The organism is Acinetobacter sp. CIP 53.82 (genome assembly GCF_000369465.1).
Classification (GTDB): domain Bacteria; phylum Pseudomonadota; class Gammaproteobacteria; order Pseudomonadales; family Moraxellaceae; genus Acinetobacter; species Acinetobacter indicus.
In genome coordinates this window covers 737731-853073 of the sequence record NZ_KB850046.1, presented here as the reverse complement: position 1 = coordinate 853073, position 115343 = coordinate 737731, and the positions used below count along the sequence as shown (strand labels likewise).

Annotated in this window: 93 protein-coding genes, 5 tRNA genes, 2 pseudogenes and 1 riboswitch (1 of these 101 running past the window's edge); of the genes and pseudogenes, 53 read left to right on the top strand and 47 right to left on the bottom strand. The window is 46.5% G+C overall.

The features are described 5' to 3' along the window. Positions 1 to 238, top strand: the 3' portion of a protein-coding gene (locus tag F905_RS09585; protein WP_005180145.1) for an alpha/beta fold hydrolase. The gene continues 1085 nt to the left of window position 1, outside the view; only the last 238 of its 1323 coding nucleotides appear in the window; its start codon lies off the left edge, out of view; its stop codon occupies positions 236 to 238. A gap of 73 nt (positions 239 to 311) precedes the next feature. Here the strand turns inward: F905_RS09585 and F905_RS09580 are convergent, their stop codons facing one another. Next, on the bottom strand, positions 312 to 1166 hold the full coding sequence (locus F905_RS09580) for a class I SAM-dependent methyltransferase (RefSeq protein ID WP_005180144.1): 855 nt from the start codon (positions 1164 to 1166) through the stop codon (positions 312 to 314). Between the two features lie 94 nt (positions 1167 to 1260). Then, the gene (nagZ, locus tag F905_RS09575; protein WP_005180142.1) at positions 1261 to 2283 is read right to left on the bottom strand and encodes a beta-N-acetylhexosaminidase; all 1023 of its coding nucleotides are present in this window, start codon (positions 2281 to 2283) and stop codon (positions 1261 to 1263) included. A 195-nt stretch (positions 2284 to 2478) separates the two neighbouring features. On the opposite strand from nagZ, the gene F905_RS09570 reads away from it, so the two are divergent. Both F905_RS09570 and F905_RS09565 read left to right on the top strand, forming a co-directional pair. Next, positions 2479 to 4671, top strand: a complete 2193-nt coding sequence (locus F905_RS09570) for a carboxy terminal-processing peptidase (protein WP_005180140.1) — start codon at positions 2479 to 2481, stop codon at positions 4669 to 4671. A 279-nt stretch (positions 4672 to 4950) separates the two neighbouring features. Continuing rightward, positions 4951 to 7011 (top strand): putative bifunctional diguanylate cyclase/phosphodiesterase, encoded by a 2061-nt coding sequence (locus F905_RS09565; RefSeq protein WP_005180137.1) that lies wholly within the window; start codon positions 4951 to 4953, stop codon positions 7009 to 7011. A gap of 127 nt (positions 7012 to 7138) precedes the next feature. Here F905_RS09565 and F905_RS15185 read toward each other — a convergent pair. After that, positions 7139 to 9217: pseudogene (locus F905_RS15185) on the bottom strand (TonB-dependent receptor). A gap of 453 nt (positions 9218 to 9670) precedes the next feature. Between F905_RS15185 and F905_RS09550 the strand changes: the two are divergent. From F905_RS09550 to F905_RS09530, 5 genes are all read left to right on the top strand, one after another. Then, positions 9671 to 11260: a peptide chain release factor 3 gene (locus F905_RS09550; protein ID WP_005180132.1), complete on the top strand. Its 1590-nt coding sequence runs from the start codon at positions 9671 to 9673 to the stop codon at positions 11258 to 11260. A gap of 79 nt (positions 11261 to 11339) precedes the next feature. Next, on the top strand, positions 11340 to 12164 hold the full coding sequence (locus F905_RS09545; protein WP_005180130.1) for a hypothetical protein: 825 nt from the start codon (positions 11340 to 11342) through the stop codon (positions 12162 to 12164). A 56-nt stretch (positions 12165 to 12220) separates the two neighbouring features. Further along, positions 12221 to 13195 carry an RsiV family protein gene (locus F905_RS09540; RefSeq protein ID WP_005180127.1) on the top strand — a complete coding sequence of 325 codons (975 nt, stop codon included), beginning with the start codon at positions 12221 to 12223 and terminating at the stop codon, positions 13193 to 13195. Further along, positions 13195 to 14013, top strand: a complete 819-nt coding sequence (locus F905_RS09535) for a TatD family hydrolase (protein ID WP_005180125.1) — start codon at positions 13195 to 13197, stop codon at positions 14011 to 14013. The genes F905_RS09540 and F905_RS09535 overlap by 1 nt, the downstream gene beginning before the upstream one ends. 107 nt (positions 14014 to 14120) lie before the next feature. Next, entirely contained in the window at positions 14121 to 14894 is a 774-nt protein-coding gene (locus F905_RS09530; RefSeq protein WP_005180122.1) for a tRNA threonylcarbamoyladenosine dehydratase, read from the top strand. Positions 14895 to 14951: 57 nt separating this feature from the next. On the opposite strand, the gene dusA is transcribed toward F905_RS09530, so the two are convergent. Beyond that, complete coding sequence (gene dusA / locus F905_RS09525; protein WP_005180120.1) at positions 14952 to 15974, bottom strand: tRNA dihydrouridine(20/20a) synthase DusA; 1023 nt, start codon at positions 15972 to 15974, stop codon at positions 14952 to 14954. Between the two features lie 548 nt (positions 15975 to 16522). Here dusA and F905_RS09515 point away from each other — a divergent pair. After that, on the top strand, positions 16523 to 16954 hold the full coding sequence (locus tag F905_RS09515) for a hypothetical protein (protein WP_005180117.1): 432 nt from the start codon (positions 16523 to 16525) through the stop codon (positions 16952 to 16954). Positions 16955 to 17072: 118 nt separating this feature from the next. On the opposite strand, the gene katE is transcribed toward F905_RS09515, so the two are convergent. Together katE and F905_RS09505 are read right to left on the bottom strand one after the other, a co-directional pair. After that, the gene (gene katE / locus F905_RS09510; RefSeq protein ID WP_005180115.1) at positions 17073 to 19199 is read right to left on the bottom strand and encodes a catalase HPII; all 2127 of its coding nucleotides are present in this window, start codon (positions 19197 to 19199) and stop codon (positions 17073 to 17075) included. Positions 19200 to 19217: 18 nt separating this feature from the next. Next, entirely contained in the window at positions 19218 to 20633 is a 1416-nt protein-coding gene (locus F905_RS09505) for a hypothetical protein (protein ID WP_005180114.1), read from the bottom strand. 236 nt (positions 20634 to 20869) lie between these two features. Here F905_RS09505 and F905_RS09500 point away from each other — a divergent pair, with 236 nt between their 5' ends. After that, positions 20870 to 21337 carry a CinA family protein gene (locus tag F905_RS09500; RefSeq protein WP_005180112.1) on the top strand — a complete coding sequence of 156 codons (468 nt, stop codon included), beginning with the start codon at positions 20870 to 20872 and terminating at the stop codon, positions 21335 to 21337. Positions 21338 to 21467: 130 nt separating this feature from the next. Here the strand turns inward: F905_RS09500 and F905_RS09495 are convergent, their stop codons facing one another. Next, the gene (locus F905_RS09495) at positions 21468 to 21752 is read right to left on the bottom strand and encodes a hypothetical protein (RefSeq protein ID WP_005180111.1); all 285 of its coding nucleotides are present in this window, start codon (positions 21750 to 21752) and stop codon (positions 21468 to 21470) included. Positions 21753 to 21806: 54 nt separating this feature from the next. Beyond that, the gene (locus F905_RS09490) at positions 21807 to 22184 is read right to left on the bottom strand and encodes a hypothetical protein (RefSeq protein WP_005180110.1); all 378 of its coding nucleotides are present in this window, start codon (positions 22182 to 22184) and stop codon (positions 21807 to 21809) included. A 456-nt stretch (positions 22185 to 22640) separates the two neighbouring features. On the opposite strand from F905_RS09490, the gene F905_RS09485 reads away from it, so the two are divergent. Further along, the gene (locus F905_RS09485) at positions 22641 to 23282 is read left to right on the top strand and encodes a hypothetical protein (RefSeq protein WP_005180108.1); all 642 of its coding nucleotides are present in this window, start codon (positions 22641 to 22643) and stop codon (positions 23280 to 23282) included. Positions 23283 to 23307: 25 nt separating this feature from the next. Here the strand turns inward: F905_RS09485 and F905_RS09480 are convergent, their stop codons facing one another. Both F905_RS09480 and F905_RS09475 read right to left on the bottom strand, forming a co-directional pair. After that, positions 23308 to 24495 carry an MFS transporter gene (locus F905_RS09480; protein WP_005180106.1) on the bottom strand — a complete coding sequence of 396 codons (1188 nt, stop codon included), beginning with the start codon at positions 24493 to 24495 and terminating at the stop codon, positions 23308 to 23310. Between the two features lie 147 nt (positions 24496 to 24642). After that, entirely contained in the window at positions 24643 to 25569 is a 927-nt protein-coding gene (locus tag F905_RS09475; protein ID WP_005180104.1) for a DMT family transporter, read from the bottom strand. An 845-nt stretch (positions 25570 to 26414) separates the two neighbouring features. Here F905_RS09475 and F905_RS09470 point away from each other — a divergent pair. Genes F905_RS09470 through F905_RS09460 form a run of 3 tightly spaced genes read left to right on the top strand, consistent with a single transcriptional unit; the run spans position 26415 to position 29326 of the window. Continuing rightward, complete coding sequence (locus F905_RS09470) at positions 26415 to 27542, top strand: Re/Si-specific NAD(P)(+) transhydrogenase subunit alpha (protein ID WP_005180102.1); 1128 nt, start codon at positions 26415 to 26417, stop codon at positions 27540 to 27542. Positions 27543 to 27553: 11 nt separating this feature from the next. Continuing rightward, positions 27554 to 27877, top strand: a complete 324-nt coding sequence (locus F905_RS09465) for a proton-translocating transhydrogenase family protein (protein WP_005180100.1) — start codon at positions 27554 to 27556, stop codon at positions 27875 to 27877. Between the two features lie 3 nt (positions 27878 to 27880). Continuing rightward, on the top strand, positions 27881 to 29326 hold the full coding sequence (locus F905_RS09460; protein WP_005180098.1) for an NAD(P)(+) transhydrogenase (Re/Si-specific) subunit beta: 1446 nt from the start codon (positions 27881 to 27883) through the stop codon (positions 29324 to 29326). A 242-nt stretch (positions 29327 to 29568) separates the two neighbouring features. Here the strand turns inward: F905_RS09460 and rsfS are convergent, their stop codons facing one another. The 5 genes from rsfS to F905_RS09435 form a co-directional block, all read right to left on the bottom strand. Further along, the gene (rsfS, locus tag F905_RS09455) at positions 29569 to 29970 is read right to left on the bottom strand and encodes a ribosome silencing factor (RefSeq protein ID WP_005180097.1); all 402 of its coding nucleotides are present in this window, start codon (positions 29968 to 29970) and stop codon (positions 29569 to 29571) included. Positions 29971 to 30052: 82 nt separating this feature from the next. Further along, positions 30053 to 30841: a hydroxypyruvate isomerase family protein gene (locus F905_RS09450; protein WP_005180093.1), complete on the bottom strand. Its 789-nt coding sequence runs from the start codon at positions 30839 to 30841 to the stop codon at positions 30053 to 30055. A gap of 36 nt (positions 30842 to 30877) precedes the next feature. Continuing rightward, positions 30878 to 31750, bottom strand: coding sequence for an NAD(P)-dependent oxidoreductase (locus F905_RS09445; RefSeq protein WP_005180090.1), 873 nt, complete (start codon positions 31748 to 31750; stop codon positions 30878 to 30880). Positions 31751 to 31780: 30 nt separating this feature from the next. Then, the gene (locus F905_RS09440; protein ID WP_005180083.1) at positions 31781 to 32566 is read right to left on the bottom strand and encodes a crotonase/enoyl-CoA hydratase family protein; all 786 of its coding nucleotides are present in this window, start codon (positions 32564 to 32566) and stop codon (positions 31781 to 31783) included. A gap of 108 nt (positions 32567 to 32674) precedes the next feature. Then, positions 32675 to 35485, bottom strand: a complete 2811-nt coding sequence (locus F905_RS09435; RefSeq protein ID WP_005180081.1) for a GacS-like sensor histidine kinase — start codon at positions 35483 to 35485, stop codon at positions 32675 to 32677. A gap of 154 nt (positions 35486 to 35639) precedes the next feature. On the opposite strand from F905_RS09435, the gene cysM reads away from it, so the two are divergent. From cysM to F905_RS09410, 5 genes are all read left to right on the top strand, one after another. Continuing rightward, complete coding sequence (gene cysM, locus F905_RS09430; protein ID WP_005180080.1) at positions 35640 to 36569, top strand: cysteine synthase CysM; 930 nt, start codon at positions 35640 to 35642, stop codon at positions 36567 to 36569. A 26-nt stretch (positions 36570 to 36595) separates the two neighbouring features. Continuing rightward, positions 36596 to 37417 (top strand): 3'-5' exonuclease, encoded by an 822-nt coding sequence (locus tag F905_RS09425; protein ID WP_005180079.1) that lies wholly within the window; start codon positions 36596 to 36598, stop codon positions 37415 to 37417. Positions 37418 to 37423: 6 nt separating this feature from the next. Continuing rightward, complete coding sequence (rlmD, locus tag F905_RS09420; RefSeq protein WP_005180076.1) at positions 37424 to 38815, top strand: 23S rRNA (uracil(1939)-C(5))-methyltransferase RlmD; 1392 nt, start codon at positions 37424 to 37426, stop codon at positions 38813 to 38815. A 31-nt stretch (positions 38816 to 38846) separates the two neighbouring features. Further along, on the top strand, positions 38847 to 41153 hold the full coding sequence (locus F905_RS09415) for a RelA/SpoT family protein (RefSeq protein WP_005180073.1): 2307 nt from the start codon (positions 38847 to 38849) through the stop codon (positions 41151 to 41153). A gap of 75 nt (positions 41154 to 41228) precedes the next feature. Then, positions 41229 to 41873 carry a 4'-phosphopantetheinyl transferase family protein gene (locus F905_RS09410; protein WP_034597905.1) on the top strand — a complete coding sequence of 215 codons (645 nt, stop codon included), beginning with the start codon at positions 41229 to 41231 and terminating at the stop codon, positions 41871 to 41873. A 48-nt stretch (positions 41874 to 41921) separates the two neighbouring features. On the opposite strand, the gene secF is transcribed toward F905_RS09410, so the two are convergent. From secF to tgt, 4 genes are all read right to left on the bottom strand, one after another. Next, on the bottom strand, positions 41922 to 42893 hold the full coding sequence (gene secF / locus F905_RS09405; RefSeq protein WP_171065090.1) for a protein translocase subunit SecF: 972 nt from the start codon (positions 42891 to 42893) through the stop codon (positions 41922 to 41924). A gap of 8 nt (positions 42894 to 42901) precedes the next feature. Further along, positions 42902 to 44803 carry a protein translocase subunit SecD gene (gene secD, locus F905_RS09400; protein WP_005180067.1) on the bottom strand — a complete coding sequence of 634 codons (1902 nt, stop codon included), beginning with the start codon at positions 44801 to 44803 and terminating at the stop codon, positions 42902 to 42904. A gap of 53 nt (positions 44804 to 44856) precedes the next feature. After that, entirely contained in the window at positions 44857 to 45186 is a 330-nt protein-coding gene (yajC, locus tag F905_RS09395; protein WP_005180065.1) for a preprotein translocase subunit YajC, read from the bottom strand. Positions 45187 to 45288: 102 nt separating this feature from the next. Then, positions 45289 to 46419, bottom strand: a complete 1131-nt coding sequence (tgt, locus tag F905_RS09390; protein ID WP_005180063.1) for a tRNA guanosine(34) transglycosylase Tgt — start codon at positions 46417 to 46419, stop codon at positions 45289 to 45291. Positions 46420 to 46785: 366 nt separating this feature from the next. Here tgt and F905_RS09385 point away from each other — a divergent pair, with 366 nt between their 5' ends. Further along, on the top strand, positions 46786 to 47736 hold the full coding sequence (locus F905_RS09385; RefSeq protein WP_005180061.1) for a sensor domain-containing diguanylate cyclase: 951 nt from the start codon (positions 46786 to 46788) through the stop codon (positions 47734 to 47736). A 61-nt stretch (positions 47737 to 47797) separates the two neighbouring features. Here F905_RS09385 and F905_RS09380 read toward each other — a convergent pair whose 3' ends face one another. The 3 genes from F905_RS09380 to queA are packed head-to-tail and all read right to left on the bottom strand — an operon-like array spanning position 47798 to position 50461. Then, positions 47798 to 48364, bottom strand: coding sequence for a LemA family protein (locus F905_RS09380; RefSeq protein WP_005180059.1), 567 nt, complete (start codon positions 48362 to 48364; stop codon positions 47798 to 47800). A 22-nt stretch (positions 48365 to 48386) separates the two neighbouring features. Then, positions 48387 to 49412: a hypothetical protein gene (locus F905_RS09375; RefSeq protein ID WP_005180058.1), complete on the bottom strand. Its 1026-nt coding sequence runs from the start codon at positions 49410 to 49412 to the stop codon at positions 48387 to 48389. A gap of 11 nt (positions 49413 to 49423) precedes the next feature. After that, on the bottom strand, positions 49424 to 50461 hold the full coding sequence (gene queA, locus F905_RS09370) for a tRNA preQ1(34) S-adenosylmethionine ribosyltransferase-isomerase QueA (protein WP_005180057.1): 1038 nt from the start codon (positions 50459 to 50461) through the stop codon (positions 49424 to 49426). Positions 50462 to 50640: 179 nt separating this feature from the next. Here queA and F905_RS09365 point away from each other — a divergent pair. Further along, positions 50641 to 50727, top strand: a tRNA-Leu gene (locus tag F905_RS09365). A gap of 532 nt (positions 50728 to 51259) precedes the next feature. Here F905_RS09365 and F905_RS09360 read toward each other — a convergent pair. After that, a complete protein-coding gene (locus F905_RS09360; RefSeq protein ID WP_005180056.1) occupies positions 51260 to 53497 on the bottom strand; it encodes an NADP-dependent isocitrate dehydrogenase in 2238 nt (745 codons plus the stop codon). A 780-nt stretch (positions 53498 to 54277) separates the two neighbouring features. Here F905_RS09360 and F905_RS09355 point away from each other — a divergent pair. From F905_RS09355 to F905_RS09345, 3 genes are all read left to right on the top strand, one after another. Beyond that, positions 54278 to 55552 carry a GAF domain-containing sensor histidine kinase gene (locus tag F905_RS09355; protein ID WP_005180054.1) on the top strand — a complete coding sequence of 425 codons (1275 nt, stop codon included), beginning with the start codon at positions 54278 to 54280 and terminating at the stop codon, positions 55550 to 55552. A gap of 75 nt (positions 55553 to 55627) precedes the next feature. After that, positions 55628 to 58378, top strand: a complete 2751-nt coding sequence (gene glnE, locus F905_RS09350) for a bifunctional [glutamate--ammonia ligase]-adenylyl-L-tyrosine phosphorylase/[glutamate--ammonia-ligase] adenylyltransferase (protein ID WP_005180049.1) — start codon at positions 55628 to 55630, stop codon at positions 58376 to 58378. Between the two features lie 24 nt (positions 58379 to 58402). After that, positions 58403 to 59329 carry a branched-chain amino acid transaminase gene (locus F905_RS09345; protein WP_005180046.1) on the top strand — a complete coding sequence of 309 codons (927 nt, stop codon included), beginning with the start codon at positions 58403 to 58405 and terminating at the stop codon, positions 59327 to 59329. Positions 59330 to 59387: 58 nt separating this feature from the next. On the opposite strand, the gene F905_RS09340 is transcribed toward F905_RS09345, so the two are convergent. Continuing rightward, the gene (locus F905_RS09340) at positions 59388 to 60557 is read right to left on the bottom strand and encodes a nucleotide sugar dehydrogenase (RefSeq protein WP_005180045.1); all 1170 of its coding nucleotides are present in this window, start codon (positions 60555 to 60557) and stop codon (positions 59388 to 59390) included. Between the two features lie 162 nt (positions 60558 to 60719). Between F905_RS09340 and F905_RS09335 the strand changes: the two genes are divergently transcribed. The 3 genes from F905_RS09335 to F905_RS09325 are packed head-to-tail and all read left to right on the top strand — an operon-like array spanning position 60720 to position 64093. Continuing rightward, a complete protein-coding gene (locus F905_RS09335; RefSeq protein WP_005180043.1) occupies positions 60720 to 61490 on the top strand; it encodes a hypothetical protein in 771 nt (256 codons plus the stop codon). A 57-nt stretch (positions 61491 to 61547) separates the two neighbouring features. Beyond that, positions 61548 to 63119, top strand: coding sequence for a glycosyltransferase family 2 protein (locus tag F905_RS09330; protein WP_005180041.1), 1572 nt, complete (start codon positions 61548 to 61550; stop codon positions 63117 to 63119). Next, positions 63116 to 64093: a glycosyltransferase family 4 protein gene (locus tag F905_RS09325; protein WP_005180038.1), complete on the top strand. Its 978-nt coding sequence runs from the start codon at positions 63116 to 63118 to the stop codon at positions 64091 to 64093. The genes F905_RS09330 and F905_RS09325 overlap by 4 nt, the downstream gene beginning before the upstream one ends. Before the next feature lie 26 nt (positions 64094 to 64119). Here the strand turns inward: F905_RS09325 and F905_RS09320 are convergent. Next, positions 64120 to 65084: pseudogene (locus tag F905_RS09320) on the bottom strand (glycosyltransferase). Positions 65085 to 65223: 139 nt separating this feature from the next. On the opposite strand from F905_RS09320, the gene F905_RS09315 reads away from it, so the two are divergent. Further along, positions 65224 to 65988, top strand: a complete 765-nt coding sequence (locus F905_RS09315; RefSeq protein ID WP_034598229.1) for a glycosyltransferase family 25 protein — start codon at positions 65224 to 65226, stop codon at positions 65986 to 65988. Positions 65989 to 66097: 109 nt separating this feature from the next. Here the strand turns inward: F905_RS09315 and F905_RS09310 are convergent, their stop codons facing one another. The 3 genes from F905_RS09310 to aspS all read right to left on the bottom strand — a co-directional run bounded on the left by F905_RS09310 (position 66098) and on the right by aspS (position 69105). After that, positions 66098 to 66967: a lysophospholipid acyltransferase family protein gene (locus F905_RS09310; protein ID WP_005180032.1), complete on the bottom strand. Its 870-nt coding sequence runs from the start codon at positions 66965 to 66967 to the stop codon at positions 66098 to 66100. A 23-nt stretch (positions 66968 to 66990) separates the two neighbouring features. After that, on the bottom strand, positions 66991 to 67209 hold the full coding sequence (locus tag F905_RS09305) for a hypothetical protein (protein ID WP_005180031.1): 219 nt from the start codon (positions 67207 to 67209) through the stop codon (positions 66991 to 66993). A gap of 111 nt (positions 67210 to 67320) precedes the next feature. Then, the gene (gene aspS, locus F905_RS09300) at positions 67321 to 69105 is read right to left on the bottom strand and encodes an aspartate--tRNA ligase (RefSeq protein WP_005180024.1); all 1785 of its coding nucleotides are present in this window, start codon (positions 69103 to 69105) and stop codon (positions 67321 to 67323) included. A gap of 217 nt (positions 69106 to 69322) precedes the next feature. Between aspS and F905_RS09295 the strand changes: the two genes are divergently transcribed. After that, positions 69323 to 70570, top strand: coding sequence for an O-antigen ligase family protein (locus F905_RS09295; protein WP_212749290.1), 1248 nt, complete (start codon positions 69323 to 69325; stop codon positions 70568 to 70570). Positions 70571 to 70605: 35 nt separating this feature from the next. Here F905_RS09295 and F905_RS09290 read toward each other — a convergent pair whose 3' ends face one another. Continuing rightward, positions 70606 to 71358, bottom strand: a complete 753-nt coding sequence (locus F905_RS09290) for a DUF4184 family protein (protein WP_005180022.1) — start codon at positions 71356 to 71358, stop codon at positions 70606 to 70608. A gap of 142 nt (positions 71359 to 71500) precedes the next feature. Here F905_RS09290 and znuD point away from each other — a divergent pair, with 142 nt between their 5' ends. Together znuD and F905_RS09280 are read left to right on the top strand one after the other, a co-directional pair. Further along, positions 71501 to 73654, top strand: a complete 2154-nt coding sequence (gene znuD, locus F905_RS09285) for a zinc piracy TonB-dependent receptor ZnuD (RefSeq protein WP_005180021.1) — start codon at positions 71501 to 71503, stop codon at positions 73652 to 73654. Positions 73655 to 73759: 105 nt separating this feature from the next. Continuing rightward, entirely contained in the window at positions 73760 to 75223 is a 1464-nt protein-coding gene (locus F905_RS09280) for a phospholipase D family protein (RefSeq protein WP_005180020.1), read from the top strand. A gap of 241 nt (positions 75224 to 75464) precedes the next feature. Here the strand turns inward: F905_RS09280 and F905_RS09275 are convergent, their stop codons facing one another. Then, on the bottom strand, positions 75465 to 75920 hold the full coding sequence (locus F905_RS09275; RefSeq protein ID WP_005180018.1) for a hypothetical protein: 456 nt from the start codon (positions 75918 to 75920) through the stop codon (positions 75465 to 75467). Between the two features lie 183 nt (positions 75921 to 76103). Between F905_RS09275 and F905_RS09270 the strand changes: the two genes are divergently transcribed. Next, positions 76104 to 76529, top strand: coding sequence for an RcnB family protein (locus F905_RS09270; protein ID WP_005180017.1), 426 nt, complete (start codon positions 76104 to 76106; stop codon positions 76527 to 76529). A gap of 147 nt (positions 76530 to 76676) precedes the next feature. On the opposite strand, the gene F905_RS09265 is transcribed toward F905_RS09270, so the two are convergent. The 4 genes from F905_RS09265 to F905_RS09250 all read right to left on the bottom strand — a co-directional run bounded on the left by F905_RS09265 (position 76677) and on the right by F905_RS09250 (position 81991). Further along, positions 76677 to 77174, bottom strand: a complete 498-nt coding sequence (locus F905_RS09265; RefSeq protein WP_005180016.1) for a phosphate-starvation-inducible protein PsiE — start codon at positions 77172 to 77174, stop codon at positions 76677 to 76679. A gap of 151 nt (positions 77175 to 77325) precedes the next feature. Next, a complete protein-coding gene (locus F905_RS09260) occupies positions 77326 to 79107 on the bottom strand; it encodes an acyl-CoA dehydrogenase C-terminal domain-containing protein (protein WP_005180012.1) in 1782 nt (593 codons plus the stop codon). Positions 79108 to 79280: 173 nt separating this feature from the next. Next, a complete protein-coding gene (locus F905_RS09255) occupies positions 79281 to 81083 on the bottom strand; it encodes an acyl-CoA dehydrogenase C-terminal domain-containing protein (protein ID WP_005180011.1) in 1803 nt (600 codons plus the stop codon). A gap of 296 nt (positions 81084 to 81379) precedes the next feature. After that, positions 81380 to 81991: a hypothetical protein gene (locus tag F905_RS09250; RefSeq protein WP_005180008.1), complete on the bottom strand. Its 612-nt coding sequence runs from the start codon at positions 81989 to 81991 to the stop codon at positions 81380 to 81382. A gap of 134 nt (positions 81992 to 82125) precedes the next feature. Here F905_RS09250 and baeS point away from each other — a divergent pair, with 134 nt between their 5' ends. The 3 genes from baeS (at position 82126) to F905_RS09235 (ending at position 85030) form a co-directional block, all read left to right on the top strand. Then, entirely contained in the window at positions 82126 to 83796 is a 1671-nt protein-coding gene (gene baeS, locus F905_RS09245) for a sensor histidine kinase efflux regulator BaeS (RefSeq protein ID WP_005180006.1), read from the top strand. A 15-nt stretch (positions 83797 to 83811) separates the two neighbouring features. Continuing rightward, positions 83812 to 84498, top strand: coding sequence for a response regulator (locus tag F905_RS09240; RefSeq protein ID WP_005180005.1), 687 nt, complete (start codon positions 83812 to 83814; stop codon positions 84496 to 84498). A 265-nt stretch (positions 84499 to 84763) separates the two neighbouring features. After that, positions 84764 to 85030 (top strand): hypothetical protein, encoded by a 267-nt coding sequence (locus F905_RS09235; RefSeq protein ID WP_005180003.1) that lies wholly within the window; start codon positions 84764 to 84766, stop codon positions 85028 to 85030. 69 nt (positions 85031 to 85099) lie between these two features. Here the strand turns inward: F905_RS09235 and F905_RS09230 are convergent, their stop codons facing one another. From F905_RS09230 to F905_RS09220, 3 genes are all read right to left on the bottom strand, one after another. Continuing rightward, on the bottom strand, positions 85100 to 85480 hold the full coding sequence (locus F905_RS09230; protein ID WP_005180000.1) for an MmcQ/YjbR family DNA-binding protein: 381 nt from the start codon (positions 85478 to 85480) through the stop codon (positions 85100 to 85102). Between the two features lie 75 nt (positions 85481 to 85555). Then, entirely contained in the window at positions 85556 to 87001 is a 1446-nt protein-coding gene (locus F905_RS09225) for a protein adenylyltransferase SelO (protein WP_005179998.1), read from the bottom strand. 114 nt (positions 87002 to 87115) lie between these two features. After that, on the bottom strand, positions 87116 to 88282 hold the full coding sequence (locus F905_RS09220) for an acyl-CoA desaturase (protein ID WP_005179996.1): 1167 nt from the start codon (positions 88280 to 88282) through the stop codon (positions 87116 to 87118). Positions 88283 to 88510: 228 nt separating this feature from the next. Between F905_RS09220 and F905_RS09215 the strand changes: the two genes are divergently transcribed. After that, complete coding sequence (locus F905_RS09215) at positions 88511 to 89002, top strand: META domain-containing protein (RefSeq protein WP_005179993.1); 492 nt, start codon at positions 88511 to 88513, stop codon at positions 89000 to 89002. A 63-nt stretch (positions 89003 to 89065) separates the two neighbouring features. Here the strand turns inward: F905_RS09215 and F905_RS09210 are convergent, their stop codons facing one another. The 3 genes from F905_RS09210 to F905_RS09200 all read right to left on the bottom strand — a co-directional run bounded on the left by F905_RS09210 (position 89066) and on the right by F905_RS09200 (position 92444). Beyond that, positions 89066 to 89779 carry a glycerophosphodiester phosphodiesterase gene (locus F905_RS09210; RefSeq protein ID WP_005179990.1) on the bottom strand — a complete coding sequence of 238 codons (714 nt, stop codon included), beginning with the start codon at positions 89777 to 89779 and terminating at the stop codon, positions 89066 to 89068. A gap of 145 nt (positions 89780 to 89924) precedes the next feature. Further along, positions 89925 to 90506: a cob(I)yrinic acid a,c-diamide adenosyltransferase gene (locus tag F905_RS09205; protein ID WP_005179987.1), complete on the bottom strand. Its 582-nt coding sequence runs from the start codon at positions 90504 to 90506 to the stop codon at positions 89925 to 89927. A gap of 93 nt (positions 90507 to 90599) precedes the next feature. Continuing rightward, positions 90600 to 92444, bottom strand: coding sequence for a TonB-dependent receptor plug domain-containing protein (locus F905_RS09200; RefSeq protein WP_005179986.1), 1845 nt, complete (start codon positions 92442 to 92444; stop codon positions 90600 to 90602). Positions 92445 to 92481: 37 nt separating this feature from the next. Next, positions 92482 to 92703, bottom strand: a riboswitch (cobalamin riboswitch). Positions 92704 to 92848: 145 nt separating this feature from the next. Here F905_RS09200 and F905_RS09195 point away from each other — a divergent pair. The 4 genes from F905_RS09195 (at position 92849) to F905_RS09180 (ending at position 96766) form a co-directional block, all read left to right on the top strand. Further along, positions 92849 to 93493, top strand: coding sequence for a phosphoribosylanthranilate isomerase (locus F905_RS09195; protein WP_005179983.1), 645 nt, complete (start codon positions 92849 to 92851; stop codon positions 93491 to 93493). Further along, positions 93474 to 94718: a tryptophan synthase subunit beta gene (gene trpB, locus F905_RS09190; protein WP_005179981.1), complete on the top strand. Its 1245-nt coding sequence runs from the start codon at positions 93474 to 93476 to the stop codon at positions 94716 to 94718. The genes F905_RS09195 and trpB overlap by 20 nt, the downstream gene beginning before the upstream one ends. Before the next feature lie 369 nt (positions 94719 to 95087). Then, on the top strand, positions 95088 to 95606 hold the full coding sequence (locus F905_RS09185) for a DUF1543 domain-containing protein (protein ID WP_005179980.1): 519 nt from the start codon (positions 95088 to 95090) through the stop codon (positions 95604 to 95606). Positions 95607 to 95773: 167 nt separating this feature from the next. Next, a complete protein-coding gene (locus F905_RS09180) occupies positions 95774 to 96766 on the top strand; it encodes a DUF2804 domain-containing protein (protein WP_005179978.1) in 993 nt (330 codons plus the stop codon). Positions 96767 to 96865: 99 nt separating this feature from the next. Here the strand turns inward: F905_RS09180 and F905_RS09175 are convergent, their stop codons facing one another. Further along, entirely contained in the window at positions 96866 to 97744 is an 879-nt protein-coding gene (locus tag F905_RS09175) for a metal-dependent hydrolase (RefSeq protein WP_005179977.1), read from the bottom strand. A 120-nt stretch (positions 97745 to 97864) separates the two neighbouring features. On the opposite strand from F905_RS09175, the gene F905_RS09170 reads away from it, so the two are divergent. Next, positions 97865 to 98950: a helix-turn-helix domain-containing protein gene (locus F905_RS09170; RefSeq protein ID WP_005179974.1), complete on the top strand. Its 1086-nt coding sequence runs from the start codon at positions 97865 to 97867 to the stop codon at positions 98948 to 98950. A gap of 11 nt (positions 98951 to 98961) precedes the next feature. Here F905_RS09170 and F905_RS09165 read toward each other — a convergent pair whose 3' ends face one another. Next, the gene (locus F905_RS09165; protein WP_005179972.1) at positions 98962 to 100293 is read right to left on the bottom strand and encodes a Na+/H+ antiporter NhaC family protein; all 1332 of its coding nucleotides are present in this window, start codon (positions 100291 to 100293) and stop codon (positions 98962 to 98964) included. A gap of 364 nt (positions 100294 to 100657) precedes the next feature. Between F905_RS09165 and trpA the strand changes: the two genes are divergently transcribed. From trpA to F905_RS09145, 4 genes are read left to right on the top strand one after another with little or no spacing between them, the layout of a single operon-like run. Next, on the top strand, positions 100658 to 101461 hold the full coding sequence (gene trpA, locus F905_RS09160; protein WP_005179970.1) for a tryptophan synthase subunit alpha: 804 nt from the start codon (positions 100658 to 100660) through the stop codon (positions 101459 to 101461). After that, positions 101458 to 102354: an acetyl-CoA carboxylase, carboxyltransferase subunit beta gene (accD, locus tag F905_RS09155; RefSeq protein WP_005179967.1), complete on the top strand. Its 897-nt coding sequence runs from the start codon at positions 101458 to 101460 to the stop codon at positions 102352 to 102354. Before trpA ends, accD begins: the two co-directional genes overlap by 4 nt. Beyond that, complete coding sequence (gene folC / locus F905_RS09150) at positions 102351 to 103634, top strand: bifunctional tetrahydrofolate synthase/dihydrofolate synthase (protein WP_005179965.1); 1284 nt, start codon at positions 102351 to 102353, stop codon at positions 103632 to 103634. Before accD ends, folC begins: the two co-directional genes overlap by 4 nt. Continuing rightward, entirely contained in the window at positions 103631 to 104656 is a 1026-nt protein-coding gene (locus tag F905_RS09145; protein WP_005179963.1) for an SPOR domain-containing protein, read from the top strand. Before folC ends, F905_RS09145 begins: the two co-directional genes overlap by 4 nt. Here F905_RS09145 and F905_RS09140 read toward each other — a convergent pair. Both F905_RS09140 and F905_RS09135 read right to left on the bottom strand, forming a co-directional pair. Further along, positions 104653 to 105270, bottom strand: coding sequence for a dual specificity protein phosphatase family protein (locus F905_RS09140; RefSeq protein ID WP_034597893.1), 618 nt, complete (start codon positions 105268 to 105270; stop codon positions 104653 to 104655). The genes F905_RS09145 and F905_RS09140 overlap by 4 nt on opposite strands. A gap of 121 nt (positions 105271 to 105391) precedes the next feature. Continuing rightward, entirely contained in the window at positions 105392 to 106033 is a 642-nt protein-coding gene (locus F905_RS09135) for a peroxiredoxin (RefSeq protein WP_005179960.1), read from the bottom strand. A gap of 339 nt (positions 106034 to 106372) precedes the next feature. Here F905_RS09135 and secA point away from each other — a divergent pair, with 339 nt between their 5' ends. The 8 genes from secA (at position 106373) to F905_RS09095 (ending at position 112747) form a co-directional block, all read left to right on the top strand. Beyond that, complete coding sequence (gene secA / locus F905_RS09130; protein ID WP_005179958.1) at positions 106373 to 109090, top strand: preprotein translocase subunit SecA; 2718 nt, start codon at positions 106373 to 106375, stop codon at positions 109088 to 109090. A gap of 156 nt (positions 109091 to 109246) precedes the next feature. Continuing rightward, entirely contained in the window at positions 109247 to 109600 is a 354-nt protein-coding gene (locus tag F905_RS09125) for a hypothetical protein (RefSeq protein ID WP_005179954.1), read from the top strand. 160 nt (positions 109601 to 109760) lie between these two features. Next, positions 109761 to 110981 (top strand): bifunctional glutamate N-acetyltransferase/amino-acid acetyltransferase ArgJ, encoded by a 1221-nt coding sequence (gene argJ, locus F905_RS09120; RefSeq protein WP_005179950.1) that lies wholly within the window; start codon positions 109761 to 109763, stop codon positions 110979 to 110981. Positions 110982 to 111125: 144 nt separating this feature from the next. Next, the gene (nadA, locus tag F905_RS09115; protein ID WP_005179948.1) at positions 111126 to 112193 is read left to right on the top strand and encodes a quinolinate synthase NadA; all 1068 of its coding nucleotides are present in this window, start codon (positions 111126 to 111128) and stop codon (positions 112191 to 112193) included. A 154-nt stretch (positions 112194 to 112347) separates the two neighbouring features. Then, positions 112348 to 112424 (top strand) — tRNA-Pro (locus F905_RS09110). 41 nt (positions 112425 to 112465) lie between these two features. Further along, positions 112466 to 112542: transfer RNA gene (locus F905_RS09105), tRNA-Arg, on the top strand. A 34-nt stretch (positions 112543 to 112576) separates the two neighbouring features. Beyond that, positions 112577 to 112652 (top strand) — tRNA-His (locus F905_RS09100). 18 nt (positions 112653 to 112670) lie between these two features. Further along, positions 112671 to 112747 (top strand) — tRNA-Pro (locus F905_RS09095). A gap of 133 nt (positions 112748 to 112880) precedes the next feature. Here the strand turns inward: F905_RS09095 and F905_RS09090 are convergent. The 3 genes from F905_RS09090 to F905_RS09080 form a co-directional block, all read right to left on the bottom strand. Then, on the bottom strand, positions 112881 to 113360 hold the full coding sequence (locus F905_RS09090; protein ID WP_005179945.1) for an outer membrane lipoprotein YfiB: 480 nt from the start codon (positions 113358 to 113360) through the stop codon (positions 112881 to 112883). A 211-nt stretch (positions 113361 to 113571) separates the two neighbouring features. Continuing rightward, entirely contained in the window at positions 113572 to 114456 is an 885-nt protein-coding gene (locus F905_RS09085; protein WP_005179943.1) for a diguanylate cyclase DgcN/YfiN, read from the bottom strand. Positions 114457 to 114588: 132 nt separating this feature from the next. Further along, complete coding sequence (locus F905_RS09080) at positions 114589 to 115050, bottom strand: regulatory sequestration protein YfiR (RefSeq protein ID WP_228127899.1); 462 nt, start codon at positions 115048 to 115050, stop codon at positions 114589 to 114591. Positions 115051 to 115343 lie beyond the last annotated feature (293 nt).

The window sequence follows — 115343 nt, the reverse complement described above, 5'->3', positions numbered from 1 at the left end:
CTTTTTTGGCGTATTGCTACGTTTTGAAGACGGAGAGGCAGAACGGGCCGCGCAATATGAGCGTGATTTAGCCCTGACATTAGAAGATGAAGAGGGTAGTTTCCAGATTGAGTGCCTGATTTTTGAAGTGCAGGATCAGCAGATTCGTGCTTTATTAAAACATGGCAGCTTTGATATTGCCGAGCGTTTGCTGCGTTATATCCAGCGTCAAAAAGGTTGTCTGGCAGCAATTGCCTAAATTGAGGTGTCTAAAAATAAAACAGCGCAAAGGCGCTGTTTTTTTATGGGCTGATGAGGCTCAGAACTCTCTTTTAGGCACTGGGCTGTTTATGGCAGGCGTGCAGCACCCAGACAATATCACCCAAATGTTCTTCAGGGGCGGGCAGGTCCGGAGTGTGGAAATAGTGCTGCGGCTGCAGAATATCGACCCGCTCAAAACCGCTGGCTTTAACAAAGTCACGGACTTCACCCGGACTTTGAAAATGAAAACTAAAGGCGCTGCGAGACATGACTTTCAGTAATTTACTGCTGGTCCACATAAAGCTGGCCAGTTTGTTTTTCACCGGTTCAGGATAAATATCACTCAAGTAATACAGTTCCTGAAAATGTTGTCCATATTGATAAATCCCATGCAGCAGTTTGCTGAGCATCGGCTTGTCGAAATAATTGATTAAGCCTTCACTAATAATTACCAGCGGTTGCTGCGGGTCAAAATGCTGAAAAATCTGGGCAAATTCTTCACTGAAAATATCGGCACTCAAGACTTCCGGTGCCTGCTGGTCCAGTTGTTGCAAGGCGGCGGTTTTCACCTTGGCCATATCCGGTAAATCCAGCTCGCGGTAATTCAGTTCCGGATATTTCTGGCGGAAATTCCAGCTCCGTGGGGACAGGCCGCAGGCAATTTCCAGCACCTGGGTACGAGGATTGCGGGCAATCAGCTCGGTCAGTTGCTGGTCAATAATGGTGTGGCGTTCTTTCAGGGTGGTGCGCATACTGCCACCGACATATTTTTCGGCCCAGCTTTCCAGCGGATGGACCAATTTGGCCAGAAACTTGCCTTTTGAAGTAGCAAATACCGGATGCGAGATGCCCATTTGAAACCAGATATAGCCGGTATAGTGGGCAGTAAAGGATATATGGCGATGTTCGGAAAGCGGTTGGCTCATGCAAGGTCCTCTATTCTTTTTATTTATTCGGGGTGGATTTATGTATTTGCATCATAAAGAAAAAGGAACAGCCTGTCCTGTTCCTTTGTCGGTATTACTGGCCGCTGTCTTTAAAGCGGACAATACGGTCGCGTACTGCTTGCCATTCCGGGCCGAGCTCGAGTACATCACCGATCTGAATTTCTGGAATCTGGCCACGCATACGGGCTAAACGGGCCTGATTTGGTAACGGTAAATCCTGAATGCCGTCCAGTGCCAGACAGGCGGCGGCACGGTCATTACAGACCAGTCCCATATCACAACCGGCGTTTAAGGCCGCTTGAATGCGGGCATCGGCACCACCTGCCACACAGGCGGCCTGCATGCTTAAATCATCCGAGAACAGCACGCCATCAAAATTCAGCTGTTGACGTAGCACGGTCTGAATCCAGTACGGAGAGAAACCGGCCGGGTTCGGATCGACCTGATCATAAATTACATGCGCAGGCATTAGGGCATCCAGTTGGGCTTGCAGCTGGATAAAGCTTTGCATGTCTTTTTGCTGAATCTCTGCATAAGAACGTGAATCAATCGCAGCGGCCACATGCGAATCGGCCTTGACCGAGCCATGACCGGGGAAATGCTTGCCGGTGGTGGCCATACCAGCGCGCTGCATGCCACTTAAGAAGGCGCGTGCCAGTACGATAATATCGTCCATATTGCGGGCAAAACTGCGGTCGCCAATGACATCGCTGATGTCATTTAAATCCAGCACCGGGGCAAAACTGAAATCAATACCGACCGCTAATACTTCGGTGGCCATCAGCCAGCCGCACTGTTCAGTCAGCTCGACCGCCAGTTCCGGCTGCTGCTGATACAGCTCGCCAAAACGGCCCATGGCCGGCAGTAGGGTGAAACCCTGTTTTAAACGCTGCACCCGGCCGCCTTCCTGATCGACTGCAATTAAAATATCCGGACGTACCTGACGCATATGATCGGTCAGGGCGCGTACCTGCCGCGGTGATTCGATATTTCGACCAAATAAAATGACGCCACCGACTTGCGGAGCTTGTAAGAGTTGAATATCTTCTTGAGTAAGTGCTGTGCCAGCGATGTCGAGCATCAATGCGCCAATCATATCGGTTCCGGATTCAAATTTTTATCGAAAAACAATACCTGAATTCTGCAATGATTTGCTACATTTTGTCAGCACAGAATATGATAAAACTACACGACATAAACAGATTAAGTTGTTTAAGATTTTGAATCTGCTTGATTCGTCGCTAAGCAACCTTGTACTACTGGTCGAAAACCAAGGAAATACACATTATTTATGAAACTTCAAACGATAGCTTGTGCAGTTGCCGTGGCAACTGGGGGATTCTTCTTTAGTCACGCAATCAACGAAGCCATTGCTGCCAATAATACTGCTGCTGTTTCCAATACCATTGTTCCAACCCGGGAACAGGCCTTGGTGTCACGCCAGTTAGCGACCTTGGTTGACCGTCAGCATTACCTGAACCAGCGTTTAGACAGCAACACCTCCAATCGCATTTTTGATTTTTACATCGATAGTCTGGACCCGGAGCACACCTTGTTCCTGGCCGATGAAGTCGAACAGTACAAGAAAAAATATGGCGCCAATTTTGGAGCCGCCTTAAAAGCTGGCGATTTATCGGGCCCGTATCAGATTCATGCGCATTATCGTGAACGCATGCAGGCCTTCTATCAGTTTATGCTGGCCGAGCTGAAAAAACCGCAGAATTTAAAACAGCCGAATGTCACCATTGAGCTGGATCGTGAAAAAGCGCCGTTCTTTAAGACCCAGGCCGAGCAGCGTGCCCACTGGCAAAAAATGCTGGTGTCCCAGCTGATTAACCTGACCATCAGCAAAGAAGAAGAGCAGGCCAAACAAAAAGCCCTCAAGGAAAATCCAGAACTGGCCAATGGGCAAGATTTATCCGGCCCGGAAGATATGACGCCGGTGGAAACCCTGACCAAGCGTTATACTCGTCAGCTGGAACGCATGAGCCGTCTGAAAAGCGACGATGTGCTGGACAAAACCTTAAATGCGATGATGCTGACCTATGATCCGCACAGCAACTATTTCCCGCCTGTTGATGCAATGGAGCTGAACCGTCAGACCACCTTGCAGCTGGAAGGGATTGGGGTGTCGATTCGTCCGGATCGCAGCAATGAAGATTACACCAAGATTGAAACCATTGTTGAAGGCGGACCGGCGAGTAAATCTGGTCAGGTCAAATCTGGCGACCGGATTATTGGTGTCGGTCAGGATGGCGAGAAAATTGTGGATGTGATTGGCTGGCCAAGCAATGAAGTGGTCGGTCTGATTCGCGGTAAACGTGGCACCAAAGTGACCTTGCGTTTACTCGGTCCGGGTGCCTCGATGAGTCAGGCACGTACCGTGACGTTGGTACGTGACATTATTCAGGAAGAAGATGCCGGGGTGCGTAACCGAACCGTGCAAATTCAACGTGATGGCAAAACCTATACCTATGGCGTGATTGAAATTCCATCATTTTATCTGAACTATCGGGCGCGCCGTGCCGGAGTGGAATACCGTTCGGTATCGGAAGACACCAACAATGCCTTGAAAACGCTGGCTGCCAAAAATGTCGACGGGATTATTGTCGATTTACGCAATAACCCGGGCGGCTCACTTGAAGAGGTGGCACGTATGCTGGGTCAGGTGATTAAATCGGGTCCGGTAGTACAAATCCGTGATGGCAATGGCAACGTGAGCGTGTTTGAAGACAATGATGGCGGTGAACAGACCTATGCTGGCCCGCTAGCAGTCCTGATTAACCTGGCCTCGGCTTCTGCCAGCGAGATTTATTCAGCCGCGATTCAGGATTATGAGCGCGGTATTGTGATTGGTAGCACAACCACCGGTAAAGGGACAGCACAGGTACAATTGGACACTCTGGCCTATGGTCAGGCCACGCTTACCCAGCGTAAGTTCTACCGGATTACCGGCGGCAGTACCCAGAACAAAGGGGTGATTCCGGACATTAAACTGGTAGATATCTACAATGAAGAATTTGGTGAGCGTAAGGCCAAGAATGCGCTGAAGTGGGACACCATTGCCACCGCACCATTTAAACGTGAGGGTGTGGTGCAGTCTTATGTGCCGCAACTGGCCAAATCTTCGCAGACCCGGGTCAGTATTGATCCGCAGTTCAAGTATCTGACTGAGCGTAAAAATATTGCCAAACAGGCAGAAGAGCGCAAAATGGCGGTGCTGGATTTAGATCAGCGCCGTGCCGAGCTGATTGAGCTGGAGCGTAAAACCTTAGCCGCTGAAAACGTACGTCGTCAGGCGACCGGTTTGGCGCCGTATCCAAACTGGGAAAGCTATCAGGCCTCATTGGAAGCGCAAGCCGAGTCACGGGCCAAAATGAAAGCCAACCAGCGTCCACCGCTGCCGGAAGAAGAAGTCTTTGTGAGCGAGGCGGCCAACGTGTTACTGGATTATAGTCAGTTACAATCAGGTACAGCCAAATAAGACCTTGGATGTGAGAAAAAGGCCGGTAGATGTACTGGCCTTTTTTGATGCTTTTGAGTTGAATGACTCAAAAGGCAGATGAGCTGGTAAATCAACGTGAAAAATGATGGCTTTCGGGGCGGAAAAACCGCATTTAGGCTTGACCTCAATGCGATAGTATAAGATTCTAGTTTGAGTTTTAATTCCTTGTTTTATTTTTATCTTTTAAAGCGGCAAATTCATGAGTATTTAGCGTTGAGTATAGTAACAACAAAAAAATAACCTATACGGAAGCTTTTTATGGTTCATATTCACTATGACTTTAGCCTGGTGGTAGGTTCAATTGCGGTTGCAATTCTGGCCAGTTATCTGGCTATCTCAACCCAGCAGTTCCTGCTCGGGGGAATCCGCCAGAAATCTGAAAAAGCCATGCTCTTGCTCAGTGGCCTATGCTTTGGCGTTGCTATTTGGGGCATGCATTTTGTCGGGATGCTGGCTTGCCAGTTACCAGCCAATTACGCGTTTAATCTGCCGCTAACCATTTTTTCTGGCGTTATTGCCTTTATTGCTTCCACCTTTGCCATCTGGCTGACCACCAAACCCACCCTGCCTTTTGCCCGTCTGATGATTGGGGCGGTGTTAATGGGACTCGGCATTTCCGGCATGCACTATACCGGTATGCTGGGCATGGTCGTAGAGAATCATCGGACCTATTATGATCCGCTACTGGTGGTGTTTTCGGTGCTCATTGCCATTAGTGGTTCCGGCCTGACCTTCTGGCTGGCGTTTCGTTTTAAAAATACCTTGCTTTACCATCGTCACTATAAGGTGATGATTGCCATTATGATGTCGCTGGCCATTGTCGGGATGCATTATACCGGCATGGCCTCGGTGTCTTACTATCCGATTGATACAGAACGTCTGGGTGCGATCTATAAAACCGGCAATGGCATCTTGCTGTTTACCGTGATTTTTGTGACCAGTCTGGTGATCGTTGCCGCCTTTAGTGTGGCCGTGCTGGAGCAGCGTCTGGAAGAGCGTAACCGCCAGTTGTCGCTGGTCAACCGCGAGCTGGCCAATCAGGCGGTGCAGGACAATCTGACCAAATTACCCAACCGTTTATATCTGGCTGAATATGCGCATTTGCTGTTTAGCGCCCAGCGCATCAATCAGCAGAATGTCGCGTTTTTATATATTGATCTGGACCGTTTTAAGGCGGTGAATGATGTATTTGGCCATCATGTTGGTGATCAGTTGCTGGTTCAGCTGACCACACGACTGCATCAGCAGCTCAAATCACAGGAAAAATTATTAAGAATTGGCGGTGATGAGTTCTTGCTGGTGTTGGAGCAGGCCACGGTCGAGGATGCGATTCAGGCGGCAGAAAATGTGCTGCACAGTGTACAGGAGAGTTTCCTGATTGCCGGCAAGAGCATTAATATCTCGGCCAGTATTGGTATTGCGATGTATCCGGAACACGGCAACAACCTGCAAGATGTGCTGATGAATGCCGATGCCGCCATGCTGACTTCAAAATATCAAGGTCGTAACACCTATTCGGTGTTTAATTACAGCATTGACCAGCAGGAAACCAAAAGCCAGACCAAGCTGCTAAATGATTTATATAAAGCTGTCGATGAACAGCAGTTTATTCTATTTTACCAGCCCAAATTTACCACCAGCACCCGGCGGATTTGTGGCGTCGAAGCATTAATTCGCTGGATGCATCCGGTGCATGGTCTGTTGACCCCGAATATGTTTATTAAAGGCGCGGAGAAGTCCGGCCTGATTATCCAGATGGGCTATTGGGCACTAGAGCAGGCTTGCAAACAGATTCAGCAATGGGAACAGCAGGGACTGAAACTGTTTCCATTAGCAGTCAATCTGTCGGCGGTACAGTTCGAACATAAACATCTGTTTAGCACCTTAGAAAACTTATTCCGCCGTTATGCGATTGACCCGAGTCATCTCATGATTGAAATTACCGAAACCACTGCCATGCATCATGTGGAATCGAGTATTCGTAGTTTTAGGCGCTTAAGAGAAATGGGCGTGAAACTGGCGATTGATGATTTTGGCACTGGCCATTCCAGTTTCCTGTATTTAAAAGACCTGCCGGTGGATGAGCTGAAAATTGACCGCGCATTTATTAAAGACCTGTATCGTGATTCCAAAGAAGAAATGATTCTGGAGAGTATTATCCAGCTGGCGACCAAACTGGGATTGACGGTTACCGCAGAAGGGGTGGAAACGCCATTACAGGCCGAAATTCTGGCGCGTTTGGGTTGTCAGCAATTACAAGGTTATTTGCTGTCGATGCCGGTTGAGGTCAAGCGTTTGCAAGACTTGCCGCAAGTATAAAATGAAATTATCGGGTCTGATTGAGGTACTGTTTTTAGATAGCCAGATGTTTAAAAAATCACGGTCGATGTTGCAAGAAAAAATGGTTTAAAAATGGATGTCAAGTGACATCTATTTACCTCACATATTAAAAACGATAACGAAGCGCGAGCTGTGCATTCAGTGGGTCGCCCATCATATTGGAATCGTTCCCCTCACCATGTCCTGAGACAAAATAATCACGGTCAAACAGGTTGTTCAGATTTAGTGTTACATCATACTGCGCGGTCTGATAACCCAGCGCGGCATTGAAAACCGCATAGCCTGGCAAGACATTTTTATTGTCCGGCGCACTAAAGCGGGAGGATTCTGCCCGACCACCCACGGCAGCAAACCAGTGTTCATCCAGTTGATACTTTAACCAGAGATTGGCGCTGTTTTTGGGCGTTAACGCGGCCTGTTTGCCGGCCAGACCGATGGTCGATTTTTCAATTTTTCCATCCATATAGGCATAACCCGCCAACAGGGATAATTGATCGCTGAGCTGACCGGTCAAGGACACTTCAACGCCTTGCGTGCTTTGTTCCCCAGCCAGCATCGCCAGCGGCGGATTACTGTCCGGAATTTTATTTTGGATATTGCTCTGGGTCATTTCAAACACGGCCAGGGTCATATTCAGCCGATCATTGATGTCCCATTTGGTCCCGACTTCCAGGTTTCTGGTTTTGGTCGGTTTCAGGTCGGCACTGTTGCTATAAAACACGAATGAATCTGCAAGGGGCTGAAACGACTGATTATAGGCGGCATATAAGGATAAATTTTTGGTCGGTTGATAGACCACGCCCAGGCGAGGGGAGAGGGTCTGGTCATCGCGCTGGATGCTGCTGTTATTTTTCTGATCATGCCTGTATTGGGAAAGATGATCATAACGTACCCCGGCCAAAACCTTGAGCTGTTCATTCAGGCTGATCAGGTCTTGTACATAGACGGCATAATTTTCAAATTCGCTGGCGGTATTGACTCTTGGAGTGGCAGAGGTATCGACCGGTGACCAGTACGGCAAGACCGGATCATATAAATCGGTCGTGGCTTTTGACCCTAACCAGAATATTTCATCTTTATGCTGCTGGCCGTATTCCGTGCCGATTAAGGTATCGTGTTTGATCTGGCCAGTATGAAAGGCGCCGGACAGTTCATTCTGCAAGAAGATGCCATCTTCATCGCGAATGCGTTTAATCTAGCTGAGCGTGACCTGATCTGTTGCCGGGCTGGCGTTGCTGTATTCCCGGTCCAAGGCATAATTATAGTGCCGGGCGACACCGCGATATTTCAGCTGATCATTGAACTGATGTTCTAGTGTAACCGTCTGGCTGGACACTTCAGTATCGACATTGCCCACATCTTTTGCGTTGGATGCGCCATAGAATGTTTTTGGATTGGTACGTACCGATTTGCCGGTCAGCGGGTCCATGGGAAAGCCCTGATCGGCCAAACGGTCATCGTGCAGATAATCGGCTTGCAAGAGCAGAGTGGTTCGATCTGAAATATCCCATTGCACAGACGGCGCTATAGTTTCCCGATTGACGAAACTCTGATTGCGATAGCCATCTGAGTGTTCAAGCGCACCGGTCAGGCGGACTTTGAATTGGTCATTGAGGACCTCGGCAAAATCAAGTTCGGCACGTTTTTGCCCCAGGCTGCTGCCGATCAGGCTGATTTCATGCAGTGCTTCATCCAGGGGTTTTTTATTGATCCGGTTGATCAGGCTGCCTGCTGAACCCCGGCCATATAATACCGACCCGGGCCCTTTTAGCACTTCCACCCGTTCTACATTCGACAGATCACGATAATACAGCGCATCATCGCGTACTCCATCGACATACTGATCGGAAATAGCCGAAAAGCCGCGAATCATGACCTGATCACGCTGGCCATCTCCGACACTAAAACTTAAACCGGTCACATTCTGCAATGCGCCTTGCAGGGAGGTCGCATTCTGTTCTTTTAAGACTTGTTGCGGAACCACATTCACAATTTGAGGAATATCTTTCAGTTGTGCCATACCTTTGCTGGCGGTGGAGGCTTGTTCAACCTGGGTTTTTAGGCTAAGGCTTGCCTGTGCCGAAGAGTTGAGTGTAGGTAAAGTCACAGTACTGGCTGTTTCGTTGGCATAGGCTTGCGCTGTCATCAAGCCGATTGAAGACAGCAAAAAAAGAGAAGATTTCATAACACGCTCTGGATGGACCCCGAAAAAAAGTGCATGCAGTGTGGGGAATAAACAGCCTGCTTTAAATGATATTGAATATCACTCTCTATTGATAATAATTATTATTTAATTGGCTTTAATGAGATATTTAAATCAAAAATATCCGCAGAGAGAATGCTGATTTTTCCTGATTTTTCCAAAGGATAAAGAAATATGGTGCGTTCTGTTCTGCGGTGAAAAGGCTAAGTCTTTTAAAGTGAAACAGATGCGGGGATTGTTTGTTTTTATCGCAAAGTGATGATCTCCAGATACTTTTATTTTCCATTTAAAATTTAAACCCATTCCGGCCCAAGTGCTCTAATGATTGTTGGCTGAAATCTGCTACAATTGCGCCAATTTTAAGTTATCCCTTCACGGCTTGGATTCACATGAAAATGTGTGTCGCAAACTGTGTACATATTGAAGATTTCCCTTATGTTTAAAGATCAACTCGCGAAAGAAGTCGCGGCGCGCAGGACCTTTGCGATTATTTCCCACCCCGATGCCGGTAAAACCACCATGACAGAAAAACTGCTGTTATGGGGGCAGGCGATTCAGGTGGCGGGGATGGTGAAAAGTCGTAAATCGGATCGGGCGGCGACCTCGGACTGGATGGAAATGGAAAAAGAGCGTGGGATTTCGATTACCACCTCGGTCATGCAGTTCCCGTATAAAGACAAGATGATCAACCTGCTCGATACCCCGGGGCACGAAGACTTCTCGGAAGATACCTACCGAACCTTAACCGCGGTAGACTCGGCACTTATGGTGATTGACGGGGCCAAAGGTGTCGAAGACCGGACCATCAAACTGATGGAGGTGTGTCGTATGCGTGACACGCCAATTATCTCTTTCGTCAACAAAATGGACCGTGAAATCCGTGAGCCTTTAGAGCTGCTGGATGAAATTGAAAACGTCCTGAAAATTAAATGTGTACCGATTACCTGGCCGCTGGGCACCGGGCGTGATTTTGCCGGCGTGTTTAACCTGCTGGAAGAAAAATTTTACGTGTATAAAGCCGGTTTTGGTTCGACCATTCCTGAAATTGAAGTGCGTGATGGCTATGACCATGCTGACCTGCGTGAAAAAGTCGGTGAACTGGCCTGGGCGGCATTTGAAGAATCTTTAGAGCTGGTGCAAATGGCCAATGAACCGTTAGATCGTGCAGAATTCCTGGCAGGTCGTCAAACCCCGGTACTGTTTGGAACTGCACTAGGTAACTTTGGTGTTGACCATGTCCTGAATGCTTTTAGCGACTATGCGCCACCACCAAAAGCACATCCGACTCAGGACCGTGTGGTCGAAGCGACTGAAGAAGGTTTCACGGGCTTTGTCTTTAAAATCCAAGCCAATATGGACCCGAAACACCGTGACCGGATTGCCTTTATGCGGATCTGTTCAGGCAAATATGAAAAAGGTCTGAAGATGAAGCATGTGCGTATTGGTAAAGACGTGCGTATTTCTGATGCTTTAACCTTCCTGGCCGGTGACCGTCAGCATCTGGAAGAAGCATGGCCGGGCGATATTATTGGTCTGCACAACCACGGTACCATCCAGATTGGTGATACCTTCACCTCAGGTGAAAACCTGCAGTTTACCGGTATTCCGCACTTCGCACCGGAAATGTTCCGCCGTGTACGTTTAAAAGATCCGCTAAAATCGAAGCAGCTGCAAAAAGGCTTAAAAGAGCTGTCGGAAGAAGGTGCGACCCAGGTATTTATGCCGCAAAACAGCAATGACCTGATCGTGGGTGCGGTCGGTGTGCTGCAGTTTGAAGTAGTGGCCTATCGTCTGAAAGAAGAATACAAGGTCGATTGTATTTATGAGCCGGTCAGCATCAATACGGTACGCTGGGTGTCTTGTGAAGATGAGAAGAAATTCAACGAGTTCAAGAAAAAAGCCCATGACCAGTTATCGGTTGATGGTGGCGGTCATCTGACCTATCTGGCGCCAAGCCGCGTCAACTTGCAGTTGATGCAGGAGCGTTATCCGGACATCGTGTTCCGTAACACCCGCGAACACTAAAGGGTTATCGCCGTTAAAACAGCTTCTTCGTGAAGCTGTTTTTCTAGGATGAGGAAAATTTCAGGAAGAGAGATCAACAATGCAAACAAAAATCAGTTTTATTGTTTGTGCCGTGCTGGCACTGTCTTTGGGTGGCTGCGACTCATCTTCCCAGAAAAACGAATCGGCTGAAGATGCACGTCCTGAAAAAAATATCTTCCAGCAGGAAAAGGCTGAGGTGCTGCCATTCCTGCAGATTAAGCAGCAGCCGGCAGAGATTGCTTTGCCATTTTGTGAAAAGAAAAACTGTATTGATCTGGATATTCAAACCATTCAGACGCAGGATCCATGGCTGAACCAGTGGATTGCCAAAAGTCAGGCCAAGGTGATTCAGGACCAGATCGGGCTGAAACAGGACATGAGCCTGCAGCAGGCGGTGAATGCCTATGTAAAAAAATCTGATGCCTGGCAGGCCGAGTTTGCCAAAAATCCGGCCTATGAACTGGCGCTGTATACCCGGCTAGCCTATCAGCGCAACCAGTATGTGTTATTGCAGATTGGGGTGGATAGCCATCAGGAAACAGTAAAAGTTAAAGAGCGTTATTATTTTTTCGTGGCTGATCGTCAACAGCAGCAGGCTTTAACCGCACTGGATATTATTCAGCCCGAGCAGCAAACTGCGATGCATGCAATCGTGCAGCAGGCCTATCAGCAATGGCTGAAAGAACAGAGTGCAGAGGTACAAAACACGGCACCGAAAACCTTATATTGGGGACAGGCCGACTGGTTCTTTGATCATGAAGGCATGGGGCTGCATTATCGCACCCATGAAATTGTGAAAGATGGAACACAGCTTGATATTTACTTAACGAAAGCACAAACTCAACAAGTTGTAAAAGCTGAAATTTATTCGCGCATGTTTTAATAATCAGAACATCCGCTTTGAATCTGGGATGCACAAAAGGCAATAAAGGTTATTCAATGTTAAAGCAAAAAACAGCATGGGTGATGAGTGTCTTGGCCGTGTCCATGGCATTGACCGCATGTCAGCCCAAAAATAATGAACCGAAACAGGAACAGCAGGCGCAGGCCGCAGAAGTTGAACAGCAGGCGCTAAAACTGATTGGCGAGCCGGAAAAGCTGCAGCTGAACTTGCCGGAATGTGAAGGCAAGAACTGCCCGGAGCTTTCTGTTGAGCGTTTGCAGAGTAACCAGCCTTTTGTTGATGAGCAGATTGATCAGTACATTCTTAAAGAACTGAACCAGACCCTAGAAATTGCTCCGGCAGATAAACCTCTGAATGTTGAAGCACCAGCCTCTGCGGCAGAGCCAGCTTCCTCGGCACAGGCACTGACGCAAATTCCAACGCCAAAACAGAAACTGGAACAGCAGGTGCAGCCCTTTATTGCGGCCTTCTTAAGTCTGGATCAGGAAATCAAGGCGCTGAGTGCCAATCATCAGATTAGCCTGATGATTAAACCAAAAATTTTAAATTCGGAAGGGCCACTGGCCACCGTGGTGGTAAATAGCAGCAGCTATCTGGGCGGTGCACATGGCGCTACTGCACAAACCTATTTTAATTTTGACCTGGAGCAGAAAAAGCAGGTCAAACTGGCTGACATCTTGCAGCCGCAGCAACGAGCTGCATTGGAAGCTGCCGCCTATGACGCCTTTAAACAATGGGTGGTAGACAGCAAATTGGCCAATAATGTTGCCGAATATGAGCAGGCCTGGAAATTCAAGCTGTCGGATAATTTCTATCTGGGGCAGCAAGGCCTGATTCTGCAATATGCTGAATATGAAATTGGACCGTATGTGGTCGGTTTGCCACGGCTGATGATTCCTTATTCAGAGTTGCAGCAGGTACTGAAAAAAACGTATTTGCCGGCACCCGAAGCGCCAGCCAGCGAAGCCACTACAGCAGCTGCGTCCAGCGCTGATGCGAAAACCATCTAATGACACTGGCACTGTTTGATACCCATACCCACTTTGATGTGGCAGATTTTGATGCCGATCGGGAGCAACTGGCCTATCAGGCGAAGCAGGCAAGGGTCGAACAGCTGATTTTAATTGGCTTTGTGCGGTCGCGTTTTCAGCAATTACTGGATACCCATCAATGGCTGAACCGTTTAAGCCAGGCGCCGCGAAGCCATCTGGCACCGGGATTACATCCGTTTTATATCGAGCAGCATCAGCCGCAACACCTGCTGGATGTAGAACAGTTATTGCGTGAGCAGGACTGCGTTGCGGTCGGTGAAATTGGCTTGGATACCTTTTTAAAGCAGCATAAACAGCCTGAGCTGTATCAGAAACAGCAAGACTATTTTACCGCCCAGCTGGAGCTGGCACGCCAGTTTCAGCGTCCGGTATTGCTGCATATTCGTAAATCCCATGCCGATGTCTTGGCGCTGCTAAAACAGCAGAATTTTAGCTATGGCGGAATTGCCCATGCCTTTAGTGGCGGTGTTGAAGAAGCTAAAGCCTTTGTCAAACTGGGTTTTAAAATTGGCGTGACCGGACAAATTACCAATCCGAATGCCAAGAAACTGCATCGGGTGGTGCAGGAATTGGGCCCAGAACATCTGGTGCTGGAAACCGACTGCCCGGATATGACACCGCTGTGCTGCCAGTCCTCGACCGAGCAGCGTACCCGCAATACGCCGGCCAATTTGCCTTATGTACTTGAAGGGCTGGCGCAAAGCCTGCAGATGGAGCAGACAGCACTGGCTGAGATGATCTGGCAGAATTCGTTACAGGCTTTACATCTGGCCTAAAATTTAAATCTCTCGCTGATGTTGCGCCGTGCAAAAATCCTCCAATCTCACACGCCATGTGAAAAAACCGTTAAAATAAGCCCTCCTGTATAAGATTTGATTGTGCAATGACTGAACTGCTCCAAGATGATGAATATGACCGCCGTTTTGCCGGTGTTGCCAAAATTTATGGTGAGGACAGCTTTCAGTATTATGCCAACAGTCATGTCATGGTGATTGGTATCGGCGGGGTCGGTTCCTGGGCGGTTGAAGCCTTGGCACGAACTGGTATTGGTGAACTGACCCTGGTGGATATGGATGTGGTGGCCGCTTCCAACATCAACCGGCAATTACCGGCCATGAGCAGCACTTTGGGCCATGAAAAAATTGAAATTATGGCCGAGCGTTGCCGTGCTATTAATCCACGCATCAAGATCAACCTGATTGATGATTACCTGACCCCGGACAATGTCAAAGACCTGCTGGCGCATACGCCCGATGTGGTGCTGGACTGTATTGATGATGTCAAAGCCAAGCTGGCGCTGATGCTGTATTGCCGCTTTAATAAAGTGCCGCTGATTGTGTCCGGCGGTGCCGGCGGTAAACTCGATCCGCTGAAAATTCGTGTGGCTGATTTATCTAAAACCGAACAGGACCCGATGCTCGCCAAACTGCGTGCCCAGTTGCGTAGCAAAGGCATCTGTAAAAAGCCGAAAGAGAAGTTCGGGATTACCTGCATCTATTCAATTGATAATCCGTTTTCCAGTGCTGATGTCTGTGCCAGTGCCGGGCTGCGCTGTGGTGGCTATGGTTCGGCGGTAGTGGTTACTTCCAGTTTTGCGATGGTGGCCGTGGCCGAAGTTCTGAAAAAACTCGATCAGCTAAAAGCCAAACAGGCATAATCCGGTTACGATCTGATTCTAAAAAAAGCCCTCAATTGAGGGCTTTTTGTTGATCTTTTAAGGCTGAACAGCGTGTTCCTGCAGATAGTTTTCAGTACGCTGCATCGCGGCCTGAATATTCTGAATGGCCACTTCCACATCTTTTAAGGTTTTGGCATTGCCGCCACTTAAGGCCTGACGCCATTTGCGTGCGCCTGGCAAGTTCTGGAACAGGCCCAGAATATGACGGGTGATAATCGACAGCGGTGCACCTTCAGCCACGCGCTGTGCGATATATGGCATCATCTGCTGCATAATCTCGAAACGGTCCGGGAGGGGCAGATTCCAGAAATGTCCCAGTTCGGCCAGTAAATACGGATTGTGATAGGCTTCGCGGCCAATCATCACCCCATCGACATGCTGTAAATGTGCCTGTGTTTCTGCCAGGGTTTTAATGCCGCCATTAATTTCAATGATCAGCTCCGGGCGATCCTGCTTTAAACGATAGATATCTTCATAGCGTAAAGGCGGCACTTCACGGTTTTCTTTGGGTGATAGGCCTTGTAGCAGCGCAATGCGGGCATGCACGATAAAATTATTGCAGCCGGTTTTGGCAACGGTATCGACAAAATGCAGCATTTCTTCATACGAATGCATGTCATCAATCCCGATCCGGTGTTTAACCGTGACCGGAATATCCACCGCATGGCGCATTTCTGCAATACATTCTGCCACCAGATCAGGCTCGGCCATCAGGCAGGCACCAATTTTATTGTTCTGCACGCGGTCACTTGGGCAGCCGACATTCAGGTTAACTTCATCATAGCCCCAGTCTTGCGCCATTTTGCTACAAGTGGCCAGATCTTGAGGATTGGAGCCGCCGAGTTGCAGCACAATCGGGTGTTCTTCCTGATTAAAGTCCAGATGGCGTTTGGCATCACCATGAATAATGGCACCAGTGGAGACCATTTCTGTGTATAAAATCACGTTTGGGTTAAACAGGCGCGCAAAGAAACGATAATCCCGGGTGGTCCAATCCATCATGGGGGCCACGGAAATTCTTGGCAGTTGGATATTTTCAAGCGTATTTACATTTGACATTCAACAGCAAACCTTGCAACGATGGGAAACAAAACTGAGGCGCTATTCGCACAGATTGGGCAGCACAAGGCAGAGGGTTTTACTCACATCCACCGGGCGTGCAGGGGCGAGATAGTAGCACAAAATCTGGCTGACGAAAAAAGATTGTTATTGGCTGTCCGCAGGCGTGCGGGTGAATATTCATATTTTAGCCTGCTGTTATTTTAACTGTTATATTGTTAAAATATAAATTATAATTATTGATATTAAGCTTGAGTTATTTTATAAATTAAATGAATACTCTCGAAAATGATCTTTAAATTCAATTAGAATATATAATCAAAATACATATATAATCCTCTTAAGAAAAATAAAAATAATAAAATTAATTCACTGGAAAAAGTGACAATCAATTCACAAATTATAGTTGTTATTTGATTTGTTTAAAAAAATATGTAATTCCAATGTAACAAGACGCGCTTTTCTTGCAAAATATCTATTAAATACTACATAAAATTACGCAAAATCCTTCAATATAACTATATTCAGAATAATAAATGGATGATCATATGCCCCAGTATATTAAACTTTCTGAAATAATCTATAGAAATGTCGAGCAAAATAAGGGCTTTAGAGGAGATATTATCAATGATTTAAATATGTTAATGATTGAGCTGCGTGCTGAAATCAAAAAAACACGTCTTAAATTATTGGTCAATTGCATCGACTTTAATGAGCTGATGGTCAACCCTTTATATGCCAACGAGCTGAAACTGGACTTGAGCATTGTGCCAAAAAGCAGCAATAAAGAAGAGTTTATACTCTGGTTGGCGACGTTTATTCAGAAAATTACCGTTGATGAAGATCAGCCGAAGACCCCAAAGGGAAAGAAGATCAAAGTGCCCTTAATGAGCTTAGAACCGCTGGATATTGCAGCCCCTCCACAGATCTCGAGTGACAAGGAGCTGGAGCGGTATCAAGCGGCGCAGATTGCAGATTAAAGTGAGAGGAAAGCACTATGCACATCAAGTTCTAATCTGAATCTCATCCATCTATTCAAACAAAAGGGAAGCCATTGGCTTCCCTTTTGTTGGTTTGGCTTGTATGAGTGCAGAACAATTAAGCCGGAATAGATTCTGCAATGGCTTCACGTGCCCAGACCCGGTTGTGACGAATCGCTTCTTTAAAGCCTTCCGCCACATTCTGGAAACTGGCATCGCTAAATACGCCTTCATCTGCCGGCAATCGCAGATGTTCCAGCAGCTCGGCTTTATCCCCTAACAGTACCACCGGTTTTAAATGTTTATAGGCTTCAATCACATAATGGCAGGCCACCCCATCGCGCTTAAAGGCATCCAGATTGTTGCCATCCAGCACAATCACTGCATCATACAGCACTGAGGGTTCGGCCTGCTGCATCCCATCAGATGGAATCATGTCATCTTCAATGGTGGTGGTTGGGGCAGGGGTGGGTGTCAGAAAATCCAGCATCACATTTTCTTTTAAGGCCCATTGATGAATCGGCTCAATATTGTCGGTGGCGGCATGGGGATGTACCAGTACCGCGATTTTACGGCCTTCAATATTCGGCGGTAAAAATGCCGTCATGGATAACTTGGCTGAGGTTTTTTCCTCGGGTAGATCAGGCGGCAGCTGGCTTTCATCTAGTGCAATGCCGAGTTTATCGGCGACCATTTTGGCCAGATTGGCATCAATATTGGCCAGCATATTGTGCACCACACGCTCACGGATAGGTTTGCGCTGCACTTTACTCAGCTCAAAGACATAGGCATCGACCACGTGTTTCTGTTCAGGCAGGCTCAGGCTTTTGAAATACAGACGCACCTGCGAAAAGTGATCGCTAAAGGATGGACTGCGCTGACGGATTTTATGCCCGTCAATGCGTTCTTGATAGCTTTCAAAACCGCCACCTTTGGCCGCGGGTGGGGTTTCTCGTGGCCAGTCATTGTCAATCGAGTTGGGTTGATACGCCGCCTGACCGCGATGAACCCGGCTTTGATGGATGCCATCGCGCTGGTTATTGTGAAACGGACACACGGCCTGGTTAATTGGCAGCTGATGGAAATTTGGACCCCCTAAACGGCTGAGCTGGGTGTCGGTATAGGAGAAAATCCGCGCCTGCAGCAGTGGGTCATTGGTGAAGTCGATTCCCGGCACAATATGCGCCGGACAGAAGGCGACCTGTTCGGTTTCATCAAAGAAATTGTCAATATTGCGGTTGAGCACCATCCGGCCAATCGGAATGACCGGTACCAGTTCTTCTGGAATCAGCTTGGTCGGATCAAGCAGGTCAAAGTCAAAGCTCATTTCATCTTCCTGCTCCACAATCTGTACGCCCAGTTCCCATTCCGGGTAGAAACCGTTTTCGATGGCCTGATACAAATCGCGGCGATGATAATCCGGATCTTTACCGGCAATTTTCTGTGCTTCATCCCAGACTAAGGCGGCCATGCCCTGTTTCGGGGTCCAGTGGAATTTCACAAAAACCGATTTATTTTCGGCATTAATAAAACGATAGGTATGTACGCCAAAGCCCTGCATACTGCGGAAGTTTTTCGGAATACCACGGTCGGAAATGGCCCAGATCACCGCATGTGAGGTTTCTGGCACCAGCGAAACAAAGTCCCAAAAGGTGTCATGTGCACTGGCACCGGTCGGAATTTCGGTATCTGGTTCCGGTTTTAAGGCATGCACAAAATCCGGGAATTTCATGCCATCCTGAATAAAGAACACCGGGGCATTGTTGCAGACCATGTCATAAATGCCTTCCTGGGTATAGAACTTGATGGCAAAGCCGCGAATATCGCGTACCGTATCTGCCGAGCCGCGCGGCCCTTGTACGGTCGAGAAGCGTACAAAGACTGGCGTTTTATGTTCTGGGGTAGTTAGAAAATGGGCTTTGGTATATTTTTCATTGCCCGGATAGGCTTCAAAATAACCATGCGCACCGGTGCCACGCGCATGCACAATACGCTCCGGAATCCGTTCATGGTCAAAGTGGGTCATTTTTTCATGAAAAATAAAATCTTCGAGCAGGGTGGCCCCGCGAATGCCAGCTCTGAGGCTGTTCTGGTTATCGGCAATTTTTACACCCTGATTGGTAGTGAGCGCCTGTTGTGTCGCATCACTGCGATACGGGTCTAATTGAACGGATTTATCATTACTGTTCTGTCGGTTTGCCGCATCTGCACCGGCCATTTCACTCGGTTGTTGATCTTTTTTCATTGTTGCTGTTCTCCGTAATTAACTTTTATGATTCATTGGGTCGAGCGCCTGCGACAGCGCCGGAAAAAGGGCCTGGCTGTATTGCTGGGTACACCAGCGTCCGGCATCGCTGGCAGATTTATGCGGGGCCAAATAAGGCAATAGCTGCCGGATTTTGTCGTTAAAAGATGAGCCTTGGGCGTATTTGAGCTGAATCTCTTCCAGCTCCAGCTCGGCCATATAATTAAAATAATCGCTGGTTTTAAAATGGTCTGATGTACTTTGCAGCGCAGATGGGGCAGGATGCTGTGCTGCGGCATCTCCCAGAATCCAGTCATAAATAAACTGCTGTTCGGTACGGTTAAACAGCCCGAACATCTGGCTTTCCTGCTGATGAATCAGACGCCAGAATTTACTCTGCTCCGGGTCCTGACCTAAACGGATCCAGTCGGTTTCCAGCAGCTGCTGGATAAAACCATCCACGCCTTCGATGGTTTCCAGCCACTGGTTGATGCTGCGGTTGGTAAAAATACATTTATTGTCATGAATGAATTTGCCCATCAGGGCTTTGTGCTGGAAAATTTTCTGGATAATGTCGTGCAGATGCAGCCGCTGCAGGATTTTTTCTTCGTTCATGCCTTGCTGGCTTAAGGCATAGCCCAGCTGAATTAGGCGCAGATATTGAGCCTGCTGTTTTTCGTCCGGGGCCAGACTGGCAATGGCATGTAGCACGGGCGTATGCCGTGATGTTGAACGCTGCTGTGGCTGAAAACAGCGGGTGTGAATACCGAGTTCTTTTAGTTCATTCGCAATGATCAGCTGATGCAGCGAGCACAGGTGTTTGCCAATATGAAACCCTAAGGTCAAAGGCATGAAATCGGTAGGGCAGTACGCCAGTGCCAGCTGAATTGCAGCCTGATGAAAATAGCCATCTTCCAGACCTAGTACAAAGTTATCTAGCTGCAGGGTTTCAAGCAGTGCATTGAACTGATACAGCTGATGCTGCTGCGTGTGACCATAGGCCAGAGCTTGCAGATACAGCTGAATCAGCTCGGTATAGCGCCGGTCATCCCAGTGCTGGCTAAAACTGTAGAGCCAGGCTGCCTGCGCACGCTGGGTCGGGGCAATCTTGATCAGAAACTCATAAGCATCGGACAAGCAGTGAAAATATTCGCGTGGCTGTCCCCAGGCACGGCGCTTTAAATAATATTCAAATTCGAGCTGGGCTTGCTGTTCATGCTGGATCATCCAGTGCTCCAGCTGATCCAGCTGGCGAGGGAAATCGGGTAGGGCCAACGGCAGGGTTTCAATTTCATGTTTTAAACTGAACAGGGCTTTTTGTTGTTTGGCGGCGGGAGCAATATCGGCATCTAAATAAAACGACACCAGATCAAAATAGGTTTCAGGCACATCATTGAGTATGTCTAATAATCTTTGTTTGACGACCGTTGGCATTATTCTGCTCCATGATTTAACCCTAGAAAACAGTAATCTAGTTGGCTGGAAACTTAAGCCTGAGTTGTGTGACTTCATGTAAAGTATGTATATGGGCAATTAACCTATAGGTATAAAAATCAAAGGGTTATATTTTTAATTTTAAAAAATAAATGAAATGTTACTTTTCAGAAAAAAGCACTGAAAAAGAGCTATGTTTAAATCGGAAGGAATAATTATATTCAGGATGGATATAAATGAATAAATGCTGCCAGTTACTTGCCAAAAAGAAATTAAAAGTCACCTTTATTGAAAGTGCTTCGGCAGGGTATCTGGCCTATCGTTTTTCATTAAATAAAAATTCAGGCGATATTTTAAATGGCAGCTTGGTTTGTTATGACGCCAATTTAAAAGTCAGTATTTTAAAAATTTCAAAGAAATTCCTGGAAAAATACTCTCCTGAATCTGCCGAAGTGACAGAACAGCTGGTTTTAAATGCCAAACAGATCATTGATTCTGATATTTTTGTTGGCTGTACCGGTTTATTAAAACGTGGTGGCTCTGAAACTAAGGAAAAACCGGTCGGAACATTTTTTTACTGTATTTCGTATCAGAATAAACTGCATCATTATCGCTGTATATTTAATGGCACCAAAAAGAAAAAACTGGAACAGCTGTCGCGGGCAATTAGTCAGAGTATTATTGAAGTAGTCAAGCAAAAATAATAGGAATATATAAATCAAATAGATAACCCAAAATAGAAAATCTGCAGAGATAAAACCCTTAGATATAAAAAAGTTATAGGTCATAATGACCTATAACTCTGAACCGTATTAGAACCAGACTGAGGGCAATCTAGTTTCTATCCCAGGCATCTTTAATCGCGTGCTTGGCCTGTTCCCATTTTAAGCGAGAATCTGCTTTAAACTCTTCCCAGCGCTGTTTCAGGTCGCCTTCAGAACTTTCAAAGTCGCGATCTGTGCCATATTCACTGCGGGCACGTGTACCGAGGTCATAAGCAGAAGATAAGTCTCGATCATAATCAATATCTGGGATATCTCTTTTAAAATCATTGTAGTAAGGACGGTCTGCATGGTTGTCACGCCAGTACCCATGTGGATCATTTGCATTGTTGACCATGATCATCTCCTTCGATTATTTATAATAAAAATAAGTGAAAAACAAAAAATGGTTTTACATATCTTCATCATCTAAGAGATTGTTTTGCTGCTGCGCATTCTGGTTATGGCGTTGTTGACCATATTGCTGCGGTTGTTGCTGTTGCTGCTGGCGGTTTTGTTGCTGGCCAGGCTGTTGCTGTTGTTGGCGCAGCTGATCCTGTTGCTGATCATTTTGCTGGCGCTGTTGCTGGTTTTGTTGTTGCTGCTGGTTGCCCTGATGTTGAGGCTGTTGCTGCTGTTGATCTTGCTGGCGTTGCTGATTGCCTTGTTGCTGGTTATTTTGCTGTTGTTGAGGTTGCTGTTGCTGCAGACGGTCTTGTTGCTGCTGCTGATTGCCTTGCTGTTGAGGCTGCTGTTGCTGTTGGTTTGAACCATTGTTTTGATTTTGCATTTGAACACCTCTTTTATAGATATCGACGCTATCGCTAGCGCGCTGAAATCATCTGAGAAAAACAGATAGCTTCTTTTTAACATGAAACATCTCATGAAAAACCCTGGCTCTGTTACATCTTATTTAGTTGTAAGCGGTGATTTTAAGCCGGCATTTTTAATTGGCTGTCCTATATAGGATTTTTAAGAATGTAATCTTTTGTGTAATTACATTTTTCGTGATTTTATATATAACTTTACATTTCTTTATTTTAAGTAGCTGCTAGATAAAATGTGTTTTAAATATATTTTAAGCTTTCAGATTTTTTATTTATTTTATTTAAATAAAAGGAAAATACTCAGATTTATTTTTGCTGGAAAATAGACGGGTAATAAATAAATTGAAGGATCAAAAGGTTGAGACAAAATAAAAAAACCATTACATTGATGCAGTAAGACAAGAAAAAGGATAACAAAGATGCTGGTGGTTGAGGAAATTTACCGCAGTAAAAAGAATGAAAATTCGGTGCATTTTAATCTGAAAATACAGCGCAGCCTGAGCTGGTTTAAAAAAGCCCTGAGTCTGGATCAGGAGTTAGATTTCAAGTTTATGAGTTTATGGATTGCCTTTCAGGCCATTTACCGTGAAGATGCGGCCAGTCCATCCGCTGCGCAGTTACAGCAGTTTTTTCAGCTTCTGCACCAGCAGGATGAAACCCGAAAAATTGATTATGTGTTATGGGAAAAATACCAGCAGCAGATTCAGGCCCTGTTGGCGCACCCGTATACCCATCCGGAATTCTGGGCCTATCAGCATTTACAGCTCACGCGCGATGAATGGCAGCAGCGCGCTGCCCAAGAGCAGATTGATCTGCAACAGACCTTGCAAAATAAACAGTCGGTGGCCTTGCTAATGGCGGTGTTTAAACGTTTTGACAGTCTGCGTCACCAGTTTGCCAGCGGCGGTGCCAACTATAACAGCCTGCTAAACCGTGACATTCTGGCTGGGGCAACCAGTATTTTTGCTGCCTTAATTCCATCCTTTATTCAGATTCTGCTGGAATATCCGGCCAGTATTGATTCGGCCCAGCCACATTATCCGATGGTGCAGGTGTCTTAAACCTGTCTGCACGATTTATACAGTTTTAAGCCAGTTGCTGGCGGCGCAGATGTTGCTGATCTAACCAGGCAAAACAGGCCGAGCAGAGCACCAGGGTTAAACCAACCAGACAGCTCATGCTCCAGCCACCATGATGCCAGGCGTAAATGCCCAGTGCAGAACCGCAGGCGCCGCCAATAAAATAGCTGGTCATATAGACTGCATTCAGGCGTGATTTGGCATCGGGGCGTAAATGGAAAATCACGTTCTGGTTGCTGGTATGCACACTGGCCAGACCTAAGTTAATTAGGCCAAAACCAATAATATAGCTCCATAAATACTGCGCGCCGAAATACAGGAAACTCCAGCTGACCGCCAATAAAGAGAGGCCGGCCCAGGTGATCAGTTTGCCATGGCCACGGTCGGCAATTTTGCCAATTTTTTTGGTGGAGAGTGCGCCGAATACCCCAATTAAAGTGACTAAACCGACTGCGACATCGGGCAGACCAAAAGAGGAGCCAAGTAACACCGCAATGGTGGAAAACAGCACGCTCATGGCGGCAAAGGCACTGGCACCAATCAGGGCGCGATAGACCAGCCGTTTTTCTTGGCGGATCAGTTGCAGCATCGAATGCAGGATTTTGCCATAGGCCATGCGCGCCGTCGGAATATGTGGCAAGCGTTTTTTCAGAATAATCGCCAGTCCCATCATCAACACGCCACTGATGATATAAATCAGCTGCCAGCCATATAAATTGGACAACAGTCCGGCCAGACTGGTCGACAGTAAAATCCCGACCAGTAAACCACTCATCAGTAGTCCGACCACTTCGCCCATTTTCTCCGGCTTGACCGACATGGTGGCAAACGGAATCAGAATCTGTGCGGCCACTGAAAATAGCCCGGTCATGATGGTGCCAATCCAGAGCATTGGCAGATTCACTGAAAAGGCACATAGAAACAGGCCAAACGCGGCCAGAAACATCAGCAGTGGAATGAATTTGGTTTTATTGACAGTATCGCCAACTGGCACAATAAATAACAGCCCCAGTGCATAGGACACCTGGGCAAACGTCACCGTGAGTGCGACTTGGGATTCCGGCACCTGAAAATAAGTATGAATCGAGTTAATCAGCGGCTGGCAATAATAGTTGGCCCCTGCACATAGACCACAAGCCAGCGCCATAAGCCAGAGCAGGGTTTTATCCTGACTAATATCGGGAGAGGTATTCATACAAGGTCCAGTTCAGGTTAATTCATTCAATCGCATCTTCGGTAATATTCAGCATGACGGCCAAAGATCACCATTTGCAACATTCTTTTTGCACGTGCGAGATACATGCGTAGCAGTCCGGAACAGGCTGAGCTGACTGATCATGGATCAGGCCATCAGCTTTTTCTTGGACAGGCTAATCATCATTACCCCAATGATATTGAGGGCGCAACCCAGCCATTGCCAGGCGTTTAAATATTCATCTAAAAACAGGGTGGCCAGCACAATGGTCAGAATCGGGCCGATAGAGGCGATCATGGCCGAATGGGCCGCTCCCAGGCGTTCGATACTTTGCATTAATAAAATGGTTGGCAACACCGTGACCAGAATGCCCAGTCCAATGCCATAGGCATAGACGCTGCCCGGTAACTGACTCAGCCGTTGCAGCGGCTCCGGTACGGCCAGCAGATAATGCAGCAGGGTGCCGAAACAGGCCACACTTAGCGCCAGGCCAGTAAAATTCCAGCTGCCAAATTTCTGGATCAGCCGTGGCGTCACCAGCAAATAGGCGGCAAAAGCCACCGCACTGGCAAATACCAGACTGGCACCAAGCCAGAAGGAATGGCCATCTGGCATGTTTTGCTGTTCTTGTAACATCACCAGTACCGTTCCACCATAACTGAGCAGCAAGGCCAGTATCGTTTTCAGGCTTAAGCGCTGCTTGTAGATCAGGCTGCTGGCTAGAACGGTTAAGGTGGGATACAGAAACAGGATAATCCGTTCCAGTGAGGCGCTAATAAACATGAGCCCCAGAAAGTCGAGCCAGCTGGCAAAATAATAGCCGAGCAGCCCGGCAGCCACGAGCAGTATCCATTCGCGCAGCTGAATCTGGGTATTGCGATGCCGGTTAAACCAGCAGATCAGCAGGAAAAACGGCAGTGCGCTGGCCATCCGCAGGGTCATTAAGGTGGTGGCATCCACCAGAGGTGAAAGTGCGTAGGCTTGCTTGATAAAAATAGCTTTGGTGCTAAATAAAAAGGCCGCGCATAGTGCAAACAGTGAACCTAACTGCGTTCTGGTCAAGGAAATGGACATATTCAGAGCAATTTAATCAAGAGGGCAGGTGTCACCAGATTTTCATGCGTTGAGTATAAGCTGTCTGCTCGAAGAAATGAATGTGTAAAGATAGGCTTTATTCTCATTTTATGAAAATTTTAAGATGGTTTATTTCGGGCAAAGATCTATTGATGTCTTGCGGGCAATTGTTGCACAAAAATAGTGCAAAATACGCAAATTTAAGCAGTTGCACTGCTTTATTCATCATCAGGCAAAATGATCAATAAAAAAACTTTTAATTTTTTATCGCGCTTTTACCACCAGATGTATAGGTTAAGGCCAGATCAGCGGGCAGGAAATCATTTAGCCAATCGGTGCATTTGCCGCAGGATTTACTTTTCTGCCCGAACATTGGGCAGTTTTGACCAATTTATCCTCGATTCTTCTGTGATTAAGATGTCATTTCAGCCAATCATGAACTGGATGTTCATTTTTTGCTGCGAAAAAGCCGTTCATTATTGGTATTTATCAGCCTGTTGTAAGCCGGCACTACACGATAAGATTTGTCAAAACAATCAATTTTAAGGAAAGAAAAAACAGAACAGGACGCAATTCGCTGTAAAAAGTCAGGAGCTGTGCTGAAAATTTATACACATTATTTCCAGAGTAGTGCCATGAAGAATAGAAAGCCAAACTGATCAATTATATCTGCCACCCTTCTTTTTATGAATCATCAGTTCAAAATATGGGTATTTATTAAATAAATATTGGGTGGTAATTTAAAAAAGTTCAATTAGAATCCAAAAATTCAACAAGGACATAACCTGAGGGGAAGCATCGTTTTGGCGATGTTTACTTAAGAAAAATTAGCTTGAGGAACGCTCATGCAGATCGGAATCCCAACCGAAACTGTCGTCGGTGAAAATCGTGTCGCTGCAACGCCAGAGACAGTAAAGAAGTTGATCAACGCGGGTCATAGCGTGGTTATTGAACGTGGTGCAGGCTTAAAAGCTGCCTATATCGATAGCGCCTATGAGCACGTGGGTGCCAAAATTACAGATGATGCCTATACCGGCAGTCAAATGATTTTGAAAGTTCGCGCGCCGAAAGGTGAAGAAATTCAAAAACTTGCTCCTAACTCTACCGTAGTGGCAATGTTTGACCCATACCGCAATACTGAACTTGACCAATTTGCTGCACAGCAGGTGTCTGCATTTGCTCTGGAATTATTGCCAAGGACCCTGTCCCGTGCGCAAAACATGGATGTGCTGTCCTCACAAGCCAACCTGGCCGGTTATAAATCGGTATTGCTGGCTGCAGCTGAATACCAGCGTATGTTCCCGATGCTGATGACCGCAGCAGGGACAGTCAAACCTGCCCGTGTCGTGATCATGGGGGTGGGGGTTGCCGGTTTGCAAGCGATTGCGACCGCAAAACGTCTGGGTGCGGTGGTAGAAGCCACTGACCTGCGTCCAACTGCCAAAGATCAGGTTGAATCTCTGGGCGGAAAATGGCTAGACGTGCCGATGTCTGAAGAAGAACAGCAAAAAGCTGCTGATGCTGCTAAAAACGGCTATGGCTGGATGCCGGGCGAACAGTACATCAAAGATCAGGCCATCATTGTCGATAAAGCTGTTTCCAATGCTGACATCGTGATTACCACAGCGCTGTTACCAGGTCGTGATGCACCACGATTAATCAAGGCGGAAACTGTGGCCAAGATGAAACCGGGTTCAGTCATTCTGGATATGGCGGTAGAAACGGGCGGTAACGTTGAAGGCTCTCAATGCGGTGAAACCGTGGTGACTGACAACGGCGTGAAAATTCTCGGTATTCCGAATATTCCATCAACGGTCTCTACTGAAGCATCGGCGCTGTATGCACGTAATGTGCTGAATTTTGTGGAAACCCTTTTTGATAGTGAAAAGAATTTTGCCATCAGTCAGGACGATGAAATTCAAAAAGCCCTACTGGTTACGCACGGCGGCCAAGTGCTGTTGAAACGAGGTTAAGGAGAACAGTCATGGTTGAAACAATTACAATTTTTGTCCTGGCCATTTTCGTAGGTTACTACGTGGTTTGGGGGGTTACACCTGCATTGCATACGCCACTGATGGCGGTAACCAATGCGCTGTCTTCGATCATTATCGTGGGGGCGATGATTCAAACGGTCGGCTTGCCTGTGTTAGGTGTGGATGCCAATGTGCAGTTCCAGAGCATTAACGTGGTGAGCGTACTTGGTGCGATTGCAGTATTCCTGGCCAGTATTAATATTTTCGGTGGCTTCGCAGTGACTGCGCGTATGCTGGAAATGTTTAAACCAAAACAAAAGAAAAAAGAGGGCTAATTGATGGAATTTATTCGAGACTATGCGGATTGGTTCTACCTGATTGGGGCTGTCCTCTTTATTTTAACTTTACGAGGCCTGTCTGGGCCAAAAACGGCGATTGCTGGTAACCGTTACGGCATGATCGCCATGGCGATTGCCGTATTGACTACCTTCTTTGTGGCGGATCATCCGGTTATCTGGATGATTGTGGGGGCGATGATTCTGGGTGCCATTGTCGGGATTGCCCGTGCGCGTACCGTACCGATGACGCAAATGCCAGAAACCGTAGCACTGATGCACTCACTGGTCGGTCTGGCAGCGGTGTTAATTGCAATTGCAGCGATTATTCATAACAACAAGCTGGTTGAACTGGGTCCAGAGCTGTTGGCAGCCAATGGCGTCAGCTTCCATGAAATGAGCAAAGTGCATTTGTTTGAATTGTTCGTGGGCTGTTTTGTTGGTGCGATTACCTTTACTGCATCGGTATTTGCTTACGGTAAACTGGCAGCGAAAAAATGGGCCAAGACCATTTCGGGTGGCTGGGTTAAACCGGTTCAGGCACTGATTTTCATTGCCATGCTGGGCTTTGGGATTCACTTCTTCTTAAGCGGTAGCATGACTTCGTTCTGGGCCATGACCGCACTGGCTTTAGCCTTTGGTTGGGTCTGGATTGCGCCAGTCGGTGGTGGCGACATGCCGGTGGTGGTTTCTCTGCTCAACTCCTTCTCGGGCTGGGCGGCAGCAGGGATTGGTTTTACCTTAGAAAACAACATGCTAATTGTAGCGGGTTCACTGGTTGGTTCTTCAGGTGCAATTCTGTCGTACATCATGTGTAAAGCTATGAACCGTTCAATCATCAACGTTCTGTTTGGTGGTGCGATGGGTGGGGCGGCAGCGCCTACAGCAGGTGCGGGTGAGCAGGTACAGCGTAACTACCGTTCAGGTTCTGCAGATGATGCCGGCTTCTTAATGTCCAATGCGGACAGCGTGGTGATTGTACCGGGTTATGGTATGGCACAAGGCCGTGCGCAAAATGCGGTGAAAGAACTGGCCAACTTGCTGAAAGAGCAGGGTGTAACGGTGCGTTTTGCGATTCACCCGGTGGCGGGTCGTATGCCAGGTCACATGAACGTCTTGCTTGCTGAAGCCGACGTGCCGTATGAAGACATTCTGGAAATGGACGAGATTAACTCGGACTTCCCGGCAACGGATGTGGTATTGGTGATAGGTGCCAACGACGTAGTCAACCCGGCAGCCAAAGACGATCCAAACTCGCCAATTTACGGTATGCCAATTCTGGAAGCACATAAAGCACGTACTATTATGGTGATCAAGCGCTCAATGGCGACTGGTTATGCAGGTCTGGACAATGACCTGTTCTATAACGACAAGACTATGATGGTCTTCGGTGATGCCAAGAAAGTGGTTGAAGACATGACCAAAGCGATTAACGGTACGGGTCACTAAGACGTCCGATACCCGCTTTCAAAATCCCCCTCGATTGAGGGGGATTTTTTATATCTGGGTATAAATAGAGTCTTTTTCGTTACATACGATGAAAGCGTTGAGATGGGGGGGAGAGGCACGACCAAGTGGTTTAAGTTCAGCTATTGGGAGGTGGAAAGATCAGTGGGTGTATTTTTCTGCTGTGATCAGCTCTTGTTTTGATCCAATAAAAAAGCGACCTTCAGGTCGCTTTTTGGGAAATCTTAGTTTACAGATTCAGGTGCTGTACGCCATAAGCTTTCTAGGTCGTAGAACTTACGGGCAGTTGGAAGCATGACATGTACCACCACGATACCCAGATCAATCAAGATCCATTCAGCATCGCGTTCACCTTCCATACCAATCGGGCGGAAGCCTGCTTTACGTGCTTCTTCAGCAACGTTGTCAGCAAGAGATTTAACATGACGGGTTGAGGTGCCGCTAGCAATCACAATAGCATCTGCAACATTGCTGATGCTGCTAACATCAAGCTCAACAATTTCTTTGGCTTTTACATCTTCAAGGGCATCGCGCACAACTTGCAGGCAAGCGTGTACGTCATTGTTTGGGGAAGTCATTGCGAGATCGTGAGAATTAGAAGCGCCGGGCGATGGTTCTAAATTCATAAAGGGTATAATTTCCTGACAATTATTCATTGTCTAATATAGCGGCTTTGAGCCTAAATTTCAAATCTATGACAGAGCCGAATTATAGATATTCGGCAAAGTATTTGTTTTTCCACGCAAAGGAATTTGCTGAATCTTTGCTCGGTCGATATTCCGCCGCCACATAGCCTGTATAGTCACTGTGTTTGAGCCAGTCAAACACTTCCGCAAAGGCAATATCGCCGGTATCCGGTTCATGACGACCCGGGCAGTCGGCAAACTGGATATGGCCAATCTGTTGGATATTCTCGATCAGTCCTTCCAGTACGTTTTCACCCATCATGGCCATGTGATAGCAGTCATACTGCATTTTTAGCGCCGGATGTTGCACCGCTTCAAGCATCTCTTGGGCCTGGGCAATGTTCTGTACTAAAAAGCGCGGCATGTCGGTGCCATTAATCATTTCCATTACCGGCTGGATCTGCTGGCTGCTAAGCATATGGCTGGCCATTTTTAGGTTCTCGGCCAGTGTTCTGAGGCAAGGCAGCAGATCGGCATCCTGAGGCTGTTTACCAGCCAGAATATTGACACTTGGCACTTTGAGTGCAACCGCGTATTCAATGGCCTGTTCAACGGCATGACGAAACTCGATTTCCTTGCCCGGCACACCGGCCAGCCCGTTGCCGCCTTGCATTAAATCTCCGGCCGGAACATTAATCAGGCACAGCGTCAGTTCATGCAAGGTTAGCTGGCTTTGAATCTGCGCAATGCTCAGTTCATACGGAAACTGGATTTCAACATGCTGGAAGCCGTGTTGTCTGGCCAGTGCAAAGCGCTCAAGTAGCGGCACTTCAGTAAAAATCATAGAAAGATTTACGGCAAGTTTCGTCATAAACAATGTCCTGCATTCCCTGTGCAAAGGGTGAAATTAAGTGGTCTGTTCCACCTGTTGAATGACCGTGGATAAATCTGCTTCCGCAAAGCCTTTGGCCTGATGCGCTTGCAGTTGTTGCAAAGCCTGCTGTGCCACCGGAATATTCAGCTGATAATGCGCGGCCAGGGTCAGGGCATTGTTCAGGTCTTTGGACAGGGTCTGGACTTTCCACTGCACCGGTTCAAAGCTATGGCTGGCCATACGCGGGGTTAGAATCTGAAACGGTTTAGAGTCGGCAAATCCGCCGGCCAGTGCAGGTGCCAGTAAAGTGGTGTCTACCCCAGCTTGAGCTGCAAGCGCGACAGCTTCGGCAATCAGGGTACTGTTGGCCGCGACAATCAGCTGATTACAGATTTTGGTGGCCTGTCCGGTGCCACTGGCGCCCATACGGGTCACGCGCTGTGAGAGCACATTATAAATCAGGGTCAGTTTTTCAATGGTGGCGGCATCACCGCCGGCAAAGATAACCAGGGTGCCTTGTTCTGCGCCCGCTGTGCCGCCCGACACTGGTGAATCAATCCACTTCACCTGCTGACGGGCTGCCTGTTCAGCCAGTGTCAGGGTTTTATCCACAGACAGGCTGGAGAAATCCACAATCACTTGCTTGGCCTGTAAATGCGGCTGAATCTGCTCAAAAACGGCTTGGACTGCATTGTCATCAGCCAGGCAGCTTAAAATTACCGGATATTGACCAATCTTTTCTAGGGCCAGTGCTTCAGCACCCATGTCCAGCAGTTCCTCACAGGCAGCAGCAGTGCGGTTCCAGACCGCGACCCGAAAACCGGCATGAATCAGACGTGCTGCCATGCGTGTGCCCATTAAGCCCATACCCAGAAAGGCGATGGGCGTATTGCGATCAAAACTCATGCTTCTCTTCCCGATCTTGATGCTCTGTGCTTAGTTAAATTGACGCGGTAAAAAACTGGTGTCAGGTTGCTTGTCTTTTTTACGCGCCAGTTGACTATTTTTGCCAAGCAGTAATTTCAGCTGCCAGATTTTTTCCAGACGTAAGGATTTTTGTGGATTATGTTCCATGGCATCTAGCACCTGTTTGGCCGCAGCCAGCGCATCCGGAGAACGCTGCGCCAGTTCCTGCGCCAGAATCTGGGCATGATCCAGCGGCGTGTCACTTAAGTGGGTGACTAAGCCAATTTCTTTGGCATATTGTGCTTCAAAAATGCGGGCAGTGAGGGTCAGTTCTTTGGCCAGGTCCAGGCCAATCAGGCCTTTTAAAGAGCGGCTCAGACCCATATCCGGTACCAGCCCCCAGCGGCTTTCCATAATTGACATCTGGGTTTTAGGATGGGCAATACGAATATCTGCTGCCAGTGCCAGTTGCATCCCCGCTCCAAAACAGTAACCTTCAATCGCAGCAATCACAGGGACGGGCAATTCCTGCCAGATCAGAAAGGCTTTTTGAAACAGGCTCTGGCCGGGTTTGAGTAATTCCCAGGCGGCAAAGGCACGATTTTGCGAATTGTTTAAATCGGCCAGATCAATACCGGCACTAAACACTTCGGCTTCACCGGTCAGAATGACGCAGCGCAAGCTGCGGTCTTTTTTTAGCTGCCGGGCAGTTTTGACCAGCTGTTTTAATAATGCAAAGCTCATGGCATTGCGTTTTTCCGGGCGATTCAGCCGCACAATGGCAATGCCGTTATTTTTTTCTACCTGTATGGTCATGGTCTAAACTCTTATTTTTCCTCTGTTGAGCATAGCATGCAGATACGCATGATACATGACAGGGCAGTCACATCCATCTTTCAACACCCTGACTTTAGTCGAGTCAGACTACTGCGTGTGCTTGTTTAGAATCTGCTCGGCGGCATGTTCAACCTGGGCAATCACGGCTTGTAATTCATCAAAGCGTCTTAGCACTTCCTGAATAAAGGCATCATCGGCTTTACGGCGTTCTTTACGCAAGGTCGAAACAAACTGCTCAAAAGAACCGGTAGCTTCCTGCAGGCTTGGGGTGCCGACATAACGGGTGGCGCCATACAGACGATGCAGCACATGCTCCAGTTGCGGGAAATCTTCCAGTTCAATTAGCTGCTGCATTTCATGCAGTTCGGTGGCAAAGCTGTCGAGCAGCATGCGCAGCAGATCCAGCGCCAGATCTTCCTTGTTGGCGGCCAGCATCAGGCTTTGCTGCCAGTCAAGAACCAGCGGATCGAGTGCTTCAATTACCACGGCTTTTTCCACTGCTGGCACCTTGTTAAAGTTTTCAGTGGTCCAGTGGGTCAGAATCTGGATGATCTGTTCAATCTGGATTGGCTTGGTGACGTAATCATCCATGCCGACCTTCAGCAGATTCTGTTTTTCATCGGCCAGCGCATGCGCGGTCAGGGCGATAATTGGCAGGCGTTTATGCTTGTCGAGGGTGGACTCCAGCGAGCGGATGGCGCGGGTGGTATCAATCCCGGACATCACCGGCATCTGAATATCCATAAACACCAGATCAAACGGTTTGGCATCCTGTTCAATCCGCTCTTGCAGGATATTCAGGGCTTCCTGACCGCTCAGCGCTTTGGTGGTGGTGACATTCAGTTCACCTAACAAGGCTTCTAAAACAATCAGGTTTGGCAAGTGGTCATCTACCGCCAGCACATGCAGCCCCTGTCCATCAAAGACTTCGGTGCCTGTATCTTCAAACGGATTTTCATTGTTCAGTAACTGAATCAGCGCGCCACGGCTTAAAGGCTGATACAGCGGGCGGGTGCGATATTCATTCAGCATGCTTAGATCAAGCGCCATCTGGTAGCCGTAAATGGCCAGATTGCCCTGATAGCGGCTGCGAATTTCTTTCAGTAAGGCTTCGGTGTCACCGCTATGATCGACAATTAACCAGGTGTCTTCTTCCGGTGTAGACAGGTGATTGAGTCGGCTGAATAAGTCCAGAATCGAAGTGGTTTCAGTATGCTGGACCTGATAGTTTTCCAGATAGTGACGCAGCACATTGGCGGTTGCCGGATGCGCCAGATAGGACACCACATGCTTGTTGGCAAAGCGTGGATGCACAATAATTTCATCTTCATCAATGCTAAACACGGCGGTAAACCAGAAGGTTGAGCCTTTTTCAGTCGGTGCGCGTTCCTGGTTGTCTTCAAAGCCAATCTGGCCCTGCATCAGGTGCACCAGCTGCTTGGAAATTGCCAGACCCAGACCGGTACCGCCAAACTGACGGGTCACAGAGGCATCGCCTTGCGAGAAGGATTCAAACAGTTTTTTCCGGTCGGTGCCGCTTAAACCAATACCGCTGTCCTGCACGCTAAAATGAATCATGCTCTGACCGATGTCTTCATGCTCAATGCGTGCGCGTACAATAATTTCACCATCCGGGGTGAATTTAATCGCATTGGAAATCAGGTTGGTTAGCACCTGTTTAAAGCGCAGGGCATCGCCAATCACATGCTTTGGCACGTTGTCGGCATAATAAAAAGCCATCGCAATCTGCTTCTGCGCGGCCAGTGGTGACAGCATATCCATTACATCATAAATGGCTTCTTCCAGATCAAAAGGCGCGGTTTCCAGTTCCAGTTTGCCGGCATCAATTTTCGAGAAATCCAGGACATCGTTAATTAGTGCCAGCAGATGCGCAGAGGATTTACGAATGGTTTGCAGATACAGGTTCTGCTCATTGCTGAGATTACCCTGGCGCAGTAATAAATGGATAAAGCCATCAATACTGTTCAGCGGAGTACGTAATTCATGGCTGATATTGGCCAGGAAGACCGATTTGGACTGGTTGGCTGAAATCGCCTGGTCACGTGCCTGACGGTAAGTAATGTTCTGGACTTCCAAGGTATCTAGGGTGCGGCGCAAGTCATCTTCGGTCTGTTCGGTATGTTCTTTTAGTTCCAGAAAGCTGAAATGCAGACGCTTGACCACATTGGCAATATCACGCTGCAATAAACGCAGCTCGCCGGTACTGTTAATTACCATGTGCTGATCTAGCGTGTCGGCATTCAGGCGTTGCAGTTGCATACGGATTTCGTACATTGGCGCAATCCAGCGGCGCGAATAGAAATTTAGACACAGCAACAGAAGCATCAGGGTCAGCAGGCCGGTGGTAATCAGCACGGTCATGACCCGATAACGGGCAATTTCCAGGGGTTGATTGTCTAGTTCGATTAGCAGCCAGGCATACTGGCTCTGGCTTTCATCAATACGTAAACCATAGACATGGCTGTCTTTATGCTGAATGGGGCCAAAGAAGGCGGCATCGCGCGGAAAACTGGGCCAGCCGGCCTGATCTTGATAGCCCATACTCAGGCGGCTACGGCCTTGGGAATCAATAATGGCAGTCCGAAGTAAATGCTTTTCATTGAGCAGGTTTTGCATATAGCTGCGCGCCTGCTCATATTGCCAGGGAAAGGTGTTGAGCTGCTGCAAGGCCACTTCAGACAGCATTTCATAGCGGGTTAAAATCGCAATCGCCATCTGCTTTTGCTGGGCGCGCGCTGCATTCGAGGTTTCGGTCAGAACCAGCCCTGCACCGACTGCCGCCAGCACCATAATGGGCACAAATATCAGGGCAATCAGTTGCCCATAAGCATGATTTAAATGTAGGCGCTTAAATAACTTTTTATTGATATTTGACATGGTTAAAGCAGTTTATTCGTTCTGCCGAGCAGTTTAGCATGCTTTATTTTAAAACTGACTGTGCTTTAAGCACTTTCACGAAAAAGCTGGTGAAAAGAGTGCAGGCGGGTGGTTTTTTTCATACAATATGCGCACCTAGAGAAAGGTGCAAATAATGAGTAATACCACCCCTGATTTCCAAGCCGATGAATTTCTATTAGATCATTATGTGGGCAAAACGCCATTGGTACGCTTGCAGCGTCTTGCAAGTCATACCCAAGCCACGGTGTTGGCCAAATTGGAAGGCAACAATCCGGCAGGTTCAGTCAAAGACCGCCCAGCGTATAACATGATTATGCAGGCGGAAAAGCGCGGTCAGATCAAACCGGGTGATACCTTGATTGAAGCCACCAGCGGAAATACGGGGATTGCACTGGCCATGGTGGCTGCCATGCGTGGTTATCAGATGAAGCTGATCATGCCGAACAACATGAGTCAGGAACGTAAAGATGCCATGCGTGCCTATGGTGCCGAACTGATTGAAGTGACCAAAGAACAGGGCATGGAAGGAGCGCGTGATCTGGCCCTGCAAATGCAGGCCGAAGGCAAAGGTCTGGTACTGAACCAGTTTGGTAATCCGGACAATGTCGAAGCGCATTACCTGACCACCGGACCGGAAATCTGGCAGCAAACTGGCGGTAAAATTACCCACTTTGTCAGCTCGATGGGGACCACCGGCACCATTATGGGGGTATCCAAATACCTGAAAGAAATGAATCCGGATATTCAGATTGTCGGTTTACAGCCTTCAGATGGTTCCAGCATTGCCGGTATTCGCCGCTGGCCGGAAGAATATTTACCGACCATTTTTGATCGTAGTCGTGTCGACCGGATTATTGATATTCCACAAATTGAAGCCGAGCGGACCATGCGTAAACTGGCGCAAAAAGAAGGCATCAGTGCCGGAACGTCATCGGGTGGTGCAGTCTGGGCTTCGCTGAAACTGGCAGAAGAAAACCCGGATGCGGTGATTGTCTGCATTATCTGCGACCGGGGTGACCGTTATTTATCAACCGGTTTATTTTCCGTTCAAGATCCTGAATAAACCGCCGTCAAGCTGTAGAGAAAATTATGCGTCTACCTGTGTTGGTATTTGATATTGAAACATGGACCGACCTGAAGTCGGGGGCGCATCTGTATGGTCTAGATTTGCCTGAGGCAGATCTGGAGCAGGCGCTGATGAAGCTGCGCCGTCAGGAATCGGGTATGGATTTTCAGCGTTTGCCGCTGCATGAAATTGTCTGTATTTCCGGCCTGTGGATTGATGAAACCGGCTTAATGACCCTGTTTTCTTTTAGCCGGGAACAGTATACCGAAGCCGAAATCCTGAAAAAATTTCTGTCGATTTTTGACAAGCGTCATCCGACTCTGGTGAGCTGGAACGGTTCGCAGTTTGATTTGCCGGTGATTTTATATCGTGCCATGTATCATGGCCTGTCTGCGCCAAGTCTGTTTGATCAGGGCGAAATTGACACGCAAAAGCGCTATAATAACTACCAGAACCGCTATCATCAGCGGCATATTGACTTGATGGATGTGATGGCCATGTTTAATGGCCGGAATTTCCAGAAACTGGATGATATGGCGCATCTGCTGGGTTTTCCGGGTAAACGCGGTGAAGCCGGTTATCATGTGCCGGAATATATCCGCGCCGGTGAATGGCTCAAACTCACCAGCTATTGTGAAGGTGATGTGCTGAATACCTGGCTGATCTATCTGCGCTGGCTCTTGCTGAAAGGGCAGTTGCAGCTGGATGATCATCGCCTGTGGGTTCAGACCACCATCCAGTATTTATCCAGCCTGCCACAGCATGGCGAGTTCCTCGCAGCCTGGCGCCAGAATGCACAAGCCACATACTTTACTGCTGCAGACTTCCCATCTTCCACACTTTAGGTGCTCATGAAACATCGTCCATCCGCTCGTCCAGCTCAACCCCTGATCCATACCTTTCAGGTTGAGTCGCTGTCCCATGAAGGGCGCGGGATTGCACACTATGGTTCACAGCCTGAACATCCGCAGGATAAACACGGCAAGAAGGTGTTTATTCAGGGTGCCTTGCCGGGTGAAACAGTCAAAGCACGGATTCATCATGTCACCAAACGGTTAGAAGAAGCCGACTGTATCGAACTGTTATCTGCACCTGCCGAGATGCGGGTCGAGCCGCCGTGTCCGTATTTTGGTGTCTGTGGCGGCTGCAATATGCAGCATATCCAGCTGGATGAGCAGATTCGTTTAAAACAGGATGTACTCAAGTCGCACCTGCAGCATTTTGCCGGCATTCAACCGGATGAATGGCTGACACCGTTACGTTCAACCCGGGAGGATTATCGCCGCCGTGCCCGGATCGGGGTGCGTTATTTCCCGAATAAAGACAAACTGGTGGTCGGTTTCCGGGAACGCCAGAGCAACCGGCTGACCTCAATTGACCGCTGTCTGATTCTGGACCGTGAACTCGGTTCAATCACCCGCCTGAAACAACTACTCCAAAGTCTAAAAGGCAAAGCCGACATTGGTCATGTAGAATTGGCAATGGGTGACACGGAAATTGCCCTGTTGGTCCGGCATACGGAAAAATTATCTGAGTCAGATGTCAACCAACTGCTCAAATTTGCGTTACAGAAACAATGGCAACTGTATCTGCAGCCTGCGGGACCAGACAGTGTGCAACGTGTAGATCAACCCGATCAGGCCATGCGTCTGCATTATGCACTGCCGGAATTTGAGCTGAAATTTGCTTTTCATCCACTGGATTTTACCCAGGTAAATTCCACCGTGAATCCGCAAATGGTCAAGCTGGCATGTGATTTGCTTCAGTTGCAGGCAGGTGAGCGTGTGCTGGATCTGTTTTGTGGATTAGGCAATTTCTCTTTACCTTTGGCGCGCTGTGTCGGCGAAAGTGGTACGGTGGTTGGCGTGGAAGGTTCAGATGAAATGGTGCATCGTGGTGCGGAAAATGCCCAGCTGAACGGGTTAACTCAGGTGAAATTCTTTTCACAAGATTTAACAAAAGATTTTTCGCATCATTCTTGGGCAAATCAAGGATTTGATGCATTATTGATTGACCCTCCGCGCTCCGGTGCCGAGGAAGTCATGCATTATGTGCCCAAATTTGGTGCGGCAAGAATCGTTTATGTGTCATGTAATCCGGCTACACTTGCAAGGGATGCGGGGATGCTGGTGCAACAGGGCTATCGTTTAAGCAAAGCCGGGGTGATGGATATGTTTAGCCATACCGGTCATGTAGAATCGATTGCCTTATTTGAGCAAGAAAAATCAATAAACGATTTATAGAAAATGAAGTATATAGAGGTAGGAGTAGGGTATGGTCACAGTACGTGAACAACTTCCTGGACGATTAAACGAATTGTCTGAGGAAACGACTGTAGAACATGCCGAGCAAGCACGACAGGATCTGGCAGAATGGCTGGACCGGGTTCGTGACATCTTAGATGGGGCAGCATTAGCAAAACTCGAAGAAGTTGCCACCTATACGTTACAAAAAGAGCTGGAAACGACAGTCAAGCACCGGTCCAATACCTTGTATACCGGAATTGAAATGGCCGATATTCTGGCGCATTTGCATGTCGATGAAGATACCTTGTCGGCTGCCATGCTGTACCGTAGTGTGCGTGAAGGGGTGATGACCCTGGAAGAAGTGCGTGAGCATTTCGGTGACAGCGTACATACCCTGGTCAAAGGTACCCTGTCGATGGGTAAGCTGTCCGAGCTGATTGAAAAGAATAAACGGCTGGAAGATCACTTCAATAACAACCAGCGCGAGCATCTGACCGGCATTTATAAAATGCTGATTTCAGTCACTGAAGATGTGCGTGTGGTGCTGATCAAGCTGGCTGAACGTACCTATGCCTTACGTGAACTGACCACTGCGTCCAAAGAACGTCAGGAACGGGTGGCGCGTGAAATTCTGACCATTTACTCGCCGCTGGCGCACCGTCTGGGTATTGCCCAGTTAAAATGGGAGCTGGAAGATCTGGCTTTCCGTTATCTGGCGCCGGACCGGTATAAAGAAATTGCGTCTTTACTGAATGAAAAACGGCTGGAACGTGAGCAATATATCCAGTTTGTAATTGATAAGCTCAAGAGCGAGCTGGCGGCGCATGGCATTGAGTCGGAAATTACCGGCCGGGTTAAACACATTTATTCGATTTATCGAAAAATGAAGAGCAAAGACCTGAGCTTCGACCAGCTCTATGATATTCGCGCGGTGCGGGTACTGGTTAAAACCATTCCAGAATGTTATCACTCGCTCGGCATCGTACATCAGCTGTGGCGGCATATTCCGCATCAGTTTGATGACTACATTACCAATCCGAAAGCCAACGGTTATCGCTCGCTACATACTGCCGTGATTGCTGAAAACAAGTCGCTGGAAGTGCAAATCCGTACCATGGAAATGCATGAAGAAGCAGAGCTTGGCGTGTGTTCACACTTTAACTATAAAGAAGGCAGCAAAACCACCGATCATTCCTTCAATCATCGTTTGCATTCTTTGCGCGCGGTGCTGGAACATTATCAGGAACGTAACGACGCCAGTGCGCATAAGTCCGATGATGAAACTGAAAACTTCGAGCAGCTGCAAGAGTTTGAAGATTTTGAAAAGATTTATGTGTTTAGCCGCGATGGAGATATTAAAGAATTACCGCGTGGCTCGACCGTGCTAGACTTTGCCTACCATGTGCATACCGAAGTCGGTAACAAATGTTATGCCGCGCGGGTCAATCAGCGTTATGTGCCGCTGACCTATACCTTAAAAACCGGTGAACAGGTCGAAATTCTGACCAAGAAAGACCGTGAACCAAACCGCGACTGGCTGGTGAACTCACTCGGTTATATCAAGACTGCGCGGGCGCGTGACAAGTTACGCCATTGGTTCAGACAGCAGGACCGCAGCAAGAATCTGGAAATCGGTCGTGATATTCTGAATAAGGAATTGTCGCGTCTGGCAATTCACCCGAAAAGTATTGACCTGAATGATTACTGCAATCACTTTAACGTCAAACTCGGTGAAGACATTCTGATTGGTCTGGTCAATGGTGAAATCAGCCTGCATGCGCTGATTAACCAGGTCAACCGGCATATGCATCTGGATCAGGATGAACCGGAACTGGTATTAAAACCAACCCTGAATCCGCGTGCCAGCCATACCTTGTCGGCGCATGGCATTCTGATTGATGGCCTGGATAACGTCGAGCTGCATATTGCCCAGTGCTGTCAGCCGGTGCATGGTGAATCCATTGCAGGCTATATCACCCTGAACCGCGGTGTCAGCATCCATAAGGTGGCTTGTCCGGATTATGTCCGCATGATCAGCCAGGAGACAGAGCGTGCGGTGGAAGCGGACTGGGAAATGCAGCCAACCCGTGGTCAAAGCGTACAGATTGTGGTGGAAGCCTATGATCGCCGTGGTCTGCTGAAAGACCTGACCCAGGTGATTTTCTCTGATCAGATTAATATTCGTCAGGTGAATACCATTTCCGAAAATGATGGTATTGCCAATATGAAGCTGTTAATTGAAGTCAAAGGTCTGGCGCAATTGTCACGTCTGCTGGCACGTTTGGAGCAGCAGCCGGGGATTATCAGCGCACGTCGTTTGGTACAGGGCAATTAAACTTTCTTTCTTATCTTTGAAAAAACCAGTGATCTTGATCGCTGGTTTTTGTTTATGCATGGAATGCGTCCACATATGAGCGCACAGATCATTTTAGAATTGGCCCGTCTGGCACAGATTGCACCGCAGCAGCCGGCGCTGGAGCGTAAAGCGTACATCCAGCAGCAGAAGCAGGCCATTTATGCTTTTCGTAACCAGCGCCTATCGGCCTATTTAAACGCGCCAATCTGCTCGGAAGATTTTGACCGTACTGCGTATGGCAAGCCGTTTTTGCCTGCGTATCCGCAGTTGGCCCTGAATCATAGTCACAGCCGTCAGCATTATGCACTGGCCTATAGCGAGCAGCTTCAAGATGTTGGGGTTGATGTTGAAGATCTGGATCGCAAGGTGCGCTTTGAGAGTCTGGCCAGGCACATGTTTCATCCGGCTGAATGGGAATTGTGGCAGGCTTATGGCCAGGAGACAGATTACTGGTTTAAGGTCTGGACCACCAAGGAGGCTGTTCTGAAAGCGTCAGGGCTGGGTATTCGCATGAGCCTGAACCAGCTGAATAGCGGGGTTCATCCGCATCAGCAGGGTGGATTCTGCCATCATGAGGGCTTGGGTACGTTTGCCTATCAGCATCTGAAGATTGGTGGCTGTATGCTGACCGTAGCCTGGCGTTCTGAACGTTCCTGTAAGGGATTTCAGTTTCCCAAGCTGCAACTGATCCGCCATTAAAAAAGCCCATCCGGAGATGGGCTTTTGCTGGTATGGGAGGGATAAGAATTAAGGAATTTCTTCCTCTTCAAATTCCGGTTTTACCTGCACAATAAAGTCTTGACGGTTCAGACCACGCCACAGTGCAAAGGCGGTACCAATATAAATCGAAGAATAAGTCCCGACAAAGACACCGACAAACATGGCAATCGAGAACCATTTCAGGCCATCACCGCCCATCAGCATCATCGCCACCACCACCAGTAACAGTGTCATCGAAGTGTGGATGGTACGACGTAAGGTTTCGGTTAAGGCAATGTTGACCACTTCCAGCGGCGAAGCGCCCCGAATTTTACGGAAGTTTTCACGAATACGGTCCGAGACCACAATGTTATCGTTGAGCGAGAAGCCGATAATTGCCAGCAGGGCTGCCAATACGGTCAGGTCAAACGGCCATTGCATCATCGCAAAAATACCCACAGTCACGATAATATCGTGGAACAGGGACAGCACCGCACCCATCGCCAGTTTAAACTCGAAGCGGATGGTGACGTAAATCAGCATCAGGATCAGTGCCAGTGCCACGGCACCTGCAGAACGTACATACAGCTCGTTACCGACCTGACCGCCGACCACATCAACCTTGGTCACATCGGCGCTGTTGCCCGGCAATTGTGCCGCTGCGGTAATGGTCTGGGTCAGGTCTTCGACTTCAATCTCGTCCTGCACCGGCATACGCACCATCAGGTCACGTTCAGAACCCAGGGTTTGTACCACTGGATCACGGAAACCGGCCTGCGTCAGGGCAGAAGAGACATCGCTGGCTTTCACCGGATTGCTGTAGTTCAGCTCTGCGGCAATACCGCCGGTAAAGTCCAGACCCAGATTTAAGCCTTTGGTGGCAATAAAGAAGATGCTGGCCACGGTTAAAATGATCGAAAGCAATGCCGCCGGCAACGCAATCTTCATAAACGGAATGACGCGCTCATCATCCGGACGGCCGTATTTTTTCGGATTCAGTTGAGTATTCTCAGTCATCATCGATCTCCTTAAATGCTCAACTTTTTCAGGTTACGGCGTTTGCCATAAATGATCTGTACAATCGCACGGGTTACGGTAATGGCCGTAAACATCGAGCAGACAATACCAATCATTAGGGTCACGGCGAAGCCTTTAATCGGACCGGTACCAATCGCGAACAGAATGAACGCCACCAGGAAGGTGGTTAAGTTCGAGTCGAAAATGGTGTTATAGGCCCGGTCATAACCAGCCACAATGGCCTGTTTCGGTGAGGCCCCCCATTTGATCTCTTCCCGTATTCGCTCACAAATCAGGACGTTGGCATCGACCGCCATACCAATGGTAATGACGATACCGGCAATACCCGGTAAGGTTAAAGAAGCACCAATCCATGACATCACTGTCAGGATCATCGCCAGGTTAAACACCAGCGCGAAGTTGGCAATCACACCAAACAGACGGAAGAACACCACCATCCAGATCGCAACCAGAATAAAACCGATCTGGGTCGAGGTTACGCCCTTGTCGATATTTTCCTGACCCAGACTAGGACCAATCACACGTTCTTCAACGAAGTACATTGGCGCAGCCAGGGCACCGGCACGTAACATCAGTGCCAGTTCAGCCGCTTCTTGCGGTGAATCCAGACCGGTAATTCGGAACTGTGAACCTAATACCGCCTGAATGGTTGCGGCGTTAATCACCACAGATTCGGTGTATGGGGTCCGCACTTCAGTCTGGACGCCGGTTTCCGGATCAGTTACATAGCTGATGCGCTGCTTGTTCTCAATGAACAGTACCGCCATACGTTTGCCGACCGCATTACGGGTCGCGTCTGCCATCAGCTTGCCGCCTGCAGAGTCGAGGGTAATATTTACCTCGGCACCGCCAGTATCCTGGCTAAAGCCACTCGATGCATTCTGTACGCGCTCACCGGTTAAAATACGGCTACGGTTCAGCAGCAACTGACGGCCACTGTCGAGCGATTCAAAGGCAAAGGCTTCAGTGCCCGGCGGTAAGGTCTGACTGCTGAGCTGACCAGTATACGGGTCAATATACTGATCATTTAGATCAGAGACCAAACGGAATTCTAGATTCGCAGTACGACCCAGAACACGCTTGGCTTCAGCGGTATCCTGTACGCCCGGCAATTCCACCACAATACGGTTGCTGCCTTGGGTTTGGACCAGTGCTTCGGCCACACCTAACTCGTTAATACGGTTACGTAGCGTGGTCAAGTTCTGGTTCACGGCATAGGATTCAATTTCCTGCTTGCGCGTGTCGGTATAGGTCAGGCGCAACATGGCACCATCTGTGGTGGCCAGGGCCTGCTGGTTAAACTCGTTGCCGTTACGGCGCAAGAAGTCCATTACGGCTGAGCGGTCGTCATTGTTGGCGAACTGCACGGTAATGGTGTTGTTATTCAAAGACAGGCTGTTGAATTTCAGTTTGTTGTCGCGCAGTTGGCGACGCAGGTCAGTCGCAGAGGTCTCCATGCGCTGGCTGATGGCCTTGTCCATATCCACTTCCAGCAGGAAGTGAACACCACCACGCAAGTCCAGACCCAGTTTCATTGGCTTGGCGCCAATTTTCTGTAGCCATTCTGGAGTGGTTGGCGCCAGGTTGAGTGCCACGACATAATCATCACCCAAGCCCTGACGTAATGCATCTTTGGCTTTAAGCTGTGCTTCACTTGAGTCCAGACGCAACAGGGCTGCGTTATTGGTAAAGCTGTTGTCATGGCTGGCAATATTTTCTGATTTTAGAATTTGCTCTGCTTTTTGTACGATGCTTTGGTCAATTTGGGTACCGGCTTTGGCCCCAGAAATCTGAACCGCAGGTTCATCTGGATACAAACTTGGCAGGGCATATAATGTACTCACCACCAGAACCACAAGGATGAGTAGATATTTCCATGCTGGGTAACGCATTTAATTTTCTTCTTAAAATTAAAAAGTCGTGCGGGCGCACGACTAACTTTTGATTAAAGGTTGTTTAATGTGCCTTCAGGCAGAACTGAAATCACACTGGCACGCTGAATTTTTACTTCTACGCCGCGGTTCAGTTCAACCACTGCAAAATCACCTTCAAGTTTGGTGATTTTACCCATCAGGCCACCAGCAAACACCACTTCACTGCCTACGCCCAGGCTGTCGATCAGAGCGCGGTGTTCTTTGGCACGTTTTGATTGCGGGCGCCAAATCAGGAAGTAGAAAATTGCAATAAAAACTGCAATCATCAAAAGGTTAGCAACCATGCTTGGTTGTTGTGCAGCTTCACCTGCTGCGTGAGCAGTAGAAATAAAAAGGCTCATTTCATTTTCCTAAACTAAAAACTGGAATCAATAACATTGATAATAAATTGACTTGTTCTGCAATTTACCCTGTCTTTTTCTTCAGCGCAAATACTGAAAAGATTAATCTTGCGGACAAGGCGGTACATCCAGACCGCGACGGGCGTAAAAGTCCTGTACAAAGTCATCAAAAGTGCCATTGTCCAAGGCATTACGGATATCTTGGGTAAAGCGTTGGTAATAGCGCAGGTTATGGATGGTACCGAGCATTGAACCGAGCATCTCGCCGCATTTTTCCAGATGGAACAGGTAGGCGCGGGTAAAGTTCTTGCAGGTATAACAGTCACAGTGCGGATCGAGCGGGCTCTGGTCATGACGGTATTTACTGTTACGAATCCGTACCAGACCATCGGTCACGAAATAATGACCATTACGGGCATTACGGGTTGGCATTACGCAGTCAAACATATCCACCCCGCGGCGAATCCCTTCCACGATATCTTCCGGTTTGCCGACACCCATCAGGTAACGTGGTTTATCTTCCGGCATTTTGTTCGGCAGATAATCCAGTACCTTGATCATTTCTTCTTTTGGTTCACCGACTGACAGACCGCCAATGGCATAACCATCAAAACCGACTTCTAGCAGACCATTTAAAGACTCATCACGTAAATCTTCATACATCCCACCCTGAATAATCCCGAACAGGGCATTTTTATTTTCAAGGACATTGTGATGATGTTCTTTACAGCGTTTGGCCCAGCGTAACGACAGCTGTAAAGATTTCTGTGCTTCTTCATGGGTCGCTGGATACGGCGTACATTCGTCAAAAATCATTACGATATCAGAGTTCAAAGTTTTTTGAATTTCCATCGAGATTTCAGGCGAAAGAAAAACCTTTGAGCCATCAATAGGCGAGCGGAAGGTCACACCTTCTTCTTTAATTTTACGCATTGCACCTAAGCTAAACACCTGAAAGCCGCCAGAGTCAGTCAAAATAGGCTTATCCCATTTGATGAATTCATGTAGACCGCCGTGTTGCTGAATCACTTCCAGTCCTGGACGCAAATATAAATGGAAGGTATTGCCTAAAATAATTTGTGCCTGAATTTCTTCAATATCACGTGGCAGCATGCCTTTGACTGTGCCATACGTCCCCACAGGCATAAACACAGGGGTTTCGACCACACCATGAGCAAGCGTTAAACGACCACGACGGGCACGCCCCGACTGACCTAATTTCTCAAACTTCATATATGTTCCAAATCAAGGCGAAAAAACAGTTCGCTGATTGTTCATGCTAAAAGTGCACTATTTTCCTAGATTATGCACAGAATTGCCAGTTGAGATACGTTTTCCTTGGTAAAAATTGAGAGTGAATATTTTGCTCAAATCCATTGTGCTTACGTGGTGGAAAATTGCTGAATACGCTGGGTAATTTCTTCTTTATCGGCTTACTTTTTGTTTTTGGATTTTATGTTTGAGTAACTTTTATTTATATTTTGTTCAATTGCATGATGATATCAAAGCTGAAGAACTGTCAATAAGATCAAAAAAATTGTAGTCAAAGCTCACTTAAGTTGTTAAATTGTAATTAAAATCAATTCATAGAGGTGGGCTATGAGTGAATTAAACAGTGCACTAAAAGAAGACCAATTCTATAAAACGCTTTTGGAAACCACGAATGCAATTCCATGGCAGATTAACTGGAAAACCAAAGCTTTTAGCTATATTGGCCCACAAATTGAGTCTTTACTGGGTTGGACGCAAGACAGCTGGAAAACTGCACAAGATTGGATTGATCGGATGCATCCTGAAGATCGGGACAAGACCGTGAATATGTGTGTGAGTCTGTCCGATCAAGGCACAGACCACGAAGCGGATTATCGTGCCTTAACCGCTACAGGAGATTATGTCTGGATTCGTGATGTGGTGCATGTGATTCGTGAAAATAACGAAACTGTGGCGATTATTGGGTTTATGTTTGATATTTCTGCGCGTAAACAAATGGAGTTGGAACTCGACGCATTGAGTCGCAAAAATCTGGCTTTGAGCTTACAAGACCCGCTGACCTTGGTTGCCAATCGAAAGGCGCTCAGTGAGCGTATAGAAAACGAATTTAAACGTGCTGTGCGTCATCAACATGCATTGTCTCTCTTGTTTATCGACATCGATCATTTCAAGCCTTATAACGACAATTATGGACATTTACAGGGTGATCATTGTTTGATTAGTGTGGCGCAGTTGCTTAAACAACATTTTGCGCGTGCATCTGACTTTGTGGCTCGCTTTGGTGGCGAAGAATTTGTGGTGCTGTTGCCCGAAACACCATTGGCAGATGCTGTACAACTTGCTGAAAACTTTAGGCAGGCAGTATATGCGCTAGAAATTCCACATACCAAGACTGGGGAAACGACCCAAGTCACGGTGAGTATTGGTGTAAATAGCTATGATCAAAATCAGCAGTATCACAATGTGGTCGATTTTCTGCATTCAGCCGATGAATTATTGTATTTGGCAAAAAGTAAAGGGCGTAATCAAGTGCAGTATCTGACACAGTCACCTGTTTAGTTGAAATCTGAAAAAACAGCAAGCTTCGTGCCTGTTGTTTTATTGACATATCAAAAATAACTTAAAAATTTGGACGATAATCAAAACTTTGCTGCATGCTTGGATCACGGAACGGGCGAATGGCTTTTTTGCCCAAAGTTAAGGTGTTAATGATGTTGTTTGGGAAAATCTGAATCTGGTTATTAAACAGCTCGACATTGCGGTTAAAAATGGTAATCGCAGCACCGACATTTTCATTCTGTTCTTCAATTTCGTGCATCATTTTTAAATAGATGTCATTGGCTTTCAGCTCAGGATAGTTCTCGACCACCACGTTTAGGTTGTGCAGCAGCTCTTTACTCAAGCGCTCAATATGTTGCAGCTGGGCGCTGTCGGTACTGTCCAGTTTCAGGTTTAATACGTTTTGGCGCAGTTCGGTTACTTTGGCCAGCGTGCCCTGTTCAAAACTGGAATATTGCTCCACCACTGGAATCAGCTGTTCCAGAATCTTGACTTTCTGGCGTTCGTAACTGGTGACATCGGCCCAGGCACGAATACTGGCATTGTGATAACGCACAATATTGTTGCGAATCAGAATCCCGATAATCAGCACGGCCAGAATAATAGCTAGAAAAATCATCAATCCCATAGAAATCTCCCCACGTCCAAATTTATAAAAGCTGCAGCAAATGGCGTTGTAATTGTTCTAGATACGGTAATTTAAATGTACGCAGATGTCCACGTAAAGCCGAAATATCCTGAATGGTTTTATAGTTGCTGCTGGCTTGAAACAGGTTCTGGCTACCTACATAGCACAGGATTTTCTGTTCAGGATGAAACAGCAGATCGCCGGGCTGCACGTTCAGGAAATTGGCCAGTTTCAGCACCACCGCCGGGGTCAGCTGCCGGGCCATCTGGTGGGTATCGGTGCCATAGATGTTTAACTGCCGGTTAATCTGAATATCACTGGTATGCCACGGCTGGGTATAGGGGTAGGCAAAGCTTTTACGCTGCGAGCTGAGCGCCAGTCCCTGTAACTCGACCCCAAAGACAATGGCACCCCACAGGAATTTTTCAATTTCTTTGAGCCGCATTTTGTTGCCATTCTGGTCTTGGACCTGAATTTCAGAGACATAGCGATATTCAAACAGCATCACCTGATGGGTCTGGCCCTGTTCATCCTGCCAGTGGGTCAGAGCATAGCGGCGAATGTCATTGCTGAGATTGCCTTGCTGGAACAGCGGAAACAGCTGTTTGATTTGCGCAATAAAACGGACCGGCTGGAAGATGATCTGTTCATGCCGGGGAATGCTGTTAAAGGCCAACTGATACTTGAGCGCCAGTGCCTGTTGCTCCAGTTCCTGAATGGCATTGGTGATTGGGCGGCTGGATTCATAACAGAGAAACGCACCAAAGATCAGCAGACCACCGAGCAGCAGACACAGCTGCAAGGTCCAGTGCGCCGGGGCCAGCCAAAACAGCAGGATCAGTATCAGGCCGATGATGCCAAGCAAAATTGGCAGCTTGTTTTCAAAACGCAGGCTGATCGGGGCATTCCAGGGATGCAGCCGGTCGAGCAGTTCCTGCTGAGATTTGGCCTGGGCACCAATCTCCCAGAGCCGGGCGAGATTATTCCACACCAGCTGATTCTTCTTGCGGCGAATATGGATGCTGTGCTGAATATTCTCGATTGGCATGGGACAGTGCTCTAGCTGTGGGCCTGATCAATCAGCATGGCATCGCCATAACTGAAAAAGCGGTAACGCTGAGCCACCGCATGTTGATAGGCACGCATGATATTTTCACGACTCGACAGGGCTGACACCAGCATCAGCAGGGTTGATTCAGGCAGGTGGAAGTTGGTGATTAGACGGTCTACCACTTTAAATTTATAGCCCGGATAAATGAAAATCTGGGTATCACCGGTCCAGGCGGCCAGTGTGCCACCGTGTGCCTGTGCTGCACTTTCGACTGCACGGGTGGCCGTGGTGCCAACTGAAATGACTTTATTGCCACGTGCTTTGGCCTGCTGGATCATCTCCACAGCGGCGGCTGGTACATCACACCATTCGCTGTGCATGATATGGTTTTCAATATCAGTAGTACGTACCGGCAGGAAGGTTCCAGCACCGACGTGCAAGGTTACAAAGGTTTTTTGAATGCCTTTGGCTTCAAGCTTGGCCAGCAGTTCGGCATCAAAATGCAGGCTGGCAGTCGGGGCGGCAACACTGGCCAGTTTGGTTGGATCATTAAATACAGTTTGATAGCGTTCGGTATCAATCGCTTCTGCTTCACGGTTAAAGTACGGCGGAATGGGCAGGGCGCCGTAGCGATCCAGCACCTCTAGAATGGGCTGGGAAAACTCGACAATAAACAGGTTCTCATGCCGGCCTTGTACCGTGACTTTCACTTCATCTGGGCCAATGAAGAGTTCAGCACCGGCTTTTGGTGAATTGCTGGCTTTAATATGGCAATGCGCAATAAACTGATCTTGCATGCGTTCAACCAGCACTTCCACAGCGCCGCCGGTAGCACGTTTACCTTTCAGGCGGGCTTTCATGACTTTGGTGTCATTTAAGACCAGCACGTCGCCAGCTTCAAGTAAATTGACAATATCGGTAAATTGATGGTCTTGATACTGACCTTCGGCATTGACATGCAGCAGACGCGAGGCGCTGCGCTGTTCCAGCGGGTAACGGGCAATCAGTTCATCAGGGAGATCGAAATTAAAATCAGAAAGTTGCATGGTTAAATAAATGCGCAAAACAATAACAGGATTGGGCGTAGTATATGCGTTTTTCGGTTTTATCGCTGAAATTGCCTAATTATAAGACAAAAAAAATCGGGTTGATTTATTTTTAAACAAATATGGGGGGCGAGCGTTGACAAGCGGGTGAAACAGTTTATTATACGCATCAACACCTTCCCGAGGTGGTGAAATTGGTAGACGCGGCGGACTCAAAATCCGCTGTCAGAGATGACGTGTCGGTTCGAGTCCGACCCTCGGGACCACAGATTTTAAAGAACCCCAAGCATATTCAGACTTGGGGTTTTTTATTGCCTCAAATTTATGGATAGCTATCTCATATCGCTTTGTTATTCGATACTGTATTTACAATCAAAAAATAAATGACTAATCGAGTATTTTGATCAATCCTGATTGCATATTTTAAGTTTCCTCCATAGCCGGTAAGACTCTAGGAAAATTTGTCGATGTGTTTTCCCTGTTTGATGTGAGTCCTCTTTTAGTTGAAGATATTCTGCGTAGTCCATGGTGACAGATACTTGTTTGCTTTTGCCAATATTAATTTCAATTTTTTGCATATAACAGGTGCTTGTTCAAAACGAGTAATAAGCATAATTTAAAATTGTAATTTCTATTGTAGGTTATTGAATACCAATGAGTTCACGTACGTACGCATGAAATATTTAAAGAGGGAAAATAGGTATTGGTTCAGCTTGTAATGAGTAGTGAGATAAAAAAACCGGCGCCTTAGCACCGGTTTTTTTATGAGTTGACTAACAAAGGTCAGTCAAATCCAGTTTAAGCTTGTAATGAAGCCAGCGTTGCATTCAAGGTTTCGCTTGGACGCATCACGGCATTTACTTTCGCTTGATCTACCGCGTAGTAACCGCCGATATCTACTGATTTGCCTTGGACTTCTGCAAGTTCAGCCACGATTTTCTCTTCATTTGCAGCTAAAGCTTGTGCAAGTGGAGCAAATTTCGCTTTCAGTTCAGCATCTTCGTCTTGTGCAGCAAGTTCTTCTGCCCAGAATTTTGCCAGGTAGAAGTGGCTGCCACGGTTGTCCAGCTCGCCAGTACGACGTGATGGAGATTTGTCGTTGTCCAGCAGTTTGCCTGTTGCAGCATCTAAAGTCTTCGCCAGAAGTTTCGCTTTCGCGTTGTCTTCTTTAATGCCAAGCTCTTCTAGAGATACCGCCAGTGCCAGGAACTCACCTAAAGAATCCCAACGTAAGTGGTTTTCTTCAACTAGCTGTTGTACGTGTTTTGGTGCAGAACCACCGGCACCTGTTTCGTACATACCGCCACCAGCCATTAACGGCACGATTGACAGCATTTTCGCAGATGTACCCAGTTCCATAATCGGGAACAGGTCAGTCAGGTAGTCACGTAAGATGTTACCGGTTACAGAAATGGTATCCAGGCCACGAGCAACGCGCTCAAGCGTATAACGCATTGCACGGACTTGTGACATGATCTGGATGTCTAACCCGTCTGTATCGTGATCTTTCAGGTATTTTTGTACTTTCTTGATCAGTTCGTTTTCGTGTGGACGGTACGGGTCTAACCAGAAGATAGCTGGCATACCAGAGTTACGTGCACGTGTAACAGCCAGTTTCACCCAGTCGCGGATTGGGGCATCTTTAACCTGACACATACGCCAGATGTCGCCTTCTTCCACGTTTTGAGACATTAACACTTCACCAGTTTCCAGATCCGTGATGTTGGCAACACCCGCTTCAGGAATTTCGAAAGTCTTGTCGTGTGAACCGTATTCTTCCGCTTTTTGCGCCATCAGACCAACGTTAGGCACAGTACCCATAGTACGTGGGTCGAAGTTACCATTCCATTTACAGAAGTTGATCATTTCCTGGTAAATACGTGCGAAAGTCGATTCTGGCATTACTGCTTTACAGTCGTAAGGCTTGCCGTCAGCACCCCACATTTTACCGCCAGAACGAATCATTGCTGGCATAGATGCGTCAACAATTACGTCGTTCGGAGAGTGGAAGTTGGTGATACCTTTTGCAGAATCTACCATCGCCAGTGCAGGACGGTGTTCTTGACACGCGTGCAGGTCTTCGATGATTTCTTCACGTAAAGAAGTAGGCAAAGTTTCGATCTTCTCGTAAAGACCGGCCATACCGTTATTGACATTAATGCCTAACTCGTCGAACAGTTTGCCATGTTTTTCGAAAGCATCTTTGTAGTAAATTTTCACACAGTGACCGAATACGATCGGGTGTGAAACTTTCATCATGGTTGCTTTTACGTGTAAAGAGAACAGGATGCCAGCTTCTTTACAGTCATCCAATTCTTTTTCATAGAAGTCGCAAAGCGCTTTTTTGCTCATGAACATCGAGTCGATGATTTCACCGTCTTGCAGCGCAACTTTTGGCTTCAGAACAATGGTTTCACCTGACTTGGTGATCAGTTCCATTTTCACGTTACGCGCGCGGTCTAAAGTCATGGACTTTTCGCCATGGTAGAAGTCGCCTTCGTCCATGTGAGAAACGTGAGTTTGTGACCACTGTTTCCACTCGCTCATTGAGTGCGGGTTTTTCTTCGCGTAGTTCTTTACTGCAGTTGGTGCGCGACGGTCAGAGTTACCTTCACGTAATACCGGGTTTACTGCAGAGCCCAGGCATTTGCCATAACGGGTCTTGATTGCCTTTTCTTCCTCAGTGGTCGGGTTTTCAGGGTAATCAGGAACCGCATAGCCTTTAGACTGAAGTTCTTTGATACATGCAGTCAACTGAGCAACAGAAGCACTGATGTTTGGAAGTTTGATGATGTTCGTATCTGGATCTTGTGTAAGACGACCTAGCTCTGCGAGGTTGTCAGTGACCTTTTGCTCGTCGGTGAGGTAGTCAGAAAATTCTGCGAGCACGCGTGCGGCCACGGAGATGTCACTTTTAACGATCTCTACGCCGGCCGGCTTAGTAAAGGTCTCAATAATCGGCAGCAGCGAATAAGTCGCCAGTAATGGCGCCTCGTCAGTCAGTGTGTAAATGATGGTTGACTTTCCACCAGCCATATATAGCCCCTTGCGTTGATTGAGTTTTGAGGGGGTGAAAGTGATGAATCAGCCCCTGCGAACCGGTTTGCTTAAGTAAAACCTTGAGAGTATCGACCCTCAAGCCTTTTCAGTCAACGTAATATCCGTGATAACGACATTTCGCTGAAAAATGATGCATTTTAATTCGTGATATTTGTGCCTGATTTGAATCCACACTTGCCTGTTTGGGGAAGAAAAACACTCAAAGAGCCGCCTTTTTTCCTTCAAACTCGATCATTCCATCCAGCACATCTGCGTATTAGATTTGAATGATTAACCTGATTTTTTCAATACCAATAAGACAGATTGATCATGTGATGACGATTCACTGATCAGGCGGATATATTATCGTCCAAAAACATGAACAGAAGATGTAAAACTAAAGTAACGTGGTAAACCCATTATCCGGTGAAAATTAACCAGGAAATTCCCTTAAAAATCCGATGAATTTACAGAAATCATACCTATCATAACACTGAAAAAAGTGTATAAAAAAGTGCCAATTTATTTTTAACCAAAATCAGTTAATAGCTTGCTGTTTAAAAAGAGATAAACAAAAAGTAGTGAATTTATTTAATAAATCTAATGAAAATATACCTTTTTTTAAAATTTTTTCAGGTTACAAATTAATGAAGGAGTTTGGTTTATTCTTTTTGGTTTGGTGTTATATTCTCTGTTAAAGTTTGTTAACCGGGCTGAGCAATCGGCTTTAAAAATGGCCTAAATATTCTATAAGAATGGATCTCGGATGAGGCAGATATGAAGTTGCAGTTGCTTGAAATAGGTTCAGAAACTGAACAGCTGAGTGCATGCAGGTTGTCTCTGTTATTGGGGGTATTTACTGCCACCAATCAGATTGAGCGTTTTTTATCATCTGCCCGTAAAATTTTAGGGGTAGAGCGTTCCGCACTGGCCTTCGAGGGCGAACCCTATTTATGGTATGCCCATCAGGACTGTTTTAAAGCCTTTATTGCACCCGATCATATCCAGATTGTCGAACTGTTTGATGGTCAGGACTGCATTCATACCGAGCATCCTCACTATATACAACTGGTTGAGCGTATTAGCTCTTTAGGTGTAGAAGCAAAACGCTTTATGGCCTTTGATCTGAAAATGTCCGATGGTCGCTCTATTGGACAGATCCTGTTTTTCGACCAGAACGAGCAGCCTTTTTCGCTGCAGGCGATTGAAATTCTCAGTGATCTGGCCACCAATTTGGTGAATTATCTGGAGTTAAAAGCCGACCATGCCGAGCTGAAAGAAATGTATGAGCAGCAGGCCGCACTGAATTTCAGTAAAACCAAATTTTTCCAGATTATTGCGCATGACTTAAGAGCGCCGTTTCATGGCTTGCTCGGTTTTTCCGAAGTTCTGGCGCAAGAACGCGAAACGCTGGATGATTCCAGTGTGCAAAATATTGCCGACTATTTATATGATACTGCGCAATCGACCTATAACCTGCTGGAAAGCTTGTTGAACTGGGCCATGGCAGAAGGCGGCCGCTTTATCTATCATCCAATTAACTTCAAGCTGCAACAGTCGTCGCAAATTGTCTGCGATGTCCTGAACAGTCTGGCGGCGAAAAAGAATATTCAGCTGATTAACCAGATTGATGATGATATTAAAGTCTATGCCGACATTAATATGATTACTTCGGTTATCCAGAACCTGGTGTCGAATGCGCTAAAATTCACCCCGACAGATGGTACTGGCAAGGTGACTTTACGCGCCGAACAGGCAGACGATGGCGTGCACATCTATATTCAGGATACCGGTCTGGGCATGAGCCAGTCGCAAATAGAGCAGCTATTCCAGGCTGCGGTCACGGCCAGTAGCAAAGGTACAGCCGGTGAAAAAGGTACTGGTTTGGGCTTGGTACTGTGTAAGCGTTTTGTTGACCTGAACAAAGGTGAAATTGTAGTGGAATCTAATGAAGGCGAAGGAACCACCTTTATTGTGACCTTGCCGCAGGCCACCAGCGCGCATCAGGCTTTAATGCCGGAAGATATACAGTTCGAAAAAGTAAAAATGTAGAAAACGCAATTTTCTTTTCCTCTATAGCCAGACTCCTGATATAACTAGAAAAAACAGTCAGCTTTGGGTGTGTGAATGAATACGGAACAATTGCGCAAAACCTTAGGTGCCAGCCAATATGCAGAACAGGTATTGGCCAAGCACCAACCCCTCTTAGAACAAGATTATGCAGTTGACCGGTTTTTAACCCCTTTAAGCACCCAGCAGATTCAGCACACCGTGCAAACGACCTTGCAGGATATTCAGGATGAAACCGAGTGGATGCGTAGTCTGCGGATTTTACGTGCCCGGCTGATGTTTCGCTGGATCTGGCAAGATGCCAACCAGTTAACCGATGTGGTCACCCTGACCCGTGAACTGTCCGATTTCGCCGATGTCTGTGTAACAGCAGCCAAAGATTTTGCCCGGGCTCCCTTGGTGGCCAAGCATGGCGAGCCGGTGGGCTATAACGGTAAAGTACAGGACCTGATTGTGATTGCCATGGGTAAACATGGCGCGCAGGAACTGAATTTATCCAGCGATATTGACCTGATTTTTGCCTTCGATGAGCAGGGCGAAACCAACGGTCGTAAATGTATTGATGTGCAGCAGTTCTGTATTTTATGGGGACAGAAACTGATTTATCTGCTCGACCATATCACCGCCGATGGCTTTGTGTTCCGGGTCGATATGCGCCTGCGTCCCTGGGGCGATGGTTCGGCACTGGCGATTAGCCATGTGGCGCTGGAAAAATATTTAAGCCAGCATGGTCGTGAATGGGAGCGCTATGCCTGGATCAAGGCACGGATTATTACCGGTGGTAAAGAGGGGGATGAGCTGCTGGAGATGACCCGGCCGTTCGTGTTCCGCAAATATGTCGATTACACCGCCTTTGAAGCCATGCGTGAAATGAAGGCCATGATTGAGCGCGAAGTGCAGCGCCGTCATCTGGAAGATGATATTAAACTCGGTGCTGGCGGGATTCGTGAAGTTGAATTTATTGTGCAGGTGTTCCAGCTGATTTATGGCGGGTCCAAGCTGGAGCTGCAAGACCGGCAATGTCTGGTCAGCCTGAATCATCTGGATGAAGCTGAATTGCTGGACAGCAAAGCCGTGGCTGAGCTGGAAGATGCCTACTTATTCCTGCGCCGGGTTGAACATGCGATTCAGGCGCTGAATGACCAGCAAACCCAGTCCTTACCGACCGAGCCGGAATTACGTCAGCGTTTGATCAGCACTTTAGGCTTTGCGAGCTGGCCGGATTTTATGGCTTTTCTGGATGAAAAACGTGCCAAGGTTATCTACCAGTTTGAGCATCTGATTAAAGAAAAAGAACCAGACCCGCTGGTCGAAAGTTTTAGCCAGCTGGAACAGCGCCTGAATGAAGTGCTGGATGATCAGGCCAAAAATCTGGTGCATGAATTCTGGTATGGACATGCGCTGAAAAAACTACCGGCCAAAGCGGTGCAGCGCCTGAAAACCTTCTGGCCGCATCTGGTTGAAGCGGTGTTGCAGTCAGATATGCCACAAGTCGCGCTGGTGCGACTGATGCCGCTGGTGGAATCGGTGATGCGCCGTACCGTGTATCTGGTGATGCTGATTGAAAGCAAAGGTGCGCTGCAACGTCTGGTGAAAATGGCTACCGTCAGTCCGTGGATTTGTGAAGAGCTGACCCATTATCCGGTGCTGCTGGATGAATTTCTGTCGATGGATTTTGAATTGCCGAAACGTCAGGATTTGGAAGATTCCTTGCGTCAGCAATTGCTGCGGATTGAGGTCGATCAGGTCGAAGACCAGATGCGGGTACTGCGCCTGTTTAAAAAATCCAATGTACTGGCAGTGGCAGCCAGTGATGTACTGGCAGAAAGTCCGCTGATGAAAGTTTCTGATGCGCTCACCGATATTGCTGAAGTGTCAGTCAATGCAGCCTTGCATCTGGCTTATCAGATTACCGCAAAAAAACATGGTTTCCCGCTGGATGCCGAAGGTCAGCGCTGTACGCTGGATCATGTGGCTTTTACCGTGATTGGTTATGGCAAGGTAGGCGGGATTGAACTCGGTTATGGCTCAGATCTGGATCTGGTCTTTATTCATTATATGGATGAACAGGCCGATACCGACGGGCTCAAACCCATCAGCGGTTTTGAGTTTGCGATGCGGGTGGGGCAAAAGTTTGTGTCATTGATGACCACTCAGACTTTAGATGGCCGCGTTTATGAAGTCGATACCCGGTTACGTCCGTCTGGGGAAGCGGGATTACTGGTCACCAGCCTGAAAGCGTTTGAGCATTATCAGCTAAAAAGTGCCTGGTTGTGGGAGCATCAGGCGCTGGTGCGCGCGCGCAGTATTGCCGGTGAACGCTGCCTTCGGGACAAGTTTGAGCAGCTACGCTGCCGGATTCTGACCCAGCCACGTGAACAGGCGCATGTGCGTGCCGAAGTGCTGAAAATGCGCCAGAAGATGAAAGACCATCTCGGTTCATCAAATGAGCAAAAAAAAGATGGAATTTTTCATTTAAAACAGGATGCAGGTGGTATCGTTGATATCGAATTTATGGCACAGTATGCGGTGTTAGCGTGGAGTGGGACGAATAAAGATCTCGCCCATTACTCCGACAATGTACGAATCCTTGAGGATGCCGCAAAGACAGGTTGCTTATCCAGCAACGATGCGACTGCTCTGATTCAAGCTTATCTCCGTGAACGCGCAGAGAGCCACCGCTTAGCCCTTGCAAATCAATCCATGCAAGTGTCTGCAAGCGACTGGCACGATACCCGAATGACCGTTTGCAAGTTATGGCAAAGACTGATTGATCCAGCTGCAGCATTTGCACTGGAGAGTGAATAATTGTGAAAAATTGGAGTTTATGGCATGAATTTGGCTGATCGTGATGGTTTTATTTGGCAAGATGGACAACTGGTTGACTGGCGTGAGGCCAAAACTCACGTGTTGACCCATACCCTGCATTACAGCATGGGTGTGTTTGAAGGTGTCCGTGCCTATGAAACCCCGAATGGAACGGCTATTTTCCGTCTAAAAGAGCACACAAAGCGTTTGTTAAATTCTGCAAAAATTTATCAAATGAAAGTGCCGTTTGATCAGGCAACTTTAGAGCAAGCACAAATTGATGTGGTGCGTGAAAATAAACTGGCATCTTGCTATTTACGTCCAATCATCTTTATTGGTTCTGAAAAACTCGGTATTGCGGCAACAGACAACACTATTCATGCCGTGGTTGCAGCGTGGAGCTGGGGTGCTTACCTGGGTGAAGAGGCAATGGCGAAGGGTATTCGCGTAAAAACCTCATCATTTACCCACCATCATCCAAACGTGACCATGTGTAAAGCCAAAGCGTCTGGTAACTATACGCTGTCGATTCTGGCACACCAAGAAGTGGCGCATTCAGGTTATGACGAAGCGATGCTGCTGGATCCACAAGGTTATGTGTGTCAAGGTTCGGGCGAAAACGTATTCCTGGTTAAAGATGGCGTAATTCATACACCGGATATCGCTGGTGGTGCGCTGGATGGGATTACCCGTCAATCGATTATTACCATTGCTAAAGACTTGGGTTATGACGTGGTTGAGCGCCGTATTACACGTGACGAATTCTATATTGCCGATGAAGCCTTCTTTACGGGTACGGCTGCAGAAGTGACCCCGATTCGTGAATACGATGATCGTCAGATTGGTGAAGGTGTTCGTGGTCCAATCACTACGCAAATCCAGAAAGCCTACTTTGATGCAGTGCAGGGCAAAGACCCGAAATATGCACACTGGTTAACTTACGTAAAATAAGTGCAAACTGTAAAAAAGGACTCAGATGAGTCCTTTTTTATGGGTTGGAAAAATGTTCTTAATCATCCATACCAAAAATATCGCGGCTATAGACTTTTTCCAGTACATCCGCCAGCTCATCGGATTGACGGTTGGCAACAATCACATCGCTATAGTGTTTAAATTCATTCAGATCCTGCATAACTTTGGAGTGAAAGAATTCATCTTCCTGCAAGGTCGGCTCGTAAATCACCACTTCCACGCCGCGGCCTTTGATGCGTTTCATCACCCCCTGAATGGCCGATGCTCTGAAGTTGTCTGAACCACTTTTCATGACCAGACGGTAAATACCGACCACTTTCGGGTTGCGTTGCAGGACGGACTGGGCAATAAAATCTTTACGGGTGACATTGGCATCGACAATGGCCTGAATTAAATTGCTCGGTACATTGTGATAGTTGGCCAACAGCTGCTTGGTGTCCTTGGGTAAGCAGTAGCCGCCATAGCCAAAGGACGGATTGTTATAATATTTGCCAATCCGCTGATCCAGACAGACGCCGTCAATAATCTGTCGGGTATCCAGCTGAAACAGCTGCGCATAGGTGTCCAGCTCATTGAAATAGGCCACGCGCATAGCCAGATAGGTGTTGGCAAACAGTTTGATCGCTTCGGCTTCGGTGGAACCGGTAAAGAGTACCGGGCAGTCTTTTTTGATGGCACCTTCGAGTAGCATATCGGCAAAGAGTCGGGCACGCTCCGACTGTTCTCCGACAATAATCCGTGAGGGATACAGGTTGTCGTGTAGGGCTTTGCCTTCACGTAAAAACTCCGGTGAAAAAATAATATTCCCACTGCGATATTTCTGTTTGATTTTTTCAGTAAATCCGACCGGAACGGTGGATTTGATGATCATGGTGGTGCAGGGATTAATCGACAGTACATCCTTTATCACACTTTCAACACTGTCAGTATTAAAATAATTGGTCTGCGGGTCGTAATCGGTAGGCGTGGCGATAATCACATAATCGGCATCCTGATAGGCATCGGCCTGATGCAGGGTGGCTTTAAAATTCAGGTCTTTATTTTTCAGGAAGTCGCTAATTTCAGGGTCTTGCAGGGGAGAAATGCCATAATTCAGCAGTTCGACTTTTTCAGGAATGATATCGAGCGCCACCACTTCATGCTGCTGCGCAAAAATCATGGCATTGGAAAGGCCAACATAGCCGGTACCGACAATACTAATTTTCATAATCTATTGTTGTTCTGCGATGAGTTCTAATCTGCATCTTGAATGTGCAAGTTCGATGACGTTTTTCTGACAGTTATTTTGCAGTGGCTTTTCTTTGCAGCCATTCTGCTAATTTGTAACTCTGTGATATGATGGCGCCATTGCTCAGGTGGATCATGCGGCATGGCTTTACATGAAACAGAGATGAACTCTCAATCTTCTTTAATGCAGGAACAGAATGTTGTTCTGTGCATGAAATGGGGAACCAAATACGGTTCGGAATACGTTAACCGTTTGTACAATATGGTCAAACGCCATACCACAGTCGACTTTAAAATGGTCTGCCTGACTGACCGTACTGAAGGCATTAATCCGGAAGTGGAATGTTTCCCGATCCCGCCTTTAGCTTTGCCAGAAGGGGCGCCTGAGCGTGGCTGGAACAAGCTGTCGACGTTTGAGCCAGATTTATATGGCTTGACAGGCAATGCGCTATTTCTGGATTTAGATGTGGTCATTGTCGATAATATCGATGCATTTTTTACCCATCCGGGTGATTTTCTGATTATTCATGACTGGAAACGTCCATGGCGAATTACCGGCAACAGTTCGGTCTATCGTTTTAAACTTGGTGCTTTTCCGGGATTATTGCCGTATTTCCGTGAGCATTTTGATGAGATCCGTCAGAAGTTCCGTAATGAGCAGGCGTATTTGTCTTGGTATGTCGATCAGGAGAAAAAATTAAGCTACTGGCCAGAGAGCTGGTGTAAAAGCTATAAATATCATTGTCTGCAAAAGATTCCGATGGCCTATTTCAAGGCGCCGGTGAAACCGGAAGGTGCCAAAATTATTATTTTCCATGGGGAAATTAATCCACCAGATGCAATTCATGGCGGTGGGGGAAAATGGTATCGCTATGTGTTGCCGTCGGATTGGATTAAAGAGGCTTGGCAGTAATTGAAGCAACATCCTGCATTAAATCATACAGCGCGACCATATCGCTTAAGTGTGGTCATGATTGTTAAGAACGAAGCAAAAAACTTAGAATTATCGTTACCCGCATTAAAAGGCTGGATTGATGAGTTAATTGTACTGGATTCTGGAAGCACAGATCATAGTCGACAACTGGTGGAAGACGCTGGGGGACAATGGTTTGAAAATCTAAATTGGCCAGGGTTTGGAAAACAGCGTCAACTTGCACAGTCTTATGCTACAGGTGAATGGATTCTTGCTTTGGATGCAGATGAAGTGGTTACACAGCAGCTACAGCAGAGTATTTTAAAAGCAATTCAACAGCCGCCTTTAGATACGGTCTTTGGAATTAAGCGTTTGGATTGCATATTTGGTCATCAAATTGATAATGCTTATTGGCCAGTGAAGGCGCATTGGCGCTTATTTCCAAAAGACTATCAGTATGATGATAATCTTGTTCATGAGTCAGTTGTTTTAAATGGGGCTAAAACAGAGAAGCTGCAAGGTTTTCTTTTGCATCAAACCGCACCTACACCTAAATTTTGGCTAGAAAAGCGTTTAGATTATGCGAAAGCATGGGCTGTCGATCGTGAGCAACGAGGGAAAACAGTTGGTATTTGGGGGGTGTTTTTTCATACGTTCTGGGCGTTTATTAAACAATACCTGATTGATGGCCGCTTCTTAATGGGTCAGTATGGATTCATTTACTCTCTGTTATTTACACAGTATACCTTTAATAAATATGCAATTTTATATGATTTGAAGAATAATCATGCTTTGGCAACTTTTAATCAGTCACTAGAAAATATTAAAAAGCTTCAGTCAGTTGACCAATCTGAGAAAAAATCGACTGTTTCATTGGTGATGATTGCAAAGAATGAGTCGAAACATTTAGCTGCATGTTTAGCGACAGTGCATGACCTTGTTGATGAGATTATTATTCTTGATTCTGGCAGTACAGATCAGACCGAAGAGATTGCCAAGCGATTCGGGGTAAAATGGTATGTTAACTGTGAGTGGAAAGGATTTGGTATTCAGCGCCAGATAGCACAAAGTTATGCTACTCAGGACTATGTACTTGTTCTGGATCCAGATGAGCGACTTGATCAGGCCCTTCGGGAGTCGATTGTTGAGGTGCTAAAGCATCCACTTCAAACGGATAAAGTTTTTAGCTTGGCGCGTGTTAATCAGTTCTGTGGTGTTGAAGTGCAAAAACGTTTTTGGTATGCAGACAGGTTAGCACGGTTATATGCCAATAAGTCTTTCCAATACTCATCTTTGGAAGTTCATGAATCTTTAGATCAGAAGAATGTGCCTGCTGTAAAATTAAATGGTTATTTAGAGCATTTAACCAATGATGATTTACACCATTTCCTAGTGAAAAATATTCGCTATAGTCATGATTGGGCATCGGATAAATTTAAGCATGGTAAAAAAATAGGTTTATTTGCAGCTATATTGCGTGGCATTTTCTCTTTTATACGAGAATATATCATCCGTGGTGACTTTTTGGGCGGGGCGTATGGTTATCTGCTAGCAATGGCATCCATGGGCTATACTTTAGATAAGTATTTGATGCTGTGGCAAATGAATAAAGAGAGCAATAAAAAATGAAGATTTTAATTGCCAATATGTCTTCTATACCAGTGTATGCCTATGGCGGGACAGAGCGTGTAATTTGGGATTTGGCAAAACAACTGGTTGAGCAGGGGCATCAGGTCATATTCCTTGTGCCGAAAGGTTCACACTGTAGTTTTGCGAAAGTAATTGAAATGGATCCTGATCGACCGATTTCTGCACAGATTCCAGATGATATTGATGTGGTTCATTTCCAGTTCCAGCCCAACGTTACCGGTTTAGAGGTGCCCTATGTAGTGACTGAGCATGGAAATGCTCAGCTTGAAGAGCGTTTGAATCAAAACACCATTTTTGTTTCTCGTGATCATGCGCAAAGACACAACTCAGACTCTTATGTGTTAAATGGTCTGGATTGGTCGAATTATGGTGAAGTCGACTGGAAGCGAGAGCGGAATTACTATCACTTTTTGGGTAAAGCAGCTTGGCGTTTGAAAAATGTCAAAGGTGCAATTCATATTGCAAAAAAAGCGAAACAGCAGTTACATGTGCTAGGAGGCGATCGTTTTAATTTTAAACGTGGTTTGCGTTTAACTTTTTCTCCTCAAATTAAATTTCATGGGATGGTCGGCGGCCAAGAAAAGCTTTCATTATTAAATGGCTCGAAGGGATTGATCTTTCCTGTGCGTTGGCATGAACCTTTTGGGTTGGCTATTATTGAAAGTATGTATTTTGGTTGTCCTGTTTTTTCAACGCCTTATGGTGCTATTCCTGAACTGGTACCACATGAGTGCGGGGTACTTTCAAATAATGCTGATCTTTTAATTGATGCGATTAATACACAAAAATTTGATCCTTTATATTGTCAGCAACATGTTATAGATAACTTTAATGCTGAAAAAATGGCACAGGGTTATTTAGAAAAATATGCGCAGGTGATACAAGGAAAAGTATTAAATCAGCATCTACCTTATTTAATGAATGAATGCCAAAATCTTGAATGGCAACAATAACGCGTGTGTTTAGAAGAACAGAGGAACTATTCTTCTAAACTGAGGGCATTATCTAAATGACCTGAACAATATGGTGGTTGCTCATGTAAAGGATAGCCATTTAAAACTTGTTCATAATAGGATATGTATTCTTTACTCATTACGAGATGGTTAAATTGGTCTCTTGCATATTCATGACAAGCTTTTCGACTGAATTGATCAATATTTTTTAAAGCTTCAATCATTTGAGTTTTGCTTGAAGTACTGAGGTCAACTTCAGGAATAATAAGTTCGGGTACAGAACCGTGATGGCTACCAATAACAGGACAGCCTAAGTATAGACTTTCAATCATTGCTAGTCCAAAAGCTTCATGAATTAGAACTGGAAATATTAAAGCCTGCGAATTACGAAGAACTGCATTTTTTTCTTCACCGCCAATCATGCCATGGAAGCTAAGATCTTTCCCTGTATAAAAGTAAGGTTGATATTTACCATTGCGTTTCCATTTTAGGCTGAGACGATTGCTTCCAAGTATGTGTAAGGGTTTATTGGCTTTACGTGCAATTTCAACACTATCTTTCAGATTTTTGTCACGATATTTTGCATTGGCTAAAAAGTGGATATAGTTTTTAGGTTTGCCTAAGTTAGGTTGTCCGTAATCATCCCAAAATAATCCATTATAGACAAAGGCTTGGGCACCACTACGCTCAGCGTGTCTTTTTCTTAAGAAAATAGTATTTTGCGGGAATGTTTTTGGTGTTAATTGCTGATTATGTGTTGTACATACATAAGGAGTTTGAATATCACCTTCAAATAAAAAATGAAAATGAATAATGTCTGCCCAGCCTTCAACTTGCGCTTCTAGTTTTTTTGAAGGAGCGAATGTCAGTGCATCTGGATGAGTATTTGAGCTTTTGGTCATAAATTTTACTTCATGTCCAAGTTGCTTTTGTCCTAAATATAAGGCTCATAAGTCACGCTCAGCTCTTCCATATTTTGGTAGGGCAGCATAAGGGCTAATAGAATATGTAGGATTTTATTAATATAGAGGTTTATTCAAAACTGCTAAAATGGCAGGATAAGTTGTGAATTTCCAATAATATTTTTGCTATAATGACATCATAATTGGCAAGTTTTTTTGGTATTAATTTTGAAAAATTTTGTTATTAGTCTCTCTTCAGCATTAGAGCGTAGACATCACATTACACAGGTTTTTAATGAACAAGGTATTGATTTTGAATTTTTTGATGCGATAACACCAGAGAAAGCTTATGATTTAAAAGAAAAATATTTTCCAGAATGTTGCTCAGATAATATTAGTGCTGCAGAATTAGCATGTGCGATGAGTCATATAGCAGTTTGGTTGCATGCCAAAGAGCTAGGTTTGAAATATGTAGCAATATTTGAAGATGATATATATTTAGGGGGAAATGCAAATTTATTTCTAAATTGTAGTAATTGGATTCCTAAAAATATAGATGTTATTAAATTAGAGACATTTCTTACTAAAATTTTTTTAGGTGATTCTGCAGGTAATATACATAATAGAAGTTTATATCAATTAAAGCACTTTCATTTTGGCGGAGCGGGATATATTTTATCTTTAAAAGCTATTGATTGTTTACTTACTGAAATAAAAATGAAGAAAAATATTTTGCCTATTGATTGGGTGCTATTTTATAACCCTATTTATGATAATTGCATTAAAGTTTACCAACTAAGCCCAGCTTTATGTATCCAAGATAAAGTAAAAAATAAGGAGATAACTTTTGAGAGTTCTTTGGAAGAGGGCCGAGTTCAATTTGAGGCACCAAAAATTAAGGTGAAGTTTATAAATAAAATTAAAAGAGAACTGATACGCTTAATTAAGCAAGTAAAAGGTTTGTTTTTCTCGAGAATTGTTTATTTTAAATGATAGCGTGGGAAAAACTAAAATTTTAAATAAGTGGTCGAAAATTTGTATATAAAAAATTTCATTGAGAATGAATGGTGAGGTCAAAATTTTATTAAAAGTTAGTATTGAGCTAAAGCATATTATATAAATTCCTGCCACCCTCAATCTTCCTAAACCTCTTATACCCCCACAAATACTGTTCTGGAGCGGCATTAATCATACGCTCCATTTCTTTATTCAGCGTATCGACTGAAAGCTGCAAATCTTTCGCATTAATCTCTGCTGATAAGGTCTGTACATGCAGCTCAAAGCCACTTAAATCTTCACGGCGTAAACAGCTTAAGCCAATCACTGAACACTGGGTCTTGGCTGCCAGTTTAGAGAGCAAGGTAGAGGAAAGTGCATTCTGACCAAAGAAAGGTGAATAAATGCCACCCGACTCTTTAGGCACATGATCTGGTAAAATTGCGGCAAATCCACCTTGTTTTAAATGCTTAAATAAGGCACGTACGCCTGTTTCATCGGTGGGTACCAGTGTGGCATTAAGACGCTGCCGTGCTTCCAGCATAAACCGGTCTACATCCGGATTTTTGCTCGGTTTATACATAATGACCGGTGCAGTATGTAAATTCACCCAGGCATTCATCAATTCCCAGGTACCAAAATGCGGCACCACTGCCAAGGTCCCATTCGGGTTTTGCAGGGCGTCTAAAAAAATATCTTCCCCATGCACGACCTTGATCTGTTCAAGGGCAAACTCCGGCGCAGAACCCCAAATCTTGACCGATTCTGCATAGGTCATACATTGGCTTTTCAGGCTGCGCCGCGTGAGTTGCTCCCGTTCTGATTCAGATAACTCCGGATAAGCAGACTTTAAATTAATTTCGGTCACGCGTCGAGCAGAGGAATTGCTCACATACAATAACCAGCCCACAGATCGGGCAGTGACCTGAATCAAACGCAGGGGGAGTTTGGAGAAATTTTTAAGAAGGGAATACATGAATCAAGCAAGAGTCCGCGCAATTATGGTCGATCTGCATTGCCTTTTAAGACCATATAAATCAGTCCGACAAAAATCAGCAAGGCGCCGATAATACTACTCAGGCTGAAATACACAATACGGTCATTGGTATCAAGCGCAAACAGGTTATTCGCCAAGATATAACGCATGAACAGCCATTGTACAATCGAAAAGACAATGAGCATGATGCCGCGGTTACGTACTGCAGGACGCATTGCCATCGCTGAATCACCTAAGAATGAAAACTGCAGTTATTATGCCATTGCTCGGCAGTGATCTCAATGTAATAAAAAAGCCCCGCAAGTGCAGGGCTTCTTTAGAATGACAAGCTATTATTCTTGAGATTCCGCTTTTGGTTTTTCACGTAAGCGAATACCCAAATCACGCAGTTGAGTGGCTTCAACTGGTGCTGGTGCTTGAGTCAATGGACATTCAGCAGTCTTGGTTTTCGGGAAGGCAATCACATCACGAATAGACGCACCGCCAGTCATCAGCATCACTAAACGGTCCAGACCGAATGCTAAACCACCGTGTGGAGGTGCACCGTAACGTAAAGCATTCAGTAAGAAGCTGAATTTTTCTTCAGCTTCTTCTTCACCAATACCTAAAGCTTCAAAGATGGCTTTTTGCATTTCCAGGTTGTGAATACGCAGTGAACCACCACCGATTTCAGTGCCGTTCAATACCATATCGTAAGCGACAGACAGCGCAGCACCCGGGTTGTTCTTCACGTCTTCAACGCTTGATTTTGGCAGCGTGAATGGGTGATGCACAGAAGTCCATTTGCCATCATCAGTTTCTTCGAACATTGGGAAGTCAACTACCCAAAGCGGAGCCCATTCGCACGTCGAAAGATTCATGTCGTGACCAATCTTGACACGAAGCGCGCCCATCGCATCGTTTACAACTTTGGCTTTATCTGCACCGAAGAAGACGATGTCACCATTTTCAGCACCAACGCGTTTTAAGAGATCCAGCACGATTGGCTCGATGAATTTCACGATTGGCGATTGCAGGCCTTCGATACCTTTTTCAAGTTCGTTGACTTTGATGTAAGCCAGACCTTTGGCACCGTAGATACCCACGAATTTGGTGTATTCATCAATTGCACTACGTGGCAGTGAACCTGCACCCGGAACGCGAAGTGCCACAATACGGCCTTTCGGATCTTTGGCAGGGCCAGCGAATACCTTGAACTCAACGTCTTGCATTAAATCTGCAACATCAATCAGTTTCAACGGAATACGCAGGTCCGGTTTGTCGGATGCATAGTCACGTATCGCATCGGCATAGGTCATACGCGGGAATTTATCGAATTCAACGTTCAGAAGCTCTTTGAACATCTTCACGGTCAAACGTTCCATCAGATCCATGATGTCATCATCGCTCATGAACGATGTTTCAACGTCGATCTGGGTAAATTCTGGCTGACGGTCCGCACGTAAGTCTTCGTCACGGAAACATTTGGCGATTTGGTAATAACGGTCAATACCACCTACCATCAATAACTGTTTGAACAGCTGTGGTGATTGTGGCAGTGCGTAGAAGCTACCGTTAGACACACGACTTGGAACCAGGTAGTCACGTGCACCTTCAGGCGTTGCACGAGTCAAAATTGGAGTTTCAACGTCTAGGAAACCATTGTCTTCGAAGTAGTTACGAATCAGGTTGGTCAGTTTAGAACGGAAACGTAAGCGCTCTAACATTTCTGGACGACGGATGTCCAGGAAGCGGTATTTCAGACGGATTTCTTCAGAAATATTGGTGTTTTCATCATTCAGTGGGAATGGAGGCGTTTCAGATTGAGCCAGCACTTCAATTTCTTTGCCCAATACTTCAATCTGGCCACTGACCATATTGGCATTTTCAGTACCCGCATAACGGCGGCGTACACGGCCTGTAATTTTTAATACGAATTCAGAACGAGCTTTATCTGCTGTGGCAAATGCTTCTGGGGTATCCGGGTCGATAACCACTTGTACCAGACCGTCACGGTCACGCATATCCAGGAAGATCACCCCACCGTGGTCACGGCGACGATGTACCCAACCACACAAGGTTACGGTTTGGTCGATTTGAGCTTCGGTTAAAGAACCGCAGTAATGAGTTCGCATCATAGCGTAAAAAATCCAACTATATGGGTTAATGACAGCGCATACGTAAACAGCGTACCGCTTGAAGTAAATGTTGGATTATGCCTCTTTGCAGGTTTTGTCACAAGAACTTCACTATGAAAAAACATAAACCACTGATTTTTTAAAGTTGAATCTTAGAAAAAAAAGCAAGATATGAAATAATAATGAATAATTTTTAGAATTTTGATCTGGGGTGGATGTGGAGTTGGTTTTAAGGAATAAGTCTTTCTATCTTATTCTATTGATATTTTGTGCGTTATTAATTCAAGCTGTATTCGATAAAGGGGCTGATGTTTACTACTATTCGGTTCTTATCCTTATCTTGGGGTTTCTTTCAACTAAGTATCAGAAAATTAAGATAGATTTACATATATTGGTTTTTTGTTTATCTGGTTTTATTTTTCTTACTTTAAGTTATTGGCTGTTGGGACGATTTGATGAAATTCCTGTTAGATTGATAGAAACCTATACAAAAATAGCAAATCAATATTTTTGGGTTATCCCTCTTCTTTTCCTTCCTTACCTTATTGTCTTTTTCAATCAAGGGGAAAAGTATATTTTTGAACCTTTAATTTTCTTTATCAGCTTTATATTTATTTATACTTTCTATAATAGTTTTATTTTAGATTTTAATAGAGGTTTATTAAGTCAATTTTTTAATCCTATTATTATTTTTGATATAACTTTTATATCATTAGCTTTTTTTGCTTTGTTTTATTCTTTTCTTAAGGAAGGGGTTGTTAGTTACTTTTATTTAGTTTTATGCTTGTTGTTAATTTTTGTTTTGATTTTGCATGGTACACGAGGAACTTGGATTGGATTACCGCTTGTATTAATTGCTTATACTTTGCATTTTTATAAATATAAGATAAAGAAAGTTATACTAATGCTTAGCTTAAGTCTCTCATTTATTTTAATAAATATAGTGTGGGATAACTCTCCTATCAAAAATAGATTACAGCAGTTTTCTGCGGATACGGTTCAATTGGCTGAGAATAATTATAAAACAAGTAGTGGTGTCAGAATTTTCCTATGGAAAGAGTCTTTAGAAATTTTTGAAAATAACCAAATTATTGGAGTTGGTAGCTATGGAATTGAGGCGCATAATTGTGAGCTAAAAGAAAGTGGTCAGCTACCGACATGCTTTCAACATATGCATAATATTTTTTTTCATGAATTGGCTGCACATGGCATCTTAGGGTTATTGGGTCTGGTGCTTATTTATGGATCAATTTTACTATTCTTTATTAAGAAATTCCTACGCTACTTTTCTAATTTTGAGTTAAGAGGATATGCTCTTTTAGGTATTATTTATGTGGTTTATTATCTGATTTGTGGTTTAACAGAGTATTACTTATTTTTTGTTCTACCTGTTTATATTCACTACTTTATTATTTTACTGATTGTTGGGTTTATCTTTAGAAAAGAAGCAATCTTGACGAAATAACTGTAAAGAATGGCCTAGATTTTAAAGTTAGGCCATTAATTTTTATCCAATGCTAAAAATAAAATACAACCTAGGGTTAAAGTTATGAGTGCACCCTGACTAAACTCATTAAAAGCCCGGCCCAGAAAATAATAACGATGGCTATACCACAGTTCATCACTGAAATAGCGGGCATAATCCCAGACCGAATAAGCACCTAGCAAAATAGCCAGGCCAATCAGGATGGCTGCCGCTTGTTTGACCCGTCGGCTCACTGGCCAATGCTGACGATAGCGCTGATAATAACGCCAGCACATCCACAGCAAAAACGGCAGGGCCAGAAGCGAACTGCCAATCTGCAAGATAAAATGTAGTGGATAGGTCTGGGAGAACCAGGACACCGGCTGGTTTAAAAAATCATGAAAGGCGAAAGTGCGAAAGTCGACGTGAGTTAAACCATCCCAAATTAAATGGGTAGCATTGCCCAGCAATAGTCCCAGCACCATCGCAAGTAAAAAACCAAGGGCCGACTTGAACGAATCCAGATTGAGCTCATGTTGTATGCCTAGCGCCCGATACAGCACCGGACGATAAATCAGATACCACGCCGCACAAAAAGCCAGACCCAGCCATAAATTTGGATGAACAATTGAACTCCATAAATGATTCAAGCCGCCCTGATCGGTGGTAAATAATCGGCTTAAATCGGGCAGCATACAGCCAATGGCAAGGGCTGCAACGGGAAGACGATGGCCTGTCAGCTGGGCAATGGGTGGTGCTAAAACCGCATGAGATAAGGTAAAGGGCATACAGGCGTAGACAATAAAAACGGAAAAATCCGCGAGGCCCTATAGCTTAACCAAGCAAAGATGAATTTTATGTTTTTTATTGCAAAACAGTTGAAATGTTATATTATAACATTATTCAAATTTGTTACTCTGAGCCTGAGTCATGTCCTTCCATAAGAATTTAATAACACTGTCTATTTTTGCTGTTGTGGCCCCTGCGGTTTTTGCAGATGAGGCGAATCTATCCAATTCACAGCAACTTGAAACCATCCAGCTAAAAGCCCATCCTTTGGTTCAGACTGCAGCGGACTTTGCTGTAGCAGATCAGGTGGTTGAACAGAAAGTATTGGCTGAACGCCCAACAACCATTGGTGATGCACTGGCTGATGAACTGGGTGTATATTCAAATCAGTACGGCACAGGTTCAAGCCGCCCCGTGATTCGTGGTCAAGATGGTCCGCGTGTCAAAGTCTTACAACACGCATCTGAAACTGCCGATGTATCGACTTTATCTCCAGACCATACAGTTACGGTAGATCCAATTCTGGCAAAACAGGTTGAAGTGATTCGTGGTCCATCAACTTTACTCTATGGTGCCGGTACCGTGGGTGGCTTGGTCAATGTAACCGATCAGAAAATTCCAACCCAAATGCCAGCAGATGGCTTAGAGGGCACCGTCGGCGTGCGCTATAACTCGGGTAGCGATGAGAAGCTGGCCAGTGTGGGGGTGACGGCGGCAATTGGTGACAACTTTGCCTTACGTGTAGAAGGCTCCAAACGTAAAGCGAATAACTATATTACGCCGGATTACTGGGTAGAACATCATAATGATGAAGCTGGCCATGAAGATCATGGACATGATGATGCACATGAGGGTGATGAAGAGCATGAAACACATTTTGATAAAGCCCGTCGTGTAGACAATACCTTTGCTGAAGGCCAAACCGTGAATATTGGCGGTTCATGGATTCATGAACGTGGTTTTGTCGGGGTGTCTTATAGCAACCGTCAGGACAAATACGGTTTACCAGGGCATAGTCATGAATATCATGGTTGTGGGCCAGATCATGACAATCCGAATATAATTGAATGTCCTCCTCACGATGATCATGGTGATGACCATGCGCATCATGGTGGTCCATGGGTCGATCTGGAATCACACCGTTATGACGTCCGTGCTGAGCTGGACCAGCCATTTGCCGGCTTTGACAAGTTACGTGCCCATGCCAGCTATACCGATTATGAACATGACGAGCTGGAAGAAAATGAAGTCATCAGTAACTTTAAAAATAAAGGTTATGATGCCCGTTTAGAATTGGTACATAAACCAGTCGCCGGTTGGGAAGGGGTCTTTGGTACCCAATATAGTCAACAAAATATTGATTTATCCGGTGAGATGGTTCCACATGATGATCATTTTCATGAATCAGTCTTAATGCCAGATACTAAAACGGAAAAATATAGCCTGTTTGGTTTAGAACATAAGCAGTTTGGTGATGTGCATGTGGAATTGGGTGCACGTGTAGAACATCAAAAAATTGATGTAGATTCAACTCAAAAAGACTATTCAGATACCGGTGTGTCAGGTTCAGCAGCAGCCAATTGGGAATTTGCTCCAAACTATAAGCTTTCTGTGGTTGGCTCACATCAGCAACGTTTACCACTGGCACAAGAGTTATATGCGGACGGTATTCACTTTGCCACCAATACCTATGAGCGTGGAAATGAGGATCTGGATGTTGAAAAGTCAAATAACCTTGAGTTAGGTCTGCATTATGAAGGTGAGAAACTCGACTATCATGTGCATGTTTATCACAACTGGTTTGATAACTATATTTATGGCTCAACAACCGACAGCGAAGGAACATTCCGTCTAGTTGATTATAAACAAGACAAAGCCCGTTTCTACGGTACAGAAGTGCAGTTAGGCTATGCCATTAACGATGCTTATAAAGTCAGCCTGTTTGGTGACTATGTGCGTGGCAAAATTGATGGTGAAAACGCACCGCGTGTACCAGCAGGCCGTTTAGGTACCAAAGTAGAAGCCGATTTTGCTGATGGCTGGTCAGGTCTGGCAGAGTACTATCATGTCTTTAAACAGGACCAGATTGCCAGCTATGAACAGGAAACCCAAGGCTATAACATGGTCAATGTCGGTCTGGCGTATGCAGGTGCCATGGCGAATAACCAGGACTACCGCGTGTTCTTTAAAGCCAATAACCTGCTGGATGATCAGGTTTATTCACACACCTCATTCCTGTCCAATATTCCGCAAGTGGGCCGTAATTTTACCGTTGGTTTAGAATATAACTTCTAAGCAGAACTTAAATTTATTGCCAAAATCAAGAGGATGTCACGGAAATCCTCTTGAAAAAAGCCTGAAGAAAACCTAGCCTGAGTTGATTGGGTTAGGTTTTTTCTTATGCGTATCTTTCAACGAATTCACAATAAACTGAACTGGTCACCACGGCGTTATCTGGGCGTGATGATGGGCCTGCTGGCGTTAAGCTATTTATCCTCGGCACTGTATCACACCTATAAGCCCTTACCGGATGGTTTGAATTATGCGGGACCGCTACGTCATGCCGAAGTCAAATTTCTGGCCGATCAGACCTATCTGGATGCACAGGGCCAGCAGCATTATGATCATCAGATTTTTAATGAAATGCTGCGCCTGATTGATGAAGCACAAAGTTTAATTGTGCTGGATATGTTCCTGTTTAATCCGCAAACCGGGGCATCACAGGCCCAGCATCAACCGCTCAGCCAGCAATTGACTGATGCGCTGATTCAAAAACGCCGTACCCAGCCGGATATTGAAATCAAGCTGATTACCGATCCGATTAATTCGGTTTATGGCGGGCTTGCGCCAGAGCATTATCGGCAACTGCGCCAGGCCGGAATTGATGTGATCGAAACCAATTTAACCCCGCTACGCGCTTCCAATCCGATGTGGTCCGGGTTCTGGTACATCTGCTGTCAGGGCATCCGCAATAATCCGGAGGCTGGCTGGCTGGCCAATCCGTTTGGTGAGGGCAAAATCACCCTGCGTAGTTATTCCGAGCTGCTAAATTTTAAGGCCAACCACCGTAAAACCATTGTGGTTGATACCCCGGACGGCTGGGAAGCTCTGGTGACCTCAATGAATCCGCATGATGCCAGTTCCCATCACTCCAATGTGGCGCTGGTGGTCAAAGGCAACACCGCGGTAGATATTCTAAAAACCGAGCAGTCGGTGGCGCTCATGTCTGGCAGCAATATTCCCGGAGTGATTGTCGGTGAGTTTCAGGCCGCTGCTACTGAACCGCAGGTGCAGGTGCTGACTGAAAAAGCCATTTATGATGCGACTTTAAACCTGATCAATAGCGCCAAAGCCAATGAACAGGTCGATCTGGTGATGTTCTATCTGTCCGAGCGCCAGATTATCAAAAGCCTGCTTGCAGCCCATGAGCGTGGGGTGAAATTGCGGGTGCTGCTGGATGCCAATAAAGATGCGTTTGGTCTGGAAAAGAATGGCGTACCGAACCGGCCAGTGGCAGCAGAATTACATCAGGCCGGCATTCCACTGCGCTGGTGTAATACCCAAGGCGAGCAATGTCATAGCAAAATGCTGATCAAGCGCAATGCCCAGCAACAGGAGATGATTTTAGGTTCGGCCAATTTCACCGCACGGAATTTAAAAAATTATAATCTGGAAACCAATTTACGCGTGTTAGGCCCGGCTCAAGCTCAGGTGTTTCAAGATGCTCAGCAGTATTTTGATACCGCCTGGTCAAACTTAAATGGCCGTCAGATGAGTGTGGATTATGCCCAGTATGCCGATGAATCGACGCTGAAATATGGGCTATATCGTTTGATGGAATGGAGTGGCTGGTCGACGTTCTAATCTCCCTTATTCCACGCTTCTGTTTGGGAGCCGTGGCTTCTGCTTATAAGAGATGTTTGGAAGAATGAGTTTTCTTCCATCCTGTAAAGAGAGGGTTGGAGAGAAGCGATTTTCCCCTTCCTTGCAAGAGAGTTAGGAACAATAGCTTTTTCTCCTCCTCGTAAGAGAAGGTTAGGGAGACACGCTTTTCCTTAACCTTCTAGGAGAGAGTCAGGGAGAGGTCAGTACTAAGGTTTAACGCTTAGTTTTGCCCCGGATTCGGTGGTACCAGTTCATCCAGATCTTTATCAGACAGCTCATCCAGCTCGCTCAGGTCGGTTTTAATTTTCCACTGGCTTTCATCTTCAACCGGATTCGGCAAACGCGCTTCCAGCCAGTCGCAGACCACATCGGGCGGGAAATCGGCATGATTACACTGGATCACCCAAGACAGGAAATCTTTGGCTTCACCATTCATATAAGGTGGTGGCGATACCGGTAAAAACTGCGTTGGCAAACGTTCATTCTTGGAAATATAGTTCAGCACATGACCCAGTTCCTGTACGGTTTGCCAGGCCAGTGGGTGTGCTACATTAATCTGAAATTTAAACCACCATGCCTGAGCACCATCTGTGCCATAGGCATCGATCAAGTTTTTTTGAACACTGGGTACTTTGCAGAAATATTCATAAAGACGATCAAAACTTAAATCAGACACAAGCATGAACCTAGTATGAAAAAAAGCGAGTGTAGCATAAAAGTAGGCCATTATTTTCACTGAGAAATACGGCCGATCTACCGCCATTCATCTAAAAAACTTGTATAAAGCATGCATGTTCATTTTTTATCCTTAATCCTGTTTTATAGTAAAATCAATAGGCTGATGTTTGGGAGTCGGGTAGTGAAAAGAATACAAGCAGGTTTATGGTTAGGCATTGGATTGTCTGCCATCTCGACATTATCGCTGGCCGATACCAATCGCTGGGCCAGTTATCAGGGTGTGGAGCGAAAATCGCATGCGCAGCATTATCCACAGCATCGCCCGTCTTATCCGCAGCACAGGCCACCACAATATTATCCGCCCCGTCCGCAATGGGGCCATCAACCGGTACGTCCGGGCATCAGTATTCAATATCAGGCGCCCACCACCATTTACCAGAATTCGCAAAGTTATAGCTGGGTCAATGGTGACCCGAATGTGGCCCGGATTGAAAGCAGTACGCAGACCATCATTACTGACTGGCGCCGTTTAGGTTTGCCGGCTCCGCCAAATGGCAGCTACTGGATTTATGAAAATGGTCGTTATATTTTGGTGCCAAACCGTTAGATCATCCGGAGCGCTCCAGCGCTAAGGAAAACTATTTGAACCAAACTGATGATCCGGTGAATCTTCACTCAAAAATCAGCGCGCCGTAGTGGTATCCAGGCGCGCTTTTTGTTCTTCAGATTTGAATGATGGATGTGATTTTGGTGTTTAGGCCAGTTCATCATCTTCCGGGCGTGGGGTCTTGCCTTGTGGCAACGGTTTTTCACTGTGTTTATCCCGAATTACCGATGGATAATTCCAGGAGGCAAAACGTACCACCAGAATCGCAAAGGCTAGAATCAGAATCGAACCGGTAATAATTACTAGGTCAATATCCGCTTTATGGTCGTGCTGGATATCGGAAATCAGCAGCCGGGTCAGGGCGGTAATGGCAATATAAATCAGGAAGCGTACTGGCATGTGGTTGGTTTTAAAGTAAATACCCACCATGGCACCGAGCTCCAAATAAATGAACAGCAGTAAAATATCATCAATCGTGGCATATTGTTTGACGGTCAGAATATCGACCACGGTATGGCCGGCCGACCAGATCACCATACAGCCAATCACGAACAGGGCAATATAGTGAAAACTTTCAACGGCCAGATTACCCAGCCGGTCGAGGAGGGTTTCTATTTTTTCTACTTTGGGATGCCGTGCTGTCATATGCTCGTCCTGATGATCATGCTGAATGAATGAGAAAAACTCATGCAAAAACTGTGCACAACTACAGGAAAAGTGGTGTAAAAACAGCAGGAAAACATGGATGCTATAAAAAAACGCCTGACAGTGCAGGCGTTTTTGAGAGATAAAAGGCTTAAGCCTGATGAGTGAAATAATCTTCCGAGAATTTCATGATCACATCAGAACCGGCTTTGATACGGGTAATCCGCATTTCCAGCTCTGGCAGAATACGTTGTACAAAGTACAGACCCAGCGCCAGTTTGTTCTGATAGAACTCACCCTGTTTGGCCTGCGCTGCTTGGGTAATACGGGCAAACATATAGGCAAAGCTGAGCAGACCAACCGCGTGTAAATAATCGACTGCTGCTGCATTCGGGAATTCCGCATTTTCAGACGCCGCATTCAGAATGTATTGTGTTACTGATTCGACTTCTGTAGCTGCATCTAAGGTCGCATCTTTAATGAAGTTCAGATCGGCATCTAACTGGTTGGCAAAGTCACGGATTTCAGAAATATATTCTGCAATATAGGCACCCTGACATTTAATGGTTTTGCGGCCAATTAAATCTTGTGACTGGACGCCATTGGTACCTTCGTAAATTTGCGCAATACGTAAATCACGTAAACATTGCTCCATGCCCCATTCACGGATATAGCCATGACCACCGAAGCACATTTGCGCATCCAAGGTTGCCTGGAAGGCGGTATCGGTTAAATAGGCTTTGGCAATTGGCGTTAGCAGCGCCACACGGTCATTGGCTTTTTTCACCGCGTCTGCATCAGTCGAGAATTTGGTGATGTCCAGCTGTTGGCCGACATAGACTGCAAAGGCACGTGATGCTTCGTTGTTGGCACGTACATTCAAGAGCATACGACGTACATCGCCATGCACTAAAATGCTGTCAGCCGGTTTATTTGGTGACTGTACACCGGAAGCGCTGCGGCCCTGTAAACGGTCAGTCGCATATTGCGCTGCATTCTGGTAAGCAAATTCAGAGGCACCTAAGCCCTGAATACCCATTGACAGACGTTCGTAGTTCATCATCACGAACATGGCTGCCAGGCCTTCATTTTCTTTACCAACCAGGTAACCTTTGGCACCATCAAAGTTCATGACACATGTGGCAGAGGCTTTAATCCCCATTTTGTGTTCGATAGAGCCTGGGCCAACGGGGTTACGTTCACCGAGTGAACCATCGGCATTGACCAGGAATTTCGGCACGATAAACAGCGAAATACCGCGTGAACCGGCAGGTGCATCTGGGGTTTTGGCCAGTACCAGGTGAATGATGTTTTCAGCCAGGTCATGATCACCACCGGTAATAAAGATTTTGGTCCCGGTAATGTTATAGCTGCCATCTTCGTTGCGTTCCGCTTTGGTTTTAATAATCCCCAAATCGGTACCGGCATGTGGTTCAGTCAGACACATGGTGCCAGACCATTCACCTGAATAAATTTTTGGTAAATAGGTTTCTTTTTGTTCCTGAGAAGCATAGCTGCTCAGCGCCATACCCGCACCAACTGACAGCAGTGGATACAGCATGAATGACGGGTTAGTAGCAAAAATCATTTCATCTGACAGAACGGTCAGCATTTTTGGCATGCCTTGACCGCCCCATTCTTCATCGGCACCCAGGCCAATCCAGCCGCCTTCAGCATATTGCTTGAATGCTTCTTTAAAACCGGCCGGGGTAGTTACGCTGCCATTGTTATATTGGGCACCTTCTTCATCACCAGTACGGTTTAAGGGCAGGGTAACGTTCTGGGTAAATTTGGCCATTTCTTCAAGAATGGCTTCTGCGGTTGCAGCATCGAGGTGGGCGAGATTTTCGTTATTTTGCCAGAATTGTTCTGCTTGGAAGACATCATTCAGGATGAATTTCATATCGGCAAGCGGTGCGTTATAAATTGGCATAGTTCATTTCACCTGTTTCTTGTTTATTCATAGTGATCAGGTCAGTCTAAACGATGAGATTTCAATTGATTAGACGACGAAAGGTTAATATAGCGCGATAAATAGAGAAAAAGGACCGCCAACAGCTGGCCGTCCTTTTTACATCCATTACAAGTTACTACACATCACGTGCATTAGAAGGCAAAGTGTTCAGCATCAAGTGCCATCAATGGATCCAGGCCAGTCGCAATCACGTCAACATGCGAGCGTACACGTGGCAAGATTTTCTTGAAGTAGAAACGTGCAGTCGTCACTTTAGCATTGTAGAAGTCTACATCGGTGGTGCCCGCTGCAAGTGCTTCTTGTGCGACCAATGCCATACGAGCCCATAGGTAAGCAAGCGTTACATAGCCAGAGAAATACATGTAATCAACTGCAGCTGCACCCACTTCATCAGGGTTTTGCATTGCGCGCATACCAATTTGCATGGTCAGGTCGCCCCACTCTTTGTTTAGAGCAGCAAGAGGTTCAACAAACTCTTTTATTGCAGCATTGTCTTTGTTTGCTTCAACAAACTTATGGATGATTTTGGTGAAGTCTTTCAACATTGCACCTTGTGTACCCAACACTTTACGGCCTAAAAGGTCAAGTGCTTGAATCTCAGTGGTTCCTTCATAAATGGTAGAGATGCGTGTATCACGCACAATTTGTTCCATGCCATGCTCAGAAATGAAGCCATGACCACCGAAGACTTGCACACCATGTTTTGCAGATTCAGAACCTGTTTCAGTTAAGAATGCTTTTGCAATTGGCGTCAATAAAGACAAGATATTGTCAGAGAATTTACGATCTTCTTCAGTTGCACCTTGTTCAACAATATCAGCGTGTAGACACAACAAATACACTAGTGCGCGACCACCTTCTGCAAATGCTTTCTGCGTCAACAGCATGTTACGTACCGCAGGATGCACAATGATTGGATCTGCTTCTTTTTCAGGGGCTTTTGGGCCAGAAAGTGAACGCATTGCCACACGGTCTTTGGCATAAGCCAATGCACCTTGGAAAGAACCTTCAGATGCTGCGAGACCTTGAATTGCAGTACCAATACGCGCAGTGTTCATGAACGTGAACATGCAGTTTAGACCACGGTTTTCAGGTCCAATCAAGTAACCTTTGGCGTTGTCAAAGTTAATCACGCAAGTTGCGTTACCATGAATCCCCATTTTGTGTTCGATTGAACCACAACGAACTGCGTTACGCTCGCCTAAAGAGCCATCTGCATTAACATTGAACTTTGGTACGATAAATAGTGAAATACCTTTGGTGCCTTTAGGTGCGCCAGGAAGACGAGCAAGAACAATATGGACAATGTTCTCAGCCATGTCATGTTCACCTGCTGAGATAAAGATTTTCTCGCCTGTGATGGCATAGCTACCGTCTGATTGAGGCTCAGCTTTGGTGCGAATGATACCTAAATCAGAACCAGCATGTGATTCAGTAAGACACATGGTGCCGGTCCAAACACCTGAAACCAAGTTAGGTAGATAGGTGGATTTTTGTTCGTCTGAACCGTGATGTTCTAAAGTACGTACAGCACCATGAGAAAGACCCGGATACATGCCCCATGCCCAGTTCGCAGTACCCACCATTTCAGAAATCACGTTACCTAAAGATACAGGTAGACCTTGACCGCCATATTGCTCTTCAGCAGACAACGATGGGAAGCCAAGTTCGATAAATTTTTGATACGCTTCTTTAAAGCCTGTAGGCGTAGTAACAACACCATCGTTCCAAGTACAACCTTCACGATCGCCTGATTGGTTGATAGGAGAAAGTTCATTCTCACAGAAATCAGCTGCTGCTTCCAAATATTGGTCAACCAATTCACGGCTTACGTTTTCTTGGAATGCAGGTAACTTTGCATAGTGATCTTCGGCATTTAATAATTCATGCAAAACAAATTGCATATCACGTAGTGGCGCTTTGTATTGTGGCATATCGGGTTCCTCAATACTGGTTTAACCAGCGGTTATAATCCTAAATCAGTGAGTTCACGCGCCTTCACAGGCGCATCTTGAATGTTTTAATCGTGCAACATCTTCTAATTGGGTACAAGCATTTCAATGGCTTTTCTTGGTGACTGTAAAGTCAAAGATTTTTAACTTGAAATAGCTAAGTGTATTGAGTGTAAACAGATTTATCGGTATAGGAAGTGGACAAATAGTCAAAAACGTAAACAGATATGTCCAATAAAAAAGGCGCACCATGCGCCTTTTTTATTTGCTGACTTCGCTTAAGCCACTTTGGCCGGAATGGTCACAGCGGTATTCGGTTTAAAACGCAGGCTGCATTGACCATTGACCGATTTATCCCCCAGTTTAATCTGGACAGTCTGACCGGCTGTTTTGCCGTTACAGGCATTGGCCATAGCCTGTTGACGGGCCTGACGCTGTGCCAGGCGCTGATCATACTGTTTCACCAGTTCGGCACGTTTGGCATCGGTTAAGGCACCCGTCTGAGCAGCATGCTGTTTAAACTGGCGTACATCGCCACGCATTGGACGATGTTCACGGCTGTGTTTAAGCTGCTGGCGTTCCGGCGTAAATATTAGGGTACAGGTCCCATTCACGGTTTTTTCACCGGCTTTGACCTGAACCACCTGTCCGGCAGCTTTGCCTTTACAGGCCGTTTTGATCTGCTGCATCATCTGGCGGCGTTCAGTACGCAGCTGCTGCCATTGTTCACGCTGTTCCGGGCTTAGGCGTGCATGTTTGCCGTGCATGGAATGAGCCATACGGCCTTCACGTTCCGGCGTTGCTGTACTATTGGTTGACTGACAGGCTGTCAGTGTCCCGACACTGAGTAAACCCACTGAAACAAGCGCAATTTTTGTCATCGTTTTCATGATTATTGTCTCCACGCAGAACCGCGATACAGTTATCTTTAACTGTGACAAGAATAAATAATAAAGATGAAGAAACAATGGAGAGTTTTTTCAGACACTGTTCGCTACAATAGTGAAATAAAAGAAAAATTGAGATGAGTGTTTTGAAAATACGCCGGATTCCAATCGCCCTGCGCCTGTTTTTGACTGTGCTATTGACCGCGCTGGTCATTTCCACGGTCAGCCTGTGGGTGCTGCACTGGAATATGCAACGCAATTTCACCAAATACGTGGCCGATGTCGAAATGCAGAAGCTGGATCATGTGATTCATAATCTGGCCGGTGTGTATGGTGTCTATCATGATTGGGGCAATGCCATTCAGGCGCAAATCCTGCAAATTGAAGGACAGGCCGGCCCGGAAGATTATGACCGCCTGTCGCGCTGGTGGTTGCGCCGTCAGTACGATATTGCCTTGCAGCAGCGTTATTTTGAAGAACATACCTTAATGAATGTGGCGCCAACGCTGGCTGAACCAGATCCGCAGAAACGCCAGGCCTCGCAGGAGGAACTAAAATGGCTGGAAATGAATCTGCCTTCCGAGTACCGTCCCTTTGAAGGCCTGAAATTTCCTTTAAGCGCGCAGCAGAATACCACCCGGGTTAATCAGGGCAGTGCCCAGAATCCGCGTCCGAATCAGCCACAATCGGATGGCAAAAAACAGTTTATTTCCATGCCGGACCGTTTGGGTCTTAGCTCGCGTCTGGCTTTATATGATGCCAAACGCCAGTTTGTGGTCGGTGAGCCAGCAGAAGGACAAATGTCGTATCGCCCGATTTTAATGAACAATCAGGTGGTCGGCTATCTGGGTTTAAAACCGGTGCTGGATCAGGATGATGCGCTCAGCATTAATTTCTTTAGCGAACAAAAGCGTTATCTGCTGCTGATTTATGGTCTGTCCTTTATTGCCAGTTTACTGGTGGCCTGGTTATTGGCGACCTATTTTAAAAAGCCGATTCAGCGTCTGCTCAATGGGACCCGTGAACTGACCAAAGGCAATTATCAGTATCAGGTGAAAGTAAACCGTAATGATGAACTCGGTGATTTATCTACAGAGCTGAATCAGCTGGCAGTCATTTTAGATCAGCATGAAACCTCACGCCGGCAGTGGGTGGCTGATACCTCACACGAATTAAAAACCCCGCTGGCAGTGTTACAGGCCCAAATTGAGGCTATGCAGGATGGTATCCGTAAAGCCACACCGGAACACTTAGATGCGATGATGCGTCAGGTCAGCAGCCTGAAAAAACTGACTCAGGACCTGGCTGATTTAGCCCAGGCCGAAGCCATGCAGCTGAAATTCTATCTGGCCTCAATCAACCCTTGGCAGGTGATTGAACAGGAAGTCGAGAATTTCCGGCCGAAGTTTGAACAGGCCGAGTTAAGTGTGCGTCTAGAAGGTGAAGCTGTGCCTTTACAATTAGATATAGACCGCTTTAAACAAATTATGGTGAACTTGATTGCGAACAGTATTCGTTATACTGAGGCCGGTGGGCAGGTTCATATTCATAGTGAGCAGACGGCAACAGAATGGAGTGTCTATGTCGATGACAGTCCATTTGGCCTGACCGATGAACAGCTAGCCCGTTTAGGCGAGCGTTTTTACCGGGTGGATGATTCGCGTACGCGGAGCACTGGCGGTACCGGTTTAGGTCTGGCGCTGTCTGCTAAAATTGCGCAGGCCATGGGTGGCCAGCTGAGTTTTGCGCATTCGCCATTGGGTGGCTTGCGCTGCAAACTGACTTTCCCGATTCCGACCAAACAATAAAAGGAAAAGATATTCATGAAACATGTCATGCTGGTTGAAGATGAAGTTGAACTCGCTCAATTGGTCCGCGACTATCTTGAAGCTGCTGGGTTTGAGGTCAGTATGTTTCATGATGGACAAGAAGCCTATAACAGCTTTTTGCAGCGTAAACCGAGCCTGATGATTCTGGATCTGATGGTGCCACGTATGGATGGTCTGACCATTTGCCGTAAAGTACGTGAGCAGTCTGATTTACCCATTATTATGGTTACGGCGCGTACCGAAGAAATTGACCGGGTATTAGGCCTGAATATGGGTGCAGATGACTATATTTGTAAGCCATTTAGTCCGAAAGAACTGGTGGCACGTGTGCAGGCAGTGCTGCGCCGCTTAGACCGCAAGGCTGAACCGGAAACCAATGATTTATTCCGGATGGATAAAGCCCAGCAACGGATCTGGTATCAGCAAAAAGCACTGAACCTGACCCCGACCGAATTTCGTTTACTGGAACTGTTTTTAGAGCATGTTGGGCAGGTTTATTCCCGTGCTCAGTTGCTGGACCATATTAACCCGGACAGTTTTGATGTTGCAGATCGGGTGATTGACAGTCATATCAAAAACCTGCGCCGCAAGATTTCCGAAGCGGCAGAAACCGGTAATCGTCATGAGTGGATTCAGGCAGTCTATGGGGTTGGCTACCGTTTTGAATATCCGGAAGATTAATTTCATGCGGAGTGAAAAAGCGAATAGATATGTGCCTATTCGCTTTTTTTATGAGAGTAGGTTGTGCAGTATTTAGGGGTAGGATGGTGATAAATCAACAGACTGATCAAGCATAAGACCAAGATAAAAGGGGGGGATTTCTAATATTATAATTTTTAAATGAATTTAATTTTTAACAAGAATATTTTGTAAATTTTAATAAGCCTGAAAATTGAAGTAAATAAAATTCCGGTATAATCCGCAGCCTGCCTTTGGGAATTTTTCTATGCACGTCAATAATGAGCTTGTCGCACGCCTAATTCAGCGCAATATCACCCCCGCGATACACTATTTTGAACAAACCAAGGATAGTTCCCGCCTGGAACATCAGATCAACTTCTGTGTACAGCAGATTATTGTCTGTTTAAATTCTGATACAGTGGCCACCATCAAAGCACTATTGCAGTATTTAATTGCAAAAAGCCAGCACAGCAGTGAACATTCAGGGTGGCGCAAAGCCTTTGAGTTGTTCAATGATAAATATAAAGTTTAATCGCTGATTTTACATACGAGAGACAGGATTAAACTGTGGGCACGATTTATCTCTGTGTTTTTGCCCGAGCTAAACACGCGAGCCTACAGTTTTGAGTAACGCTATACGTTGTCGATCCAGTTTCTTGAGTTTGGACACCACCAACGCATAAGAATTCAGCACTAAATCTTCGATTAAAGCTTCATCCAGCTCTTCATCTTCATACACTGAAATCCAGTGCTGTTTATTCATATGCCAGCCGCTACGAATATACGGATAAATATCACGCAGCATGGCGCCATGATCTGGTGCTACTTTTAAATTAATGGCCGCCTGTCCGTGCAGATGAAACTGCAACATAAAGACTTTATCCAGCACTTTAAACACATCACAACCCTCACCAAAGGGTTGGGTCACTGTGACTTCAGGCAGGGTAGCAGCGGCTGCTGCCGCAAGTGGATGTAAAGCCATACGCAATTTAGGTTGAAGGGCACTTTGTGGATAATGCTGAAATTATCCACAATTTACCAGGCCAATGTGGATAATTTAAGACGAGCAGCTGACCATCACTTCAGGCACATCGCTTGACAATGGCGCTAAATCTTCCGGTTTTTCCAGCGCGGTCTGTCGGGTATAGGGTTGACTGAGCAGGCTAAATAAACGCTCGACTTCAGAAAAATCATCCTGCTCGGCCAGTTCAATCGCTTTTTGCGCCATATGGTTGCGCAGGATGTAATGCGGATTGACGGCGGTCATGGCGGCATCCAGTTCATCCGTATCCTGATGTTCACGAATACGCTCATATTGCGTCAGGAAGGCTTCAAACTGACGGCGGTCCAGGCAGTCATCTTTAATCGTTTCATACTCTTTATTTTGCAGGCGAATAAAGCTCTGGGCGTAATCCAGCTGCTCGCTTTGCAAGATTCTTAGAAAGACCATCGCGCAGTCAAAGCTGTCTTTATGGAAGCTGGGTAAGCCCATTTTCTGGTTTAAGCCATGCTTGTAGTGTTCCAGGAAGGTCGGTTCAAAATGAGTCAAACATTGAGCCAGCTCTGTTTTCCATTGTTCCTGCTCATAGTCTGCCGGACAAAGTGGAATCAGGTTGTTCAGCCAGGTCCACAAGTTCCAGTGTCCAATACTCGGTTGCTGCTGATAGGTATAACGTCCCTGATAATCGGAATGGTTGTTGATCCAGTTCGGGCGAAAGCGCTCCATAAAACCGTAAGGACCAAAATCCAGGGTAGAACCGGTGATATTTAAATTATCGGTATTCATCACTCCATGGGCAAAGCCGACCAGCTGCCATTGGGCAATCATCACTGCGGTACGCTGCACCACCTGGGTGGCAAAAGCTAAAACAGGCTGCTCGGCCTTCAGACATTCCGGATAATGCCACTCGATACATTTCTGGGTAAATTCAGGCAGTAAATCTGGCTGATATTGATTGATCCATTCAAAATGCCCCAGTCGGATATGACAGTCCGAGGTACGTAACATCATCGCGCCCGGTTCCAGTTTTTCACGCTGTACCCCTTGGGTCGATGAAGTAAATCCCACGGCATTACTGGAAGGTACGCCCAAGGCATTTAAGGCATGACCGGCCAGATATTCACGAATCACCGAGCGTAACACCGCGCGGCCATCGCCCATCCGTGAATAAGGGGTAGCACCGGCACCTTTTAAATGCATATCAATGGTCTGCTGATGCTGGTCGATAATCTGGGCGATCAGCAATCCCCGGCCATCGCCGAGCTGACCGGCCCATTGCCCGAATTGATGCCCCGCATAAACCATAGCCAACGCCGGGAATTCGGCAAATGTTTTCTGGCCGCTACAGATTTCGACCCACTGTGCTTTGTCTTCATCTGACCATTGCAGTTCATCGGCCAGTGCTGCATTAAAATGCCCGGCTTTGGCGCCTTTTAAAGGCAGCGGTTGTTGCTGGTGATACAGACGGGAAGGCAGGGTAGGATAGCGCGAGTTAAATTGCATTGCAGAACAGCCATTCAGAACAGGCCTTCACTATAACAAACTTGGCTGGAGAAAAGTGTCGTGTTTCCGAATAGAAAAAGCCTCCATCAGGAGGCTTTTTGCAGGGCTTTGGTATTATTGTGAAACCGGATTCTTTTTCAGGTTACGCATCAGAATGTTCAGGGTTTCCCGATGATGGGTTAGACGCTGTTCTACCAGCTGGAATTCAACTTTTAGCTTGTCATCCATTTGATGGATTTTTTCTGCCACCGCCGATTTCTTGGCCTGAATTTCCTGCTCTTTTAATTTGGCCCAGTCATTTAAGGTGTGGGTAAAGGCTTCATATTCTTGTGCCAGACGCTGTTTGACGCTGCTGATGTCGTCATTGACATTATGGCCATATACTGCCAGGTCCTGCTCGGCATATTTGAACTTCATCGCCAGTTCCGCTTTTTTAATATTAAAGCTTGGAATACGGCGCAGGTTTTTTGCCAGACCCAGTTTCGAACAGCTCCAGATTAACCATTTGGTCGGGTCATATTGCCACCATTTCACGCCATTACGGTAATCGTACTGGAAGATATGGTGATAGTTATGATAACCCTCGCCCCAAGTGGCAATAGCCAGCCAGAAGTTGTCACGCGCCGTATTTTCGTCGGTATATGGACGTTTGCCCCACATATGACACAGCGAGTTAATAAAGAAGGTGACGTGGTGGCTCAGAATCAGACGCATTAAGCCGCCTAAAAGTAAAACACCCCAGATGTCGCCCACAGCCCAGCCAATTGGTAGCAAGATGCCAACATGTACCAGAATCACTAACGGTACATAGTATTTATGCTGGAACATCACCAGTTTGTCATTCAGCAAATCTGGCGCATTTTTATAGTTTGGTTCGGCTGCCGGATAGTCACGCAGCATCCAGCCTAAATGGGCGTACCAGAAACCGTTATTGATCGAATACGGATCTTTATCGACATCATCGACATGACGGTGATGGGTACGGTGACCTGAGGCCCAGAACAGGATACTGTTCTGTACGGCAAAGGTGCCCATAATCATTAAAATGATTTTCAAAGGTAAAGTGGCTTCATAGGCACGGTGCGCCCATAAACGGTGATAACCTGCTGTAATACCCAAGCTGCTAACGCCAAGTAAAACAAACATGCTGATCCAAGCTGCGAGGCTAAAATCATGGTGGTAAGCATATAACGGGATGGCAATGATTGCGACAATTGGCAAGAACACCAGAGCAAAAACGGCAACCCAGTTAATTGGGGCTTTGGGTAGGGGAGCATTCATCTCCAACAGTACTCCTGAAAGCTGGGGAGGTGTAAAGAAGTGCTTAATCCATTACTTTTTGTATGGAATAAGATTTGAGCATATTAGCATGCGCGTTTCGGCGTCACTAGCATTATTGTACAGATGTATTGTACTAAACAGTAACAGAATAAGATTGAAGCTTCATTGATTTTATCGAAGGCTGCGGCATGATAAAGATAAATCCTTGATCAATGCGAAATCAATCACATGAGATACCGTAAAATTAGTTTAATTTTGCCGTATTTGATCGCGGTGGTTTTCATTACGGCCTGTCAAAGCACACCGCCGTCTTCTACAGCCTCCAAAGTCCAGTCACAGCCACGTGCGGTAAAAGCACCGGCAGCGGTTAAACGCAGTAGCGATGGTCTGCAGGATATTCGCTGGGAAATTCAAACCATTCAGGGGAAAAAGGCACGTTATTTTCATGCCAGCCCGTATTTAATGCTCAATTCCCGTTTTCAGAATCTGCAGGGCAATACCGGCTGTAATTCTCTTTTCGGCCGCTATCAGCTGCAGTTCAGTCAGGGCCGTTTAAGCCTGAACAGCCGTGCCACGCATAATAGTTGTGATCATGCGCTGGCGCAGGAAGCCGACTTGATGGATGCCTTGCAACGGGTCAAACGCTTCCAGTTACAGGGTAAAACCTTATATTTGCTGGATGAGCGCGGGCTAATGCTGATTCAGGCCAATCAACGCTAAATAGAAGTTCAATCAATATAAAATCAGCCTGTAACATGCAGGCTGATTGAGCGTCTATTTTTATTAAATATGCTGCATCATTAGTTTTGGAAAATCGGTAATTAATCCGTTAATGCCTAAATCTTTCAGCTGTTTGGCACGTTCTACTTCATTCACCGTCCAGACACTGACCCCCAGTTGTGCTTGCTGGGTGGCCTGAATCATACGCGGGGTCGCCAGTTCATTCATCCAGCCAATCTGGCAGCAGCCAAAGTGCAATGCCTGTTCAATGGCCTGTTCCTGAATATCTTCTTCAATCAGTAAACCGCGCTTAAAGGTCGATTGCTGCGCCTGTAAGGCCTGATGAATTTTCAGGTCAAAACTGGTAATCACAGCAGAATGTTCAAAGCCTTTGAGCTGCTGGTGCAAGGCCAGGGTCAGCTGTTCAGCCTGTGCCTGGGTTTCTACCGCTTTAATTTCAACTTCAATATGTTCAAAGTTCTGGATTAGGGCCAGGGTCTGGTTTAAATACGGGGTGATTTCAAAATTCGACCAGTTTTTCCAACCATAGGCCTGATTATAATGATGTAAATCTTGCGTGCTGCATTCATACAGCGGACGGTCCTGACCGGTGGTCCGGATCAAATGATCATCATGCATAATGACCAGTTGCTGATCTTTGAGCTGACGTACGTCAAACTCGACGGCGCGTACGCCTAAATCCTGAATATACTGAAAACCGCCCAGGGTATTTTCCGGGGCTTCGCCGCGGGCACCACGATGTCCAATTATACGCATAACAGGCTCAGCGTTTGGGGAGGAAGTTTCATTGTGAGCCTTTAAGATGACCGGGATGTGACAGCGCTATTGTGCGCTGATCTTAAATTTATACAAGTCAGATCAGCGCATATTTTCATCAATTTTTTCTATGAAAATGACGGCTTTATTCAATCGTTTCGTTAATATTTTTTTGCCACAGCACTTCAGCGCCGCCTTCACTGCGTTGCAGGGTGCGTGAAGCCACAAATAACCAGTCAGATAAACGGTTTAAGAGCTGCAAAGACGTGGCCTGAATATTCTGGTCACGGCTATGCACTGACATCACGCTACGCTCAGCACGGCGGCAGACAGCACGGGCCTGATGGGCATAGCTACACGCCAAGGTGCCGGCAGGCAGAATAAAGTCCTTAAGCATGGGCAGGGTTTCATTCATCCGATCGATGTCGTTTTCTAGAAACTCGATTGATACCGGTTGTACCAGAGTAAAGCCCGGAATGCAGACTTCACCGCCTAAATTAAATAGCCAGTGCTGAATCAGGCTTAAAGATTTATCCCAGCTGGCTTTGTCCTGAATGGTGCTGGCGGCAATCTGTGCGCGCAGTACGCCAATGGTGGCATTCAGTTCATCGACATCGCCGAGTGCGGTAATACGTAAATCATCTTTGGCAACACGTGAACCATCACCCAGACCGGTGGTGCCTGAGTCGCCAGTACGGGTATAGATTTTACTTAAACGGTGGCCCATAGCTGTTCCTTGAATTTTTAATCATGTGAATATAAAAAGGATCATGCCACAGTCACGACATGATCCTCAAAATTTATATGTCCTTTGGGGCGTTTAGTATTTAACCGTTACGCCGACAGAGGCGAGGCGGCCGCCGTTGATGTAGTAACTACCACTACCATAGGCTGTACGATATTTACTATCACTAACATTTTGAATATTGGTAAATAATTTGATGGCTGGATGAAGTTGGTAATAGCCACTCATATCTACATTGAAATGGCCTGGAATTCTGACATCATCATAAGCACTGTTATCTGAAGATGAGTTCGCTGTTAAAGTGGTAGATAAGCCAAACTGTTCTTCAGCCCATCCTAGGGTAAGGGTTGCTTTCTGGCGTGGTCTACGGCTTAAGTCTTCACCGGTAGTATCATCTTTGGCCCGTACATAATGGTAGCCTGTTTTAATAAAAGCATGTGGGGCTTGCCAATTCAGATACAGTTCACTACCTTCAAAAATTGCACGATCCAGGTTTCTAAAACTGTAGCCTGTCGCTTCTGTGGCATCAATTAGATGATCTACCTGATTTCGATACAGGGTAATGCCTGTTGTCAAGCCATGATTGAGCTGTTGATCTAGGCCAATTTCGAAAGAAAGACTTTCTTCAGGTTTTAAATTCGGATTGCCGGATGAGCTATAAAGTTCGTTTAGGTTTGGTGATCGGAAAGCCGTTCCAACATTGGTATAAAGGCTGGTTTGAGGCAGAAGTTGGTATCGGGCTGCAGCCTGGCCGATAGTATGTGTACCATATTTTTCATGATCTTCAACACGGATACCTACTTGGGTATTCAGTGTATTGGTCTGATATTGATGCTGGAAATAATAGCCCAGTGAATCTAGATCAGTTTCATATTTTTGACCATAAGACAGCACATTACCCTGAATATTTTGATGTTGTGTACCAATTAGAATTTGCTGGGCAGAGTTAAGCTGTAATTTTGCATATAATTCTGCTTCTCGAGTTTGACTGGAAGCAAAGTCAAACTGTCCCATAAAATTAGGATCATTTTGATATAAGTCATCTTGGAACTGGGAAAGGCGAGCATTCAGTTCAAGTTGTGGCTTTAATTTTACATGACCTTTTAGATTAATAATTTCTGTTTCAAAGTCCTGATTATTTAGAGCACCAAAATTATCATATTTAATATTTCCCTCATTTTGCTGATAATCCAGAGAAACAGCATAGTTTTGTTGATCTACACCAAGTTTGGCGCTATAGCCTTTCTGATCAAAAGCAGCAGTTTCATGACTGGTTTCTTTAATTTTTGTCCCATCTGTTTCTAAACGCTGGCCACGAATTTGAGCATAAAATCCCTGTTCTGCCAGATCAGCACCGATAACAGTTTTATAGGTAGAATTTTCACCCACTTCAGTTGTTAGCAAGGCTTGGTTTTTTTCAGGTGTTTTTGAAACCATTTGAATGACACCACCAATTGCATCTGTGCCGTATAGAACAGATGCAGGGCCTTTTAGAACTTCAATTTGTTGAATATCGGTGGTATCTAAGAAAGATAAAGAGGCCATACCTGAAGAGGCTGTATTTAGACGGATGCCGTCACGAAGTACGAGTGTATGGTTAGAGTTGGTTCCGCGGGTAAAAATTGAAGACACTTGCCCAAAACCGCCCGATTGCACCATATTGATGGATGCATCGGACATTAAAAGATGGGGGAGTTCGGCAATTGGAGATTGCTCTAATATGTGTGGCTCAATAATTGAAATCCGCGCAGGCACATTGCCAATCTTCTCTTCAGAACGAGTAGCTGTAACCACCAAGGTATCCAGGGCCGCATTGACGGCAGGTTGCTCTTGAGACTCCGTAGCAAAGACAGAAGTTGAAAACCCCATCGCAAGAGCGATTGCACCTACCAAGGCAGTAGGTTGAAATTGAATAGACATGATATGTGCTCCATACATTCACCCCACGTGAATGATTGAGTTAAAGGGCACAACAAGCAGGTATCCGGACTTCAATGTGGCGCCAAGCATCTTGATGATGACCTGGACCTATATATCCACCTTCCCATATCTGAATACAGTGGTGTAAATCGCATGATTTAAACTGATATATGTTTCATTGTTACCGTTGCGGGGGCAGTGTTGGATTTTCACCAATTTCCCTAAAGCCAAGGCTTAAACTTGCTGTGAAACGGGCGCAGTATAAGTGCCGTATGCATTTTAAACAACTTGTGCAAGAATTATCAGGCTGAACTTTACTCAAGTGAAAAAATTTGCATTACAATGAGCCGGCCCCATATTTATAGATAGGCTATAAAGCGGGCATTACGAGAGCCAAACAAGTTATGCGAACCCGTGCCAAAATTTGCGGCATCACCCGGGTTGAAGATGTACATGCCGTCGTCAACAGTGGTGCAGATGCAATTGGTTTTGTATTTTATCCTCCAAGTCCGCGCAGTGTGAGCGCAGAACAGGCCAGCGTTCTGGTACAGGCCATTGCGCCTTATGTGCAGGTGGTGGGTTTATTTGTAAATAGCTCAGCCGGTGAGATTCAGGCCATTCTCAATACAGTCGCGCTGGACATCCTGCAATTTCATGGCGATGAAAGCCCGGAACAGTGCCAGTCGATTGCGCAGCAGGTTGGACGTCGCTGGTACAAGGCGATTCAGGTTAAACCGGGGCTAGATGTGGTGGCTGAAATTCAAAAATATCAGCAGGCCGGTGCCAGCGCTGTACTTTTAGATGCCTGGCATCCTGAATTAAAGGGCGGAACCGGGCACAGCTTTGACTGGAGCAGCTTTCCCCAACTGGATATTCCACTGATTTTGGCCGGTGGATTAAACCCTGACAATATTGAAGACGCCATTCACACCACAGCCGCGTTTGCTGTAGATGTGAGCGGAGGCGTAGAATCCGCAAAAGGTATTAAAGACCAACAACTCATAGAACGCTTTATGCAAGGAGTCCATCGTGGATCAGCAAACTGTTAATACAGAAAAACAGGCAATTGACTATACCCAGTTCCCTGATGCAAAAGGGCACTTCGGTATCCATGGCGGACGTTTTGTGTCAGAAACCCTGATGGCGGCTTTAGAAGACTTGGAAAAGCTCTATTTTCGCATGAAGAATGATGAACAGTTTCTGGCAGAATTCGACCGTGATCTCGCTTATTACGTCGGTCGTCCAAGTCCACTGTATTATGCTGAGCGATGGTCGAAAGAGTTGGGTGGTGCACAGATTTACTTAAAACGCGAAGACCTGAACCATACCGGCTCGCATAAAGTGAACAACACCATTGGTCAGGCGTTATTGGCCAAACTTTCAGGTAAAAAACGTATTATTGCCGAAACTGGTGCCGGTCAGCATGGTGTGGCGACAGCAACCATCGCGGCGCGTTTAGGTCTTGAATGTGTAGTGTTCATGGGTGCGGAAGATGTGAAGCGCCAGGCCATGAACGTGTATCGTATGCGTTTGCTGGGTGCCAAAGTCGTCGCGGTAGAAAGTGGCTCTAAAACTTTAAAAGATGCCATGAATGAAGCGATGCGTGACTGGGTCACCAATGTCGATTCAACCTATTATGTGATCGGAACTGTGGCGGGTCCACATCCCTATCCGCAACTGGTGCGTGATTTCCAGTCCATTATTGGCCGTGAAGCACGCCGTCAGATTCAGGAACAAGCCGGCCGTCTGCCGGATGCACTTGTGGCCTGTGTGGGAGGTGGTTCTAATGCTATGGGCCTGTTCTATCCATTCCTGAATGATCAGGAGGTGAAAATGTACGGTGTTGAAGCGGCGGGCTTAGGCATTGAAACGGGGAAACACTCTGCGCCATTGAATGCCGGTCATGTCGGTGTCCTTCACGGCAACCGTACTTACCTGATGTCAGATGAACAAGGTCAGATTATTGAAACCCATTCGATTTCTGCTGGTCTGGATTATCCGGGTGTGGGTCCTGAGCACAGCTTCCTGAAAGATATGCATCGTGTGGATTATGTGCCAATTAATGACCAGGAAGCTTTACAAGGTTTCCGTGACCTGACCAAGATTGAAGGCATCATTCCGGCATTAGAAAGTTCACATGCGATGGCGTATGTAACCAAGCTGGCGCCAACCATGTCGAAAGATCAAATTATTATTGCAACGGTTTCAGGCCGTGGTGATAAAGACTTGATGACGGTAGCGCGTATTGATGGCGTGGAAATGGTGGATATGTAAAAAATCTCCCTAACCCTCTTTAAGAAAGAGGGAATAGCCCTCCTTAGTAAAAGAGGGTTGGGAGGATTTAAATCGCATTCAAGCAATTGGGTGCGATTTTTTTATTGTTGTAATGAAAGTTCCCCACTTTTTTAAAGGAGGGACGAGGGGAGGATTATTATTCAGATCCGATTTTTGACACAAATTCAGGCAATTATAATTCATCCAGATTTTCCCTTACTTTGGAAAAGCCCAAAGTAAGCAAAGACTTTTGTTGAGCAGATCTGACGTCCCTGTCATGCTGCTCAACAGGCGACATCCCGATCGCCAACGCGTATCATATTGCTGATTTATCTTCTACCTGGTTAAAACCATCTTCTGGAGTCTCCCATGCCAAGTCTGTTTATCGTCATGTTAGGCGGTCGTCATGCCCGCGCCAATACCGAAGTGCACGATGTGGTTCTTACCGTGGCTGATACGCTAGAAGAGACTTTCCCTCAGCTAAGACAGGCCTGGTTTGGCGAACAACAAGGCTTACATATTGATGCCTGGGCGCAAATCAATGGGGTGGAATTTGAAGGCAAACAATATCAGCTGCAATTTAGCAATGCGGCCCCGAATCAGGCACATGAAAAACTCTGGCTAATCAATTTAGGCGGCTACGATGCGCGTGAATTTGGCGAATTGCATCGCTATGTTCTGGTGGTTGCACAAAATGCCATGGTGGCCAAACAGCGTGGCAAGGCATATTTTGCTGCACACTGGCAAAAGCAGCATACCGACCGGGTACTGGATGTCGATGACTGCATCGCCATTGATCAGGTGCATGGCCGTTATGTACAACTGGTGGCCGGGGAATTTGCCGGAAACCGCTGGGAAAATACCTATTTGCCTATTGCCGAGTCCTGACTGTAGCAGACTTAAGCAATCAGCTTGACTCCAATATTGTGAAAGAAAGCAATCTATGTTTTTGTTATTGTTTAGATAAAATAATCTTATTTTTATTTTTCTGGCCAGATTTTATAGGCATAATAAAGCGGTAGCTACAGTGTCTCAAACCACATGGAATGTCGTACATGGATTTAATACAACAGAATGGACAGCCACGTTACGGACGTTTTAAGCAATTACCGACCAGTATCCAATACCATCATTATCAATATAAAAGCCCTTATGGTGATGTGCTGTCTGGGTGGCGTAAACGATTAAAATATAAAAAGTTTAAATTTTGTTGTATTCAGCATGAGCACTACACCATCGGCCTGGCCATTGTTGATATTGCTTGGGCCGGGCATGGTTTTGTTTATATCTACAATCATTTGACTGGTGAAGTGCTGGAGTGGGATGCGATCAGTTTTCTGGCCCGGCATACGGTGCTGGACGAGCAGCCGCTGTTTAACCATAGTCATTTTCATAAAGCCGGTTATCAGCTGGATATTCAGCATGCCAATGGAGTGCGTTATATCCGGGTGACTAAATACGGCGAACTGCGTCTGAGTGCGCGAATTTTCTGTGCCGGCACCGATCCATTAAGCATGTGCAGTCCGAATGGGATTAATGGCTGGACCTATACCCAAAAGCTGACCACGCTCGGCTGTGAAGGTTTTTTTATCAACAAGCAGGGACAAACCATCCAGTTTCATGACAAAACTTTTGTTTCTCTGGATGATACTTGTGGTTTTTTACGACCGGAAACGGCCTGGTTCTGGCTGTCTTGTAATTTCTGGGATGCCCAGAACAAGCGGGTCGGCATTAATCTGGCTTCTGGTGTCAATGAAAGCTTTGGCAATGAAAACTGCCTGTGGGTCAATGGCCGCCTGTATCCGCTGGCAGATGTGTTATTTGAGCAGCAGTCAGATAACCAGTGGAATATTGTCTCGCTGGACCAAAGCCTGAATTTAACCGTGACCACCGGCTGGCGCCGTTATGAAAATCTGAATTTGCGCCTGGTGGGCAGCCAGTTTAGCCAGTGGCAGGCCAAAGTCAGCGGTACCATTGTGCAGGATGATCAGGAAATTGTGTTCCTGAATGAATATGCCTTGCTGGAACAGCATTATGCCAAATGGTAATTGTTAGTCGCTGATCCTGATCATCAAAAAGCTACGGCTCATCCATCGAATAAAAAAGCTGAACCTGACATTCAGCTTTTTTAATCCACCATAACTTCTTTAATCTTTAGCCGCCTGCCAGAAGGCTTCACCGGCCTGAATCGGATCGTTGGTTTGTTCCAGGGTGTTAATCCAGACCTCATACTGGGCAATAATCGGATGCTGGCTGGGATGAAAATCTTTTTTAAACCAGTCCTTATATAGCCGGCCCATCCGGGTCAAGGTGCCTTTTTTGCCAAAGAACCACGGCAAACCTTTGGCATTCAGTTGCAGGCGTTGCCACAGGCTAAAGCCATCCTGTTTTAACATGATATTGGCCCGATAAATGGTAAAACCAAACATCAGGAACGTGGTCCAGACCAGGGCAAAATGCCGCATCGCTTTAGAAACTTGGGCCACATCGCGCATTACATCAAAGGCCACATCGCGGTGTTCCATTTCTTCAATCGCATGCCAGGCAAACAAGGCACGCACATACGGATGTGCCTCAGCTAACGTCGAGCGATGGGCATAAAAGGTTTCAGCCATGAGGGCGGTCAGATGCTCGGCTGCTGCCGTGGTGGCAATATTATATTCCGGGGAGCGTTTTTCCAGTTCAAATTTAAAAATCCGGTTGAGCTGGCGGATAAACTGATCCACCGGCATACCCTGATTTTTCATTAGCTGGTTCATTTTGTCATGCGCGATGCCATGCTGGGCTTCCTGGCGGATAAAGTCGGCCACGCGTTGCTGCAGTTCTGGCTGCTGAATCTGCTCGCGGTATAAGCGTACCGACTGAATAAAATAGCGTTCCCCATCGGGAAAGGTCAGGCTTAAGGCATCAAACATGCGGGTCAGAAAAGGATCTCCACCAAACCAGAAGCGTGGAATCTGTTCCAGCTTAAAGTCGAGATTGCTGCGCACCACTGGTTGCGCCTGATATTGGACTATGGCATTCATCTTGTTTTACTTCATCTAGTCGTTCATATCTGCAGTATGTCGGGCTTTAGCGGCTTTGTTTTGACAAGTCTTGCCAGTTTTTATACATTTTACGCCATAGTGAAAATAAGAAATGTCAGGATGACAACTTACCTGAGTGATATTCAGATTCCAAACGGCTATGTGCATTTGTGGCAGTCCTATCTGCAGGCACAAGGTGTGCAGCCGCAACAGCTCGAGCTGTCAGACAGCTTGCAGCAATATGTGCAGCATGTGCTCAGTTTGCCGATTGATGGCCAATCTTCCTGTCAGGCTTTTATTGCGCTGCTGGAACAGACCCGGCAGCAGCTGAACACAGCCTATCTGGTGTTTGAGCTGGCGCGTTTTATCCGTCCGGAGCATTTTGGTGTGCTCGGCTATATGGCCTCGCGCAGTAATAGCGTGGCCGAAGCCTTGCAGTATATTGCCCAGTTTAGCCGGCTGGTGATTGATGCCAACGAAGCGGTCCCCATGCAGATTCAGCAGCAGGATGATTTGCTGATTGTGTCTTGGCCGAATCCGCAGGATCAGAGCACGCTGATTCACGAAATCACCTTTGCCTGTATGCTGCAACTGGCCCGGCAGATGTTTGCGGCCGAGCACTTTCCCTTGCGCCGGGTTCATTTTGCCCATGCTCCGCAAACGGCGCTGTATCAATATCAAAAGTTTTATGGCTGCGAAGTGCTGTTTGATCAGCCAGATTATCAGCTGGTGCTGAGCATCGACAGCCTGCAGCTGCAACCACAGCAGCCTGATCCAACTTTAATCGGGATTTTAAAAAAACAGGCTGAAGAAGCGATGGCGGCCAAACCTTTGCTGGAAGGGCTGGACCAGAAACTGCGTCATTTGATTGCCGATTATTTAAGGCTGCAGCAACAGGCACCCAAGCTGGATGAGCTGGCTGTCGAGCTGTGTATGTCCAGTCGCACTTTGCAGCGTCAACTGAGTGAACTGGGGACCTCATTTAAACAGCTGCTGGACATGGAAAGGATCAAACGCTGTGAGTTGCTATTACCGCAAAAGCTGAGTCTGACCGAGATTGCCAGCCAGCTCGGTTATTCCGATCAGTCGGCTTTGGCGCGTGCCTATAAAGCGCATTGCGGCCAGACCTTAACCGAGCGGCGCCGGGTACTGCGTCAGCAACAGACCACCAATAAAAAGCGGCTGAATAGCCGCTTGGAAAATTAAAAAGTACAGTCTTAAGCCGTGCGCAGTTTAGGGAAACGCAAGGCAATAGCGGCAATCGCAAAAATCGCCAGCACCCAGCAATAATAGACACTGCCAATCAGCTCTACCGGTGACATTTTGGCAATCGAGCAGGCCAGCAATAACTGGGCGCCATAAGGAATCAGGCCCTGTACCACGCAGGAGAAAATATCCAGCAGGGCGGCAGCGCGTTTCGGATCGACGCCATATTCCTGCGCCACTTCCCGCGCCATATCTCCAGACAGGATAATCGCCACGGTATTGTTGGCCACAAACAGGTTGGAAAACACCACCAGAAAGCTAATCCCCAACTCACCAGCACGTTGCGCGCCAACCTTAAACAGGCGAGTCAGCTTGTAGATGCGTTGAATCAGCCATTCCAGGCCACCTTCTTTTTGCATAATGGCCGATAAGCCACCCAGGAACATCGACAGCAACGCCACTTCAAACATGCCGACAAAACCGTCATAAATAGCACCATTCAGCTTGAGCAGATCAAACTCAGGCAGCATCAACAGTCCCATCAGTGCCGAGAGTGAAATCCCAATGGTTAACACTGCCAGTACATGCAGGCGGGAAAAGGCCAGCACAAACACCGCCACATAAGGCAAGATGAGCCAGGCGTTATACTCCTGATAGGCAATGGCCTGGGTATTCTGGTTGATCAGCATATAAATCAGCACTGTGATCAGCGCGGCCGGTACGGCAATCCAGACATTGACCTTGAATTTGTCACGCAGCTGTACTTTCTGGCTGCTGGTGGCGGCAATGGTGGTGTCGGAAATCATCGACAGGTTGTCGCCAAACATGGCACCGCCAACCACCGCACCAATGGTATAGACCGTGGCAATTTGCGTGGCTTCGGAAAAACCAAAGGCAATGGGTGCACAGGCTGCAATGGTGCCCATTGAGGTGCCCATGGCAGTGGCAACAAAGGCTGAAATCAGAAACAGCATCGGCAGTACAAATTCCGGCGGAATAATCGACAGGCCCAGCTGTACCGTGGCATTGACACTGCCAATGGCGCCACTGGTGCTGGCAAAGGCACCGGCCAGCATAAACACCATAAACATCAGGATCAGATTGGGATGGCTGGCGCCCTGCAAAAATTCTTCAATGGCCCGGTTCAGCTGACCACGATAGAGCAATAATGCCAGGATAATGGCTGGAATGGCCGCCACCGGCGCCTTGACCTGATAGAAGGCAAACTCGGTCCCAATCAGGGAATGGTAAATGCCACTGCCTAAAAAAATGGCTAAAAATACAATAAGTGGCAACAGCGCAAGCCCGCGAGCGTGCACTTTTGCCTGGGAGTCGGAAATCATAGAAATAAGAAAAAGTCTGAAAACGGCGCTAGTATAAAGCAGCTTTTGCTATTTCTGAAAACTTTAAATGTAAATGCTAACTGTCCTATTTTTATCATCTTTTTTGCTCAGTCATTGGGTTTTTCTAACTGCTTGAGATTGCTGGGAATAGCGAAATTAGGCATCTTTGATCATTGAGAAAAAAACCGAAATATCGGTAAATGTAGCTTTCGGGTTGTTCTGGAATTCGCGCTTTGCTGATGAAATCGGGCATCGACCAGCTGTGCTCTGTTCAATGAGCAAAAAATAGCGTTACAATGCGATGTCCTGTATTTCGACAATAGCAACTTATCAGTTTTGAATTATTCAAGGAAAGCACAGCCCTATGTCACGTTTAGCCACCCGATTTGCACAGTTGAAATCTCAACAACGTAAGGCCCTCGTATCTTATGTCATGGCAGGTGACCCACAGCCACAGGTAACGGTACCGCTGTTACATCAAATGGTTGAGGCGGGTGTAGATGTGATTGAGCTTGGACTGCCATTCTCTGACCCGATGGCCGATGGTCCAGTCATTGCCTTGGCTGCAGAACGTGCATTGGCAGGGGGAACCAATACCCTCGATGCACTGAATATGGTCAAGGAATTCCGCCAAAAAGACACGGAAACACCAGTGGTGCTCATGGGTTATTTAAACCCGGTTGAGGTCATTGGCTACCAGAAGTTTGTCGCCTATGCGCATGAATGTGGGGTAGATGGTGTCTTGCTGGTGGATCTGCCGCCAGAAGAAGCTGCCGATTTGGACCAGATCTTACAGCAGTATGATATGGACCAGATTTTCCTGCTGGCACCAACCTCTACCGATGAGCGTATCCAGCATGTAGTGAAACAGGCCAGCGGCTTTATTTACTACGTGTCGCTCAAAGGCGTGACCGGTGCAGCCACTTTAGATGTCTCTGAAGCGGCGCAGCGGATTGAGAAAATCAAGGCAGTCACCGATGTACCGGTTGGTGTCGGTTTCGGTATCAGTGATGCGGCATCTGCCAAAGTCATGGGTGCCGTGGCAGATGCAGTCATCGTCGGCAGTGCTTTCGTAAAACAGTTTGCCAACCTCGAACCAGAACAAGCCGTGGTTGAAACGGTTAATAAAGTCAAGGAGCTTCGAGCCGCGCTCGATGAGTTAGTATGAGTCAAGAAGTCAAGCCAGGGAAAATCTTAAGCCCAACTACGCCGTGGACAGAACGCGGCGTACCGGGAATTCATGTACCGGATGAGCAGCAAGCCTTAAAGGCGACATTCACCGAACCAACCATCGAATGTCCGGAATGTCATGCACTGGTGACTCGTACAGCCATGTCTTTCAATGCCTATGTCTGCCCGCAATGTGACGAGCATTTACGCATGAAAGCGCGTGACCGTTTAACCTGGTTCCTCGATCAGGTCGATGCCGAACTGGGTCAGGAATTTTCTGCTAAAGATCCACTGAAATTTGTGGACAGCAAGCCGTATCCGGACCGTATGGCCGAAGCACAAAAGAAAACCGGTGAAACTGAAGCTTTACTGGTCATGCAAGGTTTATTAAAAGGCGTGCCGGTAACCACCTGTGCCTTTGAATTTGACTTTATGGGCGGCTCTATGGGCACGGTGGTCGGTGACCGTTTTGTGCTTGCAGCGGAACGTGCCATTCAGCAACGTCAGCCGTTAATCTGCTTTGCCGCCTCAGGCGGTGCGCGTATGCAGGAAGGCATGCTGTCTTTAATGCAGATGGCGCGTACTTCAGCAGCCATCCAGCGTTTAAAAGAAGCGGGCTTACCATATATCGTGGTCTTAACCCATCCGGTATATGGTGGCGTAACGGCATCGTTGGCAATGTTGGGTGATGTTCATCTGGCAGAACCAAAAGCCATGATTGGCTTTGCCGGTAAGCGTGTAATTGAGCAAACCGTACGTGAAAAACTGGATGAACCGTTCCAGCGCGCGGAATACCTGCTTGATCATGGTGTGGTCGATCAGATTGTTCATCGTCATGCATTACGTGATACTGTATATCGCATTGTCACGAAACTGATGAATTTGTCTTGAATACAGCACCACTTGCAACCGACTCTTTAGAAACATGGCTCAATTATTGGAGCCATGTTCACGTTACAGGGATTGATTTAGGTCTGGAACGGGTGATTCCTGTGGCTGAAAAGCTGGGCGTCACTCACCCGGACGCAAAAGTGTTTACCGTCGCGGGCACCAATGGCAAAGGTTCCACCACCACCACCTTGGCCGCGATTTTAAATGCTCAGGGTTATCAGGTGGGGCTGTATCAGTCGCCGCATATTTACCGTTTTAATGAACGGGTCAAACTGGGCGGCGTCGAGGTCGATGACCAGCAACTGATTGAGGCCTTTGTACAGGTCGATCAGGCGCGTCGTGACTGTAATTTAAGTTTATCGTTTTTTGAAGCCACCACGCTGGCGGCTTTTGTCATTTTTAAGCAGCAGGCTTGTGATGTCTGGGTGCTAGAAGTTGGTCTCGGCGGCCGTCTGGATGTGGTCAATGTGGTACATCCCGATGTGGCCGTGATTACCAATATCGGGCTGGATCATACCGACTGGCTGGGCGATACCATTGAAAAAATTGCCTTTGAAAAAGCCGGCATCATCCGCCCGAATATTCCGGTGATCTTTGGCGGCGTGCAGGAATTACCGCAAGCCATTCAGGACAAGGCTGCGCAGTGTCAGGCCCCGCTATATGTGGCCAATCGTGATTATTTTTACCGCACTGCTGCAGATGGCCAGTCCTGGTCATTTGCCAGCAGTGGCAGCACCTTGAAATTACCGCTTGGCACGCTGGCGCTGGAAAATATATCGACCGCAGTTGCCGCCGTGTTACTTAGCGGTCTAAACATCCAGCAGCAGGCGATTGCCAAAGGCATCCAACAGGCCCAGCTCCCGGGCCGTTTTGAAATTCGCCAGATTGCCGGCAAGACCGTAATCTTTGACGCCGGGCACAATCCGCACGGTGTAGAGTTTTTGTTAAAGCAATTGCGAAATTATTTAAATTACAATAAACAGTACACCGAAGTGATCAGTGTGTTTTCCATGCTGGCCGATAAAGATGTGAATTCTGTCGTTGCCTTATTGAAAGAACATGTTTTAATGTGGAAAATTGCACAATTAAATGTTCCTCGTGCGGCAGACATCACACAACTGGATGCGGCCCTCGAGGGCGAAACAGTACAGCACTTTGATAGTGTTCAATTAGCTTTTAAATCAGCGCTGGATGAAACAAACAATAATCAGCTGATTTTGGTATGTGGATCATTTCATACCTTAGAAGCGGTATGGGAGTATTTGGAAGAATGTCAATGAATAACAAACAGCGCTGGATGGGCGGCGTTGTTTTATTGGGTGGTGGTGTGTTATTGGCAGCATTACTCCTGAAAGGCCAAGAAGAAATACATCAAAATAATGTCAAAACGCCAGAACGGGTCGAACAGTTACAGCAAAATACTGCGCCTGAAGCCGAAATGATTCAGCTACAACCGTTAACGGTAGATGTAGAAACTGAAAAACGTCTGCTGGAAGAGCAGCGCCGTGCCCGTGAAAAAGCCGTGGCTGAACAGGAAGCGCGTGCAGCTGAATTCCTGGCCATGCAGCAGCAGGCAGAAGCTGAAGCCGCCCGTAAGGCTGCAGAAGAATATGCGGCCTTAAATGCACTACGTAATGGCCAGCAGCAAAGTTCCGACAATATTCCGCCAGAGCTGGTTGAAGATGAGCAGGCCAAACAAAAACGTCTGGCTGAAGAAAAACTGGCTGCCCAGAAAAAGCTGGAACAGCAAAAAGCAGCTGAAGCCAAAAAAGTCGCTGAACAGAAAGCGGCCCAGGAACGTACTGCTGCCGAGAAAAAAGCAGCAGAACAAAAAGCTGCGGAAGAAAAACGCTTAGCCGAAGAAAAGCGTCAGGCAGAAGCCAAACGCAAGGCCGAGCAGGAACGCAAGGCTGCTGAACAGAAAGCTGCAGAAGAGAAGCGCAAAGCTGAGGAAAAACGTCAGGCAGAAGCCAAACGTAAAGCCGAAGAAGAAGCCAAAAAGAAAGCTGAAGCCGAGAAAGCACGTAAACTGCTGGAAGGCGAAGATGATGGCAAGCAGTGGATGGTGCAGGTGGCACTGGCTGCCAATGAGGCCAATGCCGATGCACTGGCCGCGCGCTTAAAAGCCAAAGGCTATAAAGTCACCAAGAGTCCAACCTCTAAAGGGATCCGGATTATGGTGGGGCCATCCAAAGACCGTGAAAGTGCCGATGCAGCGCGCAAGAAAATTGCGGCGGATGCCAGCCTGAACATGAAATCGGCCTGGGTGATTGACTGGGTGCCGTTAGACAAGCGGAACTAGTTGTCCAGTCTATCGGTATCTTGCCGTGAGTTTTCATTCGATGGATTCGACAGCTGCTGTCGAATCCATTTTATATTTTCAGGACGAAATAAGGCGTCAATATTGACCCAGATCGGATGAAAGCCAAAGCCACCATATTTCATTTCTGCCAGCGCCTGTTCCACCGGCCAGTGTTCAAATATAATCCGGTACATGGCCACACTGGCCCCGGTCCGGTCTGCACCATGATAACAATGAATCAGCACTTTTTGCTGTTGGGCTTGGGCGGTTTGAATCTGCTGCATCACCTGCAATAAATCTTCCCGGTCAATGGCCCAGGTATGAATCGGTAGATGCACCGATTGTAGTCCATGCTGCTGTAGCGGTTCAGCCTCTGTCGCTTTGGGGCGCAGGTTGATGACCACATCAATATCATGCTGTTGTAACAATGCTGCCAGCTGTTGATCGGGCTGTTCGCTGCGAAACAGCATCGGGCTGACCTGATAAAAATTGTGCTGCGCATCCAGCGGTTGAGCCCAGACACTCGGGCGTTGCTGTTCAGGCAAGGCAGGTGTAGTCATACAGCCCGTGCAACAAATACAGGTCAGGACCAGGGCAAGCAGATTTTTGGGCATAGTGTTCTAATCGGTTGTGCTGGACCATCCCAGTGTAGCACGGCTGAGGTGCTGACCTTGTACCATGAAAAAATGCCCGTCTGAAGACAGGCATACAGGAAGATGAACGGATATTGATTATTTAGTCACGATTCGGCTGCGGGGTTAAACGCAGGTACGGTTTTACTGCAGTATAGCCTTTCGGGAAACGCTGTTTTAATTCGGCTTCATCTTGCAGTGAAGGCACAATCACCACATCTTCACCCTCTTGCCAGTTGGCCGGGGTGGCCACTTTATAGTTGTCGGTCAGTTGCAGGGAATCGACCACGCGTAAAATTTCATGGAAATTACGTCCGGTAGAGGCCGGATAGGTAATAATTAAACGCACTTTTTTATTCGGGTCGATAATTACCAGGGAGCGTACCGTCAGGGTTTCGCTGGCATTGGGATGGATAAAATCATATAGCGTCGATACTTTACGGTCCTGATCGGCAATAATCGGAAAATTCACGCTGGTGTTCTGGGTTTCGTTAATGTCATTAATCCAGCCTTTGTGTGACTCGACATCATCGACCGACAGGGCAATGGCCTTGACGCCACGTTTTTCAAATTCCTGTTTGAGTTTTGCGGTATAGCCCAGTTCGGTGGTGCAGACCGGGGTGTAGTCGGCAGGATGTGAAAACAGGATGCCCCAGCTGTCGCCCAGAAATTCATAAAAGTTCAGGGTGCCTTCGCTTGATTCCTGAGTAAAGTCGGGTGCGGTATCGCCTAATCGTAAACTCATTTTAACTGCCTCATATCGTTGTTGTATTGGGGGATGGAATTGACTATGGCGCAATTCTTTTAGCATTGAAAATACTTTTTTTGTAATTCTTTATGAATATATGGAATAAGTAGTTGCATGAAATGCTGAAAAAACATGCAGTCATATTGTCATGCTTTGACTATATCATCCGATTAAAATTTGCTACATTATTTTGCCTTAGCTTCGCTGTACGGATAGAAATCATCAGAATTTTTTGATGGGTTGTGTGCAAAACCCTTGTACTTCAAATTTCTAGCACCATAATAACGACTGAGAACAAATTATTCTTTTGACAAGCAAGATTTAGAGAGTCTATTCATGTTGGCAAGTCTGATCGGAGGAATCTTCGGTACCAAAAATGAGCGCGAACTCAAACGCATGCGTAAAATCGTAGACAAGATTAATGCGCTCGAGCCGACGATATCAGCCTTAAGCGATGCAGACTTATCTGCAAAAACCGAAGAATTCAAACAACGATATAACAAGGGCGAAAGTCTAGATAAGTTATTGCCAGAAGCGTTTGCAGTCTGCCGTGAAGCCGGGAAACGGGTCATGGGCATGCGCCATTATGATGTACAGCTGATTGGTGGTATTACCCTGCACGAAGGTAAAATTGCAGAAATGCGTACCGGTGAAGGTAAAACCTTAATGGGGACTTTGGCCTGTTACCTGAATGCCTTAAGTGGTGAAGGCGTACACGTGATTACCGTGAACGACTACCTGGCACAGCGTGATGCCGAGCTCAACCGTCCACTCTTTGAATTTCTGGGTTTAAGCATCGGCATTATTTATTCGATGCAGGACCCGACCGAAAAAGCGCAAGCTTACCGTGCCGATATTACTTACGGAACCAATAACGAATTTGGTTTCGACTATTTGCGTGACAACATGGTGTTCTCGCTGGCAGAGAAAAAGCAGCGTGGCCTGACCTATGCCATTATCGATGAGGTCGACTCGATCCTGATTGATGAAGCACGTACCCCGCTGATTATCTCGGGTCAGAGCGAAGACTCATCACAGCTGTATGCGGCGATTAATACCATTCCGCCTAAACTGCATCCGCAAAAAGAAGAGAAAGTGCCAGATGGCGGTCACTTCTGGATTGATGAAAAACAGCGTTCGGTTGAAATGACCGAAGTCGGTTATGAAACCGTAGAAAATGAGCTGATTCAGATGGGGCTGCTGGCAGAAGGGGAAAGCCTGTATTCTGCTTCCAACCTGAATCTGGTACATCATGTGTCTGCGGCCATTCGTGCCCATTTCCTGTATCAGCGCAATGTGCATTACATCATCCATGATGGTGAAGTGATTATTGTCGATGAAAACACCGGCCGTACCATGCCGGGTCGTCGCTGGTCTGAAGGTCTGCATCAGGCAGTTGAAGCCAAAGAAGGTCTGGAAATCCAGCCTGAAAACCAGACTCTGGCCACCACCACCTTCCAGAACTACTTCCGTCTGTACAAAAAACTGTCCGGTATGACCGGTACTGCCGATACTGAAGCGGCAGAAATGAAAGAAATTTATGGTCTGGATGTGGTAATTATTCCAACCCACCGTCCAATGATCCGTCAGGACCATAACGATTTAATCTATTTAAATCGTGAAGGCAAATACAATGCGATTATTCAGGAAATCCTGCGCGTGCAGGAATCCGGTGTCGCGCCGATCCTGATTGGTACTGCCACCATTGAAGCCTCAGAAATCCTTTCGGACAAACTGAAAGAGGCCGGTATTCATCACGAAGTTCTGAACGCCAAACAGCACGAACGTGAAGCCGATATTATTGCCCAAGCCGGTGCACCACGTGCGGTGACCATTGCCACCAACATGGCGGGTCGTGGTACCGATATTCTGCTCGGTGGTAACTGGAAAGCTCTGCTGGCCAAAATTGAAAACCCGACACCTGAAGATGAACAACGTCTGAAAGAAGAATGGGACCAGAACCACGAAGCGGTACTGGCCTCAGGCGGTTTGCATATTATTGGTTCTGAACGCCATGAATCACGCCGTATTGATAACCAGCTGCGTGGTCGTGCCGGTCGTCAGGGTGACCCGGGTGTGTCGCGTTTCTATCTGTCACTTGAAGATGACCTGATGCGTATTTTCGCCGGTGATCGTGTGGTGGCCATGATGCGTGCCATGGGCCTGAAAGAAGATGAAGCCATTGAACACAAAATGGTGTCGCGTTCGATTGAAAATGCCCAGCGCAAAGTTGAAGCACGTAACTTCGATATCCGTAAGAACCTGTTGAAATACGATGACGTCAACAATGAACAGCGTAAGATTATTTACTCACAGCGTGATGAAATTCTTGCCGCAAACTCATTGCAAGATTACATCGAAGAAATGCACCGTGAAGTGATTCAGGGCGTGATTGCCAACTATGTACCACCAGAGTCGATTCATGATCAGTGGGATATTGACGGTCTGGAGCAGGCGTTACGTGAAGATCTGGCTTTAGATCTGCCAATTAACCAATGGTTAGAAGAAGATCGCCGTCTGGATGAAGAAGGTCTGGTGGAGCGTATTTCTGATGAGCTGGTGGCTCGTTATAACAGCCGCCGTCAGCAAATGGGTGATGAATCTGCAGCCATGCTGGAGCGTCACTTTATGCTCAACTCGCTGGATCGTCACTGGAAAGACCATCTGGCGGCAATGGATTACTTGCGTCAAGGCATTCATTTACGTGGTTATGCGCAAAAGAATCCGGAGCAGGAATACAAGAAAGAAGCCTTTAACCTGTTTGTGAACATGCTCGCTGTGATCAAGTCTGATGTCGTGACTGACTTGTCTCGCGTACACGTACCAACAGCTGAAGAACTGGCTGAACTTGAAGCACAGAAACAGGCACAAGCCGAGGCGATGCAGCTGAATCTGTCTCATGCCGATGTGGACAGTCTGACCGGTGAAACTTTCGAAGCCGATGCGCAGCAGACAACCCCAACCGAAACGGTGTTTACGCCACCGGCAAGCCGTAATTCACCATGTCCATGTGGTTCAGGTCTGAAATACAAACAGTGCCACGGCAAAATCTAAGCCATTCAAAACATCTCGCAAAAAGCAGAATTTCGATTCTGCTTTTTTTATTCCGCTAAGTGTTTGAATAGTTTTGCAAGATGTGAATACAGATTGCAGTGCAGGAAATTAAATGGTATTTAGTTGCACATTGCACACCGAAAAGTGGAAAACACAATGAAAAAAGTATTACAACCTTTACTGATTGTTGCTTTAGCAACGCCTGCTTTGGCTTTTGCCAATACCCAAACCACCACGCCGGCAAAAGTTCAGGCCGCAGTCGGTGTAAGCACCACCCAAGCAGTGGTCAATAATGACCAGGTGACGGTTGCAAGCCCACGTACCGGTATCCGTTATACCTTTGCCAACCCGAATAAACGTCCGATTGTGCTCCAGACTGCAGCCATTGCTCCGGCCAATGCTGCCAATGCCGACCGCATTGTTGCTTCTAACCCGGCCCTGTCTGCAGAAAGCCAGCAAAAAGCCAAACAGGCTTTATTAAATGAAGCTGCGCAACTGGCCAAAAACTAAGGGTCAAGCACACAACACTAACCAGCCTGCGGGCTGGTTTTTTATTGCACGGCAGTTGAGTCCGGTCACAATTTTGTGGATGACGGGTTCTGCTCGATTTTTTCCTGATTTTGTTCTAAGCTGTGCACACTGAATTATTAACTGGTTGGACGTTTTAAAAATGGCAGTAGGTGACGTTTCTATGCCACAGATGCATGTGGTCAAAGGGGTGAGAATTGGGACAGCAGAAGCCTATGTTCGTTATAAGAACCGACGTGACCTTGTTATTTTTGAACTGGCCGAAGGTGCCAATGTCGCCGGTGTATTTACCCAAAACGCCTTTTGTGCAGCGCCTGTGCATATCTGTAAAGCGCATCTGCAGGCGGGTAATCCACGTTATTTAGTGATTAACACCGGCAATGCCAATGCCGGAACCGGTAAAACCGGTATGCAAAATGCAGCAGCAACCTGTGCCAAGCTGGCTGAACTGGCAGGTGTACAGACCGCCGAAGTATTGCCGTTTTCTACCGGTGTGATTGGCGAGCAGTTACCAATTGAGCGTTTAACTGCGGGTTTACAACCGGCCCTAGACAGCTTGCGTGCTGATGCCTGGGACGATGCTGCTCGCGGTATTATGACCACAGACACCACACCGAAAGGTGCATCTGAACAGTTTGAACTGGATGGCATCACCTATACCATGACCGGTATTTCCAAAGGTGCCGGCATGATCCGTCCAAATATGGCGACTATGCTCGGTTATGTGGCTACCGATGCTCCAATCAGCCATGAACTGGTACAGCAACTGCTGAGCAGCACGGTTAATGTCTCGTTTAACCGCATCACTGTCGATGGTGATACCTCGACCAATGATTCCTGCATTTTCATTGCAACTGGCCAAGCCGGTGGTACAGAAATCAGCTCGACCGAAGATCCGCGTTATGCCGTAGTATTAGAGGTTTTAACCCGGGTGATGACACGTCTGGCGCAGCTGATTGTGCGTGATGGTGAAGGCGCGACCAAATTTATTACTGTTGCAGTCGAAGGTGGACAAAATACCCAGGAATGTTGCGATATTGCTTATAGTATTGCTCATTCGCCATTGGTCAAAACCGCTATTTTTGCCTCAGATCCAAACTGGGGCCGTATTTTGGCGGCCATTGGTTATGCGGGCGTGCCAAATTTAGACGTTGAAAAAATTCAGGTTTGGTTAGATGATGTACAAATCTGTAAAGATGGCGGCGCCGCAGCGGACTACACCGAAGAAGCTGGCGCACGTGTCATGGCGCAGCAGGAAATGACCATTCGTGTAGATTTAGGTCGTGGCCAGGCTCAAGATACCGTCTATACCTGCGATTTATCTTATGATTATGTCAAGATTAATGCAGACTACCGTTCTTAAGTCCCTGATGTATTTCTGAAAAAGCCTCCGTTGTGAGGCTTTTTTACAACGCTGTATTTTTAATGATTGGTCAAGCACTGACACTGACCAATTGCTGATGTAACTGCTTGTGCAAACAAGCATTTCGATAGAGAAGACGCTGTTATGAATGATGCGACCAATTTAATTGCCAATGAAGCAAAGTCGATTGTGCAGGCGCATTTAGACCGTTTGGGTGAACCGAAAGAAAATCATTTAACTGAAGAAGCCAAGCAGGCCAAATTTGCCTTAATTCAGGCCGAACTTAAAAAACGTGATGCAGTACTGGTGGCACACTATTATTGCGATCCTGAAGTGCAAGAGCTGGCAGAGCTGACGGGTGGTTGTGTATCGGATTCACTGGAAATGGCACGTTTTGGTCGTGATCATGCAGCGTCAACCTTGGTGGTGGCCGGGGTGAAATTTATGGGCGAAACCGCCAAAATCCTGTCACCTGAGAAAACAGTGCTGATGCCGACGCTGGAAGCCACCTGTTCACTCGACCTGGGCTGCCCGGTAGATGAATTTACCCAATTCTGCGATGCCCATCCTGATCATACCGTAGTGGTGTATGCCAACACCTCGGCTGCTGTGAAAGCCCGTGCCGACTGGGTGGTAACCTCAAGCTGTGCGGTTGAAATTGTCGAGCATCTCGATAGCCTGGGTGAAAAAATTATCTGGGCACCGGATCAGCATTTGGGGCGTTATATCCAGAAAAAAACGGGCGCAGATATGCTACTCTGGGATGGTGCCTGTATCGTGCATGAAGAATTCCGTGCCCGCGGGATTGCACAAATGAAAGCGCTTTATCCGGATGCAGCGGTGCTGGTGCATCCAGAATCACCAGAATCGGTGGTGGATATTGCTGATGCAGTCGGCAGTACCTCACAACTAATCAAGGCTGCCCAGACTTTGCCACATGAGCGTTTAATTGTGGCGACCGACCGCGGGATTTTCTACAAAATGCAGCAGGCGGTACCGAACAAGATTCTGGTAGAAGCGCCGACCGCCGGTGAAGGCGCGACCTGTCGCTCATGCGCGCATTGCCCGTGGATGGCCATGAACGAACTGGATGGCATTTTGCAGGTTTTACAGCAGGGGGATCAGGAAATTTTTGTTGATCCGGCGCTGGCAGAACGCGCTAAATTACCGCTTGATCGCATGTTAAACTTCAGTGCGCAGCTAAAACGCTAAAAATTGATTGAAAAATGTCTAAAATGCTTGATAAATAAGCGGTTGAAGAGATTTTTCATATTTTTTTAAAGATAGGTGTTGACGTCCACGGGCGTCGCGCCTAGAATGCACACCGTACCGCACGATGTGCGATACACGAAAAGCTGAGATGAAACGGAGCATAGCACAGCCTGGTAGTGCACCTGGTTTGGGACCAGGGGGTCGTAGGTTCGAATCCTACTGCTCCGACCAATTTCTCAAGGCAACGATGTGTTTTTGGTATCATCGGTTAAGCGCTTGTAGCTCAGTTGGATAGAGCATCCGCCTTCTAAGCGGATGGTCACAGGTTCGAATCCTGTCAGGCGCGCCATTTTGGTGGCTTGGTATTGTAGAACTAATTGATGGTGGATGTAGCTCAGTTGGTAGAGCCCTGGATTGTGATTCCAGTTGTCGCGGGTTCGAATCCCGTCATTCACCCCAACTTTTAAAGTTGAAAATCGGAGCATAGCACAGCCTGGTAGTGCACCTGGTTTGGGACCAGGGGGTCGTAGGTTCGAATCCTACTGCTCCGACCAATTTCCCTAAAGTTGAAAGATAAAAGATGCCGCGTTAAGCGGTTTTTTTATGCCTGAAATTTAAGTCTGCTGATAGAATCTCCCCATAAAAAAAGCCTCTGCAAGAGGCTGATTCTACAAAGTAGCAAAATACTTAAGGCACAATCACCACATTTACACGACGGTTCATCGCCCGGTTTTCAGGAGAGGTGTTTGGTACCAGCGGCTGTTCTGCACCGCGAGGAATTACCTGTAAATTCACTGGTCGAAAACCTTGTTGCATAAAAATTTGTGCGACATTTTCGGCACGTTCTCCGGACAGCTTAAGGTTATAGGCCAGGTCACCGACATTGTCGCTATGTCCAATAATTTTGACTTTATCCAGTTTATATTTCAGCAACTTGCTTGAGAGTTGCTGTAAAGCTTGCTGGTTGTGTGCCTGGATCTCGGCCTGATCAAAACCGAACAGCAGTTTTTCTGGTAGGCTTAAGCTCCAGCCCTCGCTGGTCAGGCTAAAACCTTCCTGCTTGAGCATGCGGGCCTGTTTGTAATTGAGCTGCCCCAGACTCATGCAGGCACTAAGGGTAGTCAGTGCAAGCAGCAGACAAGCAGTTTTAAAAATATGTTTTAACATGAATAAACTAACCTTTGGCCATGCGCCCGTGCTCTGCAAAAATGTACCAGTGTTGTGCGAGCTGCTTGGCCTTATACATGGCCATATCTGCATTATTGATCAGCATTTCAGGAGATGATGCTGACTGCGCGAGTGCGATAACAATACTAAAACTGAAATAAATAGGATGATGATTAAAAATTAAAGGCTGGCGACAGCAGTGGAGTAAATTTTAACTTATTCTAATTAAATCATGATGATCTTCAATATTTTTTACAATAATTGCGAACTCATCACCACCGAGGCGGGACATAAAATCATGCTGGTTTAACGCTTGGCGCAAGCGTTTGGCCATTTCCAGCAGCACGGCATCACCGGCGGCATGGCCGTGGCGATCATTAATTTCTTTAAAGTTATCGTTATCAATAAACAGCAGGGCAATGCTGTCTTGCGTACCTTGGGCAAAACTCTGTGCCAGCATTTGATGGAAATATTCACGATTAGGAAGTTGGGTCAGTCCATCATGACGGGCCTGATGCGACAATTGATGATTTTCATGTTGCAGGGCCCGGGTTGAGGCTTCAATTTTGTCCAGCAGTTCATTTACCACGTGATTAATTTCCTGAAACTCAGAAATTTCAGACGAGGGCAGGCGTAGCTGATAATTTTTATTGGTGCTGATGGTCTGGGTGGTCTGTACCAGTGGATTGACCGCTTTCATCAAATGTCGGTAAACCGCATTTGCCGACCAGAACAGTAAGGCCAGCAGTAAAATAAAGCTAATGGTCAGCGCCAGTAGAATGGTATAGAAAAAACTGACATGGGTGGAGGCATTGCCATAGACCACCAGTTGTCCAAAATTTTGCTGCTGATGCTGAATCTCGACTGTCACTGGCTCACGAAAATACAGCCAGTCCAGTAAATACTGAATAAACGGTAACGCATTTTGATGATGATGAATGGTCGACAGGACTTCACCATTGGTTGCGATGACTTGAATTGAGTGAATTGGATATTGCTCGGCATATTCAGCCAGAATCTTCTGAATTGTATAAGTATCATGAAAGACCACAGCGGGCTGAATCCGCTCTGCCAGAGAACCGGATAAAATACTCAAACTCTGTTTGGCATAACTTCCAGGGTGTAATTAGACACCACACAAAAAATACCTAGGCATAAACCAAAGGTCAGAATAAAAATCACCAGCTGGTACGAACGGAAAATAGGTCGTAGCGATACTGCTTTGGGCTTATTCATGCTTTAGGCCCCCGTTTTTACCCAGTAATAATACCCGGGGGTCAATATGTACCTGCGATTGCGTCAGACTTTGCATATTCACCCTAAATGAATACTGCTGATTTTTCTTCTGGTAAAGGCAAAAGACGCTGCCCAGCTCACAGGCTGAATTGGTGGTGCTAATGCTTAAGGCGGGATAACGCACTGTACTGTTCAGAATATTCTGTTCTTCACGTGGGCTTAGGTTGGAAAAGACAATGGCCTGACAACTGGTCTGTTTTAAATCGTCTAATTGTAGTGGGCTGATTTTATAAACATGCTGTGTGCTACGCTGGCTTTTAAATTGTTGTGCTAGCGCTGGATTATTCACAATACAAATATTCGGCGTGTTTTGCTCCCATTTGGCATAACTTAAAATGGCATACACCATTTGCGGTACACCAGTGGTTGGGCTATTGGCATGGGCAGGGTGCAAAAATAAACACAGCAAAAAACACAGTGTTTTGTGTAAGGGGAGAGAAGGCATTTTTATAAAAAATTAAAAATAAAATTATGGCCGCAGTCTAACTAAAATAAAAATGAAAGAAAAGGATAAAAAATAAACTGAAAAACCTGAAATTGGTCATAAAAAATACAGTTAAGATATATTTCCCAAAATAATTAAAAATAGGGGTTGCGTCAGGTTTTATTTGCTCTATAATGCACATCCATCGGCGGTGATGTTGATAAAAACTTGTTGATAAACAAGGATTTAGCTAAAATGGTTGA

Bases quoted from the DNA above. Each gene is read 5' to 3' on its own strand.
- F905_RS09580 (WP_005180144.1), bottom strand. From the start codon at position 1,166: ATGAGCCAACCGCTTTCCGAACATCGCCATATATCCTTTACTGCCCAC.
- nagZ (WP_005180142.1), bottom strand. From the start codon at position 2,283: ATGATTGGCGCATTGATGCTCGACATCGCTGGCACAGCACTTACTCAA.
- F905_RS09570 (WP_005180140.1), top strand. From the start codon at position 2,479: ATGAAACTTCAAACGATAGCTTGTGCAGTTGCCGTGGCAACTGGGGGA.
- F905_RS09565 (WP_005180137.1), top strand. From the start codon at position 4,951: ATGGTTCATATTCACTATGACTTTAGCCTGGTGGTAGGTTCAATTGCG.
- F905_RS09550 (WP_005180132.1), top strand. From the start codon at position 9,671: ATGTTTAAAGATCAACTCGCGAAAGAAGTCGCGGCGCGCAGGACCTTT.
- F905_RS09545 (WP_005180130.1), top strand. From the start codon at position 11,340: ATGCAAACAAAAATCAGTTTTATTGTTTGTGCCGTGCTGGCACTGTCT.
- F905_RS09540 (WP_005180127.1), top strand. From the start codon at position 12,221: ATGTTAAAGCAAAAAACAGCATGGGTGATGAGTGTCTTGGCCGTGTCC.
- F905_RS09535 (WP_005180125.1), top strand. From the start codon at position 13,195: ATGACACTGGCACTGTTTGATACCCATACCCACTTTGATGTGGCAGAT.
- F905_RS09530 (WP_005180122.1), top strand. From the start codon at position 14,121: ATGACTGAACTGCTCCAAGATGATGAATATGACCGCCGTTTTGCCGGT.
- dusA (WP_005180120.1), bottom strand. From the start codon at position 15,974: ATGTCAAATGTAAATACGCTTGAAAATATCCAACTGCCAAGAATTTCC.
- F905_RS09515 (WP_005180117.1), top strand. From the start codon at position 16,523: ATGCCCCAGTATATTAAACTTTCTGAAATAATCTATAGAAATGTCGAG.
- katE (WP_005180115.1), bottom strand. From the start codon at position 19,199: ATGAAAAAAGATCAACAACCGAGTGAAATGGCCGGTGCAGATGCGGCA.
- F905_RS09505 (WP_005180114.1), bottom strand. From the start codon at position 20,633: ATGCCAACGGTCGTCAAACAAAGATTATTAGACATACTCAATGATGTG.
- F905_RS09500 (WP_005180112.1), top strand. From the start codon at position 20,870: ATGAATAAATGCTGCCAGTTACTTGCCAAAAAGAAATTAAAAGTCACC.
- F905_RS09495 (WP_005180111.1), bottom strand. From the start codon at position 21,752: ATGGTCAACAATGCAAATGATCCACATGGGTACTGGCGTGACAACCAT.
- F905_RS09490 (WP_005180110.1), bottom strand. From the start codon at position 22,184: ATGCAAAATCAAAACAATGGTTCAAACCAACAGCAACAGCAGCCTCAA.
- F905_RS09485 (WP_005180108.1), top strand. From the start codon at position 22,641: ATGCTGGTGGTTGAGGAAATTTACCGCAGTAAAAAGAATGAAAATTCG.
- F905_RS09480 (WP_005180106.1), bottom strand. From the start codon at position 24,495: ATGAATACCTCTCCCGATATTAGTCAGGATAAAACCCTGCTCTGGCTT.
- F905_RS09475 (WP_005180104.1), bottom strand. From the start codon at position 25,569: ATGTCCATTTCCTTGACCAGAACGCAGTTAGGTTCACTGTTTGCACTA.
- F905_RS09470 (WP_005180102.1), top strand. From the start codon at position 26,415: ATGCAGATCGGAATCCCAACCGAAACTGTCGTCGGTGAAAATCGTGTC.
- F905_RS09465 (WP_005180100.1), top strand. From the start codon at position 27,554: ATGGTTGAAACAATTACAATTTTTGTCCTGGCCATTTTCGTAGGTTAC.
- F905_RS09460 (WP_005180098.1), top strand. From the start codon at position 27,881: ATGGAATTTATTCGAGACTATGCGGATTGGTTCTACCTGATTGGGGCT.
- rsfS (WP_005180097.1), bottom strand. From the start codon at position 29,970: ATGAATTTAGAACCATCGCCCGGCGCTTCTAATTCTCACGATCTCGCA.
- F905_RS09450 (WP_005180093.1), bottom strand. From the start codon at position 30,841: ATGACGAAACTTGCCGTAAATCTTTCTATGATTTTTACTGAAGTGCCG.
- F905_RS09445 (WP_005180090.1), bottom strand. From the start codon at position 31,750: ATGAGTTTTGATCGCAATACGCCCATCGCCTTTCTGGGTATGGGCTTA.
- F905_RS09440 (WP_005180083.1), bottom strand. From the start codon at position 32,566: ATGACCATACAGGTAGAAAAAAATAACGGCATTGCCATTGTGCGGCTG.
- F905_RS09435 (WP_005180081.1), bottom strand. From the start codon at position 35,485: ATGTCAAATATCAATAAAAAGTTATTTAAGCGCCTACATTTAAATCAT.
- cysM (WP_005180080.1), top strand. From the start codon at position 35,640: ATGAGTAATACCACCCCTGATTTCCAAGCCGATGAATTTCTATTAGAT.
- F905_RS09425 (WP_005180079.1), top strand. From the start codon at position 36,596: ATGCGTCTACCTGTGTTGGTATTTGATATTGAAACATGGACCGACCTG.
- rlmD (WP_005180076.1), top strand. From the start codon at position 37,424: ATGAAACATCGTCCATCCGCTCGTCCAGCTCAACCCCTGATCCATACC.
- F905_RS09415 (WP_005180073.1), top strand. From the start codon at position 38,847: ATGGTCACAGTACGTGAACAACTTCCTGGACGATTAAACGAATTGTCT.
- F905_RS09410 (WP_034597905.1), top strand. From the start codon at position 41,229: ATGAGCGCACAGATCATTTTAGAATTGGCCCGTCTGGCACAGATTGCA.
- secF (WP_171065090.1), bottom strand. From the start codon at position 42,893: ATGATGACTGAGAATACTCAACTGAATCCGAAAAAATACGGCCGTCCG.
- secD (WP_005180067.1), bottom strand. From the start codon at position 44,803: ATGCGTTACCCAGCATGGAAATATCTACTCATCCTTGTGGTTCTGGTG.
- yajC (WP_005180065.1), bottom strand. From the start codon at position 45,186: ATGAGCCTTTTTATTTCTACTGCTCACGCAGCAGGTGAAGCTGCACAA.
- tgt (WP_005180063.1), bottom strand. From the start codon at position 46,419: ATGAAGTTTGAGAAATTAGGTCAGTCGGGGCGTGCCCGTCGTGGTCGT.
- F905_RS09385 (WP_005180061.1), top strand. From the start codon at position 46,786: ATGAGTGAATTAAACAGTGCACTAAAAGAAGACCAATTCTATAAAACG.
- F905_RS09380 (WP_005180059.1), bottom strand. From the start codon at position 48,364: ATGGGATTGATGATTTTTCTAGCTATTATTCTGGCCGTGCTGATTATC.
- F905_RS09375 (WP_005180058.1), bottom strand. From the start codon at position 49,412: ATGCCAATCGAGAATATTCAGCACAGCATCCATATTCGCCGCAAGAAG.
- queA (WP_005180057.1), bottom strand. From the start codon at position 50,461: ATGCAACTTTCTGATTTTAATTTCGATCTCCCTGATGAACTGATTGCC.
- F905_RS09360 (WP_005180056.1), bottom strand. From the start codon at position 53,497: ATGGCTGGTGGAAAGTCAACCATCATTTACACACTGACTGACGAGGCG.
- F905_RS09355 (WP_005180054.1), top strand. From the start codon at position 54,278: ATGAAGTTGCAGTTGCTTGAAATAGGTTCAGAAACTGAACAGCTGAGT.
- glnE (WP_005180049.1), top strand. From the start codon at position 55,628: ATGAATACGGAACAATTGCGCAAAACCTTAGGTGCCAGCCAATATGCA.
- F905_RS09345 (WP_005180046.1), top strand. From the start codon at position 58,403: ATGAATTTGGCTGATCGTGATGGTTTTATTTGGCAAGATGGACAACTG.
- F905_RS09340 (WP_005180045.1), bottom strand. From the start codon at position 60,557: ATGAAAATTAGTATTGTCGGTACCGGCTATGTTGGCCTTTCCAATGCC.
- F905_RS09335 (WP_005180043.1), top strand. From the start codon at position 60,720: ATGGCTTTACATGAAACAGAGATGAACTCTCAATCTTCTTTAATGCAG.
- F905_RS09330 (WP_005180041.1), top strand. From the start codon at position 61,548: ATGATTGTTAAGAACGAAGCAAAAAACTTAGAATTATCGTTACCCGCA.
- F905_RS09325 (WP_005180038.1), top strand. From the start codon at position 63,116: ATGAAGATTTTAATTGCCAATATGTCTTCTATACCAGTGTATGCCTAT.
- F905_RS09310 (WP_005180032.1), bottom strand. From the start codon at position 66,967: ATGTATTCCCTTCTTAAAAATTTCTCCAAACTCCCCCTGCGTTTGATT.
- F905_RS09305 (WP_005180031.1), bottom strand. From the start codon at position 67,209: ATGGCAATGCGTCCTGCAGTACGTAACCGCGGCATCATGCTCATTGTC.
- aspS (WP_005180024.1), bottom strand. From the start codon at position 69,105: ATGATGCGAACTCATTACTGCGGTTCTTTAACCGAAGCTCAAATCGAC.
- F905_RS09290 (WP_005180022.1), bottom strand. From the start codon at position 71,358: ATGCCCTTTACCTTATCTCATGCGGTTTTAGCACCACCCATTGCCCAG.
- znuD (WP_005180021.1), top strand. From the start codon at position 71,501: ATGTCCTTCCATAAGAATTTAATAACACTGTCTATTTTTGCTGTTGTG.
- F905_RS09280 (WP_005180020.1), top strand. From the start codon at position 73,760: ATGCGTATCTTTCAACGAATTCACAATAAACTGAACTGGTCACCACGG.
- F905_RS09265 (WP_005180016.1), bottom strand. From the start codon at position 77,174: ATGACAGCACGGCATCCCAAAGTAGAAAAAATAGAAACCCTCCTCGAC.
- F905_RS09260 (WP_005180012.1), bottom strand. From the start codon at position 79,107: ATGCCAATTTATAACGCACCGCTTGCCGATATGAAATTCATCCTGAAT.
- F905_RS09255 (WP_005180011.1), bottom strand. From the start codon at position 81,083: ATGCCACAATACAAAGCGCCACTACGTGATATGCAATTTGTTTTGCAT.
- F905_RS09250 (WP_005180008.1), bottom strand. From the start codon at position 81,991: ATGAAAACGATGACAAAAATTGCGCTTGTTTCAGTGGGTTTACTCAGT.
- baeS (WP_005180006.1), top strand. From the start codon at position 82,126: ATGAGTGTTTTGAAAATACGCCGGATTCCAATCGCCCTGCGCCTGTTT.
- F905_RS09240 (WP_005180005.1), top strand. From the start codon at position 83,812: ATGAAACATGTCATGCTGGTTGAAGATGAAGTTGAACTCGCTCAATTG.
- F905_RS09235 (WP_005180003.1), top strand. From the start codon at position 84,764: ATGCACGTCAATAATGAGCTTGTCGCACGCCTAATTCAGCGCAATATC.
- F905_RS09230 (WP_005180000.1), bottom strand. From the start codon at position 85,480: ATGGCTTTACATCCACTTGCGGCAGCAGCCGCTGCTACCCTGCCTGAA.
- F905_RS09225 (WP_005179998.1), bottom strand. From the start codon at position 87,001: ATGCAATTTAACTCGCGCTATCCTACCCTGCCTTCCCGTCTGTATCAC.
- F905_RS09220 (WP_005179996.1), bottom strand. From the start codon at position 88,282: ATGAATGCTCCCCTACCCAAAGCCCCAATTAACTGGGTTGCCGTTTTT.
- F905_RS09215 (WP_005179993.1), top strand. From the start codon at position 88,511: ATGAGATACCGTAAAATTAGTTTAATTTTGCCGTATTTGATCGCGGTG.
- F905_RS09210 (WP_005179990.1), bottom strand. From the start codon at position 89,779: ATGCGTATAATTGGACATCGTGGTGCCCGCGGCGAAGCCCCGGAAAAT.
- F905_RS09205 (WP_005179987.1), bottom strand. From the start codon at position 90,506: ATGGGCCACCGTTTAAGTAAAATCTATACCCGTACTGGCGACTCAGGC.
- F905_RS09200 (WP_005179986.1), bottom strand. From the start codon at position 92,444: ATGTCTATTCAATTTCAACCTACTGCCTTGGTAGGTGCAATCGCTCTT.
- F905_RS09195 (WP_005179983.1), top strand. From the start codon at position 92,849: ATGCGAACCCGTGCCAAAATTTGCGGCATCACCCGGGTTGAAGATGTA.
- F905_RS09185 (WP_005179980.1), top strand. From the start codon at position 95,088: ATGCCAAGTCTGTTTATCGTCATGTTAGGCGGTCGTCATGCCCGCGCC.
- F905_RS09180 (WP_005179978.1), top strand. From the start codon at position 95,774: ATGGATTTAATACAACAGAATGGACAGCCACGTTACGGACGTTTTAAG.
- F905_RS09175 (WP_005179977.1), bottom strand. From the start codon at position 97,744: ATGAATGCCATAGTCCAATATCAGGCGCAACCAGTGGTGCGCAGCAAT.
- F905_RS09170 (WP_005179974.1), top strand. From the start codon at position 97,865: ATGACAACTTACCTGAGTGATATTCAGATTCCAAACGGCTATGTGCAT.
- F905_RS09165 (WP_005179972.1), bottom strand. From the start codon at position 100,293: ATGATTTCCGACTCCCAGGCAAAAGTGCACGCTCGCGGGCTTGCGCTG.
- trpA (WP_005179970.1), top strand. From the start codon at position 100,658: ATGTCACGTTTAGCCACCCGATTTGCACAGTTGAAATCTCAACAACGT.
- accD (WP_005179967.1), top strand. From the start codon at position 101,458: ATGAGTCAAGAAGTCAAGCCAGGGAAAATCTTAAGCCCAACTACGCCG.
- F905_RS09145 (WP_005179963.1), top strand. From the start codon at position 103,631: ATGAATAACAAACAGCGCTGGATGGGCGGCGTTGTTTTATTGGGTGGT.
- F905_RS09140 (WP_034597893.1), bottom strand. From the start codon at position 105,270: ATGCCCAAAAATCTGCTTGCCCTGGTCCTGACCTGTATTTGTTGCACG.
- F905_RS09135 (WP_005179960.1), bottom strand. From the start codon at position 106,033: ATGAGTTTACGATTAGGCGATACCGCACCCGACTTTACTCAGGAATCA.
- secA (WP_005179958.1), top strand. From the start codon at position 106,373: ATGTTGGCAAGTCTGATCGGAGGAATCTTCGGTACCAAAAATGAGCGC.
- F905_RS09125 (WP_005179954.1), top strand. From the start codon at position 109,247: ATGAAAAAAGTATTACAACCTTTACTGATTGTTGCTTTAGCAACGCCT.
- argJ (WP_005179950.1), top strand. From the start codon at position 109,761: ATGGCAGTAGGTGACGTTTCTATGCCACAGATGCATGTGGTCAAAGGG.
- nadA (WP_005179948.1), top strand. From the start codon at position 111,126: ATGAATGATGCGACCAATTTAATTGCCAATGAAGCAAAGTCGATTGTG.
- F905_RS09090 (WP_005179945.1), bottom strand. From the start codon at position 113,360: ATGTTAAAACATATTTTTAAAACTGCTTGTCTGCTGCTTGCACTGACT.